General features: G+C 69.3%; 95 protein-coding genes (1 of these 95 running past the window's edge). 45 read left to right on the forward strand and 50 right to left on the reverse strand.

From position 1 onward, the window contains the following. The 4 genes from argG to ASC55_RS11635 form a co-directional block, all read right to left on the reverse strand. On the reverse strand, nucleotides 1-1,237 hold the 5' portion of the coding sequence (gene argG / locus ASC55_RS11620; protein ID WP_055875579.1) for an argininosuccinate synthase. The gene continues 209 nt to the left of window position 1, outside the view; only the first 1,237 of its 1,446 coding nucleotides appear in the window; it begins with the start codon at nucleotides 1,235-1,237; the stop codon falls past the left edge of the window. Nucleotides 1,238-1,299: 62 nt separating this feature from the next. Continuing rightward, the gene (locus ASC55_RS11625; RefSeq protein ID WP_055871673.1) at nucleotides 1,300-1,716 is read right to left on the reverse strand and encodes a PIN domain-containing protein; all 417 of its coding nucleotides are present in this window, start codon (nucleotides 1,714-1,716) and stop codon (nucleotides 1,300-1,302) included. Then, on the reverse strand, nucleotides 1,700-1,930 hold the full coding sequence (locus ASC55_RS11630) for an AbrB/MazE/SpoVT family DNA-binding domain-containing protein (RefSeq protein WP_235563325.1): 231 nt from the start codon (nucleotides 1,928-1,930) through the stop codon (nucleotides 1,700-1,702). Before ASC55_RS11630 ends, ASC55_RS11625 begins: the two co-directional genes overlap by 17 nt. 387 nt (nucleotides 1,931-2,317) lie before the next feature. After that, nucleotides 2,318-3,583: an MFS transporter gene (locus ASC55_RS11635; protein WP_055875582.1), complete on the reverse strand. Its 1,266-nt coding sequence runs from the start codon at nucleotides 3,581-3,583 to the stop codon at nucleotides 2,318-2,320. A gap of 170 nt (nucleotides 3,584-3,753) precedes the next feature. Between ASC55_RS11635 and ASC55_RS11640 the strand changes: the two genes are divergently transcribed. After that, nucleotides 3,754-4,461: a ZIP family metal transporter gene (locus ASC55_RS11640; RefSeq protein WP_055871679.1), complete on the forward strand. Its 708-nt coding sequence runs from the start codon at nucleotides 3,754-3,756 to the stop codon at nucleotides 4,459-4,461. Nucleotides 4,462-4,494: 33 nt separating this feature from the next. Here the strand turns inward: ASC55_RS11640 and ASC55_RS11645 are convergent, their stop codons facing one another. Beyond that, nucleotides 4,495-4,902, reverse strand: coding sequence for a pyridoxamine 5'-phosphate oxidase family protein (locus ASC55_RS11645; RefSeq protein WP_055875585.1), 408 nt, complete (start codon nucleotides 4,900-4,902; stop codon nucleotides 4,495-4,497). Between the two features lie 203 nt (nucleotides 4,903-5,105). Between ASC55_RS11645 and ASC55_RS11650 the strand changes: the two genes are divergently transcribed. Both ASC55_RS11650 and ASC55_RS11655 read left to right on the forward strand, forming a co-directional pair. Further along, nucleotides 5,106-6,077 (forward strand): alpha/beta hydrolase, encoded by a 972-nt coding sequence (locus tag ASC55_RS11650; RefSeq protein ID WP_055875589.1) that lies wholly within the window; start codon nucleotides 5,106-5,108, stop codon nucleotides 6,075-6,077. Nucleotides 6,078-6,135: 58 nt separating this feature from the next. Further along, nucleotides 6,136-7,143 (forward strand): hypothetical protein, encoded by a 1,008-nt coding sequence (locus tag ASC55_RS11655; protein ID WP_055875593.1) that lies wholly within the window; start codon nucleotides 6,136-6,138, stop codon nucleotides 7,141-7,143. 30 nt (nucleotides 7,144-7,173) lie between these two features. Here ASC55_RS11655 and ASC55_RS11660 read toward each other — a convergent pair whose 3' ends face one another. Genes ASC55_RS11660 through ASC55_RS11690 form a run of 7 tightly spaced genes read right to left on the reverse strand, consistent with a single transcriptional unit; the run spans nucleotide 7,174 to nucleotide 13,373 of the window. Then, complete coding sequence (locus ASC55_RS11660; RefSeq protein ID WP_235563326.1) at nucleotides 7,174-8,277, reverse strand: DUF4064 domain-containing protein; 1,104 nt, start codon at nucleotides 8,275-8,277, stop codon at nucleotides 7,174-7,176. Further along, nucleotides 8,274-9,017 carry a hypothetical protein gene (locus tag ASC55_RS11665; protein ID WP_055875598.1) on the reverse strand — a complete coding sequence of 248 codons (744 nt, stop codon included), beginning with the start codon at nucleotides 9,015-9,017 and terminating at the stop codon, nucleotides 8,274-8,276. Before ASC55_RS11665 ends, ASC55_RS11660 begins: the two co-directional genes overlap by 4 nt. Next, on the reverse strand, nucleotides 9,014-10,063 hold the full coding sequence (locus ASC55_RS11670) for a VWA domain-containing protein (RefSeq protein WP_055875601.1): 1,050 nt from the start codon (nucleotides 10,061-10,063) through the stop codon (nucleotides 9,014-9,016). Before ASC55_RS11670 ends, ASC55_RS11665 begins: the two co-directional genes overlap by 4 nt. Beyond that, nucleotides 10,060-11,046, reverse strand: a complete 987-nt coding sequence (locus ASC55_RS11675; RefSeq protein WP_235563356.1) for a VWA domain-containing protein — start codon at nucleotides 11,044-11,046, stop codon at nucleotides 10,060-10,062. The genes ASC55_RS11670 and ASC55_RS11675 overlap by 4 nt, the downstream gene beginning before the upstream one ends. Further along, the gene (locus ASC55_RS11680; protein ID WP_055875608.1) at nucleotides 11,037-11,528 is read right to left on the reverse strand and encodes a hypothetical protein; all 492 of its coding nucleotides are present in this window, start codon (nucleotides 11,526-11,528) and stop codon (nucleotides 11,037-11,039) included. The genes ASC55_RS11675 and ASC55_RS11680 overlap by 10 nt, the downstream gene beginning before the upstream one ends. Further along, the gene (locus tag ASC55_RS11685) at nucleotides 11,515-12,402 is read right to left on the reverse strand and encodes a DUF58 domain-containing protein (protein WP_055875611.1); all 888 of its coding nucleotides are present in this window, start codon (nucleotides 12,400-12,402) and stop codon (nucleotides 11,515-11,517) included. The genes ASC55_RS11680 and ASC55_RS11685 overlap by 14 nt, the downstream gene beginning before the upstream one ends. Before the next feature lie 5 nt (nucleotides 12,403-12,407). After that, entirely contained in the window at nucleotides 12,408-13,373 is a 966-nt protein-coding gene (locus ASC55_RS11690) for an AAA family ATPase (protein ID WP_055871986.1), read from the reverse strand. A gap of 242 nt (nucleotides 13,374-13,615) precedes the next feature. On the opposite strand from ASC55_RS11690, the gene ASC55_RS11695 reads away from it, so the two are divergent. Further along, the gene (locus ASC55_RS11695; protein WP_031205876.1) at nucleotides 13,616-14,209 is read left to right on the forward strand and encodes an RNA polymerase sigma factor; all 594 of its coding nucleotides are present in this window, start codon (nucleotides 13,616-13,618) and stop codon (nucleotides 14,207-14,209) included. After that, nucleotides 14,175-15,323: a CU044_5270 family protein gene (locus ASC55_RS11700; protein WP_055875613.1), complete on the forward strand. Its 1,149-nt coding sequence runs from the start codon at nucleotides 14,175-14,177 to the stop codon at nucleotides 15,321-15,323. Before ASC55_RS11695 ends, ASC55_RS11700 begins: the two co-directional genes overlap by 35 nt. A 6-nt stretch (nucleotides 15,324-15,329) precedes the next feature. Here ASC55_RS11700 and ASC55_RS11705 read toward each other — a convergent pair whose 3' ends face one another. Then, nucleotides 15,330-15,632, reverse strand: a complete 303-nt coding sequence (locus tag ASC55_RS11705; protein WP_235563358.1) for a hypothetical protein — start codon at nucleotides 15,630-15,632, stop codon at nucleotides 15,330-15,332. 82 nt (nucleotides 15,633-15,714) lie between these two features. Beyond that, complete coding sequence (locus tag ASC55_RS11710) at nucleotides 15,715-16,026, reverse strand: putative quinol monooxygenase (RefSeq protein ID WP_017830002.1); 312 nt, start codon at nucleotides 16,024-16,026, stop codon at nucleotides 15,715-15,717. Between the two features lie 117 nt (nucleotides 16,027-16,143). Between ASC55_RS11710 and ASC55_RS11715 the strand changes: the two genes are divergently transcribed. From ASC55_RS11715 to ASC55_RS11725, 3 genes are all read left to right on the forward strand, one after another. After that, entirely contained in the window at nucleotides 16,144-16,506 is a 363-nt protein-coding gene (locus ASC55_RS11715; RefSeq protein WP_017830003.1) for a winged helix-turn-helix transcriptional regulator, read from the forward strand. Nucleotides 16,507-16,583: 77 nt separating this feature from the next. Beyond that, on the forward strand, nucleotides 16,584-17,132 hold the full coding sequence (locus tag ASC55_RS11720) for a YbhB/YbcL family Raf kinase inhibitor-like protein (protein WP_055875618.1): 549 nt from the start codon (nucleotides 16,584-16,586) through the stop codon (nucleotides 17,130-17,132). Between the two features lie 198 nt (nucleotides 17,133-17,330). Continuing rightward, the gene (locus ASC55_RS11725; protein WP_268775992.1) at nucleotides 17,331-18,755 is read left to right on the forward strand and encodes an NAD(P)-binding domain-containing protein; all 1,425 of its coding nucleotides are present in this window, start codon (nucleotides 17,331-17,333) and stop codon (nucleotides 18,753-18,755) included. A 64-nt stretch (nucleotides 18,756-18,819) separates the two neighbouring features. Here the strand turns inward: ASC55_RS11725 and ASC55_RS11730 are convergent, their stop codons facing one another. Next, complete coding sequence (locus ASC55_RS11730) at nucleotides 18,820-19,527, reverse strand: Pr6Pr family membrane protein (RefSeq protein WP_055875624.1); 708 nt, start codon at nucleotides 19,525-19,527, stop codon at nucleotides 18,820-18,822. Between the two features lie 46 nt (nucleotides 19,528-19,573). Then, entirely contained in the window at nucleotides 19,574-20,506 is a 933-nt protein-coding gene (locus ASC55_RS11735; RefSeq protein WP_055871723.1) for a DMT family transporter, read from the reverse strand. 203 nt (nucleotides 20,507-20,709) lie between these two features. Between ASC55_RS11735 and ASC55_RS11740 the strand changes: the two genes are divergently transcribed. Continuing rightward, on the forward strand, nucleotides 20,710-21,996 hold the full coding sequence (locus ASC55_RS11740) for an adenylosuccinate synthase (protein WP_031205880.1): 1,287 nt from the start codon (nucleotides 20,710-20,712) through the stop codon (nucleotides 21,994-21,996). Between the two features lie 8 nt (nucleotides 21,997-22,004). Continuing rightward, entirely contained in the window at nucleotides 22,005-23,111 is a 1,107-nt protein-coding gene (locus ASC55_RS11745; RefSeq protein WP_082524318.1) for a lactonase family protein, read from the forward strand. A gap of 143 nt (nucleotides 23,112-23,254) precedes the next feature. On the opposite strand, the gene ASC55_RS11750 is transcribed toward ASC55_RS11745, so the two are convergent. Both ASC55_RS11750 and ASC55_RS11755 read right to left on the reverse strand, forming a co-directional pair. Further along, the gene (locus tag ASC55_RS11750; protein ID WP_055875626.1) at nucleotides 23,255-24,499 is read right to left on the reverse strand and encodes a beta-ketoacyl-[acyl-carrier-protein] synthase family protein; all 1,245 of its coding nucleotides are present in this window, start codon (nucleotides 24,497-24,499) and stop codon (nucleotides 23,255-23,257) included. Next, nucleotides 24,496-26,031 carry a class I adenylate-forming enzyme family protein gene (locus ASC55_RS11755; RefSeq protein WP_082524319.1) on the reverse strand — a complete coding sequence of 512 codons (1,536 nt, stop codon included), beginning with the start codon at nucleotides 26,029-26,031 and terminating at the stop codon, nucleotides 24,496-24,498. Before ASC55_RS11755 ends, ASC55_RS11750 begins: the two co-directional genes overlap by 4 nt. A gap of 48 nt (nucleotides 26,032-26,079) precedes the next feature. Between ASC55_RS11755 and ASC55_RS11760 the strand changes: the two genes are divergently transcribed. The 7 genes from ASC55_RS11760 to ASC55_RS11790 all read left to right on the forward strand — a co-directional run bounded on the left by ASC55_RS11760 (nucleotide 26,080) and on the right by ASC55_RS11790 (nucleotide 32,052). Then, nucleotides 26,080-26,670, forward strand: coding sequence for a biotin transporter BioY (locus tag ASC55_RS11760; protein WP_055875632.1), 591 nt, complete (start codon nucleotides 26,080-26,082; stop codon nucleotides 26,668-26,670). Nucleotides 26,671-26,837: 167 nt separating this feature from the next. After that, on the forward strand, nucleotides 26,838-28,274 hold the full coding sequence (locus tag ASC55_RS11765; RefSeq protein WP_055875635.1) for a dihydrolipoyl dehydrogenase family protein: 1,437 nt from the start codon (nucleotides 26,838-26,840) through the stop codon (nucleotides 28,272-28,274). Between the two features lie 161 nt (nucleotides 28,275-28,435). Then, entirely contained in the window at nucleotides 28,436-28,738 is a 303-nt protein-coding gene (locus ASC55_RS11770; RefSeq protein WP_055875637.1) for a DUF427 domain-containing protein, read from the forward strand. Nucleotides 28,739-28,798: 60 nt separating this feature from the next. Next, entirely contained in the window at nucleotides 28,799-29,671 is an 873-nt protein-coding gene (locus ASC55_RS11775; RefSeq protein WP_017830018.1) for an ABC transporter ATP-binding protein, read from the forward strand. After that, entirely contained in the window at nucleotides 29,668-30,351 is a 684-nt protein-coding gene (locus ASC55_RS11780; protein ID WP_017830019.1) for an ABC transporter permease, read from the forward strand. Before ASC55_RS11775 ends, ASC55_RS11780 begins: the two co-directional genes overlap by 4 nt. Next, nucleotides 30,348-31,073 (forward strand): ABC transporter permease, encoded by a 726-nt coding sequence (locus tag ASC55_RS11785; protein WP_031205882.1) that lies wholly within the window; start codon nucleotides 30,348-30,350, stop codon nucleotides 31,071-31,073. Before ASC55_RS11780 ends, ASC55_RS11785 begins: the two co-directional genes overlap by 4 nt. Before the next feature lie 64 nt (nucleotides 31,074-31,137). Next, nucleotides 31,138-32,052, forward strand: coding sequence for an ABC transporter substrate-binding protein (locus ASC55_RS11790; RefSeq protein WP_055875640.1), 915 nt, complete (start codon nucleotides 31,138-31,140; stop codon nucleotides 32,050-32,052). Nucleotides 32,053-32,125: 73 nt separating this feature from the next. Here the strand turns inward: ASC55_RS11790 and ASC55_RS11795 are convergent, their stop codons facing one another. Then, nucleotides 32,126-33,343, reverse strand: a complete 1,218-nt coding sequence (locus ASC55_RS11795; RefSeq protein WP_017830022.1) for an AI-2E family transporter — start codon at nucleotides 33,341-33,343, stop codon at nucleotides 32,126-32,128. A gap of 62 nt (nucleotides 33,344-33,405) precedes the next feature. Between ASC55_RS11795 and ASC55_RS11800 the strand changes: the two genes are divergently transcribed. From ASC55_RS11800 to ASC55_RS11810, 3 genes are all read left to right on the forward strand, one after another. After that, nucleotides 33,406-33,705: a chorismate mutase gene (locus ASC55_RS11800; protein WP_055871763.1), complete on the forward strand. Its 300-nt coding sequence runs from the start codon at nucleotides 33,406-33,408 to the stop codon at nucleotides 33,703-33,705. A 164-nt stretch (nucleotides 33,706-33,869) separates the two neighbouring features. Next, a complete protein-coding gene (locus tag ASC55_RS11805) occupies nucleotides 33,870-35,036 on the forward strand; it encodes an ROK family protein (RefSeq protein ID WP_055875643.1) in 1,167 nt (388 codons plus the stop codon). A 272-nt stretch (nucleotides 35,037-35,308) separates the two neighbouring features. After that, nucleotides 35,309-38,647, forward strand: coding sequence for a family 20 glycosylhydrolase (locus ASC55_RS11810; RefSeq protein ID WP_055875646.1), 3,339 nt, complete (start codon nucleotides 35,309-35,311; stop codon nucleotides 38,645-38,647). A 205-nt stretch (nucleotides 38,648-38,852) separates the two neighbouring features. Here the strand turns inward: ASC55_RS11810 and ASC55_RS11815 are convergent, their stop codons facing one another. After that, nucleotides 38,853-41,828, reverse strand: coding sequence for a glycoside hydrolase domain-containing protein (locus tag ASC55_RS11815; RefSeq protein ID WP_157559441.1), 2,976 nt, complete (start codon nucleotides 41,826-41,828; stop codon nucleotides 38,853-38,855). A gap of 163 nt (nucleotides 41,829-41,991) precedes the next feature. On the opposite strand from ASC55_RS11815, the gene ASC55_RS11820 reads away from it, so the two are divergent. Further along, a complete protein-coding gene (locus tag ASC55_RS11820; protein ID WP_082524321.1) occupies nucleotides 41,992-43,200 on the forward strand; it encodes an ROK family transcriptional regulator in 1,209 nt (402 codons plus the stop codon). A 160-nt stretch (nucleotides 43,201-43,360) separates the two neighbouring features. On the opposite strand, the gene ASC55_RS11825 is transcribed toward ASC55_RS11820, so the two are convergent. The 3 genes from ASC55_RS11825 to ASC55_RS11835 are packed head-to-tail and all read right to left on the reverse strand — an operon-like array spanning nucleotide 43,361 to nucleotide 46,537. Beyond that, the gene (locus ASC55_RS11825) at nucleotides 43,361-44,287 is read right to left on the reverse strand and encodes a carbohydrate ABC transporter permease (RefSeq protein ID WP_017830027.1); all 927 of its coding nucleotides are present in this window, start codon (nucleotides 44,285-44,287) and stop codon (nucleotides 43,361-43,363) included. 2 nt (nucleotides 44,288-44,289) lie between these two features. Beyond that, nucleotides 44,290-45,261 (reverse strand): carbohydrate ABC transporter permease, encoded by a 972-nt coding sequence (locus ASC55_RS11830; RefSeq protein ID WP_055871773.1) that lies wholly within the window; start codon nucleotides 45,259-45,261, stop codon nucleotides 44,290-44,292. Nucleotides 45,262-45,292: 31 nt separating this feature from the next. Beyond that, the gene (locus tag ASC55_RS11835; protein ID WP_055875656.1) at nucleotides 45,293-46,537 is read right to left on the reverse strand and encodes an extracellular solute-binding protein; all 1,245 of its coding nucleotides are present in this window, start codon (nucleotides 46,535-46,537) and stop codon (nucleotides 45,293-45,295) included. Between the two features lie 326 nt (nucleotides 46,538-46,863). On the opposite strand from ASC55_RS11835, the gene ASC55_RS11840 reads away from it, so the two are divergent. The 5 genes from ASC55_RS11840 to ASC55_RS11860 are packed head-to-tail and all read left to right on the forward strand — an operon-like array spanning nucleotide 46,864 to nucleotide 51,345. Beyond that, the gene (locus tag ASC55_RS11840; RefSeq protein ID WP_055875659.1) at nucleotides 46,864-47,760 is read left to right on the forward strand and encodes an SIS domain-containing protein; all 897 of its coding nucleotides are present in this window, start codon (nucleotides 46,864-46,866) and stop codon (nucleotides 47,758-47,760) included. A gap of 24 nt (nucleotides 47,761-47,784) precedes the next feature. Next, entirely contained in the window at nucleotides 47,785-48,777 is a 993-nt protein-coding gene (locus ASC55_RS11845) for an ROK family protein (protein ID WP_082524322.1), read from the forward strand. Beyond that, complete coding sequence (locus tag ASC55_RS11850) at nucleotides 48,774-49,718, forward strand: 1-phosphofructokinase family hexose kinase (protein WP_055875662.1); 945 nt, start codon at nucleotides 48,774-48,776, stop codon at nucleotides 49,716-49,718. The genes ASC55_RS11845 and ASC55_RS11850 overlap by 4 nt, the downstream gene beginning before the upstream one ends. Next, nucleotides 49,715-50,569 (forward strand): class II fructose-bisphosphate aldolase, encoded by an 855-nt coding sequence (locus ASC55_RS11855; protein ID WP_055871788.1) that lies wholly within the window; start codon nucleotides 49,715-49,717, stop codon nucleotides 50,567-50,569. Before ASC55_RS11850 ends, ASC55_RS11855 begins: the two co-directional genes overlap by 4 nt. Continuing rightward, nucleotides 50,569-51,345, forward strand: a complete 777-nt coding sequence (locus tag ASC55_RS11860) for a DeoR/GlpR family DNA-binding transcription regulator (RefSeq protein WP_055871791.1) — start codon at nucleotides 50,569-50,571, stop codon at nucleotides 51,343-51,345. The genes ASC55_RS11855 and ASC55_RS11860 overlap by 1 nt, the downstream gene beginning before the upstream one ends. 248 nt (nucleotides 51,346-51,593) lie before the next feature. On the opposite strand, the gene ASC55_RS11865 is transcribed toward ASC55_RS11860, so the two are convergent. The 4 genes from ASC55_RS11865 to ASC55_RS11880 all read right to left on the reverse strand — a co-directional run bounded on the left by ASC55_RS11865 (nucleotide 51,594) and on the right by ASC55_RS11880 (nucleotide 57,018). Then, a complete protein-coding gene (locus ASC55_RS11865) occupies nucleotides 51,594-54,044 on the reverse strand; it encodes a CHAT domain-containing protein (RefSeq protein ID WP_055875665.1) in 2,451 nt (816 codons plus the stop codon). 266 nt (nucleotides 54,045-54,310) lie between these two features. Then, on the reverse strand, nucleotides 54,311-55,882 hold the full coding sequence (locus tag ASC55_RS11870) for a S8 family peptidase (protein ID WP_055875669.1): 1,572 nt from the start codon (nucleotides 55,880-55,882) through the stop codon (nucleotides 54,311-54,313). Nucleotides 55,883-55,939: 57 nt separating this feature from the next. Next, nucleotides 55,940-56,395 (reverse strand): hypothetical protein, encoded by a 456-nt coding sequence (locus tag ASC55_RS11875; RefSeq protein ID WP_055871801.1) that lies wholly within the window; start codon nucleotides 56,393-56,395, stop codon nucleotides 55,940-55,942. After that, nucleotides 56,392-57,018, reverse strand: a complete 627-nt coding sequence (locus tag ASC55_RS11880) for an RNA polymerase sigma factor (protein ID WP_229778765.1) — start codon at nucleotides 57,016-57,018, stop codon at nucleotides 56,392-56,394. Before ASC55_RS11880 ends, ASC55_RS11875 begins: the two co-directional genes overlap by 4 nt. 123 nt (nucleotides 57,019-57,141) lie before the next feature. Here ASC55_RS11880 and ASC55_RS11885 point away from each other — a divergent pair, with 123 nt between their 5' ends. Beyond that, nucleotides 57,142-57,360: an SCO4848 family membrane protein gene (locus tag ASC55_RS11885; protein WP_055871807.1), complete on the forward strand. Its 219-nt coding sequence runs from the start codon at nucleotides 57,142-57,144 to the stop codon at nucleotides 57,358-57,360. Between the two features lie 33 nt (nucleotides 57,361-57,393). On the opposite strand, the gene ASC55_RS11890 is transcribed toward ASC55_RS11885, so the two are convergent. Beyond that, on the reverse strand, nucleotides 57,394-58,689 hold the full coding sequence (locus ASC55_RS11890) for an MFS transporter (protein ID WP_055875672.1): 1,296 nt from the start codon (nucleotides 58,687-58,689) through the stop codon (nucleotides 57,394-57,396). A gap of 74 nt (nucleotides 58,690-58,763) precedes the next feature. Here ASC55_RS11890 and ASC55_RS11895 point away from each other — a divergent pair, with 74 nt between their 5' ends. After that, the gene (locus ASC55_RS11895; RefSeq protein ID WP_055871813.1) at nucleotides 58,764-59,354 is read left to right on the forward strand and encodes a winged helix-turn-helix domain-containing protein; all 591 of its coding nucleotides are present in this window, start codon (nucleotides 58,764-58,766) and stop codon (nucleotides 59,352-59,354) included. A 19-nt stretch (nucleotides 59,355-59,373) separates the two neighbouring features. On the opposite strand, the gene ASC55_RS11900 is transcribed toward ASC55_RS11895, so the two are convergent. The 8 genes from ASC55_RS11900 to ASC55_RS11930 all read right to left on the reverse strand — a co-directional run bounded on the left by ASC55_RS11900 (nucleotide 59,374) and on the right by ASC55_RS11930 (nucleotide 66,027). After that, nucleotides 59,374-60,483: an FUSC family protein gene (locus ASC55_RS11900; RefSeq protein WP_055875674.1), complete on the reverse strand. Its 1,110-nt coding sequence runs from the start codon at nucleotides 60,481-60,483 to the stop codon at nucleotides 59,374-59,376. A 164-nt stretch (nucleotides 60,484-60,647) separates the two neighbouring features. Then, nucleotides 60,648-60,986: a hypothetical protein gene (locus tag ASC55_RS17820; RefSeq protein ID WP_327038584.1), complete on the reverse strand. Its 339-nt coding sequence runs from the start codon at nucleotides 60,984-60,986 to the stop codon at nucleotides 60,648-60,650. Then, nucleotides 60,983-61,333, reverse strand: a complete 351-nt coding sequence (locus ASC55_RS17825) for a hypothetical protein (RefSeq protein ID WP_327038585.1) — start codon at nucleotides 61,331-61,333, stop codon at nucleotides 60,983-60,985. Before ASC55_RS17825 ends, ASC55_RS17820 begins: the two co-directional genes overlap by 4 nt. Further along, a complete protein-coding gene (locus tag ASC55_RS11910) occupies nucleotides 61,333-62,247 on the reverse strand; it encodes an ABC transporter ATP-binding protein (RefSeq protein ID WP_055875679.1) in 915 nt (304 codons plus the stop codon). The genes ASC55_RS17825 and ASC55_RS11910 overlap by 1 nt, the downstream gene beginning before the upstream one ends. After that, nucleotides 62,244-62,633: a GntR family transcriptional regulator gene (locus ASC55_RS11915; protein ID WP_055875682.1), complete on the reverse strand. Its 390-nt coding sequence runs from the start codon at nucleotides 62,631-62,633 to the stop codon at nucleotides 62,244-62,246. The genes ASC55_RS11910 and ASC55_RS11915 overlap by 4 nt, the downstream gene beginning before the upstream one ends. A 234-nt stretch (nucleotides 62,634-62,867) precedes the next feature. Further along, complete coding sequence (locus ASC55_RS11920; RefSeq protein WP_055875685.1) at nucleotides 62,868-63,401, reverse strand: GbsR/MarR family transcriptional regulator; 534 nt, start codon at nucleotides 63,399-63,401, stop codon at nucleotides 62,868-62,870. 11 nt (nucleotides 63,402-63,412) lie between these two features. Continuing rightward, a complete protein-coding gene (locus ASC55_RS11925) occupies nucleotides 63,413-65,035 on the reverse strand; it encodes an ABC transporter permease (protein ID WP_055875687.1) in 1,623 nt (540 codons plus the stop codon). Continuing rightward, nucleotides 65,035-66,027, reverse strand: a complete 993-nt coding sequence (locus tag ASC55_RS11930; RefSeq protein WP_055875691.1) for an ABC transporter ATP-binding protein — start codon at nucleotides 66,025-66,027, stop codon at nucleotides 65,035-65,037. Before ASC55_RS11930 ends, ASC55_RS11925 begins: the two co-directional genes overlap by 1 nt. Nucleotides 66,028-66,117: 90 nt before the next feature. Here ASC55_RS11930 and ASC55_RS11935 point away from each other — a divergent pair, with 90 nt between their 5' ends. The 4 genes from ASC55_RS11935 to ASC55_RS11950 all read left to right on the forward strand — a co-directional run bounded on the left by ASC55_RS11935 (nucleotide 66,118) and on the right by ASC55_RS11950 (nucleotide 70,847). Continuing rightward, nucleotides 66,118-67,248, forward strand: coding sequence for a class I SAM-dependent methyltransferase (locus ASC55_RS11935; protein ID WP_055875694.1), 1,131 nt, complete (start codon nucleotides 66,118-66,120; stop codon nucleotides 67,246-67,248). A gap of 337 nt (nucleotides 67,249-67,585) precedes the next feature. Beyond that, complete coding sequence (locus tag ASC55_RS11940) at nucleotides 67,586-68,887, forward strand: quaternary amine ABC transporter ATP-binding protein (protein ID WP_017830050.1); 1,302 nt, start codon at nucleotides 67,586-67,588, stop codon at nucleotides 68,885-68,887. Beyond that, nucleotides 68,887-69,888, forward strand: coding sequence for an ABC transporter permease (locus ASC55_RS11945; protein ID WP_055875697.1), 1,002 nt, complete (start codon nucleotides 68,887-68,889; stop codon nucleotides 69,886-69,888). Before ASC55_RS11940 ends, ASC55_RS11945 begins: the two co-directional genes overlap by 1 nt. Nucleotides 69,889-69,941: 53 nt before the next feature. Next, nucleotides 69,942-70,847 (forward strand): glycine betaine ABC transporter substrate-binding protein, encoded by a 906-nt coding sequence (locus ASC55_RS11950; RefSeq protein ID WP_055875699.1) that lies wholly within the window; start codon nucleotides 69,942-69,944, stop codon nucleotides 70,845-70,847. Nucleotides 70,848-70,968: 121 nt separating this feature from the next. On the opposite strand, the gene ASC55_RS11955 is transcribed toward ASC55_RS11950, so the two are convergent. Together ASC55_RS11955 and ASC55_RS11960 are read right to left on the reverse strand one after the other, a co-directional pair. Further along, the gene (locus ASC55_RS11955) at nucleotides 70,969-72,237 is read right to left on the reverse strand and encodes a sensor histidine kinase (RefSeq protein WP_055875703.1); all 1,269 of its coding nucleotides are present in this window, start codon (nucleotides 72,235-72,237) and stop codon (nucleotides 70,969-70,971) included. A gap of 5 nt (nucleotides 72,238-72,242) precedes the next feature. Continuing rightward, a complete protein-coding gene (locus ASC55_RS11960; RefSeq protein ID WP_055871851.1) occupies nucleotides 72,243-72,908 on the reverse strand; it encodes a response regulator transcription factor in 666 nt (221 codons plus the stop codon). Between the two features lie 172 nt (nucleotides 72,909-73,080). On the opposite strand from ASC55_RS11960, the gene ASC55_RS11965 reads away from it, so the two are divergent. Genes ASC55_RS11965 through ASC55_RS11980 form a run of 4 tightly spaced genes read left to right on the forward strand, consistent with a single transcriptional unit; the run spans nucleotide 73,081 to nucleotide 76,773 of the window. Continuing rightward, complete coding sequence (locus ASC55_RS11965; RefSeq protein WP_157559442.1) at nucleotides 73,081-73,809, forward strand: hypothetical protein; 729 nt, start codon at nucleotides 73,081-73,083, stop codon at nucleotides 73,807-73,809. After that, complete coding sequence (locus ASC55_RS11970) at nucleotides 73,806-74,861, forward strand: peptidoglycan-binding protein (protein ID WP_055871857.1); 1,056 nt, start codon at nucleotides 73,806-73,808, stop codon at nucleotides 74,859-74,861. The genes ASC55_RS11965 and ASC55_RS11970 overlap by 4 nt, the downstream gene beginning before the upstream one ends. After that, a complete protein-coding gene (locus ASC55_RS11975; protein WP_055871860.1) occupies nucleotides 74,858-75,568 on the forward strand; it encodes an ABC transporter ATP-binding protein in 711 nt (236 codons plus the stop codon). Before ASC55_RS11970 ends, ASC55_RS11975 begins: the two co-directional genes overlap by 4 nt. A gap of 17 nt (nucleotides 75,569-75,585) precedes the next feature. After that, nucleotides 75,586-76,773, forward strand: a complete 1,188-nt coding sequence (locus ASC55_RS11980; protein WP_055875709.1) for an ABC transporter permease — start codon at nucleotides 75,586-75,588, stop codon at nucleotides 76,771-76,773. A 116-nt stretch (nucleotides 76,774-76,889) separates the two neighbouring features. Here the strand turns inward: ASC55_RS11980 and ASC55_RS11985 are convergent, their stop codons facing one another. The 6 genes from ASC55_RS11985 to ASC55_RS12010 form a co-directional block, all read right to left on the reverse strand. Then, nucleotides 76,890-77,657 carry an ABC transporter permease gene (locus ASC55_RS11985; RefSeq protein WP_055875710.1) on the reverse strand — a complete coding sequence of 256 codons (768 nt, stop codon included), beginning with the start codon at nucleotides 77,655-77,657 and terminating at the stop codon, nucleotides 76,890-76,892. Continuing rightward, nucleotides 77,654-78,427, reverse strand: a complete 774-nt coding sequence (locus ASC55_RS11990; RefSeq protein WP_055875713.1) for an ABC transporter ATP-binding protein — start codon at nucleotides 78,425-78,427, stop codon at nucleotides 77,654-77,656. The genes ASC55_RS11985 and ASC55_RS11990 overlap by 4 nt, the downstream gene beginning before the upstream one ends. Beyond that, on the reverse strand, nucleotides 78,424-78,792 hold the full coding sequence (locus ASC55_RS11995; RefSeq protein WP_017830056.1) for a DUF1048 domain-containing protein: 369 nt from the start codon (nucleotides 78,790-78,792) through the stop codon (nucleotides 78,424-78,426). Before ASC55_RS11995 ends, ASC55_RS11990 begins: the two co-directional genes overlap by 4 nt. A 2-nt stretch (nucleotides 78,793-78,794) precedes the next feature. Then, nucleotides 78,795-79,157, reverse strand: a complete 363-nt coding sequence (locus ASC55_RS12000) for a PadR family transcriptional regulator (RefSeq protein WP_055875716.1) — start codon at nucleotides 79,155-79,157, stop codon at nucleotides 78,795-78,797. Between the two features lie 224 nt (nucleotides 79,158-79,381). Next, the gene (locus ASC55_RS12005) at nucleotides 79,382-80,020 is read right to left on the reverse strand and encodes a response regulator (protein ID WP_055871880.1); all 639 of its coding nucleotides are present in this window, start codon (nucleotides 80,018-80,020) and stop codon (nucleotides 79,382-79,384) included. Then, nucleotides 80,008-81,240 (reverse strand): sensor histidine kinase, encoded by a 1,233-nt coding sequence (locus ASC55_RS12010; RefSeq protein ID WP_235563360.1) that lies wholly within the window; start codon nucleotides 81,238-81,240, stop codon nucleotides 80,008-80,010. Before ASC55_RS12010 ends, ASC55_RS12005 begins: the two co-directional genes overlap by 13 nt. 108 nt (nucleotides 81,241-81,348) lie before the next feature. On the opposite strand from ASC55_RS12010, the gene ASC55_RS12015 reads away from it, so the two are divergent. From ASC55_RS12015 to ASC55_RS12025, 3 genes are all read left to right on the forward strand, one after another. Beyond that, the gene (locus ASC55_RS12015) at nucleotides 81,349-82,116 is read left to right on the forward strand and encodes an ABC transporter ATP-binding protein (RefSeq protein ID WP_055871887.1); all 768 of its coding nucleotides are present in this window, start codon (nucleotides 81,349-81,351) and stop codon (nucleotides 82,114-82,116) included. Further along, nucleotides 82,116-84,647: an ABC transporter permease gene (locus tag ASC55_RS12020; RefSeq protein WP_162243054.1), complete on the forward strand. Its 2,532-nt coding sequence runs from the start codon at nucleotides 82,116-82,118 to the stop codon at nucleotides 84,645-84,647. The genes ASC55_RS12015 and ASC55_RS12020 overlap by 1 nt, the downstream gene beginning before the upstream one ends. Nucleotides 84,648-84,979: 332 nt before the next feature. Then, nucleotides 84,980-90,076: a beta strand repeat-containing protein gene (locus ASC55_RS12025; RefSeq protein ID WP_055875721.1), complete on the forward strand. Its 5,097-nt coding sequence runs from the start codon at nucleotides 84,980-84,982 to the stop codon at nucleotides 90,074-90,076. 84 nt (nucleotides 90,077-90,160) lie between these two features. Here the strand turns inward: ASC55_RS12025 and ASC55_RS12030 are convergent, their stop codons facing one another. From ASC55_RS12030 to ASC55_RS12045, 4 genes are all read right to left on the reverse strand, one after another. Then, complete coding sequence (locus ASC55_RS12030; RefSeq protein ID WP_235563361.1) at nucleotides 90,161-92,677, reverse strand: helix-turn-helix transcriptional regulator; 2,517 nt, start codon at nucleotides 92,675-92,677, stop codon at nucleotides 90,161-90,163. A gap of 70 nt (nucleotides 92,678-92,747) precedes the next feature. Further along, nucleotides 92,748-94,103, reverse strand: a complete 1,356-nt coding sequence (locus ASC55_RS12035) for an anaerobic C4-dicarboxylate transporter family protein (RefSeq protein WP_055875729.1) — start codon at nucleotides 94,101-94,103, stop codon at nucleotides 92,748-92,750. Continuing rightward, nucleotides 94,100-94,840 carry a peptidase E gene (locus ASC55_RS12040; protein ID WP_055875732.1) on the reverse strand — a complete coding sequence of 247 codons (741 nt, stop codon included), beginning with the start codon at nucleotides 94,838-94,840 and terminating at the stop codon, nucleotides 94,100-94,102. Before ASC55_RS12040 ends, ASC55_RS12035 begins: the two co-directional genes overlap by 4 nt. A 103-nt stretch (nucleotides 94,841-94,943) precedes the next feature. Then, complete coding sequence (locus ASC55_RS12045; RefSeq protein WP_055875735.1) at nucleotides 94,944-95,681, reverse strand: SGNH/GDSL hydrolase family protein; 738 nt, start codon at nucleotides 95,679-95,681, stop codon at nucleotides 94,944-94,946. Nucleotides 95,682-95,863: 182 nt separating this feature from the next. Between ASC55_RS12045 and ASC55_RS12050 the strand changes: the two genes are divergently transcribed. From ASC55_RS12050 to ASC55_RS17345, 6 genes are all read left to right on the forward strand, one after another. Next, entirely contained in the window at nucleotides 95,864-96,997 is a 1,134-nt protein-coding gene (locus ASC55_RS12050) for an MFS transporter (RefSeq protein WP_055875738.1), read from the forward strand. A gap of 37 nt (nucleotides 96,998-97,034) precedes the next feature. Next, nucleotides 97,035-97,586 carry a hypothetical protein gene (locus tag ASC55_RS12055; protein ID WP_017830064.1) on the forward strand — a complete coding sequence of 184 codons (552 nt, stop codon included), beginning with the start codon at nucleotides 97,035-97,037 and terminating at the stop codon, nucleotides 97,584-97,586. A 10-nt stretch (nucleotides 97,587-97,596) separates the two neighbouring features. Next, nucleotides 97,597-97,998: a hypothetical protein gene (locus tag ASC55_RS12060; RefSeq protein ID WP_055875741.1), complete on the forward strand. Its 402-nt coding sequence runs from the start codon at nucleotides 97,597-97,599 to the stop codon at nucleotides 97,996-97,998. Between the two features lie 28 nt (nucleotides 97,999-98,026). Continuing rightward, nucleotides 98,027-99,853: a glycoside hydrolase family 15 protein gene (locus ASC55_RS12065; RefSeq protein WP_055875744.1), complete on the forward strand. Its 1,827-nt coding sequence runs from the start codon at nucleotides 98,027-98,029 to the stop codon at nucleotides 99,851-99,853. Nucleotides 99,854-99,920: 67 nt separating this feature from the next. Further along, nucleotides 99,921-100,829: an LssY C-terminal domain-containing protein gene (locus tag ASC55_RS12070; protein WP_082524325.1), complete on the forward strand. Its 909-nt coding sequence runs from the start codon at nucleotides 99,921-99,923 to the stop codon at nucleotides 100,827-100,829. Next, on the forward strand, nucleotides 100,826-101,293 hold the full coding sequence (locus tag ASC55_RS17345; RefSeq protein WP_017830068.1) for a hypothetical protein: 468 nt from the start codon (nucleotides 100,826-100,828) through the stop codon (nucleotides 101,291-101,293). The genes ASC55_RS12070 and ASC55_RS17345 overlap by 4 nt, the downstream gene beginning before the upstream one ends. Before the next feature lie 53 nt (nucleotides 101,294-101,346). Here the strand turns inward: ASC55_RS17345 and ASC55_RS12075 are convergent, their stop codons facing one another. After that, nucleotides 101,347-102,291, reverse strand: coding sequence for a hypothetical protein (locus ASC55_RS12075; RefSeq protein ID WP_055875747.1), 945 nt, complete (start codon nucleotides 102,289-102,291; stop codon nucleotides 101,347-101,349). A 126-nt stretch (nucleotides 102,292-102,417) separates the two neighbouring features. Next, nucleotides 102,418-103,273, reverse strand: an 856-nt coding sequence (locus ASC55_RS12080) for a magnesium and cobalt transport protein CorA (RefSeq protein WP_235563362.1), incomplete at its 5' end; no start/stop codon positions are given.

Consider the following 103,273-nt stretch of genomic DNA (forward strand, 5'->3'; position numbering starts at 1 on the left):
TGTCGAGGTTGCGCATCGTGAGCTGGCCGATGCGGTCGACCGGTCCGAAGGCCGCGTCGCCGACGCGCTCCATCGACAGCTTCTCGGGGCCGTACGAGAGGTTCGGCGAGACGGTGTCGAGGATGGTCCAGTCGTCGCCGCGGCGCAGACGGATCGTGACGGTGCCCGAGATCGTGAGGCCGACCCAGCGCTGGATCGACTCGCGCAGCATGAGCGACTGCGGCTCGAGCCAGCGTCCCTCGTACATGAGGCGACCGAGGCGGCGACCCTGCTCGTGGTACGTCGCGAGGGTGTCTTCGTTCAGGATGCCGTTGACCAGGCGCTCGTAGGCGATGAACAGCAGCGACATGGCCGGAGCCTCGTAGATGCCGCGGGACTTCGCCTCGATGATGCGGTTCTCGATCTGGTCGCTCATGCCGAGGCCGTGGCGTCCGCCGATCGTGTTGGCCTCCATGACCAGGGCCACCGGGTCGCTGTACTCGACGCCGTTGATCGCGACGGGGCGACCGGCCTCGAAGGTGACGGTGACGTCTTCGGTATCGATGGCGACGGACGGGTCCCAGAACTTGACGCCCATGATGGGGTCGACGGTCTCGAGCGACACGTTCAGGTGCTCGAGCGTCTTGGCCTCGTGCGTCGCACCCCAGATGTTGGCGTCGGTCGAGTAGGCCTTCTCGGCGGAGTCACGGTAGGGGAAGTCGCGGGCGACGAGCCAGTCGCTCATCTCCTTGCGGCCGCCGAGCTCGGTGACGAAGTCGGCGTCGAGCCACGGCTTGTAGATGCGCAGGCGCGGGTTGGCGAGCAGGCCGTAGCGGTAGAACCGCTCGATGTCGTTGCCCTTGTAGGTGGAGCCGTCGCCCCAGATGTCGACGCCGTCCTCCTTCATGGCGCGCACCAGCATGGTGCCGGTGACTGCGCGCCCGAGGGGCGTCGTGTTGAAGTAGGTCTTGCCGCCGGAGCGGATGTGGAAGGCGCCGCAGGAGAGGGCGACGAAGCCCTCTTCGACCAGGGCGGTCTTGCAGTCGATCAGCCGCGAGGCCTCGGCGCCGTACTCCAGCGCGCGACCCGGGATCGATGCGATGTCGTCTTCGTCGTACTGACCGAGGTCGCCGGTGTAGGTGAAGGGCACTGCGCCCTTCTCGCGCATCCAGGCGACGGCGACGGAGGTGTCGAGTCCTCCGGAGAAGGCGATGCCGACGCGCTCGCCGACGGGCAGGGACTGGAGGACCTTGGACATGGCTCCCAGTCTATCCGCGGGCGGCGGGTCGCCCTGTCTCGCATGACAGTGACGAAAGCCCGTCAGGCGAGGAGGACCTCCACCCGCAACGCGGCATACGTGCCCATGGCGCGGCGGTCGCACGTGAGAAGCGTGACGGCGGCATCACGTGCGGCGAGGCCGACGAGTCCGTCGTACACCGATCCTCCTGCGATTCCCGCGTCGGCGAAGGTGGCGATCGCGGCCTCCGCCGACGTCGGCGAGAGCGGTGCGGAAGCGGGGAACGACCGCTCGATGATCTCCTGCGCGCGCCCGGGACTGACGCGCGCGGCGCCCGGCATCCGCGTCAGTACCGAGTACATCTCGACGGAGGCGTGCCCGGCGAGGCCGATGACGCGACCGTGGGTGAGTTGGAGTATGCGTTCGTGTGCCGGATTCTGGTCGTGGACCAGCGCGATCGCGGCGCTGGTGTCGAGGAGGAGATCAGCGCTGATCGGCAAGTCGGAGCTCCCGGATCTCATCCACGGTGAGTGTCGGTCCTCCTGTGATGACCAGACGGCCTTCCTTCTCGACGACGTTGTCCGGGGTATCGATCTCGATGCGAATGCCGTTGCCGTCGAGGATGAGATCTACCGGACCGGGGATCAATCCGACGCGCTCGCGAAGCGCGGCCGGAATCACGATCCGGCCTGCCTTGTCCATGGTTGCTCTCATGCCATGACGGTACCATTTGAAAGGCGGATGCGGAGTGCTTCATATCGGCGGCATACGCGCAGGACGCATCGATACAGTGCCCGCATGCAGAGAGCACGGTTGCGTGGACTGTGGTGGTTCGTCGCGGGAGGCGTGATCCTCGCCGTGCTTCTCGTCGCGGCGTTTCAGACCTTCCGCGGGTCGACGCTCGCGCGGCAGGACATGGCGGCGCACCTGTCGTTCCCCGCGACGTATCACGGCTTCGAAGAGGCCTCGGAACTCGCCGGTTTCACACTCAACGATGACGGCTCAGCCGAGGTCTCGGCGCTGATGCTCGGCACCGAGGAACGGGAGCTCGACGACGGGCGGGTGTGTCTCGACGGCGACGTTCGTCACCCCGAACGCCGACTACTCCGACTGAACGACATCTTCGTGGCGCGCCAGGCGCAGTGGGGAGAAGAGCACGATCAGTGCAGCCACGACGAACACGACCACACTCACCCCGATGGTCACGCGGTAGCCGAAGGCGGTGGCGAGGCCGCCGGCGATCACCGCACCGATGAGGAACATGATGCGGTTGACCGTGCGGATCGACGCGTTCACGCGAGCCTGCAAGTGGTCGGGGGCGACGGCCTGGCGGTAGCCCATCTCGTTCGGATCCTCCAGACCCATGCCGAGCCCGAACAGGAACTGCCCGAGGCCGAGCGAGATCGTCAGGACGAAGCGGGCCGAGTCTTCCGTGTGCGGGAGAAGGAGCACCGCGATCCAGGCGATCGCCGAAAGGCTCCGCCCGGCGAGGACCGCGCCGCCCACCCCGAATCGCCGACCGGCCGACGGGGCGAGGAGAGCGCCGGTGAGTCCGCCGACGCCGCCCAGAGCGAGCACCACGCCGAACAGCAGGGGGCTGAGAGACAGTTCCCTCAGCGCATAGGGAGCGAAGGCCGTGAGGGCGATGGCGTTGCCGAGAAACCAGACGTTGACCGAAGCCGCCATCGGGGCCAGCGTGCGATGGGAGTACGTCCAGCGCAGTCCCTCCACGATGTCATGGCCGAGGTGTCGGCCATCCGTCCGTCGCTGCGCCCTCACTTCCTCGACTCGGATCCGGCTGAGGAGGATCGCGCTCACGACGTAAGCCACGGCATCGATCAGGATGGCGAACGGTGCGCCCAGCCACCCCACGAGCGCGCCGCCGAAGGCCGGTCCGGTCGTCTGGGCGACCGTACCGGCCTGGCCGAGGCGAGCGTTCGCGGCGACGAGCTGACTCCGCGGCACGAGGTGAGGGAGCAGAGGTTGTGCGGCGGAATCGGCGATGAGTGTCAGCGCCCCGAACAACAGCAACAGAGCGCCGAACGACCACACCGTCAACGTGCCGGTGAACCACAGCACCGGCACGAGCGCGAGCGTGAGAGCGCGGCCGACGCTCGCGAGCACCATGGCGGGCTTGCGGCGCCAGCGATCCATCAGCGCGCCGACTATCAGCCCGAACAGCAGGTACGGCACGACGTTCGCCGCGTTGAGCAGACCGATCTCGAGCGGGGAGGCATTCAGCGTCTTGACGATCAACACCTGGAACGCGAGGGCGGTCACGGCGCCCGTGAACGCACCGAGCGTTGAGGATGACCAGAAGAGGGCGAATGCAGGGACGCGCAGAACCTCGACCGGTCTGTCGCTCATCGTCGCCTCGCTCCGTCGCTTGTCGCCCGTCGCTCCTGTTGCCGTCATCCTATTCACCGGCTCGCCGTGGCGTGATGGGCCGACGCACGCTCGACACGTCTCCGTCTTCGCCGATGTCGAGCCGGCAGAGCGCCGCAGAAGTGGGAGAGTAGGGCGCACGGAGGTCGGACATGGGTGGAGCGATCCTGTGGGGTCTGGTCGCGGCGGCGCCGCTGTTCGTCGGTGCGGTGCTCGCGCTGCTGCGCACCTGGCCGCCGCGCTGGCTCGGCATCGTGCTGGGTTTCGGCGCAGGCGCGCTGATGGCCTCGATCGCCTTCGAACTCTGGGAGGAGGGGCTCGACCTCGCCGGTCCCATCCCTCTCGTGATCGGCGTCGCGGCGGGAGCGATCAGCTACTACATCGCCGACCGCATCCTCGACGCCCGAGCCGCGAAGGCCAAGGAGAAGGCGGGCGGAGGCCAGCTCGCCGTGGGGGCGCTGCTCGACGGCATCCCTGAGCAGCTGGTCCTCGGCATCGGGCTCGCATCCGGCGAGCCCGTCAGCATCGCGCTCGTGGTCGCCATCCTGGTCTCGAACCTGCCGGAGTCGATCGGTTCGGCCGCCGACCTGCTCGAAGGCGGCATGGCGAAGTCGCGGGTGCTGCTTCTCTGGGCGGGCGTGGCCGTGATCTGCGCTGTCGCGACGGTTGCGGGATTCGGTCTCGCGAGTGTCACCGGCGACGAGTTCCGTGCGGCGGCGAGCGGCTTCGCTGCCGGGGCGCTGCTGGTGATGCTGGTCGACTCGATGGTCCCCGAGGCGCAGTCCAAGGCCAAGGAGTCGACAGGACTCGCGACCGTGCTGGGCTTCGCGCTCGCCGCGGGGTTGGCTCTCGCGTCGTGAGAGCAGATCCGTGAGCCGAGATCCGGCCGCGGGTCAGTCCTTGCCGCGGAACTGGTCCCGTTTCACACTGCGACCCGTGATGGTGTCGATGTGCAGGCTCAGCGGAAGGCTCCGGTCGTCGCCCGCCCACGGGTGCACGCGAGCGGCGTCGCCCGCGGCCTCGTCGTCCGGCACCCGCGTGAGCGAGCCGTGCATCAGCACGCTCCAGGCCGTGCTGCCGAGGGGGTCGTGGTAGTCGACCTCGAACGCGACCTCCAGCGGCTCGCTGCTCAGGGCGCCCAGCACGCCGTCGGGCGTGGTGCGAAGAAGTAGATCGTGCCCCGAGACGGCGAAGTTCACGGGAAGGATCTGCACTCGTCCCTCATGGACGAAACCGACGCGGCCGATGGTGGTGGTGGTCAGCAACTCGTAGGACTGCTGCTCGTCGAGCACTCGGATCATTTCGCGCGCTCCTTCCCTCTGGCGCCAGGCTATCCAGCGCGGCACACGCCCTCAAGGGGTTCTCCTTGCAGGACACTCTGTCCCCGCCATCCGGCGGACTCCGGGCCCCGGATCGGCCCCGGCTGGCGGGTTAGCCTCGAGTGCGGCGTGCGCGAGGCTGGCGGAACGCCGTCGCGATGGCGGCCGAGGACAAAGGAGTTCTGATGACTGACACCACGCTGAGACGACCGCCCTTCGATCCCGAGCTCGAGGCCGCCCTCGCCCTTGTCGGCGACCAGCTGCCGTCGACCTTGACGCCCGAGATGATCCCGCTGATGCGCCAGTCGCCGGTGAGCGGCGAGGAGGAGATCTTCGCCGTGCTCGCCGAGCGGGGCTTCACCCGGCGCGATGTCACGATCGCCGCCCACGGTGGCGACGAGATCGTCGTATCGGTGGTCGAGAAGGAGGGGCGTACGGGCACGGGCCCCGGCTTCTTCCACACCCACGGCGGGGGCATGATCATCGGCAACCGCTGGCTGGGTGTGGCCGGGTTCCTCGAGTGGGCCGAGCGTTTCAACGGAGTGATCGTCACGGTTGAGTACCGGCTCGCCCCCGAGTTCCCCGATCCGTATCCGGTGGAGGACTGCTACGCGGCCCTGCTGTGGACGGCCGAGAACGCCGAGGAGCTCGGCATCGATCTCTCGCGGCTGCTCATCGGCGGGGGCAGCGCGGGCGGTGGTCTGGCTGCGGGCACAGCCCTGCTCGCTCGTGACCGCAAGGGGCCTGAGCTGATCGGTCAGCTGCTCATCTACCCGATGCTCGACGACCGCGACGAGTCGGTGTCCACCCATCAGATCGACGGGATCGGGGTCTGGGACCGCGGGTCGAACGTGACGGGGTGGACGGCGCTGCTCGGCGACCGCAAGGGCACCGACGACGTCTCGATCTATGCCGCCCCCGCCCGCGCGACCGACCTGAGCGGCCTGCCGCCCGCGTTCATCGACTGCGGCAGCGCCGAGGTGTTCCGCGACGAGGACGTCGCCTACGCCACGAAGCTCTGGGAGGCCGGGGTGCAGGCCGAGCTGCACGTGTGGGCAGGCGGCTTCCACGGCTTCGATATGTTCGCCCCGCACGCCGCCGTCGCCCAGGCCATGCTCGCCGCGCGCGACAACTGGGTGAACCGCCTGCTCTCCTGAGTCCGGACTCCGCTCTACGGGGCCGTGCGCCGACCCCGTAGGGTGGAATCCCTGCGTGATGGAGCCCGACATGCAAGATCTGCTGGGGCGTCTCACCGCCCTCGACCCGGATGCCAGCGAGACGCTCAAGGTCGTCACGTACTTCGATGCCCTCGTCGCCCGTTCTGTGGGCGTCGAGAGCATGGTGCGAGGCGCGGCGGTGCTGAGCGGCGCGACGGTCGGACAGCGCGACGGTCGACAGATCGTGCGCGTGCGCCCCGATGGGGTGCGTGTGGATCCGCTCGAGCCGTCCCCTGCCTGGCCGGTCAGGGAGAGCGGACCGGATGCCGTCGCCTGGATCGAGCGCGAGGGGGATGCGCACACGAACGACGCGATGATCCTGGAACGGTTGAGCCTCGCGCTCGGCATCATCCGCGCGCGCCGCTCGGTCGGACCCGAGAGCGCTGTCGAGCTCGCCATCAGCTCCTACGCCGGCGCGGAGGAGAGGGCCGCCGCACTGCCGCGGCTCCGACTCGCCGCGAGGTCGCTGCGGCTGGTCGCCTCTCCTCCCGACCCCGCACCATTGCCGACGCATCCTTCTGCCGTGGTCGCCACCCGGCACGGCCTCACGCGCGCGACGATCCTCGACACTGCGACGGACGCGCCGGATGCCTGGCCGCAGGGAGTGGACCTGCGCCTGGGTCTCGGCATCCCGGGCCCCGGGGATCGTCTTCCCGCGTCGTGGGCGTCGGCGCTCGTGGCGGTGCGGCTGACGAGCCCGGGGGAGCCGGTGGTCGATTCCGCCGACCTCGGGGCGCTGCTGCTCGTCGCCGAGGCAGTCGAGTCAGGCCCCCTCCACCCCGACGCCGCCGCGCTCGCGGCCCTCGACCATCGCAGTCGCGAGCTTCTGGATGCCGTCACCGAGCAGCAGAGCGTGCGCGCGGCTGCCGCGCGGCTCGGGAGGCACCACTCCAGCGTGCAGGAGCGCTTGACCGCGCTCGTGGAGACCCTGGGGTACGACCCGCGCACGTCGCGGGGTCATGCCCGCTACGTGCTGGCCAGGATGCTGTTGACGCTCGGCTCCTGAACCGTGCCCGATCCGGGGCGCTGACGCCGGTCACTCGAAGCCGGGATAGTCCTGCAGCCTCGTCTGGAACTCCTCGCGATCGGCTTCGCTGAGCACGGCGCTCGCGATCACGGTCAGCTGCAGGCCTTCGAGAGGCTCGCCGGTGCGGGCGTTCTGCGCTTCGCGGGCGGCCAGGAATCCGCCGTCCGGATCGTTGGAGAGGTCGTTGATGGTGGCGTAGAAGCGCAGCGGACCGGGGAAGTTCTCGGTGTAGTACTCCCACGTGGTCTGCGTGCGCGGGTCGTCGCTGCCGTAGAGCTTGGCGATCATCGCGGGGTCGATGCCCGACGCGGTCGGATCGTTGAACGAGTACAGAGCCCACAGCCCGTGATCGGTGACGACCTCGCTGATCGCGGCCATCACCTCGAGCTTGCGTTCGTAGTCCTGGATGGGCTCGACGGTCGCCCACGACGCAGAGGTGAACTCGACCAGCATCGACTCCCCGCCGTAGCCGTTGCGCTCGGGTCGAAGGTCTTCGTCGCCCACCTGCACCCAGGTGTAGCCGAACTCCGCGGTCAGCCGCGTGCGGATGTCGGCGAACATCGTCTCCGCCTGCGCGCGCACCTCCTCGAGCGACTCCTGCGAGAGCGTCTTCTGCGGATCGGTGCCCTTGATGGCGGGATAGGCCTCCGCGTGCTTCTGCGCGGCCGTCTTCGTGCCCTCGTAGTTGCCGGAGGCCGAGGTCTGCAGCGCACTCATGCCGCCGACGGTGGCGACGTTGAACAGGACCGTCACGACCAGGGCGATCGCCCCGAGCGTGCGGCCACGTGCCGAGAACAGCGCAGCGACGATCGTGCCGACCACCACGAGCTGCAGTGTGAGCATCGTGACGCCGTAGAGGATGTCGGTGCCGCCGGCGATGAGCGTGCCGAGCAGGATCAGGGCGAACAGGATCGACACGGTGAGGGCGATCCACCCGAGGGCGTTCGCCGGCTTCTTCGGTTCCTCCGGCAGCGCAGTGCTCACGACGGTCGGGCTCGGCGTCGATCCGAACGCCTCGCGCCGCGCGCCGCGGTAGCCCCCGGGCGGTGGAACGGGAGGAGCCCCCTCCGTGCCCGCGATGTACCGCGCTCGCTGCCTTTCGTGATCGCTCACCACGGCTTCTCCGTTCCCGAACCGCCCTGGTCGTCGCCCTGTTGCTGATCGCGTTCCTGCGTGCCCTGTTCGAGCTTGTCCTGGAGCCCCTTCAGCTTGTCCTCGGAGGGCTGCTCCTTCTCTCCGGGCTGAGGCTGGGGCTGTTGCTGCTGCTGCTGCTCCTCCTGCTGCTTCTGCTTCAACCGGTCTGCTGTGCCGTCGAGGGAGTCCGCCATGTCACGCTGCGGGTCGGACGACTGCAGCTGGGCTTCCTTGCTGCGGCACGCCTCGGGAGTCTCGATCGTGATCGTGAGCGCCTCGCCGTAGAGCTCGGCCGCGCCCGCGCCGTCGCCGTCTGCGCGGGCGGCATCGCCCATGCGCTCGACGACGAGGGCGAGGTTGATCCGCACCCCGCAGACCTCCAGCCCGGTCGCGAGGTCGAGCGCCTCTTCGAGCTGTGCTCGTGCGTGCGGCAGCTGCTCCGCCGCGCCCAGTGCCGTGCCGATGTTGAACGGCGCCTTGTACGGCTCGAACCAGTTCAGGAAGCCCTGTCCGCGTGCGGATGCCTCCGACCCGGCGAAATCGTCCACCACGTAGGCGGTGATGGCCTGATGCGCGAAGGCGTACATGCTCAGCAGCTTGCCCACGAAGAGGAGCGCCACGAGGGTGAGCGGGATGGTGCCGATCGCGACCCAGCGACGGATGCGTCGGCGACGGCGATTGGACCGGAGGAGGGCGGCCGCTTCATTCGGCATCGTCATGAGGTTCCTCTCCGCCCTGAGCGCCGCCGCGGTGCGCGCAACCGCCGGAGCCGTGCGATCAGCACCGTGGCGCGCGTGAGCTCCACGCCGAGGATGCCGAGGATGACGAGCGCTGCGATCCAGTACAGCTCGGCGACGTTGCCGACCTCGCCCGAATCGGTGTAATCGGTGGTGGTCGACGGCGCCTCGGGAAGCACGGGCGCGGCATCCGCCGTCCGACGTGCGTACTCGACGTCGAGCTCGTCGGCGATCGCTTCGAGGTTCGCCTCGTCGAGCACCGAGAGCGCGTCGGTGCCCTGGTACTGGATGTAGCCGCCACCCTGATCCGAGACGCCGCCCGTGGTGATGCGCATCGGTCCGCCCTCGGCCGTGCCGTACCCGAACACCGCTCCCGAATCGGTGTACTTCTCACTCGAGCGGAAGGACTCCGGTGGTGTGTCGACCGTCTGCTCCCCGTCGCCGAAGTAGAAGACCATGCGCGAGCGGTCGGGGGAGGATTCTGCCGCCGAGGCGAGGGTCTCCGACAGCAGCGGAGCCGCGATGCCGATGGAGCTCCCTCGGGACTGGCTGGTGACCTCGGGGCGCAGCACTTCGAGCGAGCTCATGAGCGCGGTGGTGTCGGTGGTCAGCGGCATGCGCAGCTGGGCCGCCGCATCCGAGGTTATGAGGGCGAAACGTGCCCCCGGGTACTCCTCGACGAGCGCGCGTACGTCGTCGCGGATGCCGTCGAGCCGCGGTTCGCCGTCGCCCCAGTCCTCGGCCACGATGCTCGCCGTGGTGTCGACGACGAGCACGATGTCGGTGTCCGTCGCGAGGGTCTGGGTGGCACCGCCGGGGATGCCCGGGCGCAGCAGCATCGCGAAGCAGGCGAGCACGAGCAGCAGGCGCAGGGCCCACAGGCCACGATGCCCGGCGAGCGCCCGACGATCGGTGATCGGCACTCCGGCCGACTTCGGCGGACGCACCAGCGCCCAGGCTGCGACGACGGCGACCGGCGCGCACAGCAGCGCGATCAGGAGGGGGTTGAGCACGGGTTGGAAGATCACAGTCGCACCCTCCACAGCACCACGACGAGACCGAGCAGGCAGATCGAGAGCAGCACGATCCACAGGTTCGGGGTGTCGGTCCAGACGACCTGCGCCTCGCCGCGCAGCTCGGTCGCCTCCTGCTCCTGCACCTGGGTGACGATGTCCGAGACAGTCGTCGTGTCGCGCAGGCCGAATGCGGCACCGCCCGTCGCCTCGGCCGCGGCGCTCAGCTCGGCGCTGACGTCGGCATCCTTGCCCTGCACCGGATTCAGCGCGAAGACGCGCACGTTCTTCGAGGCCGCGTAGGCGGCAGCCTCTTCGAGGGTGACGATCGAGGCGCCGTTGACCTCGTTGTCGGTGGCGAAGATGACCGAGCGCGAGCGGTCGTCGTCCGGGTGGTCGAAGCCCATCGCACACGCGGCCAGCCCGTCACCGATCAGGGAGGCGCCGTCGCCGTTGAGGGTGCCGACCCAGTGCTCCGGGACCCGGTCGACGTAGTCGAAGCTCTGGGTCATGCTCGCCAGGTGCTCGCGCACGAAGTCGTAGTCGTCGGTGAGGGGGAAGATCTGCACCGGCGAGCTGTTGAAGATCGTCAGGCCGATCCGCTCGCCCTCGAAGCTGTCGAGCAGTTCGTCGAAGACGGTCAGCACCTCGACGTCGACCTCGGTCATGGAGCCGGAGACGTCGAGGCACAGCATGATGTCGCGGCTCGTGTCGACGGGCTGCACGGTCTGCGCCGACATCGGCCGTGCGGCCACAACGCCCGCGACGATCGCGGTGGTCGCGCCGAGGGCGAGGATTCCGGAGAGGGCGAGCGCCCGTCGAGCCAGTGCCCGGCGGAAGGAGGGCAGCGTGCGCAGGCGCTCGGCTCGGGCGATGCGCGCCGCGTCCGCACCGCTGGTGCGCCCGCTCCGTCGGAGTCCGACGACGAGGCCGATCGTCAGCGCGATCAGCACGACGGCGACCGCGGCCACCAGCATCCAGATGTTGGCTAGTGCCACGTGCGCACCACCGTCCTGGCCGCATCAGCGCCAGCCACCGGGTCGATCACCGGTCCCTGACGGAAGATGCTCGGGTAGTAGTGCCTGCCCAGTGCGTCGATCAGGGCGGGATGCACGCCGCGCGCCACGAGATCGTCGAGCGCCAGCACCGGAGCCTCCAGGCCGCTGTACTCGTTCACGAAGGCACGGACGACCCGGCTCAGCTCGAGGTTCGCCTGTCGGGCGGAGATGCGGCGTTCAAGGTACTCGGTCTCGATCTGCTGGATGCGCGCCTGGTATTCGGTGCGCAATTGCGAGAGCACGTCGATGATCAGCGGAGCCTGGCCGGCATTCGCGTCGGCGGTCGCCAGCGTGCGGCGTGGGCGGGTGAGCACGATCAGCAGCCAGGCGCCCAGCACCAGCAGAGCAAGGATGCCGATCGCCAGCAGCATCCAGCCCCAGCCGTACTGCGCCGGCGGGTAGAGGTCGTCAGAGCCGGGCATTCGACCTCCGGTTCAGCAGCGTCAGCAGCTGGGCGACGGCGTCGTCCTGCCCGTCCAGCGTGGAGTGGCTGATCTCCATGCGGGTGAGGAGCTCGGTGAGGTGCGCGGCATCGGCCTCGCGCTGCGCGGTCAGCTCCTGCACGATCTCGCGGTCGCCCTGCACGAAACCCGGCACCTGCCAGCGGCTGTCGACATCCGAGCGGATGCGTCCGGTGGCGTGGTCCAGCACGGGCTCGGCGTCGCGGAGAGTGAGCCAGAGCACGTCGTGCTGCACGCGCAGCCGGCGCAGCATCCGCTCCGTCTCGCTCGTGACCGGGGCCTCGTCGGTGATCACCACCACGATCATGCGGCGGGCGATCGTGCGTGTGACGAACGACAGCAGTGCGTCACGGTCGCTCGGAGCACTGCTGTCGTCGATGGCCCTGTCGATCGTGCGCAGCGCATGTTCGAGCGCACCCTCGCTGCGGCCGGGCGCGAGCCGGCGCACCTTCGCGGAGTCGCCGTAGACCGTGGTGAAGTCGTCTCCGTGGCGCAGCGTCAGCACCCCGAGCACCCCGGTCGCGAGGATCGCCAGCTCCTTCTTCGACCGCTCGTCGGCGGCGAGGGCCGACATCGAGCGCCCTGTGTCGACCACGAACAGCACGGTGTGCATGCGCGTCGCGCGCGAGCGCTTGACCAGGGGCGTTCCCAGTCGCGCGGTCGCCCGCCAGTCGATGTCGCGCACCTGATCGCCGTACTCGTACTTGCGCAGGTCTTCGAAGTCGAGGCTCCGCCCGCGTAGCAACGACGCGTAGGCGCCGTCGAGCGCGTGCAGCGACTTTCGCGTCGAGTGGATGAAGAGCTTGCTCTTCACCTGCGTGATCAGGCTCGGCATGGGGATCAGGGCGTGGGGACCGACGCGAAGATCTGGTCGATGATCTCCTCGCTGCGGACGCCCTCGGCGTCGGCCTCGAACGTCAGCAGCACGCGGTGGCGGAGGACCAGGTGCCGCAGCTCCCGGATGTCTTCGGGCAGCACGTGCGAGCGCCCCTTGAGCAGGGCCAGCGCTCGCGAAGCCTGCAGGAACGCGATGCTCGCACGCGGGCTCGCGCCGTACTTGATGAAGCGGGCCCGCTCCTCGCCGATGTACGGCGCCGGGTTCCGCGTGACGTAGGCGATCGACACGATGTAGTTGCGGATCGCGGGGTCGACGTAGATGCGGCTGGCCACATCCTGCAGCAGGCGCACGTCGTCGAGGCTGACCGCGCTGGCCACGTGCCGGTCGGGGTCGAGCACTCCCGAGTCGATGCGGCTGAGAACCTCGAGCTCCTCGGCGGGGCTCGGATACTCGACGATCTCCTTGAGGAGGAACCGGTCCATCTGCGCCTCGGGCAGCTCGTAGGTGCCCTCCTGCTCGATCGGGTTCTGCGTCGCGATCACGAGGAACGGCTTCGGCAGGTGGTGGATCTCCCCGCCGATCGTGGTCTGATGCTCCTGCATCGCCTCGAGCATGGCGCTCTGGGTCTTGGCGCTGGAGCGGTTGATCTCGTCGAGCAGCACGAAGTTCGCGTGCACGGGGCCGAGCACGGTGCGGAAGGATCCGGTCGCCGCGTCATAGATCTGGTTGCCCGTGATGTCGCTGGGCAGCAGGTCGGGCGTGCACTGGATGCGCTTGAACTGCGCCTTCACCGTGTCGGCGAGGGTGCTGGCGGCGGTGGTCTTCGCCAGCCCCGGCACGCTCTCGAGCAGGATGTGGCCGCCGGCGATGAGCGAGACGAGCAGGCTCGTGCGCAACCGGTCCTGGCCGACCATCTTCGCGGAGTACGAGGCGGAGATGATCCGCAGCACCTCGGAGGCCCTGGCCATCTCGGCGTCGGTCGGTGCGCCGTTCGTCGCGGTGGGCGGGGCTGCCGGCGCTGGGGCCTGCGCAGGGGCGGGCGGAGGCGGCGGTGCCGCGGGCTGCGGGGCTGCGGCGTTCAGATCGTGCATGCTCTCTCCTCCTGGGGAGCACGGTGCTTCTCCCCCCAGGCCAGGGTAGTCGCCGCATCCGGGAGGACACTCCGCCAGAATTGCCGTGAACCTGATCGAAGGAATCGAGCAATACGGATGTGAGCCCCGACAACGAGGTGATTGAGCGCTCGATCCGCGAACCGGCGGTGTTCGAGTCGCTCTACAGTCGTCATGCGACGTCCGTGTACCGCTACGCGGCGCAGCGCCTCGGCGACCATGCCGCCGAGGACGTGATGGCGGAGACGTTCCTGGTGGCCTTCGAGCGACGCTCGGCGTACGACGTCACGGTGCAGAACGCCCGGCCGTGGCTGCTGGGCATCGCGACGCGGCTCATGCGCAAGCACGTGCGCCTGGAGGCCACCGCGTGGAAAGGGGTGTCTGCAGACCTGGCGGCCCAGATCGTCCCGGACTTCATCGAGCAGGCGGGCGCGCGTATCGACGCCCAGCGGCTGGCTCGACGGCTGAAGAAGGCGCTTCGCCGGCTCTCGAAAGCTGACCGCGACACTCTGCTGCTCTACGCCTGGGGCGACCTCGATTACGCATCGATCGCCCTCGCGATGCAGGTGCCGATCGGCACGGTGCGCTCACGGCTCAACAGGGCACGGCGGCATCTGCGCCGTGCCGCCGGAATCCCCGCCAACGAACAGGAGAAGGATCATGGACGAGTTGACACTGCTCCGCAGCACACGTGATCTGACCCGCGAGCCGAGCCGCGAGGCGCTGATGCGCGGGCGTGCCGCGCTCGTCTCCCAGATCGACGGTGAGCTTCCGGTGGCGCTCTTCGCAGAGGTGGGCGAGCAGACCGCGTTCACTCCTCTGAAGACCCGTCGCCGTCGTCGCACCGTCGCCTGGGCGGGATTCTCCGTGCTCGGTGCGGCGAGCGTGGTCGTCGCCCTCGTGGCCACCAATGTGCTGGGCGTCGCCGGGTGGAACGGGGGCGCCGAGCCCGCGGCCGCGAGTGCGCTTCGTTCCGCTGCGGCCGCCGCGATCCAGGTCAGCGACCCCGTCGTAGGCCCTGGGCAGTATCTGTTCGTCCGAACCGACGGCGTGTACGCCGGTGTGGGGTCCCTCGAGGAGGACGCGGACCGGATCAGAGCAGAGGGCGGTGATGTTCAGCCCTCCGACGAAGTGGCCATCCTGGCCTCCACCCGCGGCGAGCTCTACGTGCCCGCCGATCGCAGCGACGCGTGGGTGTGGATCACGTGCACGTCGCAGCCCTCGCAGACCTTCGGACCCCGATCGGAACGGTACGCGCAGGAATATGCCGACGCCATTAACACCTACGACCTCGACATCATCCGCCGATTCCCCGGGGGCATCACGCCGGGTGGCGGCAGCTTCGGAGGCTACGCCGAGGGGATAACGACGAGCATCGACTACGACGCTCTCCCTCGAGAGCCGCGCCCGCTTCTCGACAGGATCTACGAGCTGAACGGAAACTCGGGGCAGTCGCGCGATGGTCAGGCGCTCGAGTGGATCATCAGCACGCTTCAGTGGGGCATCGTGCCGGCCGACTTCCGCGCGGCCCTCTACAAAGCCGCAGCGGAGATCCCGGGCGTGGAGATCACGGACGATCAGGCCACGCTCGACGGCTCCACGGGCATCGCGATCGGCCGCCTCGAGACGGCCTCCAACACGCGCCAGGAGTTCATCATCGACCCCGAAACGGGGCAGTACATCGGCGAACGACGAGTAACCCTCGACGGGTACGCCGGCATCCCTCCGGGGACGGTCACCGGCTGGACGGCCGTGACCACCAGCGTCGTCGCGTCCGCACCGACGGATGCCGCGTCGTGCGACGGCTAGGTGCCGTCACTGGCCGAACATCGCCGAGGTGGCCGCGATCCAGCCGAAGGTGAGAGCGAGGAGCGTCAGGATGATCCAGATGCTCATAGCGATCGCGTTGAGCGTGATCCCCCACACCGCCTGCGTGCGTGCACCGGGCTCTCCTCGCAGCGACACGATCCCGAGGATGAGCCCGACGGCGGGCGCGAAGAAGGTCCAGCCGGCGAACACGGAGCAGATTCCGAGCACGAGGCTGGCGGTGCCCTTCGCGGTCGACATCGCGGGATCGGATGGCGTGGCCGTGGCTGACGCGGAGACGGTGGTTGACATGACATCCACGCTATGGCGGGGGCCTGTCGACGGGCATCCGTCGGAAGTACCCGGCTCGTACTCCCCGCGGATGATTGTGCGACTACTCCGAGCGTCGGTCGAGGAACAGCAGTTCGAGCGGTGAGGCGAGCAGCGCATCGACTCCTTTCGCGAACGCCTGGAAGTGCGGTGTGGCGAAGTGGGTGTCGAGCGCGGCCTGGTCGTCGAACGCCTCGCGCATGTAGAACGTCCCGGGCTCGCTGCGCGATTCGAACAGCACATAGTCCTGGTTGCCGGGCTCCGCCCTGGTCGGCTCGATCAGCCCCTGCAGGGCCGCGAGCAGTTCGTCTCGGCGGTCGGGAAGCGCGCGCAGGATCGCGAGGCTGTACAGCGGGTCTGACGAGCGTGAGGCCATGGTGGGGTCCTTCTTTCGGGGATGTCGAGTGCGACGGGACCGCCGCGCTCCCATTACTACTCGAAAGGGAGCAGTTACCCGCAAGGAGTGCTGGTAACTTTCGGATACCATGAGGGGATGACCACCCTCAGCACCTGCGCCGCCGGCAGGCCCCACGATGTCTACGACGCTCAGTGCCCGTGCCGCGGGATCCTCGATCTGCTCGCCGACAAGTGGAGCGCACTCATCCTCGGCGCGCTCGAGGACGGACCGATGAGGTTCGGTGAGCTCAAGCGCAAGCTCGAGGGGATCAGCCCGAAGGTCCTGACCTCGTGCCTTCGACGGCTGGAAGACCGCGACCTCGTCGCCCGCGAGATCTTCGCCGAGGTGCCGGCCCGCGTCGAGTACTCGCTGACCGGCCTCGGCGCCGATGCGGCGAAGCCGCTGCAGAGCCTTCGCGACTGGGTCGAGTCGAACATCCAGCGCTTCCCCGACATCTGAGAGCGCGCCAGGGTGGTTACCTGAGGGTGACCTGCACCCCTTGCGGGAAACCACGTGCCCGTCGGTACCGTCCTCGCATGACAGATCAGACACAGGCGAACAACGATCCCTACTACGCACTGCCGGAGGTGCCGAGCTTCGAGCTGCGCAGCTCCACCGTCGCCGACAGAACCCCCTTCGCGCCGGCACAGTACTCCGGGGTGTTCGGCGTCCCCGGCGGGCAGGACATCTCTCCCGAACTCACCTGGTCGGGTTTCCCCGATGAGACCCGGAGCTTCATCGTCACGGTCTTCGACCCGGATGCCCCCACCGGATCGGGGTTCTGGCATTGGGCCGTCGGGAACATCCCCGTGAGCACGACCCATCTCGTCGAGAACGCCGGATCCGAGACGCAGGAGCTGCTGCCTGCGGGTGCCGTCGCGTTCCCGAACGACGCCGGGCTCGCACGCTACATCGGTGCCGCGCCGCCCGCCGGATCGGGCGTGCACCGGTACTACATCACCGTGAGTGCACTGGATGTCGCGCGGCTCGAGCTGGATGCGGGTGCATCCCCGGCGTTCCTGGGCTTCAACGCCGGCCCGCACACGATCGCGCGGGCCACGCTCGTCGCCTACGCGGGGGAGTAGACACCGGGTGTGGAGTGCGGACCCCCGGTCGGGTCCGCACTCCGAGTCCTCGCCTCCGGTCCCGGTGGCCGACCCTGCTAACGTCGAAGAGCAGCCGCTTTCCGGGCAGGTCGAGCATTCCGCTCCCACCGGGACAGAACTGTTCCTCGCTCGGATGCGGCCGTGCCGATACATGACTGAAGAGTATGAGGACAATACGTGACGAGCAGAGAACGAGTAGCGATCATCGGCGCCGGCCCCTCGGGCATGGCGCAATTGCGGGCCTTCGAGTCCGCGGCCCGCGCGGGGGCGGAGATCCCCGAGCTGGTCTGCTTCGAGAAGCAGGCGGACTGGGGCGGACAGTGGAACTTCACCTGGCGCACCGGGCTGGACGAATTCGGTGAGCCGGTGCACTCCAGCATGTACCGCAACCTCTGGTCGAACGGTCCGAAGGAGGCGCTGGAGTTCGCGGACTACAGCTTCGACGAGCACTTCGGGCGTCCCATCTCGTCCTACCCGCCGCGCCCCGTGCTGTGGGACTACATCGCCGGCCGCCTGGAGAAGAGCGATGTGCGGGAGCTGATCCGCTTCCAGACCGTGGTGCGCTGGGTCGAGTTCGACAGCGAGCGCGAGGTCTTCACCCTCACCAGCGAAGACCTGCCGACGGGCCAGTCGACCGTGGAAGAGTTCGACCGGGTCATCATCGCCAGCGGTCATTTCTCCTTCCCGAACGTGCCGGACTTCCCCGGTATCGAGACGTTCCCGGGCTACATCAGCCACGCCCACGACTTCCGGGGCGCCGAGACCTTCGAGGACAAGGATGTGCTCGTGATCGGCGCGAGCTACTCCGCGGAGGACATCGGCAGTCAGGCGTTCAAGATGGGCGCCCGCTCGGTGACGGCGAGTTTCCGGTCGGCGCCGATGGGGTACGACTGGCCTGACGGCATCGAGGAGCGCCCGGTCGTCGAGCGCTTCGAGGGCAGCACCACGTTCTTCGCCGACGGCACCTCGAAGCACATCGACGCGGTCATCCTGTGCACCGGATACCTGCACAAGTACCCGTTCCTCCCCGACGACCTCGCCCTCTCCTCGCCGAACAACGTGTACCCCGACGGTCTGTACCGCGGCGTGGTCTGGCAGGGCAATCCGCGCCTGACCTACCTCGGCGCGCAGGACCAGTGGTTCACGTTCAACATGTTCGACGCTCAGGCCTGGTACGTGCGCGACCTGATCCTCGGTCGCCTCGCGCTGCCCGCCGAGCAGGAGCGCGCGGCATCCATCGCCGAGTGGCGCGCCCGCTTCGGCCGGATCGACTCGGCCGCGGCGGAGATCCGCTTCCAGGCCGACTACATCCGTGACCTGCTCGAGCTCACCGACTATCCGGAGTTCGACATCGACCGGGTCGTCGAGATCTTCCTCGCGTGGAAGCGCGACAAGAAGGACGACATCATGGGCTATCGCGACCGCACCTACGAGTCGGTCATGACCGGGACCATCGCCGTCGTTCACCACACGCCGTGGCTCGAAGAGCTCGACGATTCTCTCGAGCGCTACCTCGACGTCGATCCGGATGCCACCGAGACGGCGCGCATGATCGCGGGTCGGCCGCATGACGACGACCGTGAGGCGCTCGCGACCGCCTGAGTATCGTGTGAATCGACGACGCCCCTCCGCCCGTTCCCGGGTGCGAGGGGCGTCGTCGTGCGGATCAGGAGAGGACGGGACGCGGCACGGCTCCGCGGCGGCGACCGATCCAGACGACGAGTGCGGCTACGCCCACGATCGCGACCGCGATGCCGACGATGTACCCCGAGACGCCGAGGTAGCCGCCCGGTACGGTGTAGGGATTCAGGAACGGATACGGGTACCAGTAGGGCTGACCGGTCGCCGGAGCGATGATGAGATTCGCGCGGATCAGCGTGTACACCGCCCAGACCAGCGGGAAGATCGCCGTCACCGCGATCGTGCTCCAGCCCAGTGCCCGGCGGCGCGGGGCGAGCAGCACGTCGGCCAGCAGGAACAACGGGATGACGACGTGCAGCACCTCGTTCGACCAGGGGACGGTGACGCCTTGGGGGAGCTCGACGTTTCGCAGCAGCGTGTTGTAGACGATGCCGGTCACGATCATGTACGTGCTGACGCACACCAGCAGCACCGCGAGCCAGCGCGGTTCGGCGTCGGTGGTGCGGCGGTGGCGCAGTGCCCAGATCGCGGCGACGAGCAGGACGATCGCAGCGAGGATGTTCGACTCGATCGTGAAGAAGCTGAGGAAGTTGGCCGCCACTGTCGGCAGATGCCCGCCCCACTCGGTCGTCGCATCGAGGGCGTTCTGCACCGAGCGGTTCAGCTGCGCGATGACAGCCGCGAGCGCGAGCAGGGCTGCGGCGATGCGCAGATAGGGCCACCAGGTCGTCATTTCGCCTCCGGTCGCAACTGTAGTCACCTCCGGATGCTCGCGAGCGTCAGGCGCGTCTGTGCCACCGCAGGCGCGTGATGAGCACGCCCAGCAGACACAGCGCTCCGCCGAGGAACATCAGCGGTGTCGGCACCTCGCCGAGGATCGCCCAGGACATCAGGATCGCGATCGCCGGCACGACGTAGGTGGTGGCCGATGTCTGCCCCGCGGTGCTGCGCTGCAGCACGTAGGCCCAGGTCGTGAAGGCGATCGCGGTGGGGAAGATGCCGAGGTAGACGACCCACAGCGTGGCATCCAGCGGTGCCGTCTGAAGTGAGCCGATGAGGTTGCCGATCCACGGCAGCAGCGCGATGGTGCCGACGCCTGCGCCGAGCCAGGTCAGGGTGGTCGGGTCGACCCCCGAGGTGAGCAGGCGCTTCTGCACGAGCGTGCACCCGGCGTACATGACCGCGGCGAGGAGGGCAAGCAGAAGGCCCGTGATGTCGGGGCCGGCGCTGGTGGAGGAGTTCATGCCGATCAGCACGACGCCGAGGAACGCGATGGGCGCCCCGATGACGAGCGGCTTCGGGAATCCCTCCCGCAGGAACAGTCCGCTGAAGACGACCACCATGAGGGGCGCGAGGTTGACCACCATCGCGGCGGTGCCCGCATCGAGCGTGAGCTCGGCGCTGTTGAGGGCGAGGTTGTAGACGCAGAACCAGCCGACGCCCCACACCGCGATGAGGAGCCAGTGGCGACGGGCCGGGATGCGGATGCCGTGCCGCAGCGCGATGAACGTCAACACGACGGTGCCGACCGCCATCCGCAGCAGTGCCAGAGCTCCGGGGTCGTAGTGCGGGCCCGCGCCGCGGATGCCGATGAAGGCCGAGGCCCACAGCACCACGGTGACCAGCGCGGCGGCGAGCACGAGTGCGCCCTGCTTCTTCGGCGCTCCGGTATCGGTGCGGATCCCGGGGTCGCCGGATGCGGCTGCTGACATCCTTCGATCCTGGCAGTGGCGTCCGACATCGGGCGAGCCGCCGCAGCGCCATCCGGCGTCGCTTTCCCGCCGACTCCTCCGGTCTGCGCCCGCTGCGCTCACCTCACGGAAGGGCGCTGCGAATCGCTTCGATAGGATGGGACCGCCCGAAGAGGGCCAGCTCATCGGCCGGTGCAAACCCGGCGAAAGCCAGGGGGTTACCCATGCCAGGAATCGTTATCGTCGGCGTGCAGTGGGGCGACGAAGGAAAGGGCAAGGCCACCGATCTTCTCGGTGAGCGCACCGACTGGGTGGTGAAGTTCAACGGCGGCAACAACGCCGGGCACACCGTCGTCGTCGGCGACGAGAAGTATGCGCTGCACCTGCTGCCCTCCGGCATCCTGTCTCCGGGCGTGACGCCCGTGATCGGCAACGGCGTCGTGGTCGACCTCGAGGTGCTCTTCTTCGAGCTGGAGGCGCTCGCCGCCCGCGGCATCGACGTCTCGCGCCTCAAGGTCAGCGCCAACGCGCACATCATCACGCAGTACCACCGCACGCTCGACAAGGTCACCGAGCGCTTCCTCGGCAAGCGCATGATCGGCACGACCGGTCGCGGCATCGGCCCGGCATACGCCGACAAGATCAACCGCGTCGGCATCCGCGTGCAGGACCTGTTCGACGAGAACATCCTGCGCCAGAAGGTCGAGGGTGCCCTCGATCAGAAGAACCACCTGCTGGTGAAGATCTTCAACCGTCGTGCGATCACCGCCGACGAGGTCGTCGAAGACCTGCTCTCGTACGCCGAGCGGCTGCGGCCGATGGTCGCCGACACCGGCTACCTGATCGCGCAGGCTCTGGACCGCGGCGAGGTCGTCGTGTTCGAGGGCGGCCAGGCCACGATGCTCGACATCGACCACGGCACCTACCCGTTCGTCACCTCTTCGTCGGCAACCGCCGGCGGCGCGGCGACGGGCGCGGGCGTCGGCCCCGGTGCGCTCGACCGCATCGTCGGCATCGTCAAGGCGTACACGACCCGCGTCGGCTCCGGTCCGTTCCCGACCGAGCTCTTCGACGAGCAGGGCGAGTGGCTGCGCAAGCAGGGCTTCGAGTTCGGCACCACCACCGGTCGTCCGCGCCGTGTGGGCTGGTACGACGCGCCCATCACGCGCTACGCCACGCGCATCAACGGCATCACCGACCTGGTGCTCACCAAGCTCGACATCCTCACGGGCCTCGAGCAGATCCCGGTGTGCGTCGCCTACGACGTCGACGGCGAGCGGTTCGACGAGGTGCCGGTCAACCAGACCGACTTCCACCACGCAAAGCCGATCCTGGAGTACTTCCCTGGTTGGAGCGAAGACATCTCCGTCGCGCGCACCTTCGAGGATCTGCCGCAGAACGCGCAGGACTACGTGCTGGCGCTCGAGAAGATGAGCAACACGCGCATCTCGGTGATCGGCGTCGGGCCCGAGCGCGACCAGGTCGTCGTCCGTCACGACCTGCTCGACTGACCCGCGTCGTGACGCGCTTCTGGCTGGGCGGCTACGGGGCCGCGATGGACGGCTCGGCCGAGGGCATCGGCCTGCTCGCGGGGGATGAAGGGCGCGAGGCCTCCACTCTCGCCTACCGCGGCGCCGTGGTCGAGACGCCCTCACCCTCGTGGCTCGCGCAGCACCCGACCCTCGACGTCGTCTATGCGGCACTCGAAGGCGACTCCGCGGTGCAGGCGTTCTCCCGCGCGGGCGAAGCCGCTCTCACGCCTCTGGGGCCGCCCGCCGCGGTCGGCCAGTACGTCTGTCATGTCGCGGTCGCCCCGAACGGTTCGGCCCTGATCGCCAGCTGTTACGGCGATGGCCGCGTGGTGCGGTTCGATCTGGATGCGGACGGTCGCATCGTGCCCCCGAAGCCGGATGCCGCGGCGGCGCTTCGCGCGGCCCTGTTCGGTGACGCCGACCCCGATGCTCCGGCCGCGACTCCTCCCGGAGACGGCGTCGCGGCGGTCGACCCGTACGGGGTCGGCGGCGACCGCGTCTCGCACGCGCACGCGGCGACGTTCCTCCCCGACGGCCGTGTCGCGACCACCGACCTCGGGTTCGACCTCGTGCGGTTCTGGCGGCAGAGCGGCAGCGGGCTCACCCTCGACCACGAGGTGGTGCTCCCGCTCGGCACCGGTCCGCGGCACATGGTGCTGCACCCCAGCGGGCACCTGCACGTGGTCACCGAGTACTCGTGCGAAGTGTTCACGCTCGCGCCGGCGGCGGATGGCACCTGGAGCGTCGTGTCGGTGACGCTGACGAGCCCGATCGCCGAGGTGGGCAAGGACTTCCCCGCCGAGCTCGCCCGCACGCGCGACGGACAGTTCCTGTACACGGCCCTGCGCGGCAGCAACACGATCGCGGCGCTGCGGGTACGTGGCGGCGGCGAGTCTCTGGAGTCCGTGGCGCTCGCCGACGCGGGGGTCGACTGGCCGCGGCACCACCTCGTCCACGAGGGCAAGATGCTCGTCGCGGGGCAGCGCTCCGACACGATCACGCTGATCGACCTCGACGAGCGCACGGGCGCGCCCCTCGGCATCCGCCACGAGGCGCAGGTTCCGACCCCCACGCACTTCCTGCCGGTGCGCTGACCGCGGCTCGTGCGGCCGGGTCGGCCTTGCCTGCCGGGGACACTTGTCGGGAGCATTCACGGATGTCGGGCGAAACGCCGTGCCCTGCTCCGACATCCGTCCGTTCTCCCGACACCTGGCACGGGTACGGGCGCCGGTCGCGCTCACTCGCACGCCGTGAGCAGCAGCGCCGCGTTGTGACCTCCGAATCCGAACGAGGTCGACAGCACCGTGCGGACCGGATGCGGTCGCTCTCGGTCGCGGACGAAGTCCCACCCGTCCGCGCACGGATGCGACAGGTTGATGGTCGGAGGCAGCACCTGATCGCGAAGAGTCATCGCGGCGATGACCGCTTCGGTGACGCCCGCTGCGCCGAGCAGATGCCCGGTGGTCGACTTCGTCGCGGTGAGTGGAACGGATGGCGCTCCTGATCCCAGCGCCTGTGCGAGCGCGACGAGCTCGGCTTCGTCGCCGAGAACCGTGCCCGTGCCGTGGGTGTTCACATGGTCGATCTGCGCGGCGCGGATGTCGGCGTCGGCGAGGCATGCATCGATCGCCCTGGTCGCCCCGGCGGCGGCCGGGTCCGGTGCCGTGGCGTGATGCGCGTCGCTGGTCGCACCGAATCCGGCGATGGTCGCGAGGGGTCGAGCGCCGCGCTCGTGTGCGAGGTCCGCGGCCTCCAGCAGCACGGCGGACGCGCCCTGTGCCATCACGAAGCCCGTACGTGCGCGGTCGAAAGGGCGCGAGGCCTCCGAGGGGTCGTCGCCGAAGCCCGTGGCGAGCGAGCGGAGGTTGGTGTGCGACGCCAGGTGCAGCGGGCCGAGGCAATCCTCCATCCCGACGACCAGCACTGCGTCGGCGTAGCCGTGACGGATCCTCCGGAGACCTTCTCCGATCGCGACCGCGCCACTCGCGCACGCCGCGGCGATCGCGTGGGTCTGGCCGAGGAATCCGTATCGTCTGCTGAGCACTGTCGCGATCGCGTCCGCGGTTCCGTAGACGGTGAGCCCTGGCGGTACCCGGCGGGGGCCGCGATCTCGCAGCGCGACTGCCGCCTGCACCGTCGCATCCACCGGGCCCGACCCTGTCGCGATGATCACCTGCGCGACGTCCGCGATCCCCGATGACGCGCCCAGGTCCGCATCGGCGAGTGCTTCATCGGCCGCGGCGATCGCCCACTGCTGCATCGGCGTGAGGCGACGCGCGAGGGGTGCCGACAGGTCGGAGGCGCCGGTGAATCCACGCACCACTCCGCCGACCTGCACCGGCCCTGACCCGGCGATCTCCCGGGGGATCCGCGTGATGCCACTGCGTCCCGCGCGCACAGACGTCCACAGTTCCGGTGCCGTGAGGCCGCTGGGGGTGACCGCCCCGACGCCGGTGACGACCACGGAGCGCCCGGCGCTCACGATCGTCCCCGTCCGACAGCCACGAGATCCGCGACCGCGGCGCGGCGGATCTTCCCGCCCGCGGTCCGGGGGAGCTCCGCCACCGTGTGCCAGCGACGGGGCCGGGCGGCGGGTGCGAGACGCTCGCGCGCCCATCGGCGCAGCTCTGCGGCCGGCGGCGCATCGCCCTCGGTCACCAGCGCGATCCGCAGACCTAGGCGATCGTCGCTCTCGGCGATGGCGCACCACGCGCTGAGGCCCGGCATGCCGTCGAAGGCGCGCTCCACCTCGTCGAGCGCGACGGTGTGCCCGCCGGTGGTGACGACGTCGCCTGCTCTGCCGACGAACGTGAAGTCCCGGCCGCGCAGCCGCCCCTGATCGTGCACGCTTGCCCAGCCGTCGCCGTCTGTCAACGGCGTCGAGGTCGTGCCCGCCAGGTAGGCGGCCGAGCATGAGGGGGAGCGCACCCAGAGGCTGCCGAGCTCGCCCGGTGCCAGCTCACTGCCGTCGTCGCCGCGCACCCGTGCCTCCACCTGCGGGTAGAGCCGGATGCTGTCGTGGCCGGCGCGGTCGTCACCGATGAAGCCGAGTTCGCCGGTGCCGAAGTAGCTGATCGTCCGGGCGTGGAGGAAGGCGTCGGCGACGGCCGCTCGCGCCGATGCCGGGAACCCCGCACCCCCGGTGACGATCAGATCGATGCCGTCGTACCGCGCCGGGTGGCGCCGCGCCGCGTCGGTGAGAGCCGTCACCGCCGCAGGAACCGCGACCAGGCGTGTGATGCGCTCGTCGTGCACCCGCGAGCTGAGCCAGAGCTCGTCGAGGCGGTCGGCGACGTGCATCCGACCGCCTGTGGCGAGCACCTCGAACAGCGTGTACAGGGTCAGGCTGTACGACAGCGGGCCCGGGGCGAAGGTCGCCACCCCGTCTCGCGCGCCCAGGTGGTCGCGGGAGACGTCGATGTTCGCCGCGTATTGCCTGCGCGTCTTGAGGAAGGCCTTCGGCGGGCCCGTCGTCCCCGACGAGGTGAGCATCAGGAACGGCGCATCGTCGGCCGCTGTGTCTGCGTGGGCGGAGGCGGGGGAGGGGGTTCGTGCGAGATCATCGAGCCCGATGACGAGTCCCGACCATCCGGCCGAATGCAGAGCGGCCCGGATCGTCGGAACATCCGTGATGACGGCGGCCGCTCCGGTCGTGACGATCAGCTGCATCTGGAGTGCGACGGGCCAGTGCGCGTCGATGACGGTGAGGATGCGCGCGCCCGCCTCCACCGCGACGACGGCGCGTGCGGTGTCGAATGCGGTGGACAGGCAGATGGCGATGACCGGCGGCAGCGGTGGGTGAGCTCCTGAAGTCGCCGTCGCGCAGGCATCCGCGAGGGCGTGCGCCAGGGCCGTGGAGGTACGGCGCGAATCGGCGTGGAGCTCGCCATAGGTCATGCGGGCGTCGCGGCCGACGATCGCCGGCCGGTCGGGGTCTTCGGTGGCGATGCGACGCAGCATCGGGGAGAGGGACGTGAGGACTCCTGGGGCGGGTTTGCGTGGGGACGAGGGCATCCCTATTCTAATGAACACCGTTCAGGTGAACGGTGTTCAGGAGGAAACATGACCACGTCCCGCACCACCGAAACCAGCGCCGCACTCGGCCGCATCGCGGTCTTCGCCGCACTGATCGTCGTGCTCGGCACCGTGATCGTGCCCCTGCCCAGCGGCGTGCCGATCACCGCGCAGACTCTGGGGGTCATGCTCGCCGGTCTCGTGCTGGGACCGCGCCTCGCACCGCTCGCCGTCGTGCTCGTGCTGGCGCTCGCCGCGGTGGGGCTTCCGGTGCTCGCGGGTGGCCGCGGAGGGCTCGGCGTGTTCGTCGGCCCCAGCGCCGGGTACCTCCTCGGCTGGATCGCCGGTGTCGTGGTGATCGGCCTCCTCATGCGCACCGGGCGCTTCACGTGGTGGCGTTCCGCTGGCGCCGCGCTCATCGGCGGAGTGTTCGTGGTCTACGCGTTCGGCATCCCCGTGCAGGCCCTCGTGACGGCGGTGCCGCTCGGGCCGACGGCGCTGTCGAGCCTGGCGTTCCTCCCGGGGGATCTGATCAAGGTGACAGCAGCGACGCTGGTCGTGGTCGCGCTCCGTCGCGCCTACCCTCGTGCTTTCGCCGACAACCGGCGGGTGCGGGAGGCCGCGGTGGCGGCGGTGTAGGTTCGGCCGGCGCTCTTTCCCCGTGCCCGACAGCACACGGAGAAGCCCCATCGCAAGCCGGCATCCTCGCCACCCGCGCCACGCCGCAGGGAACAACTCGCCCGTGACTCGGCGTTGCTCATGAGCGAGACTGGGCCACGTAACCGGCTCACGGAGAGGTGCGACGCATGAATGCTGCGGAGAAGACCGACGAGTATGACCTGATCGTCTTGGGCGGAGGGCCGGTGGGCGAGAACGTCGCCGATCGGGCCGTGCAGGGCGGACTCACCGCGATCATCGTGGAGAGCGAGCTCGTCGGAGGCGAGTGTTCCTACTGGGCGTGCATGCCGTCGAAGGCGCTGCTGCGTTCGGCGCAGGCGCTCAGGGCCGCGCAACACGTGGGCGGGTCTTCGCAGGCGGTGACCGGAAAGCTCGATGTGCGCGCGGTGTTCGACCGCCGGGACTCGTTCACCAGCAACTGGTCGGATGACGGCCAGGTGAAGTGGCTCGATTCGGCCGGCATCGACCTGGCCCGCGGCCACGGCCGCATCACGGGCGAGCGCGAGGTGACGGTGACGGATGCCGACGGCGCAGAGCGTGTGCTCAAAGCTCGGCACGCGGTGGCTATCAGCACCGGATCGGATGCCGTCATCCCGCCCATCGAAGGCCTGCGCGAGGCCACCCCGTGGACCAGCCGCGAGGCCACCAGCGCCGAAGAGCTGCCCGAGAGCCTGGCCATCATCGGCGGAGGCGTCGTGGCCGTCGAGATGGCGACCGCCTACGCCGCACTCGGCTCGAAGGTCACCGTGATCGCCCGCAGCGGCCTGCTCGGCGGGATGGAACCCTTCGCGGGCGAGCGCGTCGCCGCGGGGCTCAAGGAACTCGGCGTGGATGTGCGCACCGGTGTGGGAACGACATCCGTGCACCGCGACGCGGACGGCGTCACCATCACTCTCGACGGTGGCGAGGAGATCACTGCGACCGAGGTGCTCGCCGCGACCGGTCGCTCGCCGCGCAGCGGTGACATCGGCCTCGACGTCGTGGGGCTGGAACCCGGCCGCTGGATCGAGACGGATGACACGCTCCGCGTTCCCGGATCGGACTGGCTGTACGCGGTCGGCGACGTCAACGGGCGCGTGCTCCTCACCCATCAGGGCAAGTACCAGGCGCGCGCCGCGGGCGACGTGATCGTGGCCCGCGCCCAGGGGGAAGACGTCGACGATGCCCCGTGGGGCCGTCACGTCGCGACCGCCGACCAGGCCGCCGTGCCGCAGGTCACGTTCTCGATTCCCGAGGTCGGCTCCGTCGGTCTCACCGAGGCCCAGGCGGTCAAGGCCGGCATCGCGGTGAAGGCCGTCGACTACGACCTGGGCTGGGTTGCCGGCGCGAGCCTCTACGAAGACGGCTTCGAGGGCCAGGCACGGCTCGTGGTCGACACCGACCGCGACGTCGTGGTCGGTGCGACGTTCGTCGGTCCCGAGGTGGCGGAGCTCGTGCATGCGGCCACCGTGGCGATCGTCGGCGAGGTCCCGATTGCCCGCCTCTGGCACGCGGTGCCGTCGTACCCCACGATCAGCGAGATCTGGCTGCGGCTGCTCGAGGGATACGGCCGCGACTCCGCCTGATCCGTGGAGGGAGTCGATCCCGACATCGGGAGCAATCCGTTCGCGTGATCGTGCCGAACAGGAACGGGATTGTTTCTCATATTGACGGCCGCGACGCAACCCTCATCCCCGATGTCGCAGCCGTCTTATACGCTCGAACTCACATCCGAGGAGGCAGGACCATGAAGGCTGTACTCGCAGGAACCGTCATCGCCGAGGCCGACGAGAGCGATCTCGCCCGCATCGAAGGGAACTGGTACTTCCCGCCCGCGTCCATCACACCCGGGGCGCTCGTCGAGAGTCCCACGCCGTACACCTGTCCGTGGAAGGGCGCGGCGCAGTACTTCTCGGTGCAGACCGACGGAGACCTCTACACCGACTACGCCTGGTCGTACCCGAACCCCTACCCCTCTGCGTTCGATCGCGTGGGCAAGGACTTCTCCGGGTACGTCGCGTTCGATCCCCGCGTCGAGGTCGGCCCGTAGCCATCTGAAGAGCCAAGACTCGTCCCCTCGCACATCGATCGACCGACTGGAGACCAGCCCATGATCGAGTTCCGCAACGTCACCAAACGGTTCCCCGGTGGTGCCCTCGCCGTCGACGACTTCAGTCTCGTGCTGCCGTCGCGCAAGACCACCGTGTTCGTCGGTTCGTCCGGCTGCGGCAAGACCACCCTGCTCCGCATGATCAACCGCATGGTCGAGCCCACCTCCGGCGATGTCGAGATCGACGGCGAGAACGTGCTCCAGGGCGACCCCGTGGCTCTGCGCCGCCGCATCGGCTACGTCATGCAGAACTCCGGCCTCATGCCGCACTTCACGGTGATCGACAACGTGGCCACGGTGCTGCGGCTGACCGGCGTGAAGAAGACAGCTGCCCACAAGCGGGCGCGTGAGCTGCTCGACACGGTGGGCCTCGACCAGGCGCTCGCCGACCGCTACCCCAGCCAGCTCTCCGGTGGGCAGCAGCAGCGCGTCGGTGTCGCCCGCGGGCTCGCCGCCGACCCGAACATCCTGCTCATGGACGAGCCGTTCGGCGCGGTCGACCCCATCGTGCGGGCCGACCTGCAGCAGGAGACCCTGCGGCTGCAGCGCGAACTCGACAAGACCGTCGTGTTCGTCACGCACGACATCGACGAGGCGTTCCTGCTCGGCGACCAGGTCGTCATCCTCGACAAGGGCGCGCGCATCGTGCAGGTGGGCAGCCCGAGCGAGATCATCGAGAATCCGGCAGACGATTTCGTCGCAGCCTTCATCGGCGCCGATCGAGGTCGCCGAGCCCTGCACCTCAAGCAGACACCGCGCGGCACCGTGGTGGTCGACGCCGACGGCCGCACCCAGGGCTCGATCGTCGATGTGCCGGATGCCGTGACCGACGCTCTCCTGAGCGAGGAGAGCGTCACGAAGGGCGCTCCGTGAACTGGATCGTCGACAACCTCGGCCTCATCCTCGAGCTGACCGGGATCCACCTTCAGCAGAGTGCGATCGCGATCGTGCTCGGCTTCGTGCTGTCGGTGCCGCTGGGCTGGGTCGCCTGGCGCTATCAGCTGGTGAAGGGGCCGGTCATCGTCCTCACCGGGCTGCTCTACACGATCCCCTCGCTGGCGCTGTTGATTCTTCTCCCCTCCGTCGCCGGGTATCCGGCCCGCAGCCCGGTCAACCTCATCATCGGCCTCACCATCTACGCGGTCGCGATCCTCGTGCGCGCCGTGTCCGACGGCCTCGACTCGGTCGATCCCGCCATCCGGCAATCGGCCACCGCGATGGGCTACGGCGGCTTCCGCCGGTTCTGGACCGTCGACTTCCCGCTCGCAGGTCCCGTCGTGCTCGCCGGTCTCCGCGTCGCGGCCGTCAGTACGATCTCCCTCGCCACGGTCGGCATCCTCGTCGGTGTGACCAACCTCGGCTATCTGTTCACCAACGGACTGCAGCGGCGCATCCTCGCCGAGGTCTTCGCCGGAGTGATCGCCGTCGTCGTGATCGCTCTCGTGATCGACCTGCTGCTCCTTCTTCTCGGGCGGGCACTGATGCCGTGGACGCGCGCCGCGAAGACGCCGTCCGCCGCGCGACAGACCGCCACCCTGAGGGCCGCCGCATGAACGTGTTCACCGAGGCCTTCGCCTGGCTTTTCTCCCCCGACCGGTGGGAGGGGTCGTACTCGCTGCCCATCCTGTTCGGCCAGCACATGTACTACACGCTGATCTCGGTGCTGATCGCCGGGGTCATCGCGATTCCTCTGGGCTGGCTCATCGGTCACACCGGCAAGGGGCGCGAGATCGCGGTCGCCGTCTCCGGGGCAGCGCGCGCCATCCCGTCGTTCGGTCTCATGGTGCTGCTCGTACTGATCCTGGGCGTCCTGCGCATTCCCGAGGCCGCCGTCATCACGTTCGTGCTCCTCGCGATCCCCTCCCTCCTCGCCGGCGCCTACACCGGGCTCGAGGCCATCGACCGTCGAGTGCTCGACTCCGCGCGTTCGATGGGCATGACCGAGTGGCAGGTGTTCTGGAAGGTCGAGGTTCCCCTCGGACTGCCCCTGCTCGTCGGCGGCATCCGGGCGGCTCTCCTGCAGGTGATCGCCACGGTCACGATCGCGGCCTATGTGAATCTCGGCGGGCTCGGATGGCCGATCATCCAGGGCATCCCGCTGCGAAAGTTCGATCAGGTGCTCGGTGGGGCGATCCTCGTCGCCGTCCTCGCGCTCGCTGTCGACCTGATCTTCGCCCTCCTCCAGCACGCCGCCGTCCCCGCCGGGGTGCGCGCGCCGACCACCACACGCCGGTCGCGAGCCGCAGCCTCGTCTCCGTCGCCCGCCACAGCCTGACCTCCACAGCCCCGACAGAGTTCCACAGCACCATCCCTGTTGTCCCAGAGAAGAGGAAGTCCTCATGTTCACAGCACGTAAATCACGACTCGCCCTTGCCGGTGGTGCCGCGCTCGCCGCGGTGCTCGTCCTCGGCGGCTGCGCGAACAGCAACCCGCTCGACGCCCCGAGCGAGGGCTCGAGCTCCGCCGACGACACGATCGTCATCGGCTCGCAGGCCTACTACTCCAACGAGATCATCGCCGAGATCTACGCGCAGGCTCTCGAGGGCGCGGGGTTCAAGGTCGACAAGCAGTTCAACATCGGACAGCGCGACGCCTACATGCCCGACGTCGAGTCCGGCGCGATCGACCTGTTCCCGGAGTACACCGGCAGCCTTCTCGAGTACCTCGACAAGAACGCGACCGCGACCAGCCCGGAAGACGTGTACACGGCGCTGAAGGAGGCGCTGCCCGAGGGGCTCACCGCTCTCGACTACGCGGAGGCTTCCGATCAGGACACGTACACGGTGCTGAAGAGCTTCGCCGAGGCGAACGATCTCACCTCGATCGGCGACCTCGCCAAGGTCACCACCCCGGTGACGATCGGTGCCTCACCGGAGTTCGAGGAGCGTCCGTACGGCCCCGCCAAGGCCAAGGAGGCCTACGGTGTCGACCTGACGTTCTCGGCCACGGGGCCGACCACCCTCGAATCGCTGCTCGCCGGCGAGATCCAGGTGGCCGACATCTACACCGCCGACCCGGCCTTCCAGACGGAGGAGATCGTTGCGCTGGAAGACCCGGAGAACCTGATCATCTCGTCGAACGTCGTGCCGATCGCCTCGAGCGACGTCGCTGACGAGATCGCCGATGTGATCAACGCCATCAGCAAGAAGCTCACCGCCGAGGAGCTCGTGGGTCTGAACGTGCAGAGCACGGTCGACCAGAAGTCGGCTGTGGACATCGCCAAGAAGTGGCTGGCCGACAACGACCTCATCTGAGTCGGACAGCCAGAAGCGCCCGGACCCTCACGGGGTCCGGGCGCTTCTGTGTGTGCGAGACGCGAGGAGACGCCTAGAGCCGGGCGTCCTGCTTCGGGACGAGCACCTGCTTGATGATGATCAGGATCGAGGCGGTGACCGGCACGGCCACGAGAGCCCCGAGCAGGCCGAGCAGCGTGCCGCCGGCGAGGGCACCGATCACGACGAGTGACCCCGGGACCGAGACGGCGCGGTTCATGACGCGCGGCGTGATCACGTAGGCCTCGATCTGCATGTAGACGAGGTAGATGGCCGCGAAGATCAGCGCCGCGATCGGGTTGGAGAACAGCGCGAGGCACGTGCCCAGGATCCAGAACAGCACCGAGCCCACCAGGGGGATCAGGGTGACGCAGAATGCGATCGCCGCCATCAGCGGCGGGAACGGCAGTCCGAGGAAGAAGTAGAGCAGGAAGGCGAGCGTCGCGTTGCAGAACGCGAGCACCACCATCCCCATCACGTAGCCGCCGACCGAGTCGGTGATCTGCTCGACGATGTCTCCGGCGCGAGCGCGGTCGCGGGCGGGAGCCAGGCGCAGCATCCCCTGCTTCATGGAAGGGAGAGAGGCGAGGAAGTACAGCGTGAGCACGAGCACCACGATGGCGCCCGAGATGCTGGTGGCGATCGAGGCGCCCACAGCCAGAGCGCCGCCGCCGATCGTGGCCAGGTTGCCGAAGTCGGTGAGGAACGACTGCACCTGGGAGACGAGCTCCTGGAACTGCTCGCCGAACTGCGCTTCGAGGGTCGCGTAGAGGTCGCTGCGGGTGAAGTCCCTGATCATGCCGGGAACGGACTGCACGAAGCTCACGATCTGGTCGATCACCACGGGAACGATCATCCACAGCACGAGGGCGAACACCACGAGGAGCGCGAGGATCGTGATGACCACCGAGATGACGCGCGAGAGGCCGCGACGTTCCAGGAACCGCACGGCGGGATCGAGGCCGAGCGCAGCGAACAGCGCGAGGGCGATGTAGATGAGCACGGTCGACAGGTTCGACAGCGCGAGGCCGATCACGATCGCCCCGAGTCCTCCCAGCGTCACCAGGAAGCCGAACACGAACGGGCGGTCGATGCGTGTCCAGAACGACCGGCTCGGGGTCATCGGCTCGATCACGACGGGGAGCGGAGCGTCTGTCGTGGCGGTCACGGGGGCCCGGCGAGCTGTGCGTCGGGCGGTCGCGGATGCGGCGGGAGCTGCGGCGGATGCGTCGTCGTCGTGGGGCGCGGATTCCGGCGACTCTTCGTTGCTCATGTGCTCACGATAGCGGTGCCACGGATCGAAACCAGGATGTCACGCGGCTCTAGAGTAGGGGCATGACCGCCGCCGAGGATCCGAAGGCCGAACTGCTCCGGCTTCGCGCCACCATCGACAACATCGACGCCGCACTGATCTTCATGCTGGCCGAGCGCTTTCGCGCCACCCAGCAGGTCGGGCATCTGAAGGCCGAGCACGAGATGCCGGCGTCCGACCCTGGTCGGGAAGAGCAGCAGGTCGCGCGGCTGCGCGCTCTCGCCGAAGAGGCGCATCTCGATCCGGAGTTCGCGGAGAAGTGGTTCAACTTCGTGGTGGCGGAGGTCATCCGTCATCACACCGAAGCGGCCGAGAGTCGATGAGGAGGAGGAGCCGGACGGGCGACGGTGTGTGCAGCACTCGCCCGTCCGGAGCTTTGTGAGGTCGGTTGACCAACTAAGTTCAATGAATAAACTTAGGGAGAGACTACGGATCGCGTCACGATCTGTCAACTGCTCGCGACGGACGAGCGTCGGAACGGAAACGCATGCTCAGCACGGATGATGGCTTCGACACCCAGGCGTCGGTCCGGCGCGCGAACCTTCGGCGGGCGCTGCAGCTGGTCTTCCGGAACCCGGGGACGCAGACGCGGGCCGGCATCGCGAGGGCGACCGGTCTGACGGCCGCCACCGCATCGTCTCTGGTGGCCGAACTCATCGAGAACCGACTGATCATCGAGGGGGAGCAGGCGGCGAGTACAGGCGGCAAGCGGGCGACCACGCTGAGCGTCGACGCGAGCCACCACCTGATCCTGGTGCTGGTGATCCAGCCTCGGCACGTCGACATCGCCCTCGTCGCCCTCGACGGCACCGAAGTCGACATCCGGCGGGTGAGCTACTCCGTCGAGAACCGCGATCTCGCCCTCGATGAGGCGGTGTCCGCGGTGGCCGAGGAATTCGGGGGACGACTCCTCGCCGCCGGTGTGCAGCTGCCGGGCACGACGGATGGGCGGTCGGTGCTCGAGAGCGTGCAGCTCAAGTGGGAGGACGTGCCTCTCGCCGAACGGTTCGAGCGTGTGCTGGGTGCGCCCGTGCTGCTGATCAACGACGTCGACGCCGAGGCCATCGCCGAAGCCGGCATGGAGGAGTCGCCGTCCGGCTATCGGCTCTTCATCCACCTCGGTGGCGGTGTCGGTGCGGCTGTCACGCTCGACGGCGAACTGGCGCCGGGGCCGCGTGATCGGGCGGGCGAGATCGGGCATGTGCAGGTCGTCTTCGGCGAGGCCGCGCGCGCCTGCCGATGCGGTCAGCGCGGATGCCTCGAGTCGGCCGCCGCGCTCGGGGCGATGCTCGGCGAGGAGTTCTCCGACGCCATGGATGCGCCGGAGATCCGTGAGCTCGCAGCCCAGGCCGATGAGGAGCATCTCGACGAGGGTGCTCGCGCGTTGGCACGGGCCGTCAAGCTCATCGGCGCGCTGCTAGACCCGATCGAGGTCGTCATCGGCGGACCGGCGACGCAACTCGGGCCCCGCTTCCTCGACCGTGTCCGTCGGGAGACCGAGTACCCCGCCCGCGGCACGGCGCAGGTGCCCGTCCGCTACGCCGATCCTCGCGTATCGCTCGCGGCCGGAGCCGCCCAGGCGGCCCTGACCGCGGCGCTCGGCGTGCGCTGGAACCCGGAGCAGCTGCGCGCCCCCTCCGCGTCGAGCCTCTGAGCGCCTCGCGCCTTCTCTCGCGGAAGGCGCGGCCGTGGAGTCCCTCAAGGTGAGGGAGAGACGGTCGTGACGGATTTCGCCGGCGTCCTTGTGCTCTCGCCGATCCACTGGATACTCTTTACCCATCCAATAATGAATGGATACTTAACAAATTAAGTATCCCGGCGTCAGCTTCACTGTGGAACGACGCCGTAGACGCGAGTCGCCTCGTCGCAAGCACGCTCCCGGAATGTGTCGAGACGGCCCCGCACCAGCTCGAACTGGAGATCAAGATGCGCAACGACGCACACCGTGACCGTCCCCGATCGCTCCTTCGCAGTCTCGCCGGCGCGCTCGCCGTGCTCGTGACGCTCGGCGGTCTCGCCTTCTCCGCCGCTCCGGCCAGCGCCGCAGACAGCCGCGACGTCGCCCGTGAGGGCACCGCCACGGCGCGATCCACGTACTCGCTGAGCGGCAGCTTCGCCGCGGCGCACGTGAACGACGGCGACGCAGCGACGCGCTGGGGATCGAGGTATACGCGCACGAACCCGAACGACACCTACGACACGGCCGGTGAATGGGTGCAGATCGCCCTGGCCGAGCCCACCTACATCCTCAAGGTCGTGCTCGACTGGGAGGCCGCCTACTCCACCGACTACGAGATCCAGGTGTCCCAGGACGCGGTGGAGTGGACGTCCCTGCGCCGGGTGACGACTCCCACCGGGCAGGCCGTCGGAGGCCGCCTCGTGCAGCAGAGCGATGTCGACACGTCCGACGCCTGGTCGTACGTGCGCATCCTGTCCCACAGCGTTGCGACGAAGTACGGCCTGTCGCTGTACTCGTTCCAGGTCTGGGACCAGCCCGTCAGCGTCCCTCCGGGGGAGGCCAGGGACCTTGCCCTCGACGGCACCACCACGGCGAAGTCCTCGTACAACACCACGACCTTCGCTCCCGCGAACGCCACGGACGGTGATTCGGCATCGCGCTGGGGCTCGCACTACACGCGCGGCACTCCCGCCTACGACAACAGGTCCGACTGGATCCAGGTCGAGCTCGCAGAAGCCTCTCGCGTGCACACGATCGTCCTGAACTGGGAAGCGGCCTATGGCAAGAAGTACCTGCTCCAGGTCTCCGGCGACGGTGCGGCGTGGACGACGATCCATGAAGGCGCTGCCACGAAGGCCGGTGTGCAGGAGATCGTCGTCGATACCGCGGACGCCTGGAAGTTCGTGCGCATGCAGGGTGTGGAGACGGCCGGAATCTACGGGTACTCGCTGTTCGACTTCGAGATCTGGGGAGCGGCCAAGCCTCCGGTGGAGGTGCCCGACCCGCAGGGCGGTGACATCGTCCCGAAGCCCGTGAGCCGGAACGACGCCGAAGGCGCCGCGTTCACCCTGGGAGCGGATGCGCGCGTGGTCGCGCCTGCATCCTTCTCCGGCATCGCCGAGCAGCTCGCGGCGACCCTCCGCAGCGGCACGGGCTACGCTCTCCCGGTCGTCGCGAACCCGCCGCGAGACGGTGACATCGTGCTCGTCGAGGGCGACCCGGCCACGGGCGGCGCGAAGGCGTACCAGAAGGAGCAGGGGTACCGACTGAACGCCGATGCCTCGAGCGTGACCATCACTGCGCAGGCCGCGGCCGGAGCGTGGAACGCTACGCGCACCCTGCTGCAGCTGCTGCCCTCCTGGGTGCTCGCCGGCGACCCCGACTTCGTCGTCGACTGGACGGTGCCGGCGACCGAGGTCGTCGATCATCCTCGGCTCGAGCAGCGCGGCCTGATGATCGATCCGGCACGCAACTTCATCACGGTCGACGCGGTGAAGGCCATCATCGACCAGGCCTCGCAGGCGAAGATGAACAGGCTGCACATGCACCTCACCGACGACCAGGGCTGGCGGCTCGAGATCGCCTCCTGGCCGAATCTCACCGCGCACGGCGCATCGTCGTCGATGAAGAACGGGCAGTCCGGCTTCTACACGCAGGCCGAGTTCCGCGACATCGTCGCCTATGCGGCCGCTCGCCAGGTCACGGTCGTCCCAGAGATCGACGTGCCGGGGCACGTCGACGCGGCACTGTCCTCCTACCCCGTGCTCGATTGCGCCGAGCGCAGCATCCCGATCCGCACCACCGGCGGCATCTCCACCAACTCGCTGTGCATCGGCAAGCCGATCGTCGAGACGTTCATGCGCGACGTGATCGGCGAGCTCGCCGCGATCACCCCCGGCGACTATCTCCACATCGGCGCCGACGAGGTGGAGGGTGTGAGCACAGAGCAGTACGCATCGTTCATCCGCATGGTCGAGCAGATCGCGGCCGAGAACGGGAAGAAGATCATCGGCTGGACCCCGATGCCGCAGGCCGGAGTCTCCAAGGACGCCGTGCATCAGTACTGGGCTGATCGCAAGAACCACCTCGCGACCAGCTGGTTCGAGGGACGCGACGTCATCCTCTCCCCCGTGAACAACGCCTACATGGACTACAAGTTCCCCGGATCGCCGCTCGGCTTCCGGGAGGCGATCTACAGCACCAAGTACCAGTACGACTGGGACCCCAGCCGTGTCGTCGACGCCACGACGAAGAAGAACCTCAACACCTCCTTCGGTCTCACCGAGGACGACGTGCAGGGTGTCGAAGCGGCAGCGTGGGGAGAGACCTTCCTCCGCGGAGGCGAGGATGTGGAGTACATGCTCTGGCCGCGCACGCTCGGCATCGCCGACAAGGGCTGGTCGACCAAGGCGGACACCACCTCGTTCGCCGACTTCTCCCAGCGCGCAGGGGCGCAGGGCGCACGGATGCTGGTGCAGGGGCAGAACTTCTGGAACGACCCCGAGCTGGCCTGGGTCAGCGAGCTCGTCGGCACGCGAGTCGCCGCGGGCTCCGAGGGCGAAGTCGCCGGCGTCGTCGCACAGATCGCCTCGCCCCGAGTGCCGAAGGGTCAGCTCAACGCGACGATCACCTGGCCGGACGGGCAGACGTCGGCAGGGGTGATCGACGGCAAGGATGCGGTCGGTGCGGATGCGGCCTCGCTCTTCACCGTGACCGGCAGCCACACCAGTGCTCCCTCCGCTGCGGCCGGCACCGGCTCGGTGCGGGTGACGGGGCCGGCGGGTCTGGACATCACGGCACCGTTCATCGTCGAGGCCGAGGTCGTCGCACCTCCCGTGATCGCGCTCTCCGCCTCCACCATCCAGGCCGGATCGACGGTCACGGTCGATGCCACCGGCCTGACCCCGGGGGAGCGGGTGTCCTTCGCGCTCCACTCGGATCCGGTCGACATGGGTGCGGCCGTCGCCCATGACGACGGTGCGGTCTCGCTCACCTGGAAGGTGCCGACGGGCACGCCGGCCGGGGCGCACGAGGTCGTGATGACCAGGGCCGACACGACCACGATCGCCGTGCCGCTGACCGTCACCGCCGCGGCCGTGCCGGGAGGCGATCCCGGCACGGGGGGAGGCGCCGGTGGAGGTGCGGCATCCGGTTCCGGTTCGGGTTCGGGCGCCGGATCGTCGGGCCCCGCCGGGCTCGCCGGAACCGGAGCGGACCCGGTCCTCATCACCAGTGGACTGCTGCTTGCGGCGCTGCTCCTCGCGGGTGGTGCGGTCGCGATCAGGCGACGACGTCTCGGGATCTGAGCGGGGCGCCTGGGATGATCGGGCTGCCGGCGAGCATCCCTCCACCGAGTACCAGTCACGCGCTGGCCGACGGCCTCTCGTCGCTGCCGATGATCTGTCGCGTGCCGGATCAGGCAGGTGAGGGCGGCCCTTCCTCCACGCAGACGGAAGCAGGGCCGCCGCGGCCTCCGGGGTGAGGCGGCGACGACCCTGCGCGAGAGTCCGGTCAGCGGTGGGAGGATCGCCTGCGTCGGACGGCGACGGCGCCGCCGGCGAGCAGCAGCAGGGCCAGCAGAAGGGCCGTCGTGATCATCGTCGGGTCGGCTCCGGTGCTGGCGAGGTCGCCCCCGCTCGACGAGGTGCCGGACCCGGACCCGGTCCCCCCGCCCGGTGAGCCGTTGCCGTCCCCGCCGCCGGGGTTCACGGCGGCGCGCACCGTCACCGCGAGGGACACGCTTCCCGGGGTTCCGGCCGCGTCACGGGAGGTGACCACCAGCTGGTGGTCACCGGCGTCGACCCGGGGAACCGTGAACGACAACCGGGCGGTGCCCTGATCGTCGGCGACGGCCGTGCCGAGAGCCACCGGGTCGGAGTGCAGCTCGAACGCCGCCGTCGAACCCGGCTCGAGCCCGATGGCGGTCGCGGTGACCTCGGTGCCGATGACGAGCGGACCCTCGGGCACCGAGACGGTGAACGAGACCTGACGGTCGGCGAGGAACGCGCGTGTCGCGGTGTCGAGCGCCGCCTGGAGCCGGTCGACCTCGGCGGGGATGTCGACGTCGCCCGGATCGATCACCCCGCCGTACGGGTCCTTCTTGAATCCGGGGTTCGCCATCTGCGCCATCGCGGCGTTCAGGGTCGTCGCGGCATCGGCGGAGCGGGCCGACAGCCACCGCACCTTCTCCGCGTCCCTGATCCCCTCGTTCATGTGCTCCCAGCGCACGGACGAGATGTCGTGCGGGTACACCTGTGCGGCGTCGCCGGACTCCCAGGTCTTGAAGTCGACCGTCGTGAACGGGTCCTCCACGAAGCTGTCGTAGGCCCAGCGGAGGTAGCCGTCGGACTGCGTCGCGGTGGTCTTCCACTGCCCCCAGACCGCCTCGGCGAGGTTGGAGCGCACGAACGTGTTCGGGTAGATGCCGACGCAGTAGTAGATGCTCGTGATGAGGCCGAGGTCGCGTCGGTGAGCTGCGACCTGCTCGAACTCCTCGTCTCCGATGAGCACGTGGTCGGACGACACCGAGATCTTGTCGATGCGGTCGAGTCGGTCGTCGTTAAGGCTGTTGTAGTTCATCGCCGCCCCGACCTTGAGGCCGGGTGCCGCGATGTCGATCAGGTCCACGGCCTTCAGGATGTCGTCGAGCGCGCGTTCGTCCATCGCCATGTAGGTGATGTCGAACCAGCCCTTCTCCTTGAGGTGCGGGCCGAACTTCGTCAGGAACGCCGTCCACATCTCCCGCCACACGGGCGTGCCGACCGACACCGACGCCGTGATCCGACGGTTCTGCGCGACATCGAAGTACTCGATCTTGCTCGCCCAGTTGACCATCGAGTACGCGTCGATCTGCCCGTCGATCCCGACCTCGTCCATCATGAACTCGACCCATCGGTCGAAGACGCTGAAGTCGAACGACCAGGTGCCGTCGGTGTTCTTGGTCCACTCGACCATCGAGTCGTACGGGTCGTAGGTCTGCGACGCCCACGGGTCCTTCACGACGGTCGCGGTGATCACGTCCTGTCCCGCGTCACGCAGCCGCTGGTAGTGGGGGAGCATCGCAGCGAAGTGGGCATCGCTCCAGAGCTCGCTCTTCGGGATGCCCTCGGCGCGGGCCACCGCATACGGGTTCTGCCATAGATCGATGAACTGGTCCCAGTCACCGGGGGCGGGAAGGCGGATGTCGAGCACCTCGAGCGAGAGGGTGAGCTCGATGCGGTCGCCCTGATCGCTGACCACGACGATCGTGCCGTCGTAGACGCCGGGGGTGGTGTCGGCCGGCACGTCGACGGTCATCCAGACGGGCTGCACGGAGCGGGGCGCCATCTCCACCGATGCGACCGGCTTGAGCACGTCCGGGATCGGCTCCTGCGGCTTTCCGAGCGAGGGGCGCCCGCGTCCGGCCATCACGGTGGAGATGAGCGTGGCGGTGATGCCGTCATCGAGGGTCGCTCCGTCGGAGCCGCTCAGATGCACGCTCTCGATCCGCACGCCGGTCTTGCGCTCGCCGGAGGTCCACAGCACGAACTGCGCGTTGACGCGGTCCCGCTGCCATGCGCTCCCCTGCCACGACTTCTCGGTCATCCCCACCACGTCGGGGTAGTACTTGCGGCGGTAGTCGTCGAAGGACTTGGTGGTGACGTAGTGGAAGTTGGTGTCGGCGACGGCTCCGGCGAGCTCGGTGCGCGCCTTCGTCACGGTGACCGTGCGCCGGGCGGTGAACCCACCGTCGCGCGTGGTCGCGGTGACGGTGGTCTCGCCGGCGGCGACGCCGGTGATCGTGCCGTCGGCGGCGATGGTGGCGATGCCCTCGTCTGCGGAGGACCACGCCACCGTCTTGTCGGTCGCGTCGGCGGGGGCGACGGTCGCGGTGACCTTCGCCGTGCTTCCCGCTTCGAGCGTCAACGGTGCCTGATCGGTCGTCACGCCGGTCGCGGGGACGACCTCCTTCGTCACACGGGCGAAGTCGATCTGCGCCCCCGCGCGGGAGGCCGCGGGGTTCTTCTGCCCCGTCACCCGCAGCACGACAGTGTGGGCTCCGGGGTCGAGGATGCCGGTCGAGAACAGCACCTGCTGGTACTGCCGCGTCGCGGAGTAGGCGTCGACGACGGTCTCGGGTCCGCCGTCGACGGAGACCGCGTACGTGCCGTGGGCAGGATCGGTGTTCCCGAGCAGCTCCGCCTGCACTCCGGTGAACCGGAACGTCATGCTGGGGGTGTCACCCGCCCGCACCCAGTGCTCGGTCCCCTCCATCCAGCGGGTGGCGTCGAGGCCGGACTCGGCCACCCACTTGGCCGGGAACTCGAATCCCTCGGTGGGGGAGGTGACGGCATCGTCCACGATCACGACGGTCGTTTCCGCGGCCAGTGCCGGAGCGGCGAGCGCCGGAGCGAGGGGGAGGGTGAGAGCCAGGGCGACGATGGCGGCCCCGCCTCTCAGGAATCGGTGTGCGCGGGTGCGCGGTGAGGGAGGTAGGGGTGCAGACACGTGTCTCGGTCCTGTCTTGTCGTCGTTGAAAGGCATGGGAGGGCGAGCGGGGGACTTTACTTAGTGAGTAAGCGAAGTGTGGCTAGCGTAGAGTTTGAACCTGCTGCCTGTCAAGGTTCCGTGGGGAACGCGGGCAGGCGGGGCGAAGGAGCGCGGAAGGTCGATGCTGACAGCAGAGGCACAACTGAGGACACGACTCGAGAGCTCGGTGTTCGGCCGCGGTGCGGACGCCCTCCTCGACGGCAAGGGCAAGATCCGCCGCGACCATCTGCGACGTGCCCTCGCGTTGATCGCCTCCGCTGACCCCGTCACCCGTGCGTCACTGGCTCGATCGACCGGCCTCACGACGGCGACCACCTCGTCGCTGGTGAACGAGCTCATCGCGTTGGGGCTCGTCGTCGAGGGCGAGCAGGCCGAGAGCACCGGAGGGAAGCCGGGAACGCGCGTCGAGGTGAATCGCGCCTTCTACGCGGTGTGCGTCGTCATCGTGCGGGCGCAGAGCGTCGAGACCGTGCTCCTCGACCTGAGCGGCGCGCGGGTGCTGACCAGGGAGTCGGTCCATCCGGCGGGCGTGACCCCGGCCGACGTCGTCGCCGTGACGGCTGAGGTCGTGCGCGAGTTCCGCGATCGCGTTCTGGCGGTGTGCCTGCAGTCCCCCGGCGTCACCGACGGCTCCGTGGTGCGGGAGAGCGTGCTCCTGGGGTGGAAGGACGTGCCGCTCGCCGACCTCCTCGCGGAGGAGATCGATGTGCCCGTCGTCATCCTCAACGACGCGGACGGTGAGGCGCTCACGGAGTCGGCGTTCGACGAGGTCGACGGCGTGCAGCGGCTCGTGCTCCGCATGGGCGAGGGCATCGGTGCGGCGGTCACGATCGACGGCCGCGTGCTGCCCGGAGCCACCAGCCGCGCGGGGGAGATCGGCCACGTGGCATTCGGCGGCAGGGGATCGCAGGTGCGCTGCCGCTGCGGCGGACTCGGATGCATCGAGGCCGTCGCCTCCCTCACCGCGGTGCTCGGCCCGGACTTCCACGACGAACTCGAGCCGGATGCGGTGCGAGCGCTCCTGCGGGCCGATGGCGCTGAGGAACGGATGCTGCTCGGGGCCGAGGCCGTGGCTGCTGCCCTGCGCATCCTGTCGGGCCTCACCGATCCGCACGAGATCGTGATCGCCGGTCGGGCTCCGCTGCTCGGAGATGCCTTCCTCGCGGCAGTGCGGGAGGGGTTCGCGACGAACCGGGCCAAGGGGACTGCGTCTCCGCCGATCCGTTTCGCCCACGACTCTGACCCGGCGCTGGGCCCGGGGCGACTCGTGCTCGGCAGAGTGCTCGGGGTCTCGATGCTGCGTCCGGCCGTATACCCGTCCGGCAGCTGAGGTCCGGGTCGGTCGGTCACCGAGTGCACCGGCGCCGTGCCCTGCACGGATGTCGGGAGAACGGACGGATGTCGGGTGACACGCCGCAGGTCGGTCCTGCAGACGCACATCCGCCCGACAGGTGTGCTGTCGGGCGGATGGCGAAGCGCGGCGAGGAGCGTTACTTCACGCTGCCGGCGGTGAGTCCGCCGACGAGTCGCTTCTCGATGAGCATGAACAGGATGACCACCGGCAGGATCGCGACGATCGAGACGCCGAACACGTACTGCCAGCTGGTCTCGTACTGACCGACGAACTTGGTCAGAGCGACCGACAGCGGCTGGTTCTTGTCGGTCGACAGGATCACGAGGGATGCCGCGAACTCGTTCCAGCAGGCGACGAACGTGAACACGATCGCGGTGACGATGCCCGGCCACACGAGCGGCAGGTTGATCTTGAACAGCACCGTGAAGCGCCCTGCCCCGTCGATCTGGGCGGCCTCGTCGACCTCCTTGGGGATGCCCGCGAAGAACGAGTGCATGATCCACACCGCGAACGACAGGTTGAACGCGGCGTTGATGAAGATCATCGCCACCCAGGTGTCACCGAGTCCGAGGACCGTGAACTGACGGAAGAGACCCGAGGTCAGCACCGCCGGCTGCAGCATCTGCGTGACGATCACGAGGAAGAGGAACACCATGCGGCCGGGGAACTTGAACCGTGCCGTGTAGTACGCCGCCGGCAGCGACACCAGCAGCACGAGCAGCGTCGCGAACACCGCGATCACGATCGTCGAGATCAGGTTGTACGGCAACGGCGTCTCGGGGGTGGACCACATCGTGATGTAGTTCTCCCAGTGCCACTCCGTCGGCAGGTACGTCGGGTCGACCGACCGGATCTGCGGCTTGGTCTTCACGGAGCCGAAGAACATGATCAGGTACGGCAGCACGAAGATCGCGAGCACCAGGAACCCGGCGGCGGTGCGCAGGATGACGCGGGGCAGCGTCACCTGGTCTTCGGTGTAGCGGCGCTTGCGGCCGGGGGTCGGCGGTGTGCGACGGCCGCGGCCACCGGCGGTGGTCACGAGGGCGGTCTCGGTCACGGTCATGATCAGACCTCCTTCATGGGCTTGACGATCTTCACGTAGGCCGCGACGATCAGGATGACGATGAGGAATGCGACGACCGAGAGGGCGCTCGCGACATCGACCTTCTTCTGCAGCTCGATGTACTTGAAGATCAGCGTCATGATCGTGTCGGCGCCGTAGCCGGGGATGGATCCGGTCATCACCTTCAGGATCGGCAGCGAGTTGAAGACGTTGATGATGTTGATGAGGACGGCCACGGCGAGAGCGCTGCGCAGCTGCGGCAGCACGATCGACCAGTAGGTGCGGGCGGGGCTGGCCCCGTCCATCTTCGCGGCCTCGATCGCATCGGCCGGTACTGACTGGAGACCGGCGAGGATCGTGTAGGTCGTGAAGGGGAGTGACACGAAGATCGCGATCACGATCGACCAGATGAAGGCCGTCGTCGGGTTCTTCGTCCACCCGTATCCGACCGCGTCATCCGAGAGCCCGATGTCGTAGAGGAACTTGTTGAAGACTCCGAAGTACGGCTCGAGGCTGTAGTAGAACACCATCGTGGTCATGACGACCGATGCCGCCCACGGCACGATGACGGCCATGCGGACGAGCTGGCGTCCGGGGAAGGCCTTGTTCAGGATCTGGGCGAGGCCGAGCGAGATGACGACCGTGAAGACCACGACCGACACGACCCAGAGGATCGTGCGGAAGAAGATCGGCCAGAACTCGGCGAACGTGAAGACCGTGACGAAGTTGTCGAAGCCGACCGATCCCTTGTCGAGGCCCGACAGCGAGATGTCGCGCGTCGAGTTGAAGAACATCACTCCGGCGGGGAAGAACACCACGCCGATGATGAGCAGCAGTGCGGGGGCGATCCAGGGCAGCGCCTGGAGGAGGTCCTTTCCGCCCGGCCTGCCCCGAAGAGCATCCGGGGTCTTCCGGGTGCGGGGGCGGCCGGTGGCCGCCCCCGCGAGGTTCGAGGACTCTGTCTTCTGGTTCATTCGGGTACCCGAACCTCTCCGTTCAGCGGGCTCAGCCCGCGTCGACCTGCGCCTGGATCTCGGTCAGCACGTCCTGAGCCGGCTTCGTCTGGATCTGACCGAACAGGGACTTGAACGCACCGTCTGCGGCGGACCACTGCGGGTTCGTCGACGGGTAGAACTGCGCGTCGGGCAGCACGTCGAGGAACGGCTTGAGAGCCTCCTCGCCGGAGAGCTGCTCAGCACCGGACTTGGTGACGGGCAGGAAGCCCTCGGCCTGCACCCACGGCACGTACACGTCTGCCGAGTAGTAGTAGTCGAAGAACTTGGTGATCGCTTCCTTCTTGTCGTCGTCGTTCTGGAATGCCATCAGCTGGTCCATGACGCCGAGCGTGAACGGCGAGCCGTCCTTGGTCGGGATCGGGACGATCGAGTAGTCCAGGTCGGGGTTGCCCTCTGCGATCTGGCCGACCGTCGGCGGGAGGCCGACCTGCATGCCGATCTTGCCCTGGATGAAGATGTCCATCAGCGGGGAGCGCTGCGTCGAACCCGGGTCGGCCTGGGTCGCACCCGCGTCGATCATCTTCTTGATCTGCTCGGCACCCGCCAGGTTCTCGGGGGTGTCGATCGTGATCTCGGATGCGTCGCCGAACGATCCGCCGCCGCCCCACAGCCACACGGCCGCTTCGGCCTGAGCCTCTTCGGATCCGAGCGGCATGCCGTAACCGGCGACGCCGCCGCCGAGCGCGGACACCTTGGTGGCGGCATCCAGCAGCGAGTCCCAGTCGGTCGGCGCCTCGACGCCGGCCTGGTCGAGCAGGGCGTTGTTGACGAACAGGGCGCGAGCCGACGCGATCAGCGGGAGAGCGTACGCGGTGCCCTCGATCTCGGCGTTCTTGATGAACGAGTCCTGGAAGTCGGAGAAGGTGTCTTCGGAGACGACGTCCTTCGTCGGGTAGAGCAGCTCATCGCCGACGAAGCCCGCGAAGGGTCCGCCGTTGTAGATGTCCGGAGCCTCGCCGGCCTGGATCTTGGTGGAGACGACCTTCTCGAGGTTGTCCCACGACTGCACCTCGAGCTTGACCTTGATGTCGGGGTTCGCCTTCTCGAAACCGTCGATCACCGTCTCCCAGTTGGCCTTGGTGCCGTCGGAGTAGCTGGGGACGAGGAGATCGAGCGTGGTCGCTCCATCGGCATCGCCGCTGTCGCCGGAAGAACCGCCGAACCCGCACGAAGCGAGCGAGAGCGTGGCGACGGCCGCGATGGCGGCGGCGCCGAACCGCAGTGACTTCTTCATGTGTATTGCATTCCTCACTGTGATGTCCGAACCCTCGGCGGCGGGGCCGCTTCGGGAGGGGGGTGTGGTGCACAGTCGCAAGCACATCACGCGACAGTGCGTGGTGATCGCGTCGCCGGGAGGGCTACCGCGATCGTTCAAGCCGGGGCTCGGGGCTCTCGACGTCGGCCGGGGTCGGCATCGAGGGTGGAACTCGTCTGATTATTTGTCAGGAGAACAAACAAATCAAGGTAAAGCTGGTGTTGCATCGATCTGACGCCATACTATGATCGAATCAAGCTTCAAACAATCACAAGTCTGCAACTTATCGCCAGAAAGGCACATCGATGACCGAATCGCTGCCCGGCGCACACATGCGCGAAGAGCTCAACTCACAGCCTCAGACGTGGGCCACGGCCGCAGATCTGAAGGCCGAGCAGGCGCTGTTGCCTGCCTCCGGCGCCCGGATCGCCGTCGTCGGCTGCGGCACCTCGTGGTTCATGGCGCAGTCGTACGCGGCCCTGCGCGAATCCGCCGGCCACGGTGAGACCGACGCGTACGCGGCGTCCGAGGCGTTCCTCGACCGCGGATACGACGCCGTCGTCGCCCTCACCCGTTCCGGCACGACCAGCGAGGTGCTCGAGCTCGTCGACCGCATCAAGGGGCGCATCCCCACCGTCGGCGTGATCGGCGACCCGGACTCGCCGCTCGTCTCACTCGTCGACGAGGCCGTGCTGCTGCCGTTCGCCGACGAGAAGTCGGTCGTGCAGACGCGATTCGCGACCACGGCGCTGGCCCTCTTCCGCGCTTCGCTCGGTGAAGACCTCACCGGAGCCATCGCCGATGCCGAGGCCGTGCTCGCCGAGGACGGCGACGACGCGCTGCGTGACGCCGAGCAGTACACGTTCCTGGGTCGCGGCTGGACGATCGGTCTCGCCCACGAGGCCGCGTTGAAGCTGCGGGAGTCGTCGCAGTCGTGGACCGAGGCGTACCCGTCGATGGACTACCGCCACGGCCCGATCGCGATCGCCGCACCGGGGCGCGTCACCTGGCAGTTCGGCCAGGCTCCCGAGGGGCTCGCGGCGCAGGTCGAGGCCACCGGTGCCCGGTTCGAGCAGCGGACGATCGACCCGCTCGCCGACCTCGTGCGCCTGCACCGCACCGCGCTCGACCGCGCTGTGGCGCGAGGCCTCGACCCCGATCAGCCCCGCAACCTCACGCGATCCGTCATCCTGGATGCATGACGCAACCCGCCGCCGGAGCTGACCATGACCCGAGCTGACGGGACGGCCGCCGTTCCCGACGTCGAGCGTGACGCCACCGGGGAGAAGCTCGCCGCCGTGCGCACCCTCGGTATCGGCGCGCCCGTGCTGGCCTTCGACGTCGGCGGCACCGACATCAAGTCGGCGCTGTTCGACGCCGACGGCACCGCTCTCGGGCTGCGCCGCACGCCGACGCCGATCGCCGAGGGCGACCGCACACAGGTGCTTCTCGAACGCCTCGAGGTGCTGGCGGAGGAACTCCGTGCCGCTCACCCCGAGGTCGTGCCGCAGGCGGTGGGTCTCGTCGTACCGGGAATCGTCGATGCGGATGCCGGACTGGGCGTCTTCGCGAGCAACCTCGGCTGGCATGACTCCCCGCTGCGCGACCTCGCAGCCGCTCGCCTCGGGCTGCCCGTGGCGTTCGACCACGACGTCCGCGCCGCGAGCTGGGCGGAACGTCGCCTGGGCGGCGCGCGGGATTACGCCGACTCGGTGGTGCTCGTGATCGGCACCGGGATCGCCGGCGCCTTGCTCGTCGGTGGCGTGCCCTACACCGCCGGGGGATACGCGGGCGAGATCGGGCACTCCCCGATCGCGGACGGGCCGATCTGCGCGTGCGGCGCCCGAGGCTGCCTGGAGGCCGTCGCCTCCGCCGGTGCCATCGCCCGGCGCTACCGCGAGGCGACCGGGATCGCTCCCGACGGCGCGAAGGACGTGATCGCCCGTGCGGCGGCCGGCGACCGGATCGCCGCGGATATCTGGAACTCGGCGCTCGACGCGCTCACGATGTCGCTGGCTCAGCTCACCGCCGTCGTGGCTCCGGAGGCCGTGGTCATCGGCGGCGGCCTGTCGCGCGCCGGAGGCGCACTCTTCGACGAGCTGCGCACCCGCTTGGCGGCAAGGCTCAGCTTCCACCGCATCCCCGCCCTCGTGCCCGCCGAGCTCTCCGGCAACGCGGGACTGCTCGGGGCGGCCCTCCGCGCGCGGGAGCTCACGTGATCCTCACCGTCACCCCCAATCCCGCACTCGACCTCACCTGGCGTGTCGAACGGCTCGTCGAAGGTGGAACGCACCGGGCGGATGCCGGGGCCGCACGCGCCGGCGGCAAGGGGCTCAACGTCGCGCGCGTGGCGCACGCCGAGGGCACTGAGGTGCTCGCGGTGACCACTCTGGGCGGTCGGGTCGGCGAGGAGTTCGCCGCAGAGCTCATCGCGAGCGGGGTGCCGCACGCTCTGGTCCCGGTGGCCGCCGAGACTCGTCGCAGCATCGCGGTGGTCGACGAGACCCTCGGAGACACCACGATCATCAACGAGCGGGGCGTGAACCCGACCGACGTCGAATGGGCTGCCGTGCTCGCCGAAGTCGTCGAGCGGCTCTCGGGCGCGCGTGTGCTGGTCGTGTCAGGCAGCGTGCCCCCCGGAGCGCCGGAATCGCTCATCCCCATGCTCATCGCGGTGGGCAAGGATGCCGGTGTGCCGGTGATCGTCGACACCTCCGGTCCCGCCCTGCTGCGTGCGGCGGATGCCGGCGCCACCGTGCTCAAGCCGAACGCCGCCGAGCTGGTCGAGGCCACGGGTGTGGCCGACCCGGTCGAGGGCGCCCGCTCGCTGATCGCCCGCGGCACCGAGCTCGTGCTGCTCTCCCTCGGAGCCGAGGGCATGCTCGCGGTCACGGCGACCGCTCTCGTGCATGCGCGTCTCGACGAACCGCTCGCCGGCAACCCCACGGGCGCGGGCGATGCCGGTGTCGCCGCCTGTGCCGTGCTGTACGCCGACGGGGTGCGCGACCCCGAGCAGATCCTCCGCCGGGCCACGGCGTGGTCCGCCGCCGCCGTGCTCACCCCGCTCGCCGGCGACATCTCCCCGCGCTGGCCCGAGATCGAGCAGCAGCTGCGCATCTCGCATCCCGACCCTGAATCGTTCCGGAAGGACCCTTCGTGACCCTCGTCTCCGCTCGTGACCTCGTCTCCGCCGCATCCGCTGCCGGCACCGGCATCGGCGCCTTCAACGTGATCCACCTCGAGACCGCGGAAGGGCTGGTGCGGGCGGCCGCTCTGGCGCAGCTGCCGGTCATCCTGCAGATCTCGCAGAACTGCGCCGACTACCACGGCGGGCTCGAGCCCATCGCCCTGGCCACGCTCGCGGTGGCGCGGCGCGCGCAGACACCCGTCGCGGTGCATCTCGACCACGCCGAGCGGCCCGAGCTGGTCGACGAGGCCATCGCGCTGGGCTTCGGTTCGGTCATGTTCGACGGGGGCGCACTGCCCTACGACGACAACGTGGCCCTGACGGCGGCGGTCGCCGCCCGTGCACACGAGGCCGGGGTCTACGTCGAGGGCGAGCTCGGAGAGGTGGGCGGCAAGGACGGGGCGCACGCTCCGGGCGTGCGCACCGACCCCGAAGAGGCACGCGCGTTCGTGGCCGCCACGGGAGTGGACGCCCTCGCGGTCGCGGTCGGCTCCTCGCACGCGATGACCGATCGCACGGCGTCGCTGGACCTCGACCTGATCGGGCGCCTGCACGAAGCGCTCCCGGTTCCGCTGGTGCTGCACGGATCGTCCGGCGTCGCGGATGCCGTGATCGCCGACGCCGTGCGCGCCGGGATGACGAAGATCAACGTCTCCACCCACCTGAACGGGTTCTTCACGCGGGCGGTGCGCGACAAGCTCGACGCCGACGAGCGTCTGGTCGACTCCCGCAAGTACCTCGCGCCCGCCCGGGAGGCACTCGCGGAAGAGGCCGCCCGCATGCTCCGACTCTTCGCACTGCAGCCCGCGGAACCGGTGTCCTGATGAAGCGGGCCGCCCGGCTGAACGCGATCCTCGACCTGCTGGCCGCGAAGGGCGAGGTCACGGTCGAAGAACTGGTCGATCGGTTCGAGGCGTCGTCCGCGACCACGCGGCGAGACCTCGACACGCTCGCCGAGCAGCGCCTGCTCACCCGCACCCACGGCGGTGCTGTGGCGCAGACCGTCGCCTATGAGCTGCCCATCCGCTACAAGAGCCACCTGCGCACGCACGAGAAGGAGAGCATCGCGCAGACCGCCGCCGGCCTCGTCGCACCCGGCATGGTGGTGGGGCTCTCCGGTGGCACGACCACCACGGCCATCGCGGCAGCCCTCGCCGCGCGCGACGATCTCGCAGCGAACGGCGGCATCACCGTCGTCACCAACGCCGTGAACATCGCCGCCCAGCTCGCCACGCGGCCCGAGATCAAGGTCGTCGTCACCGGCGGCGTCATCCACTCGCGTAGCTACGAACTCGTCGGTCCGTTCGTGGAGCAGCTGCTGCGCGGGGTGCGGCTCGACATCGCCTTCATCGGTGTGAACGGGATGGATGCCGCCGCCGGTGCGACCACGCAGGACGAGCGCGAGGCCGCGGTCAACCGCATGATGGCCGAGCGTGCCCGCCGCGCGGTCGTGGTGACCGACGCCAGCAAGCTCGGTGTCGAGGCGTTCACGGCCGTCGGCGGGGTCGACCTCTTCCCGACCGTGATCACCGACGCCGGAGCGGACGCCGAAGCGCTCGCGTCGCTGCGGGCGGCCGGATACGCGGTGCTGGTCGCCTGACGCCCCCGGACACCCCGAGGGCCTCGACGTCCCCACAACGTCGAGGCCCTCTGAGGGCGTCACGGCTGTGCGCCGCGATGCCCCCGAGTAGATGGTGTCCGTGTCGTGTTCGCGCTCCCCAGTGCGCATGATCCCCAGATCCGACAGCGCCTCCCTCGCGCCTCACCCTTCGAGGCCCTTCGCCTGGCACCTTCCGAAGAACAGGAGCGTGCGGCATCCGTTCTGATACACCGAATGGAGGAAAAAGTTCAGAATCCGTCGCCGTGGCACTGGAACGGCGCGCTCAGACCGGTGTCGAGGCCTGCCCTCGCGAGCGCGACAGCGGGCGTTGCGCCTTCGGAGAGACCGGTGTGCACGGCGCTGAGCAGCTCCCCGGCCACATCGTCGGGGACGGCGACGGGGGCGGCGATGACGCAGTCGGCTCCGGCGTGCAACCACACCCGCGTCATGCCCAGCGCTTCTTCTCCCCAGCGCACAGAGGAGCGCCCGAGTTCGCAGGCCGAGAGGATCACGGTCGTCGGGACGCGCGGTATCAGGTCCACGTCGTAGCCGAAGAGGATGCCGTCGGTGAGCTCGAACCCCGAGAACAGCGGGTTGTCCACCGCGTGCCGGCCGTGGGCGGCGATGTGGAGCACGTCGGTGGCGGCGGCGAGCTCGGTGACCGCCGCGACCGTCGCCGCGGAGGACTCCAGGATCCGCGGTGCGCGGCCCGCCTCACGCCAGGCCGCAGCCGCACGCGCGACCTCGTCTCCGGCGCGCGGGACGCGGGGGCCTGCGGCGAAGCCGATCGTCGTCGGCCGGGCCCGGTCGCGGGCGGGCGCGGCCAGCAGACGCGACACGGACGTCGCGAGGGTGAACGCGATGCCGGACATGCCGGGGAGCATCGCCCACGGCACGCCGCCGAGTGCTCCTGGCACGGTGATCGCGAGCCGCGCCGTGGTCGGCACCGCCAGCAGCAGCGGGGTGAGCAGCTCGGCGTCGAGGATCGTCAGCCGTGACGCGAGCGCCCGCGCGGTGACCTCCCCCATCAGCCCGCCACGGGTCAGTGCGACCATGTCGAGGTCGGCGCGGAGGCCGTCGAGAGCCGACTGCACCCGCTCCCATGACAGGTCGACGATGGTCGCCCCCGACGAGGTGACCACGATGGCATGCAGCGTCGAACCGGTGAACACGTAGGACAGGACGACGACGTCGGCGTCGAGCATCGCGGTCGCCTCGGCGAGTCCCCATCGTTCGCGGGTGCCGCCGGATCCGGTGGCCGCCCATTGCCGCTCGCGCACGCGGTCGCGGAGGGCGCGCACCCTGGCATCCGTCGTCCAATCGGCGCCGGCCAGCTCGGCGCGCAGCATTCGCAACTCCGCCAGATCCACCGCCAGGGATTCGTCACGCGGGGGCCGCACCGGGGCGACCTGCTGGCTGAGGTGGCGCGCGCGTTCGGACCACTCGAACAGGATCGCGGGGTCGCGCAGCCGGGCAGCAGCGGCGAGGCCGGCGAACATCAGGTCGCTGCCGTGCATCGCGACGGATGCCTGCAGGTCGAGTGCACCGAAGGACTGCTGCCAGGCGGTGAGCAGGTCGAGGCCTTCGGCAGCCGCACGCAGCGCGTCGCGGTCACGGCCGGCAGCCGCGGCGCGCGCAGCACGCACCTCGTGGGCGCGCAGGCGCAGAGGCGTGGGGGCGGCGTCGTCCAGTCGCGGGAGGCGTCCGGTGCCGTCGCGTCGAGCACTCAGTCGCAGTCCTGTCGCCTCGGTGCGAAAACCTCCCCGGTCCAAGGCTTTCGCTGTGCGGGCGAATTCCGCTTCGTCGATGGGGCGGTGCGGTCTCGCCCGCTGCTGCGCCTCGAGACGCACCGCCTCGGCTCGCGCCGCCCACCCGTGGTTCGCGAGTGCCGTGAACCGTCGCGCCGCGGTGCGGGCTGCGCGCTCGGCGGCGGCGGGATCGTGGCGCAGGAGCGAGCGGGCGAGGTGGAACTCGGACTCGCCTCTGGCCTGCCGCATCCGCTGCGCGCCGAACTGGGTGGCGACCTGCTCCAGCAGCGCTTCGGCCTCGGTCGTGAGACCCGCGTCGCGCAGCACCTCCGCCCGGTCGAGGTCGCTGATCGCCGCCGCGAGGTCGCTGATCGCGGCGAGCTTCGGTCGGGAGCGGGTCATCAGGGTGAGCGCGGTGACGAGGTCTCCGCCGAGCAGCGCCGCGTACCCGAGATTGTGCCGGGCCTCCGCCAGCGGCTCCTCGTCGTCGTTCGCCTCGTACACGGCCACCGCGCGCCGCAGATCCGCGATGCAGGAGTCGAGCTCGCGCTGCTGCATCCGCACCACGGATCGGTTCATGAGGCAGTTCGCGAGCTCGGTCGTCTCGTCTCCGACGGCCGTGAGCGTCTCGATCGCACGGGTGAGTTCGGCCTCGGCGTCACCCAGCAGACCGCTGTGCGTCAGGAGCGTGCCGAGCTGGCCGCTGAGCACCGCGATGGTCTCGGCGCGCAGCCCGGATCGGCCGAGGGCGTCGCGACACAGCTGCTCTGCGGCCGCCGGCTCTCCCGTCTGGGCGAGGACGTAGGCGGTCGTGCCATCGATGCGCGCGCGCAGGTCGGGATCGTCGGTGCGGGCGGATGCCGCGTCGAGAGCGCGCTGCGCCTGCGTGAATCGCCGGGCGTTGGCCGCTTCGACCCCGCGCCGGTGCAGCTCGATCGCGGACAGGGGCATCCCTTCAGAATGCCCTGCGTCGGGGCTGCAGGGAAGAGCGCGTATTCCGAGCGGGAGCGGCGCGTGATCGCTCGGGTGAGGCAGTGGACACCTGTCGGGAGCAAGAGCACGTGTCGGGCGACACGCCGCGTTCGGATCCGACAGCCGAACATCCGCCCGACAGGTGCGCCGGAAGAGCGCGAGCCAGTCCCGCGAGCCGCTCGGGCGGCGCTCGGCACCAGGACGAGCCGCCCGCATCGGTACGGACGGCTCGTCCCGGGGGTGCGTCAGTCGAGGTCGACCGGGGTCGGCAGGGACTTCAGGACGGCGGCGACGGCTTTCGCCGCAGCGGCGGGGCTGACACCGCCGACGGGGACGGTGCCGAGCTGGGCGGCGATGCGCGCTGCGACGTACGGGGCCGAGAACGAGGTGCCGCTCCACACCGCGAACCCGCCCCGATAGTCGTCGGGATCGATCGTCTCGCGGCGGAGGCCCTCGACGTCGGCCTTCGTGACCGCCTGGGTGCCGCCCACGAACGCGGGCGACGTGCTCACCACGGCGGCCCCCGGCGCGTAGGCCTGAACCCACGGGCCGATGTTCGAGAAGAGGGCGACCGACTGCGCCGAGGGGTTCAGCGCTCCGACCGACACGAGCGGCGCGTCTCTGTCCCGACGGATGCCGTTGTCGGCGCCGGGCCAGGACCAGAGCGACGCCGGGAACGAGGGGCGGTCGATCGCGTCGTTGCCGGCCGAGCACACGACTACGCAGCCGAGCTCGCGTGCCTTGGCCAGCAGCTGGTACAGCGTGAGGCTGAACAATCCGTCGATCGGCGTCTCGTGGTAGTAGCTGAGCGACAGGTTCAGCACATCGATCGGGAAGCCGGTCTTCGGATCCTCCCGGTGGCGGGCCAGCAGGGTCACGACCTGGGCCACAGTCTCGAGCAGCGTGCTCTCGTCGACCACCCCGAGGGCTCCCGCCACCCGGATCGAGAGGATGTCCGCCTCCGGAGCCGCCTGTCTGACGATGCCGGCGATGAACGTGCCGTGTCCGGCGACCGCGTCGATCTCACCGTCGAGCTGCCCGTACAGATCGGGGTAGCGTTCCGGATCGGCGTCGTCGGTCAGCCCGACCGGCACGCCGTCGAGGTCGACCGTGCGCGTGACGATGTCGGCAGGCAGCCAGGCGTGCTCGCCGCAACCGGTGTCGAGCACCGCGACCACCGGGCGCCGTCCGCGTTTCGGCGCGGGTCCGCGCACTGGGGCGGGGCCCAACCAGCTCACGGGCTGCCGTGCGCCGCGTCCGGGCTCGAGGTAGTCGTCGCTGCCGCCCGCGCCCCCTCCGGCGCCGCGCACCGGGTTCGTGCGGGTGAACGGGTTGGTGCGTGTGAAGGGGTTCGTCCTGGTGAAGGGATTGAGCCCGACCGGATCGATGGACAGCACGTGGTCGAGGCTCGTCCGCGGCATCGTCGAGCGCGACATGCGGCGTGCGCGCTGGAGCACTCGCCAGGCGTCGGGTGCGACGGGAGACTCGCCCCTGACCGGTTCGTCGGGAGTCCGCAGCCGTGCGCGAAGGAAGCCGGGAACCCCCGGAACCAGCTCGCCGTCGACCGCCGAGCGGGTGCCGTCCTCGATCTCGAGCTGCCATCCGAAGGTGTCGGCGGCATCACGCAGAGTGCGCACCTCGCGGTCGTAGGCCTCCCCGTCGCCGAGGGCGCGGGTGATCAGCAGCCGCTCCGGCAGATACGCCGTCGGAAACGCGCGGATGCCGTCCACCGGCTCCGTGCTCGGATCGAGCGCGGTTCCCCGGCGGATCGATCCCTCCGCGCGGTCCTGCCAGGTCCATCCCTTGGGCTGATCCATGCGTCATCCTCTCCCTGCGGGTCGCCCCGCGTCCTCATCGACGGGCGGCGCCCGTGGTCACAGCTCGAACTGCGGGGTCGCGAGCGTGCGCGTCTCGTCCCCGACCACGGTCGTCAGGCGCACGCGCGTGAGACCGGGCGGCACCTCGTCGAACACGAAGCGTCCGGTCTCCTCCGGCGAGACCGACCTGGCCTTCTCTCCCTGCGTCAGGACGATCTCGGCGGCCGCGGTGTCGACCCAGCCGTCGACGCGGCGGCGGCCGGAAGCGGTGGTCGTCACATGCAGCAGGATGCTGGTGGAGCCGTCGCTGAACTGCAGGGTGAGTGCATCCGCCTCGCCGCGCACCTCGCCGAGCTGTCCCTCGACCAGGGTCAGCAGCGCATACTCGCTGTTCAGGCCGTCCGAAGCGACTGCGGCGACCATGCGGTCGATCAGGCCCGCGGGCACCGGGTCGACCGCTCTCCAGTGCGTGCGGAGCCGGGCGAGCATCCTGGCGTCTTCGTGGTCGGTCATGCGAGTCCCCCCGCCGGCGCTGTCGGCGGTGCGTCCAGCAGGGCGCGGAGCTTCGCGAGGCACCGGTTCCGTGTGGGGCCGATGCTGCCGATGGGCATCGCGAGGTCGCTGGCGATGTGCGCATAGTCCGGGCGGTCCTCGAAGGCGATCACGCGCAGCAGCCTCTGGCAGCGGTCGTTCAGGCGGCGCACGGCCGACCACAGCCGACGGTTCTCGTCGCCGATGGTCGCGTGCTCCTCGGCTGAAGCCTGCTCGGGGAGCAGGGTGTCGAGATCGTCGACATCGGTCGTGTCGACCTTGCCGTGTGCCTTCGCGACCTTCCAGGCTTCGCGGCGTGCTGTGGTGGTGAGCCAGGCCGACACGGCCCGCGAATCGCTGATCGATCCGTGACCGCGCACCAGCCGCAGCCAGGTGGTCTGCACGACGTCTTCGGCGAGGGTGCGTTCGAGTCCGTAGGCGCGCACGACGTGCCAGAGCACGGGCGTCATCAGCCGTACGAGCTCGTCCATCGCGCGGCTGTCGCTCTCGCGCCATGCGTCGAACAGATCTGCGGCGCGCTCCCAGCGTGCACGCCCGTCATCCGAGGCATGATCGAGACCGGCGCCGGGTGCACCGTCGATCATGAAGCCCATTGTGATCACACCTACCAGGAGCGCGGCAAGGGCTTTCTGATACAAGTCCGCATCCAAGAATTCCGCATCCCGGCGGCGGTCGGCAGCCACAGGCGATGTCGATAGCGTTGAGGGGTGATTCCGCTCGCCGTCCTGCTCTTGCTCAACGCCGCCTTCAACGCCCTCGTCTGGCCGCGGTTCTACACGCGCGTCGCCAAGGATCCGCGGGCGCGCGACGAGAACGGCAGGGCCACGGCATTCCTCAAGGTGCACGCCGTCCTCATCGCGATCGCTCTCGTGCTCGCCCTGGTCTCCCTGCTCGCCGGCATCGCGGCACTGACCGGCGCGCTCTAGCCCGTACGGCTGCCGGCGCACACCTCTGCGGCATCAAGCCGTCTCGTACTGCTTCGCGTGCGCGGCCCAGCGCGCTTCGACCGGCAGTGCCCGCAGCGCCCTGTTGCCCACGGCGAGGAGGACCGCGACCAGGCACAGCGCGGCGCAGATCAGGATGGTGCCTTCGCGGCCGATCCAGGCGAGTCCGAAGCCGGCGATCAGGGGAGCGAGTGGCATCGCACCCATGCCGAGCACTCCGGCGGCGCTGTTGGCTCGACCGAGCAGGTGGCTCGGGGTGGCGACCATGAAGTAGCCCATCATGCCGGCGTTGAGCGCGGGCACGAGCAGGACCGAGGCGCCGAGCACCACCGCGATGGCCCAGGGCCCGGTGACCATCGACAGCACGATCGCGCCGACCGAGACGACCGAGAGTCCGGCGATGGTCAGGATCCCGGTCTTGATCCGCGGGACGAGCAGCGGAGCGCACACGGCGCCCACGAGCATCACGGCCCCGATCGCTGCGCTCAGGGTGCCGATCAACAGCTCGGAGTACCCGTCCTGCTGGAGGGCGTAGATGACGGTCGTGATCGTGGCGTTGAAGCCGAGGTTGATGACCGTCGTGATGAGCAGCACACCGCCGAGGTCGGGGCGGGAGAGCAGCCAGCCGAACCCCTCGCGCAGCTCCGCCCAGGCGTTGGGCTTCGTCGTCGGGGCCGGAGCGACGTCGTCGTCCGCGCCCGCATCGACCACTCCTGCACGACGGGCCTGACGCCCCAGCATCCACGCGGTCAGGGCTGCGATCGCGTGGCACAGCGTCATGACCGCGCCCACGAGCCATCCGCCGACGCCCAGCAGCAGACCGCCGAGCGGTCCGCCCGCGAGCTGGAGCGCCGCGTCGCGCCCTTGGTTCGCCGCCTGCGCTCGGCCCATCGCGTCGTCGGGCACGATCTCCTTGATCGCGCTCTCACCGGCGACGTCGAAGAGTCCGCTGCGCGCGGCGAGCAGCACGTCGATCACGAGCAGTGATCCGAACGTCATCGCGTCGCCGAGGGCGAGGAGGGTGAAGCCGCCGGCGAGCACGATGCCGATGAGCGAGCCGAGGAGCATCAGCGCGATGCGGCGATGACGGTCGGCCAGCACGCCGCCGGCCAGGGTCATGAGCAGTCGCGCGACCATTCCGGCTCCGCCGATGATGCCGGCCTGGGCGGGGTCGTTCGTCACGATCAGTGCGAGCAGCGGGATGGCGAAGCCGAACAGGGAGGCCGCGAGGCCCTTGCTCGTGTCGCTCACCAACCAGGTGAGGTAGCGGGTGTTGCGCCACAGACGGTGGGGCTCGGTGACGGTGGTCATGGGACGAGAGTAGATGCGCAAGAACTATTGCGCAAGTCTTATTGCGCAATAGTGGGTGCGAGTAGGATCGGCACATGACGGAGGACAGCGCGAAGAGCACGAGCACCGATCCCGTCTGGATGACCTCGGCCATGCTCAAGGCCTACTCGCACCCCCTGCGACGCCAGATGATCCGGCTGTTCTCACGGCGGGACTTCCTCCGCGCCGCCGACATCGCCGCCGAGCTCGGCGTTCCGGCGAACAGTGCCAGCTTCCATCTGCGCGCCCTCGCCGACGCCGGGCTCATCGAAGAGGCGCCGGACAAAGCTCGTGACCGACGCGATCGTGTCTGGACGGGGCACAAGGGCGCGCTCAACGTCGGCGGTCCGGAGAGCCCCGTCCCGGATGAGGCCCTCGGCGTCGCGGTGGTCGCCGCGCTCGTCGAAGACCATCAGGATCTGATCCGTCGGGTGATGGCCTGGACCCCGGAGTACGTCGCCGGACGCACGAGGGAGGTGCACGCCGCCTTCACCCAGCGCACGATCCGGCTCACGGAGTCGGAGTTCGACGACGTGATGGTGAAGATCAACGACATCCTGAGTGCGGCCGACGACGCGCACGACAGCGCGGACCCGGACGGCCGCTACTGGCAGATGGACCTGGTCGTCGCCGACGACACCATCTGAGGCGGCGGCCCGGGTCGGATCAATCCTCGGCCGGAGGGCGCGTACCGCTCAGGATCAGGATGCGACGCAGGTGCATCGCGGTGAGCACACCGGGTCCCATCGAACGCCGCACATCGATGGTGCGGTCGTCGACCGTCTCGAGGAGCAGTCGGATCGCGCGCGCCGCTTCACCGCGGGCGCGATGATCGTCGCTCGAGGAGGCATCCCCCCGCGCGATCACATCGGCGACCGCGTGACAGGCCGCAGAGAGGGGCGCAGGCAGAGCGGGGTCGAGCGCCAGTGCAGACGGCCGGTCCCAGATCGTGTCGGCGATCTCGTCGGAGATGTCGCGGATGAGGTGGGCGATGCGATCGAGAGCCGCGAGCTCGTCGTGGCTCTGCTGGATCCGCGTGCGATGCCCCCTGGCGCGCGGGTTGCCCCGTCGGCTCTCGTCCGCCTCCGTCAGCGCCGCTCGCAGTGCGGAGGAGGTGTCGGCGAGAGAGGCCGCATCGTCGGCCCATTGCTCGTGCTCGGGCGGCCATGCCTCCGAGACCGCGGATCCGATGTCGTGCAGGTGCGCGGCCAACTGCTCCCGGAACGCCGCCACCCGTCCCGCCGCGGCGACGGTGAGTGGTGCGGGTGCGATCACCAGGTTCACCACCAGCCCGACGACCACGCCGACCGCCGTCTGGGTGAGGTAGCCGAGCGAATAGTCGTCGGCGTTCTGTCCGCCGATGATCAGCACGAACAGGGCGGCCATCGGCACGTATTCGCGGCCGACGCCGAACCAGCCCGTGCCCGAGAGCAGCACTCCGACGCCGACCACGAGGGGGATCGTCCACCAGGTCGGGCCGACCGTCAGCACCACGATCGTGGCGAGACCGATTCCCGTGGCGAGACCGAGCAGCGTCTGCAGGCTCGACTTCGCCGAACCCATCAGCGTCGGGTACATGCTCAACAGGGCCCCGAGGGGCGCGTAGTACGGGTACTGGTCGGTGACCCCGGGCATGTGCGGAGCGATCATCCAGGCCAGTCCGACGGCCAGGGTCGTCTTGGCCACGAGCAGCAGCCGGGCAGGACGGACGGCGTCGTGGAGCGCGCGTCGGGCGCCCGCTCGTCGTACCCGGAGCCGGGTGCGGGTCTGCGTCACGGCATCCTCTCTGTCGGGGGCAGGGGTTCCGCGAGCGTAGGCGCTCCGGTGCGCAGGAGGCGAGCGGGTTGCGTGCTCGGCGACGTACCGGTAGCGCGCACACGCGACGCCGGCCGCCCAGGAGGGCGACCGGCGTCGGCGAGAGGGATGGACCTGCGGGGGGTCTACGGGATGGCTCTGCGGAAGGCGAGGAACGAGACGCCCATGAGGGCCGCCGTGACCACGAGGCCCCAGAGGGCGAGACCGAGGGCGCCGAGGCTTCCGATCCCCGTCCAGACCTGCCCCCACAGCTCGAACCGTGTCACGAGATACGAGAGCCCGACCAACACGAGCGCCAGCGCGACCCACCCGATCGTGAGCACCATCAGACCCCAGCTCTTGTAGATGGTGGCGCCGGTGAACCCGACCACGAAGAAGAACAGCGCGAGGGTGAAGTAGACGACGAAGGCCCCGAGCGGACCGGCCTCCCACAGCCACGGGATGTAGAACACCCACCCGTTCACGCCGTAGCCGTTCGTGGCGACTTCGATCCCCCGCCGATCAGGAACAGGATCCCCATGAGGGTGCTGGCGATGATGGCGGTGAGCATGGTGCCGAGGAAGAACTCGCGTCGCGTGATGCTCATCGCCTGAGAGAAGGGGAACGTGAGCGTCATCGCAGAGATGCCGATGGCGAAGAAGTACCACAGGGGCGCCTGTCCTCCGCCGCCGTAGATCGCGATGTCGTCGGGGATCATCCCGTAGATCAGTATCGAGATCGCCGTCGCCGCGCCGAGGATGATCAGCGGCACCCAGATGAAGGTCTGCCGGTTGATCAGCTGCAGGCGGATGACGTTGAGTGTGCGTCGCATCAGCGCACCTCCTCTTTCGTGACGGCGGATCTCGTGGCGTCGGCCTCGACCTTCTGGGTGAGACGCACGATCAGCTGCTGCAGCGAGACCGGCGCGAGATCGAGCCCTGCTGCCGCGATCTCCGCGCGCTCCTCCGCGGATACGGCGCCGAGGACGGTGACGGATGCCACGCGCCCGAGCGCCTCGCGGTGCAGCACCTCTCGGGTGCCGACCCAGGCGTCGACCTTGGCGGCGTCGCCCACCACGGTCACGGCGCGGTCGCGCACCGCATCCGTGTCCTCGTTCAGGAGGATCTGGCCGTTGTCGATCACGATGACCTTCTCGATGAGGTTCGAGACCTCGTCGATCAGGTGCGACGAGAGGATGACGGTTCGCGGGTGCTCGGCGTAGTCCTCGATCAGGCGGTCGTAGAAGATCTGCCGGGCGACGGCGTCGAGGCCGAGGTAGGGCTCGTCGAAGAACGTGATCTCGGCGCGCGAGGCGAGTCCGATGATCACCCCGACCGCGGAGAGCTGACCGCGGGAGAGCTTCTTGATGGTCTGCTTCATCGGCAGCTGGAACTGGGCGATGAGCTCGTCGGCGAGGGCCTGATCCCAGTTCGGGAAGAACAGGCTCGCGGCCTTGAACGCGTGCTTGGGGTGGGCGTCGTCCGGGTACTTCTGGCTCTCGCGGACGAAGCAGATCCGGCTGAGCACGTGCGCGTTCTCGTACGGGTGCTCACCGAACACCTTCACGGTGCCGGACGACTCGAAGTTCTGAGCGGTGAGGATCGACATGAGTGTCGTCTTCCCCGCACCGTTGCGGCCGAGGAGGCCGTAGATCGCGCCTCCCTCGATGGCGAGCGACACGTTGTCGAGCGCTCGCTTCTCCTTGTAGCGCTTGCTGAGGTTGTGCACCTCGATGACGGCGGTCATGCGGAGGTCTTCCCTTCTGCGTCAGTGGTCAGTGCGGCACGCTGCCGGAGCAGAGCCGCGAGGTCTTCGGCGCCGAGCCCGAGCGTGCGGGCTTCGGCGAGGAGCGGGTCGATGTAGCGGTCGGCGAACGCGGCGCGGCGCTCGCCGAGGAGGAGATCCCTGGCGCCCTCCGCGACGAACATGCCGATGCCTCGGCGCTTGTAGAGCACTCCCTTGTCGGTGAGCACGGCGACTCCCTTCGCTGCGGTGGCGGGGTTGATCCGGTAGAACGCGGCCAGCTCGTTCGTGGAGGGGGCCTGGGCCTCTTCGGCGAGTGAGCCGTCGACGATCGAGTCCTCGATCTGCTCGGCGATCTGGACGAAGAGCGGCTTGCCTTCTTCGATCACGAGTCCTCCGCGTGGTTAGTGGGTTACTTACTCGACTAAGTAACCACATAACCCGCACGAGTGTCAACCCCTACCCGGGCGCCGGGTCCGGAGGCTGGCGGAACGGATGTCGGGAGGGCGGGCGGATGTCGGGCGAGAATGCACCGAATGCCCCGACAGTCGTGCATCCTCCCGACAAATGATCCGAGGCGAGACGGAACGGCGGGCGGGACGGTACAGCGGGGCGGGCGGGAGTCAGCTCGGTTCGGTCTCGCGGCGCTGCTCGTGCCAGTCGTCGACGATCTGCAGCATGCGCGCGGAGAGGAAGCGGAAGAACTCGGCGAGCTCGACGGCCCGGTCGTGGGCGCCCTGGTCGTCGGTGTGCGCGGCGGCGATGTCGTCGATGTACGCGGACAGGCGGGAGTACACGGGCATGTTCCCCGCGATCGAAGTCGTGAACGGGTCGTGCACGAACTCGTAGCGGTCGCGGCGCTCCCCCGGCCGTGAGCGGCGCTGGACGAAGTGCAGCTGCTGCAGGTAGCGCACCGCGCCGGAGACGGCCGCAGCCGAGACGCCGAGACGCTCGCCGAGCTGGGAGGCCGTATACCCGCCCTCGGGCGCGGCGATCAGCGCCATCATCACCCGCGCCGGCATGCGGGGCATTCCCGCAGCGGTCATCATGGCCGCCGCCTTCTCCGCCGGTTCGATCCCTCGATGCACCGCGGCGGTCTCGAGGTCGGAGGTCTCGAGGTCGGCGGTGTCGATGCTCTCGGTGCTGTCGTCGGGCATCCCGGCTCCTCCTACGCGCCGAGGGCGAGCTCGCGTCGCCGCATCAACGTCAGTGCTGCCGCGCCTCCTGCGGCCAGGGCGAGCACGAGCCACCACAGGCCGCGCACGTCCACTCCGCCGCCGTCGACCACCGGGGTCACCGCGAACGGCGAGAGGTTCGCGCTCCACTCGGGCAGTCCGAACAGCGGCCCGAACATGCCGAGCAGGGCCGCCAGCAGCACGAGGCTCCACGCCACGGCGGTCGTCGCCCGCGGGAGCAGCACGAACACCAGGGCGGTCAGCACCGCGAAGATCGAGGCAGCGACCGCCTGCCCGAATCCGGCCACCGCCACGATGCGATACAGCGACTCGTCGCCGCCGTTCGACCAGGCGCCGACCCACCCGGCGAGCACGGCGGCGGCGACGACGATCAGCACCGCGGCCACGCCGACCATCATGTAGTCGGCGAGCCAGCGCACGCGTCCGACCGGGGTGGCGAGCACGGCCTCGGCGGTGCCACGCGCCTCTTCCTGGCGGGCGCGCGCCACGGTCTGCACCGCCGCGCAGGCGGCGAGGATGCCCAGCAGCGTGAAGAACACGGTCACCACGACCTCGTCGAGTCCTCCCGCGGCGCCGCCGATCTTCTTCAGGATGTCGGCGACGGCGGGGTTCTCGCCCGAGATCCGGTCGACCACCCCGCTCAGCGTCGTGGCGAGGATGCCCGTCATCGCCCCGCCGATCGCCCATCCCACGATCGAACCCGAGGTGAGCCGCCACACCAGCGCGTGCGGCGACGCGAGCCCCGCTCGCGCCGAGACCCGGCCCGGGCGCTCCGCGACGAAGCCGGCATCGACGTCGCGCACGGATTGCAGGGCGACGGATGCGACGGCGAGCACGAGGCCGAAAGCGATGCCCAGCAGCACGGGCCAGGCCAGATCGGTGTCGTAGGGGCGCGTCTGCTCGGCCCAGCCGAACGGCGAGAGCCAGGCGGGCCAGGCGCTCGTTATGCGGGTCAGGTCGTCGCTCGGAGTACCCGCCGCGTTGCCGATGCCGCGGATCAGGAAGGTCGCCACGAGTACCCAGATCGTCAGGGAGTTCGCCCCGCGCGATGTGCGCATGAGCTGCGCGGCGAACAGGCCGACGCCGAGGAACGCGATCCCGGTCGCGCCGGCCCCCGCCCCCGCGAGGAGGGAGCCCGCGGCCGGAAGCCCGGTGGCGATCAACGCGAGCGCGGTGAGCGCGGCCAGCACCACGTTCGCCAGGAGGCCGTGCACGATGGTCGCGATGGTCGGCAGTCGGCGTCCGGCCGGAGTGGCCCATACGAGTTCCGCCCGCCCCGCCTCCTCATCGCCGCGCGTGTGCCGCACCGCCAGGAACGTGCTCATGAGGGCGGCGAGCAGCGCCAGCCACGGAAGGACCGCGAAGGCGAGGAAGGCTCCTTCGGACGTGCCGGAGGGCAGCCCGCGGAACATCAGGATCACGGGGTTCGCGAGTGCCGCCGCGAGGATGCTCTGCCGGTCGGCGACGGTCGCGTACGACTGGCTGACGCCGGCGTATCCCGCGAATGCCATGAGCGCGGTGCCCACGATCCACAGCGTCAGCTGCAGCCGGTCTCGCCGCAGCCGCTGTCGGAGCAGCACGCCGAATGCGGACATCACGCGCGACCCTTCAGGGCGCGACGCTCGCGACGGGTGGTGGGTGCCGTGTCATCGCGGCCACCCTCTTCCGCGGCTTCGAGTGTGGCGAGGTCGTCGCCGTAGTGGCGCAGGAACAGCTCCTCGAGCGAGGGCGGGGCGACCCGGAGGTCATCGATGCCGAGCGCGGCGAGGGCGGGGAGCACGGTGGCCGTGCGGTCGCTGTCGACGGCGAGGCGGATGCGGTCGCCCTGCTGCTGGGCGTCTTGCACATCGGGGATGCGGGACACCTGGTCGAGGGTGGCCCCGGCGGGGGTGAACGACACGTCGCTGCGGGTGAGGTGCCGCAGCTGCGTGAGCGTGCCGGTCTCGACGATACGGCCGGCGCGGATGATCGACACCCGGTCGCACAGCTGCTCGACTTCGCTCATGATGTGGCTCGACAGCAGCACGGTCGCACCGTTCGCATGGGCGCGGGCGACTTCGTGCTGGAAGATGACCGCCATCAGCGGATCGAGTCCGCTGGTGGGCTCGTCGAAGATGTAGAGGTCGGCGGGCACCGCGAACGCCGCGATCAACGCGACCTTCTGCCGGTTGCCCTTCGAGTAGGCGCGGCCCTTCTTGCGCGGGTCGAACTGGAAGGCGTCCAGGAGCCGCTTCTTCTCGCGCTGGTACCCGGGGTCGTTCGTGCGGGCGCCGCGCAGACGGGCGAGCAGATCGACGGCCTCGCCTCCGGACAGGTTCGGCCACACGCTGACGTCGCCGGGAACGTACGCGATGCGTCGATGCAGGTCGACGGCACGCTCCCAGGGGTCTTCGCCGAACACGGTCGCCTGGCCGGAGGTGCGCCGGGCGAGGCCGAGCAGGATGCGGATCGCGGTCGACTTGCCTGCCCCGTTCGGCCCCAGGAAGCCGTGCACCTGACCGTGCTCGACGGTGAGGTCGAGACCGTCGAGCGCATGCACGGTGCCGTAGTGCTTGGCGAGGTCCTGGGTGGCGATGACGGTGGTTATGCGCGGGAGCGTACGCCCGATTCATGAAGTTGTGAATCGGGCGAAGACGACGCATGCGAAATCCTCACGGCCCCCGCGTACAGTGGGCTGGTGCCGGAGTTCCCCTACAGCCGCCTGCGCCGCTGGCCCGACGTCGAGGCGGACAACCTCCAGGCGTATGACGCGACCGATCTGCTGCTCGTCGAACGGGCGCTCGCTCTCGATGCCCCGGGTTCCGAGACCGTCGTGATCGGTGACGAGTACGGCGCGATCACCCTGGCGCTGACGGCTGCCGGACGGCACGGCATCCGGGTGCATCAGGACCTCGCGACCGGTCGTCGAGCCCTGAGCCGCAATGCCGAGGAGCTCGGGCTCGCCGGCTTCACCGCACACGAGCTCGACGCCGAGCTGCTCGCCGGGGCGAAGGTCGTGCTGCTGCAGCTGCCGAAGGCACTCGCGGAACTCGAGGAGATCACGGATGCGGTGGTCCGCTGGGCGGCGTCCGACGTCGTGCTCATCGCGGGAGGTCGCGTGAAGCACATGACCCTCACCCAGAACGAGGTGCTCGGGCACCGTTTCGCCCAGGTGCAGGCCCAGCGCGCGGAGCGCAAGTCGCGGCTGATCGTGGCGTCGGAGCCGCTCCCCGCCCCGTCGACACCGCCGTTCCCCGTGAGCGCGCAGCACGACGGGCTCACTCTGGTGGCGCACGGCGGGGCCTTCGCGGGCGCGCGCCTCGACATCGGCACCCGGGTGCTGCTGGAGGTGCTCGGCGCTCAGGCGACGGGGGCGGCGGCCGACGTGCTCGACCTCGGCTGCGGCACCGGGGCGCTCGCGGTCTCGTACGCGCTCGCCCATCCCGATGCACGCGTGACGGCGACCGACCGGTCGGCAGCGGCCGTGGCCTCCGCGCGGGCGACGGCGGCCGCGAACGGGGTCGCCGACCGGGTCGTGGTCACCCTCGACGACGCTGCCTCGGGCGTCCCGGATGCGAGCGTCGACGTGGTGCTGCTGAACCCGCCGTTCCACCTCGGGGCGAGCGTCCACACGGGGGCGGCGACCCGCCTGTTCGAGGCCGCGGCGCGCGTGCTCCGACCCGGCGGAGAGCTCTTCACGGTCTACAACTCCTCGCTCGCGTATCGTCCGGAACTCACCCGGCTGATCGGTGCGACCACGCAGGTGACACGCACGGCGAAGTTCACCGTGACGCGCAGCATCCGCCGTTCCGACACGCCCGATTCCTGACGCCGGGGCCCTCGTCAGGGGGATTGTTGAATACCCGTGCAATTCCCCGGTCAGCCGCTGAAACTCGTGCAGGTCGAGCGCCCGGGATTTGCCCCTGATCGGCCATTTCGTTACGTTGGAACGTGGGCCTGACGGCCCGAAGACCAGTCCGCGACCACGTCCTTCTTTCGATGAGCTGTGCTGCGAAGAGGCGTGGACGTACGGTCGATGCTCTATCGCGGCGGATCCGAAATCCGCCGCCTGTGCCGCCACAGCGATCATGTCGAACGGCCCCGAGAGCTCACCCGGGCGTAACCGAAGCAGGCTCAGCCACCCGAAGGCGAGCCGCGGGGGAAACGTGTCCGAAATCGCTCTCGAAGCGCGCAATCTGTACAAGGTTTTCGGTAAGAATCCGAGCACCGCCGTCCGTCGGTTGAAAGCCGGTGAGAGCCGCGCCGCCGTCGCGGATGCCGGTACCGCAGCGGTCATCGACGCCAGCTTCACCGTCAACCGCGGTGAGATCTTCGTCATCATGGGGCTGTCCGGATCGGGCAAGTCCACCATCATCCGCATGCTCAACGGGCTGCACGATGTCACCTCCGGAACCGTCACGGTGAACGGCGATCCCATCACGGGCATTCCGTCGTCGAAGCTCCGCGAGATCCGTCGCGACCGCATCTCGATGGTCTTCCAGCACTTCGCCCTGCTGCCGCACCGCTCCGTCGCCGCGAACGTCGCCTACCCGCTCGAGCTGAAGGGCGTCGGCAAGGTCGAGCGCCTGGCCAAGGCCGAGGAGATCCTGTCCCTGGTGGGTCTCGAGGGCCAGGGCGAGAAGCTCCCGTCCGAGCTTTCCGGTGGCATGCAGCAGCGCGTGGGGATCGCCCGTGCGCTCGCCGCCGACAGCGACATCCTGCTGATGGACGAGGCATTCAGTGCGCTCGACCCGCTTATCCGTCGCGAGATGCAGGAGCAGTTGCTCGAACTGCAGCAGAAGCTGCAGAAGACGATCGTCTTCATCACGCACGACCTGAACGAGGCCATGTTCCTCGGCGACCGGATCGCCGTGATGCGCGACGGCCGCATCGTGCAGATCGGCACCCCCGAGGACATCCTGATGGACCCGGCCAACGACTACGTCGAGCAGTTCGTGCAGGACGTCGACCGCGCTCGCGTGCTCACCGCCGCGAACGTGATGGAGCGCCCGCGCCCCGTCGTGCCGCACACCGCAGGTCCGCGCACCGCGCTGCGCCAGATGCGCGATGCGTACATGTCGGCGACCTACGTGGTCGGTCGCGACCGCCAGCTCGTCGGTGTCGTCACCGACCGGGATGCGGTCAAGCTCGTGCGCAACGGCGCGACCACTCTCGACTCGATCCTCAAGCCCGTGCTGCAGAGCGTGCGCGAGGACGAGGTGCTGATGAACCTGTTCGTCCCCGCCGTCGAGTCGCCGCTGCCGCTCGCGGTGACCGATGCCGACGGCCGTCTGGTGGGCGTGATCCCGCGTGTGACCCTACTCGCCGCCCTCGGCCCCGGCCCCGGAGCGACCGAGGAGATCACCCTCCCGCTGATGCCGATGCCGCAGGCCGAGATCGATGCCGTGCTCGATGACGGGTGGACCGCCGACCCGGCCGATGCCCCGACCACGGAGGAGGTGCGCTGATGGACGACTTCCGCATCCCCGTCGGAACCTGGATCGAATCCGGCGTCGACTGGATCAAGGACAACCTCGACGGTCTGCTCGACGTGATCTCGTTCGTGATGAGCTTCCTCGTCGACGGCCTCACGCGCATGTTGCTGACCCCGCACTTCGCGGTCATCATCGTGATCGCCGCGCTCATCGCCTGGGTCGTGCGCTCGTGGCAGCTCGCGATCGGAACGGTCGTCTCCTTCGGCCTGATCGTGGCGATGGATCTGTGGATCCCCGCCATGCAGACCCTCGCGCTCGTGCTCGTCGCCGCCGTGATCGCGGTGCTGATCGCCGTGCCGCTGGGCATCTGGTCGGCACGCAACGCGACCGTGCGCGCGGTGCTCAAGCCCGTGCTCGACTTCATGCAGACCATGCCGGCGTTCGTGTACCTGATCCCGGCGATCGTGTTCTTCGGCATCGGCGTGGTGCCGGGCCTCGTGGCCACCGTGATCTTCGCGCTGCCCCCGGGCGTGCGACTGACCGAGCTCGGCATCCGCGGTGTCGACTCCGAGACCGTCGAGGCCGGACACGCGTTCGGTGCCAAGCCGGGTCAGATCCTGCGCGGCATCCAGCTCCCCCTCGCGATGCCGACCATCATGGCCGGCGTCAACCAGGTCATCATGCTCGCCCTGTCGATGGCGGTCATCGCCGGAATGGCGGGTGCGGACGGCCTCGGGAAGATGGTGGTCGAGGCGATCTCGACCATCAACATCCCCAAGGGTGTCGAGGCCGGTCTCGGCGTCGTGCTGATCGCCGTCTTCCTCGACCGCGTCACCGCAGCGCTGGGCGCACCGGGCGAGAACCGCTCCTCGCTGCTGGGCATGCTCGCGCGGCGCCGCACGCCGCGCGACGGTGGTGGCGTAACAGCATCCGCCCCCGCCCCCGAGGTCACCGCGCAGCAGGATGCCGCGGACGAGGCGGAGCGCGCTGCGACCTCGCCTCGCCGCAACGCCGTCGGCGGCGGAGTGCACTGAGAGTTTCACCCCTACGGAACAACACACATACGGAACCGAGAGAGAGAAATCACATGAAGAAGAAGATCCTCGCAATCACAGCAGTCGGCATCGCTGCATCCCTCACCCTCGCGGGATGCAGCGGTGACGGCGCCGGTGGCACGGGCGGCGACAGCAACGCCGACGGCAAGGGCACGATCACCCTGGGCTTCCTGCCCTCGTGGACCGACGGCCTGAGCACCGCATACCTGCTGCAGGACCAGCTCGAGAAGATCGGGTACACGGTCGAGATGAAGACGCTCACCGAGGCGGGCCCGCTCTACACCGGCCTCGCGCAGGGTGATGTCGACATGTACCCGTCGGCCTGGCCCGAGCTCACCCACGCCACGTACATGGAGAAGTACGGCGACGACATCGAGGACATCGGCACGTACTACGACAACGCCAAGCTCACGATCGCGGTGCCGGAGTACTCCGAGCTGAACTCGATCGAGGACCTCAAGGGCAAGGGTGCGGAGTTCGACGGCAAGATCATCGGGATCGAGCCGGGTGCGGGCCTCACCGCCCAGACCGAGAAGATGATCCCCGAGTACGGCCTCGACGGCGAGTACCAGCTCGTCACCTCGTCGACCGCGGCGATGCTCACCGAGCTGAAGACCGCGACCGACAAGCAGGAAGACCTCGTTGTCACGCTGTGGCGTCCGTTCTGGGCCAACGATGCCTTCGCCATGAAGGACCTCGAAGACCCGAAGGGCGCGATGGGCAAGGCCGAGGGCCTGCACTTCCTGGGCACCAAGGGCTTCGCCGAGGAGTTCCCCGAGGCCGCTGAGCTGATCGAGAAGATCAAGCTCGACGACGCACAGTACGGCGCGCTCGAGGACCTCGTGGTCAACGAGTACGGCGAGGGCAAGGAAGCGGATGCGGTCGACGCATGGCTGAAGGAGTACGGCGACCAGTTCGACTGGACCGTCACCAGCTGACCCGCCTCACACACACGCCTCTCAGAGGTTCGCTCCGGTCGCACTTGCTGCCGCTTCCCGGTCCGCCGGGCGGCAGGAAGTGCGACCGGAGCTTCTGCGTTCTGGCGCCGGTACGACGGTCTCAGAGCGGGAGGACGATCGCGGCGATCAGGCCGCCGCCCTTGCGGGCTCGCAGGCGAACTTCGCCGCCGTGGGTCTTCGCGATGCTCTGCACGATCGCGAGCCCCAGCCCGGTGCCGTCGGGGCCGGTGGAGGTGCGGCTCGCGTCGCCACGATAGAACGGCTCGGTGAGCAGCTCCACGGTGGCGGGAGTGATCAGCGCCCCGGTGTTCTCGACCTCGATGATGGCACGACCACGCTCGCGTCGGCACCGCACCCACAGTTCGCCATCCGGCACGTTGTGGCGGATGGCGTTCTCGAGCAGGTTGCGCACGGCCCTGGCCAGCAGCACCGTGTCGCCATCGACCGTGAGCTCGCGCAGATTCGCGTGCACCGCGATCTCCCCGGCGCCGAGGTCTTCGACCTCGCCTTCGATGAGGGTGCGCAGCTCGACGGGTTCGACCTCGTCCAGCCCGGTGCGGGCTCGGGCGAGGGAGAGCAGGGCCGTGATGAGGCGCTCGCTCTGCTCGGTGGCGCGGAGGGCGCGCTGCATGTTCGCCTGCAGGTCTGCCGGCACCGCGCCCTGTTCGAGCGGGATCTCCAGGGCCGTCCTGGTCGTGGTCAGCGGGGTGCGCAACTCGTGCGAGGCGTTCGCCACGAAGCGATCCTGCGCGGTGAACGCCGACTGCAGCCGGTCCAGCATCCCGTCGATCGTGTCGCCCAGCTCCTTGATCTCGTCGTCGGGACCAGGCAGGTCGAGCCGGCGCCCGAGGTCGCGCTCCGAGATGTCCCGCGCCGCGGCGGTGACCTCCCCGATCCGGTCGAGGGAGCGTCGCGCGAGCCAGAACGCGATCGCGGCGGCGACACCGGTGAAGGCCACGAGCACCACGACCGACCACAACAGCAGCCCGCCGCCGACCTCATCCGCGAGGAACGTCGACTGTTGCAGCACCGCGCCCTCGACGGCGTCGATCGTCACCGTCTGCATCGGAGTGGCCGCCGGGAGCCCGGCGGCATCGGCGGTCTCTGCGAAGTACGCGCATCCGGTGCTGCTGTCCCCGTAGAGGAGAGCGCTGCTGTCGGTGAAGGGCGAGACGCCCTCGGGGTCGGTCGCGCTTGCCTCCTGCGAGATCTGAGTGATCGACATCGACGGCACGCAGGTCGCTGCGGTCGTGTTGATCGCGGAGGCGAACAGCGACTGCACCACCAGATACTGCACCGTGAGCAGGGCGGCGCCCGCGGCGATGAAGACTCCGGCGATGATGATCACCAGTCGGGTGCGGAAGCTCATGCGTCTCATTGCGTCCCCACTCGATAGCCGTGCCCCGCCGCGGAGTGGATGACCGCGGGTGAGCCGAGTTTGCGTCGCAGCGTGTGCACCACGATCTTGACCACGCCACGGGTGCGCTCGAGAGGTTCGTCCCACACCTCGTCGAGCAGATCGTCGGCGCTGACGTAGCCGCCCTCCGCGGCGAGCAGCGTCTCGAGCACCCCGAACTCCTTGAGCGTGAGCCGGATCGGGCTGCCGTCCCGCTCCACGATGCGGCGCACGACGTCGAGGCGCACGCCCGCGAACTCCAGGACCGCACTCGCCCGCGTCGACTGTCCGCGGCGACCGAGAGCGCGCAGGCGGGCCAGCAGCTCGACGTACGCGAACGGCTTGGCGAGGTAGTCGTCGGCGCCGAGATCGAGACCCTCGACGCGGTCGTTGAGAGTGCCGGCCGCGGTGAGCATGAGGATGCGCGCCGGATACTCCTGCGCCACGAGTGTGCGGCATACGGCATCGCCGCTCAGCACCGGTAGGTCGCGGTCGAGCACGATCACGTCCACATCGTTCGACGCGGCGGCGGTCAGGGCGCTCGCCCCGTCGCGTGCGACATCCACCAGGTAGCCCTCGCGGCGCAGGCCATCGGCGAGGGTATCGGCCAGATCGACCTCGTCTTCCACCAGCAGCAGTCGCATGGCACCTCCCGTCTCCGAGGGTGCGCGCTGCACGGTTAGTTTCCGGTTAGGCGGCGTCATACCCCCAGCAAACCAGCGCATCCGTAGAACTGACTGCACGTCGCGGATGAACTGCGACCGCGAGAAAGGGAAAGTCATGTTCGACTCGAAAGCACGCCGTTCCATGGTGGTGATGCCCGCTGTCTTCGCGCTCTTCGCGCTCTCGGCCTGCAGCGCCCCCTCCGGAGACGACAAGGCGAAGGATGGCGCGAACGATGCGGCCGCTGCCCGGTTCGTGACCTGCCTGACCGACGAAGGCCAGACGGCGAAGATCCTCGAAGGCGGCCAGGTGGGTCTGCTGATGCCGGATGTCGACGGCGGGGGATCCATGGGCACGCTCAGCGACAGCTCCGCATCGATCAGTGTCGGCGAGGGCGAGGAGATGCCCATGACGATGTTCTTCTCCGACGACGACGGCGCGTGGCTCGCCTCGACCGCGGCATCCGGCTATCCGGAGGAGGGAGGCCAGCGCGCCGCCTGGGAGACCTGCGAGCAGGAGGTCCCCGAGTTCACCCAGCCGGAGCCCGACGTCTCGATGAAGGAAGGGGCGCAGACCCAGATGATCTCTCCCGAGGAGCTCGCCGAGGCAGGACTCGCGTTCGCCTCGTGCGCCAGGGAGAACGGCTTCACCGACTTCGCCGATCCCGACGCCGACGGCATGCTCACGTTGCCCACGGGGATCACCGAAGACGAGGCGCGCACCCTTCTCGAGGCGTGCGCGGAGACCACGGGAGAGATGCCGCCCATGTTCACGCAGGAGAGCATCGAGGCGGCCGACTTCGACTGGTTCGCGCTGATGGGGGAGTTCTTCGACGGCATGTTCGCGGCGGCGTCCACCCTCCCCTCGGGAGGCGACGAATGAGCCGCCGACTGACGAAGGTGCTGGTGCCGGTCGGGGTCCTGCTCGTGGCCGCCGCAGTGGCGCTGGCGGTGCTGCAGCCGTGGAGCTCGGTCGCCGAGTCTCCGGATGACGGCAAGAAGCCGATCACCGCGAAGGCCGAGCTCACGACGCTCACGTCCGATCTGCGACTGAACGGAACCCTGAGCTACGGCGCGTCGATCGCCCTGCCGGGTCGTGGCGGAACGATCACGCGCCTGCCGACCGCGGGAGATGTGATCGGTGTCGGCCAGGCGATCTACGAGGTCGACGGGAGGCCCGTGATCGCGATGCGCGGCGACCGCCCATTCTGGCGCGACCTCGGCGTCGGCGTCGACAAGGGTCCCGATGTCCGACAGCTCGAGCAGGCTCTCGCCGACCTCGGCTTCGGCAGGAACCTGACGGTGGACGACGAGTTCACCGCGGTCACCGAGACCAACGTCAAGGCCTGGCAGAAGTCGCTCGGCGTGCCGCAGGACGGCATCGTGAAGTTGGGCGACGTCGTCGCGATCACCGCCTCTTCGGTGCGTGTCGAGTCGGTCACGGCGCAGCTGGGCGACCCGGCGGGCACGAGTCCGCTGAAGTACACCAGCACCACTTTGCGGGTCGTCGCCAAGCTCACCGATGCGCAAGCGCGTGAGATCCTGCCCGCGACCCGGGTGACCGTGGTCCTCCCGGACGGCACGGAGGTGCCGGCGACGGTGACCGCCGTCGACCCGGGCGGTCAGCCGACCGAGAAGGAGGGGGAGACCACGCCGGCCACCGCGAACGTCGAGTTCGACGATCCCGCTGTGGCGGAGGGGATCGGGCTGCGTGCGGTCAAGGTCGTGTTCGCCACCTCCGAGGTGAAGGACGCCCTGGTCGTGCCGGTGACCGCCCTGGTCGCGACGACCGACGGAGGCTACGCGGTCGACGTGCTGCGCAAGGGCGGCAAGATCGTGCGCGTCGCCGTGGAGGTCGGACTGATCGCCGACACCAAGGTGCAGGTCACGGGCGGCGACCTCGCCGCCGGCGATGCCGTGGTGGTGGCGCGATGACGCCGGACACCGTGGTCGAGCTGGTCGACGTGATCAAGGAGTACCCGGGCAGCCCGCCGCTGCGCGTGCTGCACGGCATGAGCCTCGCGATCGAGAGCGGCGAGCTGGTGGCCGTGGTCGGAGCATCCGGATCGGGAAAGAGCACGATGCTCTCGATCATGGGAACCCTCGACGACCCCACCAGTGGCACCGTGCTGATCGATGGGACGGATGCCGCAGTCCTCGCCGAACGAGACCGGGCGGTCCTGCGCGCTCGCCGCATCGGATTCGTGTTCCAGCAGTTCTTCCTGCTGCCGGCGCTCAGTGCGCTCGACAACGTCGCACTCGGGCTCCTCTATTCGGGAGTCCCCGCGACGGAGCGCTCGGTGCGGGCGGCTGCGGCCCTGGAGCGGGTCGGCCTCGGCGCTCGGATGAAGCACCGGCCGGGTCAGCTCTCGGGCGGCGAGCAGCAGCGGGTCGCGATCGCCCGGGCGATCGTCGGGAACCCGTCGGTGCTCTTCGCCGATGAGCCCACGGGCGCGCTCGACTCGACGACGGGCGAGCACATCCTCGAGCTGCTCACCTCGATCGCGGGCGCCGGTACCGCGGTCGTGATCATCACGCATGATCCGCACATCGCCGAGCGCACGCAGCGGCAGGTCAGCATCCACGACGGGCGCATCGTGAGCGACACCGGCTCACCGGAGATGGAAGAGGTCGCGGCATGAGGCGGAGGGGAGAGCGGATGCCGCGACTGAGCGCTGCGGACAGCATCCGCACGGCGCTCATCGGACCGCGCAGCCGCAAGATGCGTACGGCGCTGTCGGCGCTCGGTGTCGCTGTGGGGATCGCGGCACTCACCGCGATCACCGGCATCGCCGCCTCGAATCAGGCCGAGCTGCTGGCGAAGCTCGATGCGCTCGGCGCCAACATGATCGTGGTGCAGCCGGGCTACGGGCCGGACAACAAGCCAGTCGCGCTGCCGGAGACGGCCGCGGGCATGATCGAACGGGTGAAGGGGGTCGAGCAGGTCGGGGTGCTCGAGAAGGTGCCGGACGGCACCGGTGTGTACCGCAACGACCTCATGCCGAAGAGCCAGGGCAACGGACTGACCGCGTACGCGGCGAGTCCCGACTTCCTGTCGTCGGTGGAGGGATCGGTGGCGAAGGGGTCGTGGTTCGACGAGACCGACCGCTCGCTGCCGGTGACCGTGCTGGGGGCGGCTGCGGCTGCGCGCATGGGCATCACGGAGCCGGGTGTGCGGGTGTGGATCGGCGAGCAGTGGTACACCGTGATCGGGATCCTCGATTCGGCGGGACTCGCCGAATCGATCGACGCGAGCGCGTTCCTCGGCGATCACTGGGCGGCCGAGCACGTGTCGGCTGAGGGCGATGACACGATCGCCTCGATCTACGTGCGCATGACCGACGGGGGCACGGGCGAGAAGGTCCGTGATGCGATCGCCCGTGCGGCGAATCCGTCGTCCCCGTATGTGCAGGTGACCGGACTCGGCGACCTCGCCGGGGCGCGGGACACCGCGGATGACTCGCTGTCCGGCCTCGCGGTCGGACTTGCGGCGATCGCTCTGCTGGTCGGAGGGATCGGCATCGCGAACACCATGGTGGTGGCGGTGCTGGAGCGGCGCGGCGAGATCGGACTCCGACGGGCGCTCGGCGCGCGTTCGGGTCAGATCGCGGGTCAGTTCGTGGCGGAGGCGATCGTGCTCGGCGGCCTGGGGGGCCTGGCCGGGCTGCTGCTCGGTGCCGCGGGTGTGTTCGTCTACGCCGGCATCCAGGGGCAGGCAGCGACGATACCCCTCGTCGTGCTCGTCGGCGGCCCGCTCGTGGCGCTGGTGGTCGGCGTGATCGCGGGGCTGTATCCGGCGATCAGTGCCGCGCGGCTGTCGCCCACCTCGGCGTTGCGCACGGTCTGACCGTCAGCGCACTCCGGAGCGGAGCTCTCGGCGTCGGGAGGAGCGTCCGAGCGCGGCGAAACGCCCCGGCCGGGTCGAGTGACCCGGTCGGAGCGTCCCGTCTCGCTGGGTGAAGATCAGCTGACCTTCTTCCGGTAGGAGATGATCGCGAACACGTAGGCGACCACGAGAATGCCGACGCACCAGGCGAGGGCCACCCAGATGTCGGAGCCGACGGGCTTCTCGGCGAACAACGCCTGGACGGTGTTGACGATCGAGGTGACGGGCTGGTTGTCGGCGAACCACTGCACCGGAGCCGGCATGGTGTCGGTCGGCACGAACGCCGAGCTGATGAACGGCAGGAAGATCAGCGGGTACGAGAACGCACTCGCGCCGTCGACCGTCTTGGCGTTCAGACCCGCGATGATCGCCAGCCAGGTGAGTGCCAGGGTGAACAGCATCAGGATGCCGATCACTCCGAGCCAGGCCCACAAGCTCGCCCCGGTGCGGAAACCCATCAGGAATCCGACGCCGAAGATGATCGCCAGGGTGATGGCGTTCGCCGTCAGCGACGTGAGCACGTGTGCCCACAGCACGCTCGATCGGGCGATCGGCATGGAGTGGAACCGCTCGAAGATGCCGCTCTGCATGTCGGTGAACAGCCGGAACGCCGTGTACGCGATGCCCGAGGCGATCGCGATGAGCAGGATGCCGGGGAGCAGGTAGTTCACGTAGTTGTCGGTGCCGGTGCTCTGCTGGAGCGCACCGCCGAAGACGTAGACGAAGAGGAGCATCAGCGCGATCGGGGTGACCGCCGTGGTGATGATCGTGTCGGGGCTGCGGAAGATGTGCCGCATGGAGCGGCCGGTGAGTGTCGCCGTGTCGGCGGCGAAGTGCATGGTCATGCCGCATCCTCCTTCTTGGAAGTGGTGCCGACGAGGGTGAGGAAGATCTCCTCCAGAGTGGGCTGCTTCTCGACGTACTCGACCTTCGCGGCCGGGAGCAGCTTCTTCAGCTCGGCGAGTGTGCCGCCGGCGATGATGCGGCCCTCGTGCAGGATCGCGATGCGGTCGGCCAGATGTTCGGCCTCGTCGAGGTACTGCGTGGTCAGCAGCACGGTCGTGCCCGTGTTCGCGAGTTCCTTGACCACGCCCCACACTTCGATGCGGGCTTCGGGGTCGAGGCCCGTGGTCGGCTCGTCGAGGTAGATGACCTCGGGGTGTCCGACCAGGCTCATCGCGATGTCGAGGCGGCGACGCATGCCGCCGGAGTAGGTGCCGACCTTGCGGGCGCCGGCATCCGTCAGGCGGAAGGTCGCCAGCAGGTCGTCGGCGACCTTCCCGGCGTCTGGCAGGTGCCGCAGCTTCGCGACCAGCACGAGGTTCTCGCGTCCGGTGAGGATCTCGTCGACCGCGGCGAACTGTCCGGTGAGGCTGATGCGCTCACGCACGCCCACCGGGTTCGCGGCGACATCGATGCCCTGCACGGTCGCGGTTCCGGCATCCGACTTCAGCAGGGTGGAGAGGATGCGCACCACGGTGGTCTTGCCGGCGCCGTTCGAGCCGAGGAGGGCGAAGATGCTGCCCTTCTCCACCTCGAAGTCGACGCCGCGCAGCACGTGCAGATCTTTGTACGACTTCTCGATGCCGCGCACCGAGATGGCTGCATCCGTCATGATTGCTCCTTCTTCTTCGCGTCGTCGAACGCCTTGATGAGACGCGTGCGCTCCTTGTCGATCCACTGCCGCCCGCCGTAGGCCGCCGCGTAGTTCTCGGCGAACTCGACCGGGTCGTCGCCGACGATCGCGCTGACGGGGGTGCCGTCGATCGCGGCGCGCTCCCACAGGTCGGCGATGTCGAGGAACATCTGCACGATGATGTCGCCGTCGGTGACGCCGCCGTAGTACATGTTGTAGCGCTGCTGGGCCTTCGCGACCTCGCGATAGGGCTCGGGCAGGGCGTTGATGCGGGCCTGGGCCTGCTTGTACTGCTTCTTCTCCTCGAGCGATCCGGTGAGCGCTTCGATCCACTTCGCGGCCATGATCAGTTCTCCTTGCTCTGGGTGTTGCTCTTGTTGTCGGTGTGGGTCTGCTTCAGCTGCGCGATGCGCTGCGCGAGGAAGTCCCAGGTCTTCCAGAACTCCTCGAGCTCCTGCCGGCCCTGCGCGTTCAGGGTGTACACCTTGCGGGGCGGCCCCTTCTCGCTCGGGACCTTCTCAACGTCGACGAGGTTCTTCTGCTCGATGCGCACGAGGAGCGCGTAGGTGGTGCCCTCGGCGGTGTCGGTGAACCCGTGCGCGCGCAGCCGTGTGGTGATCTCGTACCCGTACGCGGGCTGCTCGGCGAGGAGGGCCAGGACGATGCCCTCCAGAGTGCCCTTGAGCATCTCGGTCATCTGCTTGCCCATCGGGTTCCCCTTTCGTGTCGGTTGGTACTCAGTGTTGCCGAGTACCGGTACAAAGTAACACCGAGTACCGGTACTTAGCAACACCGATTACTGGGCTTGTTTTTCCGAGAGCAAGCATCGAGACCCATCGCGCGCGTCGAGACCCACGCCCGCGTGCGTCCGCGCCGGTGGGTATCGGCGATGGGCGTGGGTCTCGACGCTGGGGGGCTGGGCGCGGGACGCGGTCAGCTGCGCAGGTAGGCGAGCACGGCGAGCACGCGCCGGTGGCCACTGTCGCTGGAGGCGAGGCCGAGCTTGGCGAAGATGTTGCCGATGTGCTTGCTCACCGCGGTCTCGGTCACGAAGAGTCGCCCGGCGATGGTGCCGTTGTCGAGGCCTTCGGCCATGAGCCCGAGCACCTCGCGCTCGCGGGGGGTGAGCGTCTGCACCGGGTCGTCGGCGCGACGCCTGCTCATCAGCTGCGAGATGACCTCGGGATCCATCACCGTGCCGCCGGCCGCCACGCGATGCAGGGCGTCGACGAAGGAGGCGACCTTGCCCACGCGCTCCTTGAGCAGGTAGCCGAGTCCGTCGGCTCCGGCCGCCAGCAGCTCACCGGCGTAGCGGTCCTCGACATACGCCGACAGCACCAGCACGGGGAAGCCGGGGCGGCGGGCACGGGCTTCGGCGGCGGCCTTGAGCCCCTCGCTCGTGAAGGTGGGCGGCATGCGCACATCGACCACCGCGGCATCCGCCTCGTCGAGCCGTGCGAGGAACGCCTCGGCGTTGTCGACGGCCGCCACCACCTCGAACCCCTCGCTGCGCAGCAGCAGGGCCAACCCTTCGCGCAGCAGGGTGTCGTCTTCGGCGATCACGATCCGCATGGAAGCTCCGCTCTCAGGATGGTGGGTCCGCCTACCGGGCTCGTCAGCTCCAGCGCACCCTCGAAGGCCTCGATGCGGCGACGGATGCCGGCCACCCCGCCACCGGGACGCTCGACGGCTCCGCCCACGCCGTCGTCCTCGACCGTGATGCGCAGGATCTCGCCCTCGCGCACGACCCGCACCGCGGCGCGCGTCGCCTCGCTGTACTTGCTGACGTTCGTGAGGGCCTCGGCCACCACGAAGTAGCTGGCCGATTCGACGGCCGCGGGCACGCGTCCTACCTCGTCCGCCTCGATCGTGCACGGCACGACGCTGCGCCCGGCGAGCGAGGTCAGCGCCCCTTCCAGACCCAGCTCGTCGAGGATCGGCGGGTAGATGTCATGCACCGTGCGGCGGAGCCCGGCGAGCGCATCGGTCGCCGCATCCTGCGCTCGCCGCAGCGGTTCGAGCACGTCGCCCCCGGTCTCCTGGGCGCGCTCGGCGATCCCGAGCATCATCACCACGTTCACCAGGCGGTTCTGCGCGCCGTCGTGCAGGTCGCGCTCGATGCGGCGCAGCTCGGCCGCGTGGGCATCGAGCGCCGCGGCACGGCTGAGGGTCAGGGCATCGACACGGGCGGCGAGGCGCGACTTCTCGGGGGTCGCGAGGAGCTTCGCCGACACGAACGACACCAGCCGTGCGACCGCGGGGATCAGGAACGCCGCGACGATCGCATACCCGAGCGCGAGCAGAGGCTGCGTCGCCGCGAGTTCCCACGATGTGACCGGATAGACCGAACCGACCGGATCATCGGCGGGTGCGAACTGCCAGTAGTAGGTGATGGCGAGGGTGTTGACCGCGGCGATGGGGAGCGAGATCGTCAGCAGCGACACGAACAGCACGGGCAGCCCCTGCACCGCGAGCCACAGCACGTCGCGGCCGGTGGCGCGCGAGAACGCGAAGCGCAGACGATCGTCGATGGTCGACCCCGGCGGAAGCACATGGCCGATCGGTGCCAGCTCCACGCCCCGGTAGGCGCCGACGCGGCGACGGTTCAGATCCGTCCATCGGTGCAGGCCCTGCACGGCCTCGGGCACCACCAGCACGCCGCCGGTGAGGGCCATGAAGGGAAGCAGGACGATCCCCAGGCAGAGGAACACCACCGAGGCGATCGAGACTCCGGCCTCGACGGCCAGATACCCCCACGCACGCAGCCAGCGGCGCATCCATCCGTCCTTCACTCTCACAGTCTGCCCGAGGGCTCGTGGCGGCACGGTATAGCCAGCACCACCATCGATGCGGCAGCGGGCGGGATGGGGTGCCGCATCGGCCGTCCCTAGCGTCGAATCATGACCTTCACACCACTCGCCCCCGCCGTCGACGCGCGGCCCTCCGAAGCGCTGCGGCTGCAGTCCGTCGTCAAGACCTACGGCTCAGGCGCCAGCCGCGTCACGGCTCTGCGGGGCGTCGACCTCGCCATCGCGAAGGGCACGTTCACGGCGATCATGGGCCCCTCAGGGTCGGGCAAGAGCACGCTGCTGCACAGTGCCGCCGGACTCGACCGACCGAGCAGCGGCACCGTGCACCTCGGCGGGACCGAGATCTCGGGGCTGAAGGCGCGACAGCTCACAGCCTTCCGGCGCGATCACGTGGGCTTCGTGTTCCAGGCGTACAACCTGCTGCCGGCCCTCGACGTCGAGGACAACATCACCCTGCCGTTGCGGCTCGGCGGTCGCCGGCTCGAAGCCCGGTGGCTCGACTTCCTCCTCGACGCCGTGGGCCTCACCGAGTACCGTCGTCGCCGTCCTTCCGAGCTCTCCGGCGGTCAGCAGCAGCGGGTGGCGATCGCACGCGCGCTCATCACCCGGCCCCACGTGGTGTTCGGCGACGAGCCGACCGGCGCGCTCGACTCGCGCTCCGGCAAGCAGGTTCTCGACCTGCTCGCCCACACCGCGAGGGAGCTGGACCAGACGGTCGTGGTCGTGACGCACGACCCGGTGGTCGCCTCGCACGCCGATCGGGTGATCTTCCTCGCCGACGGAGCCTTCGCCGGATACCTCGACGGCGCCGACCCGGCCCAGATCAACGACCGCATGAGCGCATTGGGGGAATGGTGATGTCGGCGTCTCTGGGCTTGGGTCGACTCGTCGGTGCTGACCTTCGTCACCACCGTGACAGCTTCGTCGGGGTGGCGGTGGCCGTGTTCGTCGCGAGCGCGCTCGTGACGGGGCTCGGCGTGCTCGTCGAGTCCGGCATGCGTGGAGGACTGGCACCCGAGCGCTACGCCGCGGTCGACGTGGTGGTCGGTGCACCGCAGCAGGTGGATGTGCCGGAGGATCTGCCGGTTCCGCTGCGGGAGCGCGTGCCGCTGCCCGCTGACGCGGTGCGCGGCATCGCCGCCCTCCCCGGAGTCGACCGCGTCGTGGTCGATGTCACCATCCCGCTCGTGCGGCAGGATGCGGGAGCCGGTGCCGCGGATGCCGGATCCGCCGTGATCGAGGCGCACCCCTGGCCGGCCACTGCACTGACGGGCTTCGAGCTGCGAGAAGGGCAGGAACCCGCCGCAGCGGACGAGGTCGTCGTCACCGCCGGAAGCGGGCATGCCGTGGGCGACACGGTCGTCCTGGCTCACGGCGGCGTGCCGTCGGAGTATCGCGTCGTCGGCGAGGTCGTCGCTTCCCAGGCGCCGGAGCGGGCCTCGCACGTGTTCCTCAGCGAGAATCGCATCGACGAGCTCGACCCGCACGAGGGCGCTGCACAGGCGCTCGGCGTCTTCGTCTCCGGGGCAGATGCCGAGCAGACGGCGACCGCGATCCGCGAGGCATTCCCCGGCCTGAGCGCCCGCACCGGCGACGCCCGAGGAGACGTCGAGTTCCTCGACTCCGGTGCCGCTCGGTCGACGCTCGTGTCCATCGGCAGCGCATTCGTCGGCACGTGCATCCTCGTGGCGATGTTCATCGTGGCGGGCACCCTGTCGCTGTCGGTGCAGTCGCGACGTCGTGACTACGCGCTGCTGCGGGCGGTCGGGGCGAGTCCGTCCCAGGTGCATGCGCTCGTCGCCCGTGAGGTGCTGTGGGTCTCGGTGGTCGCCGTGCTGCTGGGCATCGCGCCGGGATACCTGCTCTCGAGCGTGCTGCAGTCGGCCTTCGTGGCAGCCGGCGTGATCCCCGGCGATTTCGCGCTGGCCGTCGGCCCGCTCCCCGCGGTCGGAGCCGTGCTGCTCGTGCTCGCCTCCGCCTGGGGCGCCGCGCGCATCGCGGCGTCTCGGGTGGCGAAGCTCGATCCCGTCGAGGCTCTGCGGGAGTCGACGACGGGTGCTCCGGCGATCGGCCTGCCGCGCATCATCATCGGAATCGTGCTGGCCGCCGCCGGGATCTCGGTGTCGACCGTGCCGCTCGTGGTGCGCGGGCAGATCGCCGCCGGTGCTGCCGGTGGCGCTGTCATGCTGCTGATCATCGCGCTCGCGGTGCTCGGACCGTGGCTGGTGTCGCTGAGCGTCCGACTGATCGGAACCGTGCTGCGCCGGATGTCATCCGCGGGATTCCTCGCCTCCGCGAACGCTGCGGCGAACAGCAGGCGCCTCGCCTCCGCTATCCTGCCGATCGCCCTCGGCATCGGGCTGGGGCTCGTGCAGATCGGTGCGCCGTCGATCATCGCGGCGGAGGCGGCGACGCAGGCCAGTGCCGGTGTCATCGCCGACCTGCGCGTGACGGCACCCACGGGTCTCTCGCCTGAGGCCGTCGACGCGATCCGCGAGACCCCGGGGGTGGGCGAGGCATCGGGGGTCGCGCTGAGCACGGCGGTGCTCGACTCGCACGACCTGGAGGGCAAGCTCGAGCGCACGGAGCACGTGCTGCAGGGCCTGGATCCCCGAAGCGTCGCGCACGCCCTGGATCTGCGCGTGCGGGAGGGGTCGCTGGCGGAACTCGACGGCACCACCACGGTCGCGGTGAGCACGGATGCCGCGCAGGTGCTCGGGGTCGGCATCGGCGGCGCGGTCGTCGGACATCTCGGCGACGGCTCGCCCTTCGCGGCGACGGTCGTCGCGGTGTACGAGCGGGGTCTCGGATTCGGCGACCTCGCCATGGCCGCCGACGCGGTCAGGGCGCACACCACCACCGGTCTCGATTCCTTCGCACTCGTCACGGTCGAAGAGGGCGCATCGGACGAGGTGCGTGCTGCGCTGGGCGCGCGCGGCCTGCTGGTGAGCGACCGGTCGGGGCAGGAGGCCGCCGGTGCGGCCACGCAGTCCCAGAACGGGTGGACGGGTCTCATCGCGCTGCTGGTGATCCTCGGGTACATCGCGATCGCCGTGGTGAACACCCTCGTGATGGCGACGGGCGAGCGCTCGCGCGAACTGGCACTGCTGCAGCTGATCGGGTCGTCGCGAGGGCAGGTGCGCTCGATGATGCGGATCGAAGCCGTGCTCGTCGCGGTGATCGCCATGGTGTTCGGGGTGGTCGTCGCCCTGCCTCCGCTGATCGGCATGAGCATGGGCATCTCAGGGCAGCCGCTGCCCGTGCTGCCCGGGCTCGGATCACTGGCGATCATCGCAGGGATGGGCGCGCTGGCCCTCGTGGCGATGTGGATCGGGACCACGGCGACCATGCGCACGCGTCCGATAGACGAGATCGGCTCGCGCCAGTAGGCCCCTCGGGGCCGGGGGCGTATCGAGTCATCGGTGCGCCCCTTCTGCGTGGGGTGAAAAGGCGGGGTGAATTCTCCGGGATCGGCGGGGCCGCGTGTCGGGGGCCGGGCAGGCTGGACTTGTCCCGGATCGAGTTCGTCATGCCCGAATGACGCTCGGCGGTCGCCTGAGGGGGCGGGGGCTTCCGCGTGCGAACGCGCAGCGGTGAAGCGATGAATGGGGAGACAGTCATGGGGTTTCGTGTTGCCCGCAAGGACCACACAGCCGATGGCCTTCCGTCCGAGCGGCAGAGCCGCTGGCGGGGCCGTGCAAGGAAACTGATCGGCGGCGCCGTGAGTACGGCGCTCGTCGCGTCGTCGATGGTGTTCGTCGGCGGGACGCTGACGGCCGCGCCTGCGGCCGCGGCTAGTCCGTTCCTGTGCACACCGGGCGCGGTGTACGTGCAGAACGCCACCGAGGTGCGCGAGTTCACGGTGAAGGAGCAGGGTGCACCGGGCGACGGCGGCACGCTGGGCTCCTCCACGGTCGGCCTCGACTACTCCAACAACGCCCTCGGCATCTCGTCCAGCGGTCAGTACGCGTACACGGTCACCAACGCCGCCGGCTCGAAGGTGCTCGCCAAGCACGATCGCGTGACCGACTCCACGAGCCGCACGACGTTCACGCTCAACTCTTCTGTGCTCCGTGGTGCTGTGCACCCGGTGACCGGCGTCTACTACTTCGCCAGCGGTACTTCCGTCGACGGGGCCATCAACCTGTACGCCTGGAACGAGAGCGTCACGCCGCAGGCCTACGTGCAGGTCGGCACGCTCCGCCCGACCGCTGACAGCACCGCGTTCGGCGCCAACGGCGACATGGCCTTCAGCGCTTCGGGTCAGCTCGTGCTCGTGGCGGACAACGTCATCTACTCGTCCGACCTTCCCACCTCGCTCGTGCCGAGCAACGCGACCATCGAGGCCAAGCAGGTCCACAACATGGGTGCCGGTGTGCAGGGCAACGGCATCGCCTTCGGTAACCTCGGGCACATCTTCGTGTCGGTCGCCGGTAGCGATCCGAGGATCATCGAGGTCGATCTTCCGCGCGGGCTGACCGTCAACTCGACGTCGACCCCCGGCTTCTCGCCCACCGACATGGCGAGCTGCACCTTCCCGAACACCCTCACCCTGAAGAAGGACCTTCCCGAGGGGCGTCACGCCGCCACCGACCAGTTCGCGCTGCGCGTGCAGTCGCCGGCCGGATACCAGGTCGCGCAGACCGACGCCACCACGCGCGGTGAGCGCGCGGGGCTGCAGCCCGACTACGCGGGACCGGTGTTCACCAACCAGGGCGACACCTTCCGCCTCTCCGAGGCCGCATCCGGAACCACGGACCGCACCCGCTACGCCGAGTCCCTGGATTGCGTGCAGGTCAATTCCGACGGCTCCACGATCCCGGTGGCCGTGACGGCATCGGGTGAGGTGAAGCAGCCTGCCGGTTCGCTCGGCACGGATGTCACCTGCACGTTCACGAACGTGCGCCTCGCGCCCGACCTGGCGCTGCGCAAGACGTCCGACCCCGCAGCCGGCGTCGCCGTGCACGCCGGTCAGCGCCTCACCTACACCGTCGAGGCGGAGAACACGGGCAACACGCGCCTCGACCCCGTCAGCGTGACCGACGACCTGTCCGGCGTGCTCGCGTTCGCCGAGTACCAGGGTGATGTCGCCACGAAGATCGATGGAAAGCCCGTCGCCTCGGGCGCTGCGACCGTCACGGGCGACGACCTCGCCTGGACCGGCGCACTCGAGCCCGGGCAGGTACTCACCGTCACCTACTCGGTGATCGTCGACGCCGGTGTCGAAGGAGAGCGGATCGCCAACAGCGTCACCGCCTCGGGAACCCCTCCGGGCGGTCTCCCCCCGATCGATCCCCCCGCCGTCACGACCGAGCACCCTGTCGCGGGCTACACCGTCGCCAAGAGCTCCAGCCCCGCCGCCGGCACCGTCGTGGAGCCGGGACAGACCATCGAGTACACGGTGACCGGGACCAACACCGGCGCCACCGTGCTGAACCCGGCCTCGATCGCCGACGACCTGTCGGGTGTGCTCGCGCACGCCGCGTACAACTCCGACGTCACCACCTCGATCGGCGGCACGCCCGTCACCACGGGGGCGGCCACCATCACCGGTGACGACCTCGCCTGGACCGGCGCGCTCCAGCCCGGGCAGACCGTGACCATCACCTACTCCGTGACCGTGGATGCGGCGTCTTCTGGCGAGGTTCTGCAGAACACCGTCAGCGGCACGGCCACTCCGACGACCCCGAACCCGGGCGACCCCACCGGGCCGCAGGTGCCGGGCGAGCCGATCGTCCCGCCGACCGCGACCACCGAGCACCCGGTCATCGGGTCGGGCTTCACGATCAGCAAGTCCGCTGATCCCGCCTCGGGCACGGCCGTCTCCGCCGGAGACACCGTCACGTACACGATCACCGGCACCAACACCGGCGACACCGACCTCGACCCGGCCCGGATCGTGGACGACCTCTCCGGCGTGCTCGACAGTGCCGCCTACAACGACGACGTCACCGCCGACCGCGGCTCGGTCGCCGTCACCGCCAACACGCTGACCTGGACCGGCGATGTGCCCCGGGGCGAGTCGGTCACCATCCGCTACACGGTGACCGTCGACGCGGGCGTGAAGCAGGCGCTGCTGAACAACGTCGCCACCGGTACGGCCACTCCTCGGATCCCGGTCGACCCGAGCGACCCCGACAGCCCCACGACCCCCGGAACGCCGATCGTCCCGCCGGCCGTGGAGACGAACCACCCGGTCGTCGACAACGGCTTCGAGGTGACGAAGTCCGCCGACCCCGCCTCCGGCACCGCCGTGCGCGCGGGTGACACGATCACGTACACGATCTCGGGCGTCAACACCGGCAACACGACACTCGACCCGGCGACGATCGTTGACGACCTGTCGGCGGTGCTCGCACACGCCCAGTACGGCGGCGATGTGTCGGCCTCGACCGGTGCGGTCGATCTCACCGGCACCACGCTCACCTGGACAGGAGCGCTCGCGCCCGGCGCCCGCGTCGACATCACCTACACGGTGACGGTCGACGAGGACGCGACCGGCGTGCTGCTGCGCAACACCGTCACGGGAGAGGGAACGCCCCTCATCCCGACCGACCCGACGGACCCGGACAGCCCCACCACGCCCGGCACCCCGGTGACGACGCCGCCTTCGACCACGGAGCACCCGGTGGCCACCCCCGGCTTCACGGTCACGAAGTCGGCCGACCCCGAGACGGGTTCGCGCGTCGACCCCGGCAGCGTGATCACCTACACCGTCACCGGTCGCAACACGGGTGACACCGTGCTCGACCCGGCGTCGATCGCCGATGACCTGCGCGGCGCGCTGGCGCATGCGTCGTACAACGACGACGTGACGGCCACTCGCGGCGACGTCAGCGTGGCAGACGGTGCCCTCGCGTGGAGCGGCGTGCTGCTTCCCGGCCAGGACGTCGTCATCACCTACTCGGTGACGGTCGACGCCACCGCCGGCGGTGAGATGATCGCCAACACCGCGACCGGTTCGGCGACTCCGCTGATCCCGACGGACCCGAGCGACCCGGACAGCCCCACCACGCCGGGCACGCCGATCACGCCGCCGCCGTCGACCACGGAGCACCCGGTCAACGAGCCCGGCTTCACGTTCGCGAAGACGGTCGACCCGGAAGCGGGCACGGCCGTGGATCCCGGTGACGTGCTCACCTACACGTTGACCGCCGTCAACACCGGCCAGACCGTTCTCGACCCGGTCGAGATCACGGACGACCTCTCGAAGGTGCTGCCGTACGCGTCGTACAACGACGATGCCGCGGCCGTGATCGGCGGGCAGCCCGCCGGTGCGGTGACCGTCGACGGCGCGAAGCTCGGCTGGTCCGGCGCACTCGCGGTCGGTCAGACCGTCATCGTCACGTACTCCGTGACGGTCGGCGCCGACGGCGTCGGCTCCGTGATCGAGAACAGTGCGAGTGCGACCGCGACCCCGCCCGGAGGCTCGGTCATCACCCCGCCGCCCGGCACCACGACGAACGCCGTCAACGTGCCCGGATTCTCGGTGTCGAAGAGCGCCGACCCGGCAGCGGGTACGGCGGTCGACCCCGGCAGCGTCATCACCTACACGGTGACCGGTGTGAACACGGGCGAGACGGCCCTCGATCCTGTCGTGCTCACGGACGACCTCTCCGGCGTCCTCGCTCATGCCGACTACAACGGCGACGCGACCGCGACGATCGGTGCCGCCGCGACGACCGCCCCTGCGGTGGCCGGCGATCGCCTCTCGTGGACGGGCGTCCTCCAGGTCGGCGAGACCGTCACCGTCACCTACTCGGTGACCGTGCACGCGGATGCCGGGGGGACGATCCTCGAGAACTCGGCTTCCGGCTCGGCGACCCCGCCGGGTGGGGTGCCTCCGATCGAGACGCCTCCCGCGACGACCGAGAACCCGGTCAACGAGCCCGGCTTCGAGCTGCGCAAGACGGCAGACCCCGCCTCGGGGACCCGGGTCGACCCCGGCAGCGTCATCACCTACACGGTGACCGGTGTGAACACCGGTGAGACGGCGTTGGCGCCGGTGCGCATCACCGACGACCTGTCGGGTGTTCTCGCCCACGCCGCCTACAACGACGATGCCGCAGCGACCGTGGTCGACGGACCCGCTCTGGAGCCTGTCGTGGAGGGTGACGAGCTCACCTGGTCCGGCGCGCTCGCCGTGGGTCAGCGCGTCACGATCACCTACTCGGTGACGGTGAACGGCGACGCCGGTGGTGCGACGATCGCGAACACGGTCGCCGGAATCGCCACCCCGCCCGGTGGCGCGGAGATCACGCCCCCGCCCGTGACGACCGAGAACCCGGTCGGCACCCCGGGCTTCACGTTCGCGAAGACCGCCGATCCCGGCTCGGGCACGGCCGTCGCCACGGGAAGCGTCGTCACCTACACGCTCGTCGGCACCAACACCGGTGAGACGGGCCTGGACGACGTCGCCATCGCGGATGACCTCTCCGGAGTGCTGCGGCACGCCGACCTCCGTCCCGGTGCGACCGCCGTCATCGGCGACCGCACGGTGGCCGCACCCGTCGTGGACGGAACGCAGCTGCGCTGGTCCGGCAGCCTCGCCGAGGGCGAGAGCGTCACGATCACGTACTCCGTGACGGTGCACGCCGACGCGGCAGGGGCGACGCTGCGCAACGCGGCGGTGGGCTCGGCGACACCTCCCGGCGGTGAGACGATCACGCCGCCGAAGAGCTCGACCGAGAACCCGGTGCTGACGCCGCTCGCCCTCACCGGCGGACTGCTGGCGCCGTGGGTGCTGGCGCTCGCGATCGCTCTGCTGCTCGGCGGTGCCGTGCTGCTGATCGTGCGTCGACGCCGGTCGCAGGCCTAGCGGTCACAGGAAAGGCCTCGTCTGTCGCGTGCGACGGACGAGGCCTTCCGCGTCTCCCGGGCGGTGTCTCGCCCGGTCGCCCTCTCACTCGGGGAGCAGACCGTGGCGCGCTGCCTGCTCCATCGCCTCGGTGCGGTTGTGGGCGCCCAGCTTGCGGTAGATGCTGCGGAGCTGGGTCTTGAGGGTGTTCTGCGAGACGTTCAGCTCGTCCGCGATCACCGGCAGAGACGCGCCCGATGTCAGGGCCCGCAGCACGATCTGCTCGCGGGACGACAGCCGTGGCCGCGTCGCGAACGACGGCAACGCGGATCGCAGGGGGAAGGTCCCACGGCCCGTCGGGTCGAGGTCGGCCCGCACGGCGCCGAAGTCCTCGGCGCTCAGGAGCACGAGCGGGGTGGTGAGTCCCCGGTCGATGAGCTGCACGCTCAGCGCCTCGCTCGAGGGTTGCGCGGCCGCGGAGGAGACGCGGTGCAGGGCGGCACTGTGCACCGCCGCCGCCTCTGCGCGTTCTCTGGCCGTCGAGGGGCGCAGGCGGGTCTGTCCCAGAAGTCGGACCACGTCGGCGGCCTTGCCGTCGATGAGGGCCAGGCGGGCACGCTTGAGGACCGTGCCGAAGCGATCGGCGACCGCATCCCGCTGCAGGACGCTCCGGGCCGAGCTCACGTCACCGAGGGCGAGGTGCAGCAGAACGCGCGGCTGAGCCAATGCTTGGCGCACGTGGGCTGCACCCGCCTCCTTCCCTCGGAGGCGCACGAACGATTCCAGACGCTCCAGTCCGGCTGCGGGTTCTCCGTCGTGCAGAGCGACCCACGCCTCGACGGCGGCCATCGTGGTCCAGTGCTCGCTGGTCGCCCGGTACGGCTCGAAGAAGCGGATGTGCCGCTTGGCTGCGGTGACATCGCCGTCCTCCACCGCGAGCATCGCCTCGGCGACATGGTAGAACGTGCTCCGATAGCTGTCGAGGAGCGCCGGGTCCCAGTCACCGTCGCGGATGAGAGCGACATAGTGCCTGGCCTCCGGCAGGTCACCGTTCAGCGCGTGGACCCCGGCCAGGAGGCAGATGCCGTGGAAGGCGTTCTTGTTGCCGTGCGCTGCGGCGAGCGCCGTCGCCTGCTCCCAGATGTGAACGGCGTCGTCTCGTCGTCCACCGTCGTAGAGCGAGATGCCGAGGTGGGTGCACAGGAGGGGCATGTCGCAGGCGTACTGCTGCCACTGCGACTCGGGCGTCTCGGTGAACAGGGCCAGTGCGCGTGCGGCCACCTGGGCGGCGCGCTCGGGTCGGCCGATGGCTCGCAGCGATGCGCTCTCGGCGGCCCAGATGAAGATCCGCTCCGTCGCCGAGAGCGTGGTCCGACGGGCATCCGCCGCTGCCACCGCGATGCGCAGGAGCTGGAGCCCGCGCTGGCGGCGGAGGCGATTGGGCTTGAGGCACATCCCGAGCAGCATGGCCACGAGAGGCTCCTCCTTGAGCCGTGACACCGGCACGTCGCCGAGCAGGTCGACGACGGCATGCCGGTCGCGGTGGAGCAGGCGGTTCCACCCCGACATCGTCACATGCGTGGCGAGGCGCAGGTCGTCGTCCATCGCGAGGCGCAGCCCCTCGAGGGGCATGTCGCGGCGCACCGCCCCCTCCGCCGCGACGCGTCGCAGCTGAGGGACCTCGTCCGGAAAGGTCCGGCGCAGTTCACGGCGCAGCATGCCTCGGGTGAGGGGGGTGAGGGCGAAGCTGCTGCGTCCGTCGGCAGACCAGCGGCCGAAGCCGAACATCTCGGCCTGGTCGAGGGCCTTCGCGATCTCGGAGTCGCCGGTGAGCGCCACCGCGAGGGGAAGGTCGACCGAGTCGGTGACGCTGATCCGCAGCAGTCCCTGCAGGGCCTGAGGATCGAAGGCGCATTCGGCGAGCCGATCCTGCAGGTAGTCCTCGATCACGGTGGTCGCGGCGCGCAACGATGAGGCATCCACCGCGGCGCCGCGCAGCGCGAGAGCCCGGATGAGGGCGGGGAAGCCGCCCGTCGCCTCTCGCGTGGCGGCGGCCGTGTGCTCGTCGACGTCGAGAGCACGACGGATCTCGTCGGTGTCGAACATGAGCTGTTCCGGGGTGATGAGCGTCGTGTCGATCACGAGGTCGAGGCCCTCGCTGTCGAAGGGACTGGGGCGGTTGGTGGCGACGATCAGCCGGGTCATCGCGGCGGTGGCCACGGCACGGCACAGGGCGAACACGCCCTCGCGGTCGACCGCGGCCGCGTCATCGAGCACCAGGGCCAGAGGAGCATCGACGGCGCGCAGCCGTGCCGTCACGGCGGCCCAGCCTTCCTCTCCGGCGGCGGTGTGCGCGGGATCCGCCTCCGGCAGGGCCCGTAGCAGGGCGCCGGCGAGGGCGTCTTCGGTCGCGATGGCGGGGGTGACGGTGATCCACACGACGTGGGACGCGGTGGCGGACGCCCATTCCACGAGGGCGGTCGTCTTGCCCGACCCGGATGCGGAGCGCATCAGCGTCAGCGGTGACGCGGTCTCGAGCGCGGCCGTCAGGCGGGGGCGGCTGACCGCATGCGCCGACACCCGCGGCAGATACCCGTCCCGTTGCACGGCAAAAGACGACACTGCACCTCCCCAGGTCCCGTCCCTACGATATCGCCCGGCGGCTCGTCGAGGTGACGTCTTCGGGGGCGGCTCAGGCGAACAGGAACGACAGAGGCACGCCGATGATGATTGCGACGGCCACGTAGATGAGGTTCGGCAGCTGGAACGAGTGGTCGAAGACGAACTTCCCCATCTTGGTCGTGCCGGTCTGGTCGAAGGCCACGGTGGCGACCTGACTGCCGTTGGCCGGCAGCGTGTAGATGCCCATCGCGGCCGGCCACAGGCCCACCAGGAGCGGGGCGGGCAGGCCGATCGTGATGCCGATCGGCACGATCGCGTTCGTCGCGCTCGACTGGCTGGTGGTGAGCATCGCGACCGCGAAGAGGGCCAGCGCGAACAGCAGTGCACCCAGGAACGCCGACGACCCGGAGACCACGGCTCCGAGCCCATCGACGATGAGGGTCTGGTTCGCGGCGACGAAGGTGTTGGCCAACCAGGCGATGCCGAAGAGGGCGATGGCGCCGACGATACCGGCGGGGAAGGTGGGCTGCTTGGGCACATCTGCCGCCTTCACCTTGCAGAAGACGAAGATGAGGGCGGCGATGATGCCCATCACGACCTCGATGATGACCGTGACGCTGAGGCGCACCGGATCGCCCGCGTCGTCGGTGCCGATGACCGGACGCAGGTTCTCGAACAGGCCGAAGAGCACGATCACGCCGACGCCGGCGAGGAACAGCGATGCCGAGAGCACGGCGGTGGGGGGCAGCTTCTTCTCGTGCGCGTCGGTCTCGGGCGGCGTGATCTGGTGCTCGGCGAGACGCCGCTGGAACTCGGGGTCGTCTTCCAGGTCCTTGCCGTGGCGCATCATGACGAGCGCCGCGACGAACAGTCCGACGATCGACGCCGGCCACATGATGAGCAGCAGCCCGCCGAGATCGACGCCCTGCGGGGCCAGCAGCACCACCATCGAGGCGGTCGCGGCCGAGACGGGAGAGCAGAGGATGCCGACCTGCGAGGCGACGGCCGAGACCGAGAGTGCCCGCTCCGGGCGGATCTTCTGCTGATACGAGACGTCGTAGATGACGGGAAGCAGCGGGTAGAAGATGTTGCCCGTGCCGGCGCCGACCGTGAACAGGAACGACATCGCCGGGGCGAGGAAGACCACCGACCTCGGCCGGCGCCTGATGACCTTCGCCGCCACCGACACCATCCAGTCGATGCCGCCGGCCGCCTGCATGGTCGAGGCCGCGGTGATCACCGTGATGACGATGAAGACCGCATCGACCGGGGCGTTGCCCGGGGCCTCTCCGAAGAAGAAGATGAGCACGGCCACGCCGACCAGTCCCCAGACGCCCAGTCCGATCCCGCTCGTGCGGGTGCCCATGTAGATGGCGCCGATGACGACGAGCAGCTCGGCGATGAGGATCCACACGTTGTCGTTCATGACGAGGGCCCCTTCACGATCGGGGCGCTCCCGGTGAGCAGGGTGGTGGGAAGCTCGGTCTCGACGATCTTCCCGTCGACGGCCTCGACGCGCAGGGCGAGGGGGTTCTCGACCGGGCTGACCGCGGTGACGAACGCGGAGTTCTCGAAGTGCAGCGACTGGAGGTTGCCGACCGCGTACCCGGTGGAGAGCTCACCGCTCAACAGGGAGGCGTGGAAGAGCGGGCGGCGCTGGTCCTCGGCGTCGTAGTGCGGGCAGAAGCTGCCGTGCAGGAACCCGAGTCCCTCGGGCATCACCTGAAGCGTCGGGCCGTAGCTGTCGGTGGTCCCGCCTTCGAACCAGCAGATACCGCCGGCGCTGCCCCCGGTGAAGACCACGTTCGAGTCGGGGTCCTCCCACATCTCGCGCATGATCTCGTCGAGACCCTGGCGCTTCCACACGTCGAGCATGTTCGCAGTGTTGCCCCCGCCGACGTGGATCACGTCGAAGCCCTTCACGAAACCGGCGAGGTCGTCGACCGCTCGGTGGAAGAGGGGCAGGTGATGCGGCGCGCACCTGTCGGAGTCGTAGGTGGCGTAGAAGCTCACGATGTACGCGGCGTCGTCACCCGTGGCGGTGCCGACGAAGAGCACCCGGGGTCGCTCCTTGCCGGTGAGTCCGAGGATGTAGTCGTGCGTCGGATCGTTCCGCCGCTCCATCATGGCCTTGCCGGCCCCTGTTGCCACCACGTGAGACATGCCCCCACCTCTCCGACGAGTGTGAATGCGCTCAACCTAGTTGCGGGCCTGCGGCTGCGTCCAGAGGTCTTTCGTCCACGACGGGTGAGGGGGTCTGGGCCGCCTATGCGTTCTGTCGAGCGGTCGCCACGAGTCCTTCGAGCAGCGCGAAGGTGCGTGCGCGAGGGCCTTCGGGGCGGATCCCGATGGCGTGGGCGAGTTCGAGCGCGAGGGCCGCGTGGCCTTCGGCGTTCGGGTGGAACGGGTCGTTCATGAGTCCCCACGGCACTCCGCCGGCGCCGAGCTCGGCGAAGCGGGCGTACTGGTCGACGAGGATGACGTCTTCGCCGGCGGCCACCTGACGCACGGCCTCGGCGAACTCTCCGATGCGGGCCCGCTCCGGGGCGTTGCGGACGTCGATGGCCGGCGGTGTCTGCAGGACGGGAACGGCGCCGAGCTCGCGCACCCGAGCGACGAAGTCACGCAGTGAAGCCGCGTAGTCGTCGGCGGTGATGACCTCGCGCGGTCCGCCGTCGGAGGCGTCGTTCGTGCCGATCATGAGGGTGACGACGTCGGGCCGCCATGACGCGACGCGGCGATCCCAGTCGTCGAGGAGGTCGACGATGCGGTTGCCGCTGATCGCGGTGTTGAGCACGACATCGCGCACGCGCTCCAGTTCACCGCGGATCAGCTCGTGCAGGTGCTCCGGATAGCTGCGCCCGCCCTGGGTGTGCACCAGGCCGTGCGTGATCGAGTCGCCCGTGATGACCCAGTTCAGCGGTGCGGGTGCTGCGAGCGACGCGGCGATGCGGCGGAGGTCGGATGCGGCGGAGGCGGAGGCGGGGGAATCGGCGTTCGACACGGCTCCGAGCCTATCGGCCGCGTGGCGTGGGTTACCGTGGAGGGGTGAGCCCTGAGTCCGACAGACCGTAGATCGCGGGTCGAGTGTACGTCGTGCGCTCCCCGCATCCCTGTCGACCCTTCTCTCGCCCGCTGTTCCTCGCCCTGAGCGATTCGAGCGGCGTCTTCGTGTCTGGATGCTCCATGCCCTTGCTCGTCCCTGTCCTGGCCCTGGCGATCTTCGCCCAGGGCACCAGCGAGTTCATGCTCGCCGGCCTTCTCCTTCCCCTCTCGGCCGACCTCGACGTCGATCCGTCCACCGCTGCGCTGCTGACGTCGGCATTCGCGGTCGGCATGGTGATCGGCGCCCCGATCATGGCGGTGTTCGCCAGCCGATGGGCACCGCGGCGCACTCTCGTGCTGCTGCTCCTCGCCTTCATCGCCGCGCATGCGGTCGGCGCCCTCGTCTCGTCCTTCTGGGTGCTGCTCGTCAGCCGGGTGTTCGCGGCGCTGGCCTATGCCGGGTTCCTCGCGATCGCATTGGCGACCGTGCGGGTCATCGTCGAGCCGGCGCAGACGACACGTGCCGTCGCGGTGCTGCTCGCCGGCACGACTCTGGCCACGATCGTCGGAGTTCCTGCCGGCGCGGTGCTGGCGAACGCCCACGGATGGCGTTCGACCTTCTGGGCCGTCGTGCTGCTGTGTCTGCCCGCCGTGGTGGCCCTGCTGCGTGATCGCACCCTCGTCGCCGTCGCGCGCTCGCCGCGGATCGCTGTGCGCGGGGAGCTCGCCGAGCTTCGGCGTCGTCCGGTGCTCGTCGCCGTGGTGATGGCCGTCGTGGTGAACGCCGCGACCTTCGGCGTCTTCACATTCCTCGCGGTCATCGGCACCGATGCCGGCGTCGGTGATTCCTGGATCCCTCCGCTCCTCGCCGCCTTCGGTGTGGGGGCCTTCCTCGGGGTGTCCGCGACCGGTCGGTGGGCCGCCGGCATCGAGCGCACCTGGATCCGGGTCGGCGCCGTGGCGACGACCGCGGTGTGGATCGTCTTCGCCGCGTGCGTCGATGCGGTGCCCGGCGTCTTCATCGGTGCGGCGGCCGGCGGCATGCTGTCGTTCGCCGTCGGCTCGGCGCTGATCGCTCGCATCGTCGGGCAGGCGTCGGGTGCTCCGGTGCTCGGGGGCGCCTACGCCACCGCGGCACTGAATCTCGGAGCCTTCGCCGGTCCTGTGGTCGCCGGCATGGCCTACGCACAGAACGGGGCGGCCGGGGTGCTGGTGGTGGCTGCGAGCCTGGCGGCCATCGGGGTGCTCCTGGCTCCGCTGCTCCGTGCGCGATGACCGCCCACGCCCGCGCTCGATGCGAAAGACTGGAGGCATGACTTCGCCTGCGCTCGACACCCTCCTGGCCCGCATCGTCGAGAGCGGACTGCTCGAAGATCCCCTCGCCGAGAACGGCCTGGTCTACGGGCGCGCGAGCATCGACGCGGCGGGCACCGTGGTCAACGTCAACGTCGACCCGGAGCTCGAAGACGATGATGAACAGGGCGACGACGTCGATCACGATGCGTTGATCGCCGCGGTCTCGCGCATCCTCTCGGTGGGGGAGTCGCGCTGGCGCGCGATCATCGACGAGGTGGCCGCCGACATCGACGACGCGGTGGACGACGAGCCCGTGGTCGAGCAGATCGACCTGCGCGACGACCTCGAGGCCACGTCGGTCGTGGTGTTCGCAGACGCCGTGCTGCTCGCCTTCCTCGCACCGAAGCAGTTCCCCGACTCACGGATCCTCGTGCAGCTGGACGACGATCTCGAGGTCGACGGCGTCGAGGTGCGAGAGCTCGACGGTTCGGAGACCATCGCGTTCGACACGCTCGACGACCTGCTCGACCACATCAGCGGTCCCGACGAGAGCGCAGCGCCGGCGTAAGTCCGCTCCCGTGGAGACCGCGAGCCCTCGTTCCGATCCGCCGAAGCGGCGCAGAGCGGCGAACCCGAGCACCGTGCTGTCGGTGCTCGGGTCCGCCGCGGTCGGCGTCGTGGTGACGTGGTGGATCAGTGTCGGCCAGCGTGTCCCGGTGCACGCCGACGCCGACCTCGCCTCCGTCCGCTTCGGCTTCCCTCTTCCCTGGATCACACAGGATCATTCGTCCAACCCGTTCGTCGCGTATCCGCAAGAGGTGGCGCTGCGCCTGACCGGCCGCACCGGGATCAGCTATCCGACGGAGTACGACTGGACCTCGTTCGCCGGTGACGCGCTGATCTGGGGTGGCGTGTTCTGGGTGATCGCGATGGTCGGGATCCCCGCACTGGTCAGGGCGATCCGCGGGCAGGAACGCTGAGTCGGACACGGAGGAGGACGAGCAGGCGATGGACAGGACGGACACCCCCGACCTCGAGGTGCGCGCACGCATCGAGGACTATGCCCTGCTGAGCAACTGCCGCACGGCGGCGCTCGTCTCCCGCGCGGGGAGCATCGATTGGCTGTGCCTGCCGCGGCTCGACTCGGCGTCGACGTTCGCGGCCGTGCTCGGAGACGAGTCCCATGGGCGATGGCTGTTGCGCCCGACCGACCCTGCTGCCGTGAGCACCCGGCGATACGACGAGGACACCTTCGTTCTCGTGACCCGTTGGGAGAGCGCGGGAGCAGTGGCGGAGGTGCACGACTTCATGCCGATCGGACTCGACCCCGATACCGCGATCCGGCGCACCGACCTGATCCGCAGGGTCGTCGGCGTGCAGGGGTCGATGCGCTTCGAGCAGCGGCTGAGCATCCGCTTCGACTACGCCAGGGTCATGCCGTGGGTGCGTCAGGTCGGATCGCCCGGCGAGCCGTGTCTGGTCGCGATGGGCGGACCCGATGCCGTCGCGTTGCGCGGTGCACCCCTGAAGCCGATCGACCATCAGCACCGGGGTGAGCTGACGGTGGCCGCCGGAGAGGTGCGCGACCTGCAGCTGACCTGGTTCCCCTCGCACCTCGAGGTCCCGCCGGCGCTCGAGGTGGAGAAGGAGCTCGGCGACACCAAGGCCTGGTGGCAGGACTGGGCGGATCGGATCTCGCACGACGGTCCGCACCGCGACGAGGTGGTCAGGTCGCTGCTGATCCTGCGGGCGCTGACCAACCACGAGACCGGCGGTATCGCCGCCGCGGCGACGATGGCGCTGCCCGAGGAGATCGGGGGCGTGCGCAACTGGGACTACCGCTACGTCTGGCTGCGCGATGCCGCCCTCACGCTCGAGGCGCTGCTCGCCCACGGCTTCCTCGGTGTGGCCGGGCAGTGGCGGGAATGGTTGCTGCGGGCCGTCGCCGGAGACCCCGCCGATCTCCAGATCATGTACGGCCCGGCGGGCGAGCGAGACCTTCCGGAGCGGGCTCTGCCGAATCTCCCCGGATACGAGGGGTCGACGCCGGTGCGGATCGGCAACGGCGCGGCGGACCAGTATCAGGCGGATGTCGTCGGCGAGGTGCTGGTGACGCTGTCGGCGGCGCGGGCGGCGGGGCTCAACGAGTCGGGCTTCTCCTGGCCGTTGGAGCGCGAGCTGCTGCGGTTCGCCTCCGAGCAGCTCGATCGCCCCGATCAGGGGCTGTGGGAGATCCGTGGTGAGCCCCGTCTCTTCACCCACTCTCGGGTGATGATGTGGGCGGCGTTCGACCGCGCGGTGCTCGCGGTCGAGGAGTACGGCCTCGAAGGCCCCGTGGAGCGCTGGCGTGGGCTGCGCGATCGGATGCGCGAGGAGATCGATCGCGACGGCGTCGTCGACGGCCACTTCGTGCAGCACTACGCGACGACCGAGGTCGACGCCTCGCTGCTGCTTCTTCCGCAGGTGGGCTACTGCCCACCGGACGACCCGCGGATGCTGGCGACGGTCGAGCGCATCGAGCAGACACTGATTTCGGGCGGGCTGGTACGTCGGTATCGCACCGCGACGGGAGTGGATGGGCTCGCCGGAACCGAGGGGGCGTTCCTCGCCTGCTCGTTCTGGCTCGTCGAGCAGTATGCCCTGACCGGACGGCGCGGGGAGGCGGCTGACCTCATGGAGAGGTTGTGCGGCCTGGCGAACGACGTGGGGATGCTCTCCGAGGAGTACGACCCGGTGGCGCAGCGGCAGCTCGGCAACACCCCGCAGGCGTTCTCCCATCTCGCGCTCGTGCGCGCCGCCGATGCCCTGGCCATGACGGAATCCCGGACGCGCTGAACAGCCGCGTCGAGCGGTGCGCGATCAGCGTCTTCTCACCGGTGCGGGCACTTCCTAGGATGTGGACATGGCGGAACCAGTCAAGAGGCGGGATCCTCTGGTCCAGCGTCGGCGGTTCTCCGTCAACGCGGCTCTCGACGATGCCTTCTTCGTCTTCGCCGGTGTCGCCGCGATCTGGCTCGCCTACCTCCTCATCACCGAGGCGTTCTCGTGGGGCTGGTGGGCCATCGCCTTCGCGATCGCTTTCTGGCTGCTCCTCGCCTACCTCGTGCTGCCGAGACTGCACTCCATCCTCACGCGCATCTACGTGCCAAGCTACTTCATCGGGCGCGCCCGAACCAGCGACGGCCTGCTCGGCGATCCGGTGAACCTCGCGGTCCTCGGCACGCAGGAGCAGCTCACCCGATGCATGGCCGAGGCCGGATGGACGCGCGCCGACGAGATCACCGCCGCGTCGACCTGGCGCATCGTGCAGTCGACCGTGCTGCGGCGCAGCTACGACGAGGCGCCCGTCAGCCCGCTCTTCCTGTTCGGTCGTCGACAGGATCTCGCGTATCAGCAGGAGGTCGAGGGCAACCCGGCCAAGCGGCACCACGTGAGGTTCTGGCGCTGTCCCGAGGGGTGGATGCTGCCCGGCGGGCACCGCGTGGACTGGGTGGCCGCCGGCACCTTCGACCGTGCTGTCGGGTTCTCGCTGTTCACCCTGCAGGTCACGCACAAGATCGATGCGGACATCGACATCGAACGCGATCACATCGTCCGCACGCTGCGGGACGCCCACGCCGGGGTGCGCATCGTCATCATCCGCGACTTCTCCACGGGCTATCACTCCCGAAACGGGGGTGGTGACAGCATCCACACCGACGGCGACCTGCCGGTCATCGATCTCCGCCACGTCACGAAGGCGCAGCCGACAGCCGCCATGACGGAGCCCGACGACCAGGCGCCGGTCACTGAGCTGCGGGGGCTGTCGTGAGGCGTCCGCTGGCCACCGGGCTCGGTGCCGTGCTGATGTCGCTCCGCGTGATCTGGGGGTTCATCTCGATCCTCATCTACGTGCTGAACTGGAGCGCGATCAGGGAGGATGTCTTCGCCTCCGCCGATGGTGGCCTGCTGGTGCCCGCAGACGTCGCCGATCTCCTCCTCGTCATCGGTTTGAGCGCGCTCGGCGTCTGGTACGTGTTCTACGGCGTGCTCGCCGGCCTCGTCTTCGCGGGGGCGAACTGGGCCCGCATCGTGGCGATGAGCTTCGCCTCGCTCAGCATCATCGTCGTCTTCTTGGACTGGTGGAACGCCGGGATCCCCGTCACGTTCCAGACCTCGCTCGCCAGCGTCGCCCTCGACATCCTCGTCCTGCTCGCCCTGTCGGCGCAGAGCGCCCGGAGCTTCGCCAGACGGAACGATCCTCGGTTCGCCAGCACGGGCGAGCCACTCGAGTGATGCTGCCGATCGCGCCCGCTTCGTGATGGGGAACGACGGTGCGCCCGCGTCGCTCAGCTCCGGCCGTGCGAGGCGAGGACCGCCGCGGTCAGCTCGGCGCGATACCGGGCCTCGTCGAACGCATCCTCGTGGGGGAGCAGATGCAGCGGCGGCGGGGTGATGGCCAGCAGTGTGTTGACGAGCCCGAGCGGCTCGGGGTAGCTGATGCGCACGGTGCCGGCCGGGAAGCCGTTCTCGCTCTGCCAGAGAGCCAGGTCGTCGCAGAAGCGCTCGTGCTCGGGGAGCCGGATCGAACGGGCCCGGTCTTCCGGCCAGACCTTCCACGCCAGGTTGTACAGTCCGTGGGCGAAGGGCCAGAACAGCTTCTCCAACGCTCCGACGCCCGATTCGGAGACACGCGAGACCGCGTTGACGTAGTTGTTCAGCTGCGTGGAAGCCTCCTCCGGGTCTTCGTCGAGCAGCGCGAGCAGGTACCTCAACTCCGCCTCGTACAGCTTCGGCTGCTTTCGCTCCAGGTGGCGGTGAGCGCGCACCCGCACCGACGGTGCGAGGTCTTCACGCCCGTGCCAGAGGACCATGACCACGGAGGCCATGGGTGCCCACGTGCCGCGGTCCAGGAACTCCTCGGGCAGCAGAAGCGGCACGCGATCGAACATCCCCGCCGCCAAGACGCGTTTGACCGTGGGGTAGGCGTAGTCGGGGGTGGAACCGGTCCAGTTCCGGCAGCCCTCGGCGACGGCGAAGTGGAACAGGGAATCGTTCAGGGCAGGCATGTCCTCAGCCAGAAGCGCGTCGTGCGCGGCCAGCTTCCACGGCACCCGCAGCAGCCCGCGCCACGTGTGGACCTGTTGATCTGCCGGCTTGCCGTCGCAGTAGTCGTCGAAGATCTTGCGGCAGGCATCCAGATACGCGGTCACATCCCGGTAGTGGCCTCGACCCTTCGCGCTGTCGTCGGCATAGGCCTTCATGTACTGCTGCCTGTACGTGGCGGTGATCACTGACAACCCCTCGGAATCCCTCTGCGTGAACCCAGTCTCCATCAGGTCTGCTGCCGGAAGCAGCAGGCCGTCACCGCCGTTTCCGTGCGGCGGTGACGAACCCCACGACGGACTCCGCCCTGGCGATCAGAGCCACTTCTTGTACTTGAACACCCCGAACAGACCGACGGCGAAGGCGACCATCGCACCGATGGCCATCGGGTAGCCGAACGCCCAGTGCAGCTCGGGCATCACATCGAAGTTCATGCCGTACACCGTGCCGACCAGCGTCGGCGCGAAGATGATCGCGGCCCAGGAGGAGATCTTCTTGATCTCGTCGTTCTGCGCGAGCCCGGCCTCGGTCTGCCGGCGGGCGACGAGCGCGGAGTGCACGGTCAGCGCGTTCTCGAGGATCGCGCGGAAGGAGTCGATCTTCTCGTTCACGCGGATCGTGTGGTCGAGCACGTCACGCAGGGAGCGCTGCAGCTCCTCGTCGATGCGGTACTTCTCGGAACCGCGGCGCAGCCACTCCAGCATCCCGTTCAGGGGGTGCACGGCGCGCTGGAAGTTGATGACCTCGCGGGACAGCTCGTAGATGCGGCGGGAGAGAGCGCTGTCGTCGTCGCCGTCGCCGAAGAGCTGGTCCTCGATCTCGTCGATGTCGTTGAGGAGCCCCGCCACGATCGGCTCGTACCCGTCGACGACCTCGTCGAGGATCGCGTACAGCACGGCCTCGGGGCCCATCGCGAGCAGCGCGGGGTTCGCCTCCATGCGGGCGCGCACGGCGGCGAGGTTGGGCGACTCGGCATGCCGGATCGTCACCACGAAGTCGGGGCCGACGAACAGGTGCAGCTCGCCGAACTCGATCGACTCCTGCTCATCGCGGTAGCGCGCGGGGCGCAGCACGGCGAACAGGGTGTCGCCGTAGCGCTCCACCTTCGAGCGCTGGTGCCCGGAGAGCGCATCCTCGACGGCGAGCGGATGCAGGTCGAACTCGCGAGCG

This window comes from Microbacterium sp. Root322 (genome assembly GCF_001425645.1).
GTDB lineage: Bacteria > Actinomycetota > Actinomycetes > Actinomycetales > Microbacteriaceae > Microbacterium > Microbacterium maritypicum.

Excerpts from the sequence above, each read along its gene's own strand:
- ASC55_RS11995 (WP_017830056.1), bottom strand. The coding sequence starts at position 78,792 with ATGGCCGCGAAGTGGATCGAAGCGCTCACCGGATCGCTCGAGGAGAAG.
- ASC55_RS11685 (WP_055875611.1), bottom strand. The coding sequence starts at position 12,402 with ATGCCGAGCCTGATCACGCAGGTGAAGAGCAAGCTCTTCATCCACTCG.
- ASC55_RS11700 (WP_055875613.1), top strand. The coding sequence starts at position 14,175 with ATGGACGAGTTGACACTGCTCCGCAGCACACGTGATCTGACCCGCGAG.
- ASC55_RS11765 (WP_055875635.1), top strand. The coding sequence starts at position 26,838 with ATGAATGCTGCGGAGAAGACCGACGAGTATGACCTGATCGTCTTGGGC.
- ASC55_RS11970 (WP_055871857.1), top strand. The coding sequence starts at position 73,806 with ATGAGCCGCCGACTGACGAAGGTGCTGGTGCCGGTCGGGGTCCTGCTC.
- ASC55_RS11635 (WP_055875582.1), bottom strand. The coding sequence starts at position 3,583 with ATGAGCGACAGACCGGTCGAGGTTCTGCGCGTCCCTGCATTCGCCCTC.
- ASC55_RS11880 (WP_229778765.1), bottom strand. The coding sequence starts at position 57,018 with ATGATCGACGGTGCACCCGGCGCCGGTCTCGATCATGCCTCGGATGAC.
- ASC55_RS11920 (WP_055875685.1), bottom strand. The coding sequence starts at position 63,401 with ATGCCCGACGACAGCACCGAGAGCATCGACACCGCCGACCTCGAGACC.
- ASC55_RS11665 (WP_055875598.1), bottom strand. The coding sequence starts at position 9,017 with ATGACGATGCCGAATGAAGCGGCCGCCCTCCTCCGGTCCAATCGCCGT.
- ASC55_RS12015 (WP_055871887.1), top strand. The coding sequence starts at position 81,349 with ATGACCTTCACACCACTCGCCCCCGCCGTCGACGCGCGGCCCTCCGAA.
- ASC55_RS11800 (WP_055871763.1), top strand. The coding sequence starts at position 33,406 with ATGACCGCCGCCGAGGATCCGAAGGCCGAACTGCTCCGGCTTCGCGCC.
- ASC55_RS11910 (WP_055875679.1), bottom strand. The coding sequence starts at position 62,247 with ATGACCGCCGTCATCGAGGTGCACAACCTCAGCAAGCGCTACAAGGAG.
- ASC55_RS11760 (WP_055875632.1), top strand. The coding sequence starts at position 26,080 with ATGACCACGTCCCGCACCACCGAAACCAGCGCCGCACTCGGCCGCATC.
- ASC55_RS11710 (WP_017830002.1), bottom strand. The coding sequence starts at position 16,026 with ATGGCCTCACGCTCGTCAGACCCGCTGTACAGCCTCGCGATCCTGCGC.
- ASC55_RS11740 (WP_031205880.1), top strand. The coding sequence starts at position 20,710 with ATGCCAGGAATCGTTATCGTCGGCGTGCAGTGGGGCGACGAAGGAAAG.
- ASC55_RS12040 (WP_055875732.1), bottom strand. The coding sequence starts at position 94,840 with ATGTCTCACGTGGTGGCAACAGGGGCCGGCAAGGCCATGATGGAGCGG.
- ASC55_RS11860 (WP_055871791.1), top strand. The coding sequence starts at position 50,569 with ATGAAGCGGGCCGCCCGGCTGAACGCGATCCTCGACCTGCTGGCCGCG.
- ASC55_RS11795 (WP_017830022.1), bottom strand. The coding sequence starts at position 33,343 with ATGAGCAACGAAGAGTCGCCGGAATCCGCGCCCCACGACGACGACGCA.
- ASC55_RS11865 (WP_055875665.1), bottom strand. The coding sequence starts at position 54,044 with ATGCCCCTGTCCGCGATCGAGCTGCACCGGCGCGGGGTCGAAGCGGCC.
- ASC55_RS11790 (WP_055875640.1), top strand. The coding sequence starts at position 31,138 with ATGTTCACAGCACGTAAATCACGACTCGCCCTTGCCGGTGGTGCCGCG.
- ASC55_RS11960 (WP_055871851.1), bottom strand. The coding sequence starts at position 72,908 with ATGCGACTGCTGCTGGTGGAAGACGAGGTCGATCTGGCCGATACCCTC.
- ASC55_RS11890 (WP_055875672.1), bottom strand. The coding sequence starts at position 58,689 with ATGACCACCGTCACCGAGCCCCACCGTCTGTGGCGCAACACCCGCTAC.
- ASC55_RS11845 (WP_082524322.1), top strand. The coding sequence starts at position 47,785 with ATGACCCGAGCTGACGGGACGGCCGCCGTTCCCGACGTCGAGCGTGAC.
- ASC55_RS11640 (WP_055871679.1), top strand. The coding sequence starts at position 3,754 with ATGGGTGGAGCGATCCTGTGGGGTCTGGTCGCGGCGGCGCCGCTGTTC.
- ASC55_RS12055 (WP_017830064.1), top strand. The coding sequence starts at position 97,035 with ATGACTTCGCCTGCGCTCGACACCCTCCTGGCCCGCATCGTCGAGAGC.
- ASC55_RS11630 (WP_235563325.1), bottom strand. The coding sequence starts at position 1,930 with ATGAGAGCAACCATGGACAAGGCAGGCCGGATCGTGATTCCGGCCGCG.
- ASC55_RS11965 (WP_157559442.1), top strand. The coding sequence starts at position 73,081 with ATGCCCGCTGTCTTCGCGCTCTTCGCGCTCTCGGCCTGCAGCGCCCCC.
- ASC55_RS11655 (WP_055875593.1), top strand. The coding sequence starts at position 6,136 with ATGGAGCCCGACATGCAAGATCTGCTGGGGCGTCTCACCGCCCTCGAC.
- ASC55_RS11925 (WP_055875687.1), bottom strand. The coding sequence starts at position 65,035 with ATGTCCGCATTCGGCGTGCTGCTCCGACAGCGGCTGCGGCGAGACCGG.
- ASC55_RS11645 (WP_055875585.1), bottom strand. The coding sequence starts at position 4,902 with ATGATCCGAGTGCTCGACGAGCAGCAGTCCTACGAGTTGCTGACCACC.
- ASC55_RS11735 (WP_055871723.1), bottom strand. The coding sequence starts at position 20,506 with ATGTCAGCAGCCGCATCCGGCGACCCCGGGATCCGCACCGATACCGGA.
- ASC55_RS11990 (WP_055875713.1), bottom strand. The coding sequence starts at position 78,427 with ATGACGGATGCAGCCATCTCGGTGCGCGGCATCGAGAAGTCGTACAAA.
- ASC55_RS11980 (WP_055875709.1), top strand. The coding sequence starts at position 75,586 with ATGCCGCGACTGAGCGCTGCGGACAGCATCCGCACGGCGCTCATCGGA.
- ASC55_RS11705 (WP_235563358.1), bottom strand. The coding sequence starts at position 15,632 with ATGTCAACCACCGTCTCCGCGTCAGCCACGGCCACGCCATCCGATCCC.
- ASC55_RS12065 (WP_055875744.1), top strand. The coding sequence starts at position 98,027 with ATGGACAGGACGGACACCCCCGACCTCGAGGTGCGCGCACGCATCGAG.
- ASC55_RS11785 (WP_031205882.1), top strand. The coding sequence starts at position 30,348 with ATGAACGTGTTCACCGAGGCCTTCGCCTGGCTTTTCTCCCCCGACCGG.
- ASC55_RS12035 (WP_055875729.1), bottom strand. The coding sequence starts at position 94,103 with ATGAACGACAACGTGTGGATCCTCATCGCCGAGCTGCTCGTCGTCATC.
- ASC55_RS12070 (WP_082524325.1), top strand. The coding sequence starts at position 99,921 with ATGGCGGAACCAGTCAAGAGGCGGGATCCTCTGGTCCAGCGTCGGCGG.
- ASC55_RS11835 (WP_055875656.1), bottom strand. The coding sequence starts at position 46,537 with ATGAAGAAGTCACTGCGGTTCGGCGCCGCCGCCATCGCGGCCGTCGCC.
- ASC55_RS11680 (WP_055875608.1), bottom strand. The coding sequence starts at position 11,528 with ATGCCCGGCTCTGACGACCTCTACCCGCCGGCGCAGTACGGCTGGGGC.
- ASC55_RS11805 (WP_055875643.1), top strand. The coding sequence starts at position 33,870 with ATGCTCAGCACGGATGATGGCTTCGACACCCAGGCGTCGGTCCGGCGC.
- ASC55_RS11955 (WP_055875703.1), bottom strand. The coding sequence starts at position 72,237 with ATGAGCTTCCGCACCCGACTGGTGATCATCATCGCCGGAGTCTTCATC.
- ASC55_RS11720 (WP_055875618.1), top strand. The coding sequence starts at position 16,584 with ATGACAGATCAGACACAGGCGAACAACGATCCCTACTACGCACTGCCG.
- ASC55_RS11715 (WP_017830003.1), top strand. The coding sequence starts at position 16,144 with ATGACCACCCTCAGCACCTGCGCCGCCGGCAGGCCCCACGATGTCTAC.
- ASC55_RS11825 (WP_017830027.1), bottom strand. The coding sequence starts at position 44,287 with ATGACCGTGACCGAGACCGCCCTCGTGACCACCGCCGGTGGCCGCGGC.
- ASC55_RS11775 (WP_017830018.1), top strand. The coding sequence starts at position 28,799 with ATGATCGAGTTCCGCAACGTCACCAAACGGTTCCCCGGTGGTGCCCTC.
- ASC55_RS11830 (WP_055871773.1), bottom strand. The coding sequence starts at position 45,261 with ATGAACCAGAAGACAGAGTCCTCGAACCTCGCGGGGGCGGCCACCGGC.
- ASC55_RS12000 (WP_055875716.1), bottom strand. The coding sequence starts at position 79,157 with ATGGGCAAGCAGATGACCGAGATGCTCAAGGGCACTCTGGAGGGCATC.
- ASC55_RS11870 (WP_055875669.1), bottom strand. The coding sequence starts at position 55,882 with ATGGATCAGCCCAAGGGATGGACCTGGCAGGACCGCGCGGAGGGATCG.
- ASC55_RS11950 (WP_055875699.1), top strand. The coding sequence starts at position 69,942 with ATGAAGAAGAAGATCCTCGCAATCACAGCAGTCGGCATCGCTGCATCC.
- ASC55_RS11975 (WP_055871860.1), top strand. The coding sequence starts at position 74,858 with ATGACGCCGGACACCGTGGTCGAGCTGGTCGACGTGATCAAGGAGTAC.
- ASC55_RS11985 (WP_055875710.1), bottom strand. The coding sequence starts at position 77,657 with ATGACCATGCACTTCGCCGCCGACACGGCGACACTCACCGGCCGCTCC.
- ASC55_RS17825 (WP_327038585.1), bottom strand. The coding sequence starts at position 61,333 with ATGCGACGCACACTCAACGTCATCCGCCTGCAGCTGATCAACCGGCAG.
- ASC55_RS11755 (WP_082524319.1), bottom strand. The coding sequence starts at position 26,031 with ATGCCCTCGTCCCCACGCAAACCCGCCCCAGGAGTCCTCACGTCCCTC.
- ASC55_RS11840 (WP_055875659.1), top strand. The coding sequence starts at position 46,864 with ATGACCGAATCGCTGCCCGGCGCACACATGCGCGAAGAGCTCAACTCA.
- ASC55_RS11820 (WP_082524321.1), top strand. The coding sequence starts at position 41,992 with ATGCTGACAGCAGAGGCACAACTGAGGACACGACTCGAGAGCTCGGTG.
- ASC55_RS11810 (WP_055875646.1), top strand. The coding sequence starts at position 35,309 with ATGCGCAACGACGCACACCGTGACCGTCCCCGATCGCTCCTTCGCAGT.
- ASC55_RS11730 (WP_055875624.1), bottom strand. The coding sequence starts at position 19,527 with ATGACGACCTGGTGGCCCTATCTGCGCATCGCCGCAGCCCTGCTCGCG.
- ASC55_RS11690 (WP_055871986.1), bottom strand. The coding sequence starts at position 13,373 with ATGGCCAGGGCCTCCGAGGTGCTGCGGATCATCTCCGCCTCGTACTCC.
- ASC55_RS11875 (WP_055871801.1), bottom strand. The coding sequence starts at position 56,395 with ATGACCGACCACGAAGACGCCAGGATGCTCGCCCGGCTCCGCACGCAC.
- ASC55_RS12020 (WP_162243054.1), top strand. The coding sequence starts at position 82,116 with ATGTCGGCGTCTCTGGGCTTGGGTCGACTCGTCGGTGCTGACCTTCGT.
- ASC55_RS12005 (WP_055871880.1), bottom strand. The coding sequence starts at position 80,020 with ATGCGGATCGTGATCGCCGAAGACGACACCCTGCTGCGCGAAGGGTTG.
- ASC55_RS11945 (WP_055875697.1), top strand. The coding sequence starts at position 68,887 with ATGGACGACTTCCGCATCCCCGTCGGAACCTGGATCGAATCCGGCGTC.
- ASC55_RS11895 (WP_055871813.1), top strand. The coding sequence starts at position 58,764 with ATGACGGAGGACAGCGCGAAGAGCACGAGCACCGATCCCGTCTGGATG.
- ASC55_RS12050 (WP_055875738.1), top strand. The coding sequence starts at position 95,864 with ATGCCCTTGCTCGTCCCTGTCCTGGCCCTGGCGATCTTCGCCCAGGGC.
- ASC55_RS11770 (WP_055875637.1), top strand. The coding sequence starts at position 28,436 with ATGAAGGCTGTACTCGCAGGAACCGTCATCGCCGAGGCCGACGAGAGC.
- ASC55_RS11650 (WP_055875589.1), top strand. The coding sequence starts at position 5,106 with ATGACTGACACCACGCTGAGACGACCGCCCTTCGATCCCGAGCTCGAG.